Source organism: Streptomyces sp. CNH189 (genome assembly GCF_000527195.1).
The window spans coordinates 1-112651 of sequence record NZ_AZUS01000013.1 but is presented as its reverse complement, the minus strand read 5'-3'; the positions used below and the strand labels follow the sequence as shown (position 1 = coordinate 112651).

The following is a 112651-nucleotide window of genomic DNA, read 5'->3' as shown; positions in this document are numbered from 1 at the left end:
CACACCGCCAGGGGAAAGGTCATCTGGACGGAACAGTCCTTCGTCACGGAACCGTGAGCGGGAGTGGACGCTTGGCCCCTGTGGGGTGGGCGCACGGGGACGCGGCGGCGTCGTCGGGGTGCTGCCCGGTCGCCCTGGCCGTCGTCGCGCGGGCCGGGTGCCCTGTGGTGGTGCTGCGCGGCGGCCACGACGACCAGGCCGTGCCGCCGGTGCGCGGCCGGCTGGTCGTGGGCGTCGGCGAACACCGGGCGGTCCTGCGGGTTCGCCTCCGACGAAACCCGGCGGCGCGGGGTGCCCCTGGAGGCCGTACGGGCGTGGCGGTGCCCGGCGTACGAGAGCACCGGACCCCCGCTCGCGACCGGCGAGCTCGCCCGCTCGCACGGCAAGCGGGCGGCCGAGGAACTGGACGCGGCCCTGGCGGACGTCCCCGCGGGTCTGCGGTCCGTCCCCGCACGGCGGAGGGCCCCGCCCGAAGGTTCCTCGTCGACGCCTCGCGCACCGCCGACCTGCCGGTCGTCGGGGCCCGCCGCCGCGAGGGCCACCTCGGCCCCCGCCTCGGACGGGTCACCCACACGGCCCCGCACGACTCCGCCTGTCCGCTCGCCGTGATCCCCCACGGCGCCCCCGCCTGACGGGCGGACCGCCCGCGCTCCCCGGGCAGGGCCCCCGTCGCCGCGGACGCGACGGGGCCCGTGGCGCGAGGGTGCCGGGTGCCGGGTGGCTGTCGCGGGTCGGGCAGATGGCCCAGGTGGCCCTGTCGGGACCGCGGCCCGCGGGGGAAGGTGAGGAGATACGGACCCGCGGGCTTCCCCCGACCATCCCGACGCGGAAGGACACCATGATGTCCGTCGACACGCACCAGGCCTCCGCCCCGCTCGGCGACGACGAGCTGAGGACGCTGGACGCCCACTGGCGCGCCGCGAACTACCTGGCCGTCGGCCAGATCTACCTCATGGCGAATCCCCTGCTCACCGAGCCGCTGCGCCCGGAGCACGTGAAGCCGCGGCTGCTCGGCCACTGGGGCACCTCGCCCGGCCTCAACCTCGTGTACACCCACCTCAACCGGGTGATCCGGGCCCGCGACCTGGACGCCCTGTGCGTCTGGGGTCCCGGGCACGGCGGGCCCGCGGTGGTCGCCGGGTCCTGGCTGGAGGGGTCGTACACCGAGACGTACCCCGACATCACCCGGGACGCGGGCGGGATGGCACGACTGCTCAAGCAGTTCTCGTTCCCCGGCGGCGTCCCGAGCCACGTCGCCCCCGAGACCCCCGGCTCCATCCACGAGGGCGGCGAGCTGGGCTACTCCCTGTCCCACGCCTACGGCGCCGCCCTTGACCACCCGGACCTGGTGGTGGCCTGCGTGGTCGGCGACGGCGAGGCGGAGACCGGCCCGCTGGCGACCTCCTGGCACTCCAACAAGTTCCTCGACCCCGTCCACGACGGCGCCGTCCTGCCGATCCTCCACCTCAACGGCTACAAGATCGCCAACCCGGCCGTGCTCGCCCGGCTCCCCGAGGACGAGCTGGACGCGCTGCTGCGGGGCTACGGCCACGACCCGCTGTACGTCACCGGCGACGACCCGGCCGCCGTCCACCAGGCCATGGCGCACGCCATGGACACCGCCCTCGACCGCATCGCCGGGTTCCAGCGTGCCGCACGCGAGGACGGCGCCACCGAGCGCCCCCGCTGGCCGATGGTCGTCCTGCGCACCCCCAAGGGCTGGACCGGCCCCGCCAAGGTCGACGGGCTGCCGGTGGAGAACACCTGGCGCGCCCACCAGGTCCCGCTGCCCGCAGTCCGGGACAACCCCGAGCATCTGCGGCAGCTGGAGGCGTGGCTGCGGTCGTACCGGCCCGAGGAGCTGTTCGACGAGGACGGCCGCCCCCACGCCGACGTCTTGGTCTGCGTCCCCGACGGCGCCCGCCGCCTCGGCTCCACCCCGTACGCCAACGGCGGGCTGATGCTGCGCGAGCTGCCCCTGCCGCCGCTGGAGCGGCACGCCGTCGTCGTGAACAAGCCGGGCGCGACCCTGCACGAACCGACCCGCGTCCTCGGCGACCTCCTCGAGGACGTCATGCGGGACACCGCGGACCGCCGCGACTTCCGGCTCGTCGGCCCCGACGAGACCGCCTCCAACCGCCTCCAGGCCGTGTACGACGCCAGCGGCAAGGCGTGGCAGGCCCGCACGCTCGACGTGGACGAGCACCTCGACCGGCACGGCCGGGTGATGGAGATCCTCTCCGAGCACACCTGCCAGGGCTGGCTGGAGGGCTACCTCCTCACCGGCCGGCACGGCCTGTTCTCCTGCTACGAGGCGTTCGTGCACATCGTCGACTCGATGGTCAACCAGCACGTCAAGTGGCTGCGCGTCACCCGCCGCCTGCCCTGGCGCGCCCCCATCGCCTCCCTCAACTACCTGCTGACCTCGCACGTGTGGCGCCAGGACCACAACGGCTTCTCCCACCAGGACCCCGGTTTCGTCGACCACATCCTCAACAAGAGTCCGGAGGCGGTACGGGTCTACCTGCCGCCGGACGCCAACACGCTGCTGTCGGTCGCCGACCACGTGCTGCGCAGCCGCGACTACGTCAACGTCGTCGTGGCCGGCAAACAGCCCTGCTTCGACTGGCTGACCATGGAGCAGGCGAAGGCGCACTGCGCGCGCGGCGCCGGCATCTGGGACTGGGCCGGCACCGAGACCGGCGACCGCGAACCCGACGTCGTGCTGGCCTGCGCGGGCGACGTACCCACCCAGGAGGTCATGGCGGCGGCGCAGCTGCTGCGGCGGCACCTGCCGGAGCTGGCGGTGCGGGTCGTCAACGTCGTCGACATCGCCCGGCTGCTGCCGCGCGGGGAGCACCCGCACGGCCTGTCCGACTTCGAGTACGACGGCCTGTTCACCGCCGACAAGCCGGTGATCTTCGCCTACCACGGCTACCCGTGGCTGATCCACCGGCTCGCGTACAGCCGCACCGGGCACCATCACCTGCATGTGCGCGGCTACAAGGAGATCGGCACCACGACCACGCCGTTCGACATGGTGGTGCGCAACGACCTCGACCGCTACCGCCTGGTCATGGACGTCATCGACCGCGTCCCCGGGCTGGCCGTGCGGGCCGCAGCGGTACGGCAGCGGATGGAGGACGTCCGGCTGCGCCACCACGAGTGGATCCGCGAGCACGGCACCGACCTGCCGGAGGTCGCCGACTGGACCTGGGACGGCTGACCGCCGACGAGCGGCGGTCGGGCTCCCGAAGAACCGGACGCGGGCGGCCGTCGCTCACGCGCGCGGCATACTTTGCGGGTCCTTTACAGTTGACGTGGAAGCAGGACATCCTGCTTCCACACATCTCTTCGTACCTGTTCGAAAAGGAGCGGCGGTCCCCCAATGGGTGATCCTCCCAGTAGTAACCGTGCCACCACCCGGAGTCCGCGTCACGCGGCCGGTCAGGGAGCGGGGGTGGCACGGTGACCGAGATCCTGCTGCTCCTGCTCGCCCTGCTGCTGACGCTGGCCTGCGCGGTGTTCGTCGCGGCCGAGTTCTCCCTCACCACCGTCGAGCGCGCCGAACTGGAGCGCGCGGCGGCGGCAGGTGAGCGCGGCGCGGCCGGTGCGCTGGTCGCGGTACGCCGTCTGACAGTGCAGCTGTCCGGCGCCCAGCTCGGCATCACCGTCACCTCGCTGGTGATCGGCATGCTCGCCGAGCCGTCCCTCGCCGCCCTGCTGCGCGGCCCGTTGCGCGCCGCCGGCCTGGGCGGGGCCGCCCCGACCGTGGCGACCCTGCTCGGCGTGGCGCTGTCCACGGTGGTGCTGATGGTGATCGGCGAGCTGGTCCCGAAGAACTGGGCCATCTCACGTCCCGCGGCGGTCGCCAAGGTCGTCGCCGGCCCGCAGCGCGCCTTCACGGCCGCCTTCGGCCCGTTCATCGGCCACCTCAACGGCACCGCGAACCGCTTCGTGCGCCGCTTCGGCCTGGAGCCCGCCGAGGAACTGGCCTCCGCCCGCACCGCCGAGGAGCTGGGCGCGCTGGCCCGGCACTCCGCCGCCGAGGGCGCCCTGGAGGCGGACTCCGCGGAGCTGTTCGTGCGCACCCTGCACCTGAGCGAGCTGACCGCCGAGAACGTGATGACCCCGCGGGTCGACGTCCGCGCCCTGGAGGTGCACGCCACCGCCGCCGACGCCGCCGCGCTCAGCCACGCCACCGGCCTGTCCCGCTTCCCGGTGTACCGCGACAGCCTCGACGAGGTCGTCGGCACCGTCCACATCCGGGACGTGCTGGCCCTCGAACCGGAGCGGCGCGCCACCACGCCCGTCACCGAGCTGACCACACCGCCGCTGCTGGTCCCGGACAGCCTCCCCGCCGACCGCCTGCTGGAGCGCATGCGGGCGCACCGTGCCATGGCCGTCGTCATCGACGAGTACGGCGGCACGGCCGGCGTCGCCACCGTGGAGGACATCGTCGAGGAGGTCGTCGGCGAGGTCCGCGACGAGCACGACCCCGTCGAGGTGCCCGAACTGGCCCCCGCCCCGGCGACGGCCGACGGCCGCGCCGTCTGGGAGGCCGACGGCAGCCTCCGGCTGGACCGGCTCACCGCCCTGGGCGTCATCGCCCCGGACGGGCCGTACGAGACGGTCGCCGGACTGATCGCCACCCGCCTGGCCCGCATCCCCGCCAAGGGCGACACCGTCGACGTCGACGGCTGGCGGCTCGACGTGCTCGCGGTCGAGCACCACCGCGCCGACCGCATACGCGTCACCGCACCGGCCCCCGTACGGGCCGAGGTCATGGAGGAAGCCCGATGACCGTCCTGCAACTCGCCATCGGCCTCCTCACCCTGCTGACCAACGCGTTCTTCGTGGGCGCCGAGTTCGCCCTGATCTCGGTCCGCCGCAGCCAGGTCGAGCCGCGCGCCCTCGCGGGCGAGAAGCGCGCGAAGATGACGCTGTGGGCGCTGGAGCACCTGTCCGCGATGATGGCCACCGCCCAGCTGGGCATCACGGTCTCCTCGCTGGTGCTCGGCGCGGTCGCCGAACCGGCCATCGCGCACCTGCTGGAGCCGCCCTTCGAGGCGGTGAACGTCCCGGACGCGCTGGTGCACCCGATCGCGTTCGTCATCGCCCTGACCCTCGCCACGTATCTGCACATGCTGATCGGCGAGATGGTGCCGAAGAACATCGCGCTCGCCGCGCCGGTGCCCAGCGCGCTGCTGCTGGGTCCGCCGCTGGTGTGGCTGACCCGGGCGCTGCGGCCGTTCGTGTTCGGCATCAACGCCTTCGCCAACGTCCTGCTGCGGCTGCTGCGGGTCGACCCGAAGGACGAGGTGGAGTCGGTGTTCACCGACGACCAGCTCGCCCGGATGGTCGTCGACTCCAGCGAGGCCGGACTGCTCACCCCGGCCGACGGGGAGCGGCTGCGGGACGCGCTGGAGCTGGGCACCCGCCCGGTCGGCGAGATCCTCGTCCCGGCCCGGCGGATGCACACCGTCGACCACACGGTCACCCCGGCGCGCCTCGAGCGCGTGGCCGCCGAGGCGGGCCTGTCCCGCTTCCCGGTCACCGGTCCCGGCGACGCGCTCCTGGGCTACCTGCACATCAAGGACACCCTCGGCGTCACCGAACGGGACCGGCCCTTCCCGCGCACCACGCTGCACAAGGTCACCCGGGTCCGCATCGACACCCCGCTCGACGACACGCTCACCGCGCTGCGCGCGGAGGGCAGCCACCTCGCGGCGGCGGTCGGCGAGAACGGCAAGGTCATCGGCTTCGTGACGATGGAGGACGTCCTCACGGAACTCGTGGGCCCGGCGGCCCCCGCGCCCGCCTGACCCCGCCGCCACCCACGGCACAGCACACCGCGGCCCCGGCCGGACTCCCCGTCCGCCCGGGGCCGCGGTCGTACGCCCCGCCCTCGACGCGCCACGCCGCGCGCGCAGACCGACGGGCGCGGTGGTGGTTCCGAGTGACGCGGGGTCGTGCACGCCACCGCTGCCGGGCGCGGCAGCAGGGTTCGCGTGGCGGTGCTCGCCGGCCGTGTCGGCCACCCCGTGAGGCCAGCGGGGCGGTAACGGATCGCGGCGGGTTCGCGTGGTCGCCACGGGACGGCCGTCCCGCGAGGCCGAGTGTCACGTGTCCGGCTCCCTCAGGGGAGTCGCTGCCTCACCGCTGGACCCGCTCGCCTCGGGACGGGCGACGTGGGCCGGTCAGGGCCGCTGCCCGGACCCTGTACGGACACGGTGGCCCCCACCAAGGCCGCCGTCACGCGCTCAGGTGGCGGCGGTGCTCGTTGTGCCAGGCGATCGCGCGGCGGATGTCCGGCTCGTCGAGGCCCGTGCGGCAGGCGAGGTCGGTCATGGCGACCGGCGGGCCGGAGCCCAGCACGCGGCCGATCTTGCCCGCCCAGAGCTCCTCCTGCACGAAGGGCCGGCGCCGGTAGACGGCGCGGACCTCCTCCAGGTGCGCCTCGCAGCAGGCGGTGACGCGGCGCAGCCCGTCGTGGAGGGGGTCGGCGGGATGCACGGCCGAGGAGTCCGCCACGTACCCGCGCACCGCGTCACCGGGCGGGAAGGTTCTCGCGCAGAGGTCGCACAACTCCGGTGCGAGGGCGTCGGATCGGCGATCGTGCTTCCTGCGCTTCCACATGGGAACTCCCGGTGGCCGGCTGCGGTCAGCGTACTGCCGAAAGCCTGCCCCCACCCGGTGACGGCCAGGCCACCGGCCCGCGCCGGCCTACGGCACGCCCAGCTCGAACAGGACGTATCCCGCGTACGATCCCGACGCCACCGCCGCCGTGCCCAGCACCGTGACCAGCGCGGACCGGCTCAGCCGGCGCATGGCCAGGGCGAGCGGCACGAACAGGGGGAAGAGCGGGAGCAGATAGCGCGAGACGTTGCCGAAGTACTGCTGGGTGCCCATGACCGTCAGGTACGACAGCACGGTGTACACGACCAGCACGACGGGCGGACGCAGCCGCACCAGCAGCACGGTCAGCACCGGCACCAGCAGCACCACACCCACGCCGATCGTGTCCTCCATCGGCATGGCGAACAGGTAGTCGAAGTGCCCGACCGGCAGCGAGGTCAGCACGTCGAGACTGTGCCGCCCGTAGTCGAAGGCGTGACCCCAGGCGCCCTCCTGGAGCTTGGTGTAGCCGCCCCAGTCACCCATCCGGTACCCCACCCAGCCCAGGTAGCCGGCCACCCCGAGCGGCGCGATCGCCACCGCGGCCAGCGGGCGCCGCCAGTCCTCCTCACGGCGCAGCACCGCGCACAGCCCCGCGACGGCGAGGGCCGCGACCAGGGCGGCGGCGGTGGGCCGGGTGAGCCCGGCGGCGAACGTCAGCACTCCGGCGAGCGCCCAGCGGCGGGTCGTCACGGCCCAGCAGGCCCAGGCGGCCAGCGCGGTGTACAGCGACTCGGAGTACACCGCCCACTCCGTGCCGGAGCCGGGCCACACCGCCCACAGCCCGACCGCGACCAGCCCGGCCCGGTGGCCGCCGAGCCGCGCGGTGACGGCGTGGATGCCGAGCGCGGCGGCGAACGAGCACACCACGGACACGGCCATCCCGGCGCCGTACGGGCCGAGCCCGGTGATCTCCGAGACCAGCCGCATCAGTGCCGGGTACAGCGGGAAGAACGCCGCCGAGTTGCCCTCCAGGGTGATCAGGCCGGTGGCGCCGGGGACGGGCTCCAGGGCGGGGTCGTAGCCGAACAGGGCGATCTGCTGGTACCACCAGCCGTCCCAGCTGCCCAGCACGTCCCACGGGTGCGCGCCCCCGCCGAAGCGCGGATGCTTCTCCCGGTAGTCGCCGGCCGAGTCCAGGAGCAGCATGAACACGGCGAAGCCGACCAGCTTGAGCACGCCGTACGTGGCGAGCACCGGGCCGTGACGCGCGGCGAGGCTCCGCAGCCGTTCGCGGGGCCCGGGTGCGGCCGGGGGAGGGACGTCGGGTGCGTCGGCCGGGGCGGCCGGGTCGGTCACGGGCGTCGTGCCGGTCATGAGGCGGAGTTTCCTGTCGTACGGCGGGAGCGGCGGCCGGGGAACACCCAGGCCCGCAGGACGTGGAAGCGCAGCAGGGCCGCGGCGAGGTTCGCGGTGACCAGCACCGGCACCTCGGTGCGGGGTCCGGCGCCGGGGACGGTGAGGTGGAGGACGGCCAGCGCGCCGCCGGTGAGGGCGAGACCGGCCAGGAAGGCCACCAGCCCTCCGAGGTGGTGGGCCGGCAGTCCCTCGCGGCCCCGCACCCCGAAGGTGAACCGCCGGTTCGCGGCGGTGTTGACGACGGCGCAGAGCAGCAGCGCGAGCGCGTTGCCCGCCTGGGCGCCGGCGGCCGGCCGCAGCAGGACGTACAGGAGCAGGTGCAGCAGGGTGGTGACGGCGCCGACGGCGGCGAAACGGAGGATCTGGGCGACCCGGCCGGGCGGTGGGCTCGCGGCGCCGCCGGACGTCCCGGCGCGCCCCAGCGCGGCCAGCGGCAGCCGGCCACGGGCCAGCGCCCGCCCCAGCCGGGCCATGCCGCGCAGGTCGGCGAGCGCCGTGGGGAGGAGGTCGACCCGGCTGTCGGGGTCGTCCACCCAGTCCACCGGCACCTCGTGGATCCGCAGGCCGGCCCGTTCGGCGATCACCAGCAGTTCCGTGTCGAAGAACCACTCACGGTCCTCGACCAGCGGGAGCAGCCGCTCCGCCACGTCCCGCCGTACCGCCTTGAAGCCGCACTGCGCGTCGGAGAACCCCACGGAGAGGGTGCCGCGCAGCAGCCCGTTGTAGCAGCGGGAGATGATCTCCCGCTTAGGTCCGCGCACCACTCGGGACCCGCGGGCCAGACGGGTGCCGATGGCGAGGTCGGAGTGGCCGGAGATCAGCGGGGCCACCAGCGGCAGCAGGGCCGCGAGGTCGGTGGAGAGGTCCACGTCCAGGTAGGCCAGCACGGGGGCGGAGGAGCGGGACCAGGCGGTGTGCAGGGCGCGTCCGCGTCCCTTCTCCTCCAGCCGCACCCACCGGGTGCCGGGGAGTTCCGCGGCCAGACGTGCGGCGATCCCGGGCGTCCGGTCCGTGCTGGCGTTGTCGGCGACCGTGATCCGGAACGGGTAGGGAAAGGTTCCGGCGAGGTGCGCGTGCAGCCGCCGGACGCACGGCTCCAGGTCCCGTTCCTCGTTGTGCACGGGCACGACCACCTCCAGCACGGGCTCGGAGTGGTCCGCGGGGAGCGCCGCCGGGCTGGGCAGCACCGGCCGGGCGGCGGAGGGGTCGGTCGGGGGTCGGTGGGGCGGGGCGGGCCGCCCGGCGGTTCTCATGGCGGGTCACGGTCGCTTTCCGGCGTGCGCCTGCGGGGTGGGTGGCGGTGGGGGGCAAGATGTAATGGACATGCCAAGTAGGCCCGTGGGGTGGTCCCGGAGAACCGCCCGGTCGGGTGTCCCGGGCGAGGGTGGGCGTGCCGGGTCTTACGGTCCGGCGGTCGAAGCGGTCGAAGCGGTCGAAGCGGCTAAGCGGCTAAGCGGGTGAGGCGGGTGAGGCAGGTGAGGCGTGAGGCGGGCGGGTCCGGCGTCATCCGGTCGGCGGGGGAGAGGTCGGGGTGCTGTCCGAGCCGGGGTCGGCGGTGCCGGTGTCCGCCGACTCGGGTCCCCTCGTGCCGAGGTGCGTCGAGCCGGGGTCCGCCGCCCCCGGTGCCGTCGTGCCCGGTTCCGTGGTCCTCGGCGGTGAGGTGGCGGCGGTCATGGACTCGGGGGTGTGGGTCGGCGGCAGGGACGGGCTCGGCCCCGTGCCCGATGGGGACACGGTGGGCTCCCCGGACGCCCCCGGTGCCGTGGACCCGGTCGCCGGCAGCGGCAGGTCGGCGGGCGCGGAACCGGAACCGAGGTGGGGCAGCAACGCGAGCCCGATGCTCAGTCCGGCCACCGCGAGGGCGGAACCGCCGGCCCGCATCAGCGCCCGGGACCGGCGACGGGCCCGGATGCCGTCGTACAGGCGGGTGCGCTGCCCCGGTTCGAGGGGGATGTGTGTCCGGCCCTCACGCATCATGCGCGTCAGCTCGCGCTCGAAGTCGTCCATCGCTGCTCCCCTCACCTCACGGGCCGGACGGAATCGGACAGGATCTGCCGCAGCCGCGCGACCCCGCGCGACGCGTGGGAGCGCGCGGTGCCCACCGGACAGCCCAGGGCCTGCGCGACCTGCCCCTCGGGCAGGTCCTCGTAGTAGCGGAGGACCACCGCGGCCCGCTGGCGGGGCGGCAACAGCGCCAGCGCCGCCTCCAGCCGTGAGCGTTCGGCGACGGCCGCCGACACGTCACCCGGGTCGGGCCGGTCGGGCAGCTCACCCACCGGGCGCTCGCCCCACCAGCGCCGGCGGGCCGAGCGGGCCGCCATCCGCACCAGCACCTGACGCACGTACGCCTCCGGTGCCTGCTCGGCGACCTTCGGCCAGGCGAACCACAGCTTCACCAGAGCCTCCTGGACCAGGTCCTCGGCGCGCTGGCGGTCGCCGCCGGTGAGCAGACGCGCGACATGCAGCAGCGCCGACCAGCGGGCGGCCACGAACTCGTCGAAGCCGTCGGCCCGAAACCGCTGCATTCCTTACCGCCCCGTGTCCGTACAAGCCCTTGCACCTGGAAGAAGGCCTTGGGGCGGGGGAAACGATGCACCCAAGTGCTGTGATGCGCCTCACGTCCCGCGGGGGAGCACGGGAGAGGCGGGCGCCGGCAGGGGTGCCGACCGCGAAAACACGTATGACAGTGCCGAACGGCACTGTCAGTGTGACCGGATGCGTACACCCAGAGAAGCAGCCAGGGTCGCGGTGCTGGACCCTGAGGGATCGGTCTTCATGTTCCGCTACGACAACGACGAGGTCGGCGTGCACTGGGCGATGCCCGGCGGCGGGCTGGAACCGGGCGAGTCACCGCTGGAGGCCGCCGAGCGGGAGGTGCGGGAGGAGACCGGATGGACCGGCCTCCGGATCGAGGACACCGTGCTGTGTCTGTGGGAGCACGACTTCACGCGGGCCGGGGTGCCCGTGCGCCAGCACGAGCACATCTTCCTCGCGCATGCTCCCCGCCGGGAGCCGGCCGGAGACCTCGCCGCCGCGCACACCGCGGACAAGATCCTCAGGTGGCGCTGGTGGTCCGCCGCCGAACTGGCCGGGGACCACGAGCCGTTGTGGCCGCCGCAGCTCCCCGATCTGCTCGCCGGTGTGCGCGCGCACGGCGCTCCGGCGACCCCCGTCGACCTGGGCTTCGTCCCGAACGGGCCCGTAGTGCGGGGAGAGACGGTCTGACACGACGACGGCCCCGGCTCGAAGCCGGGGTCGTCCGTGCTCAATGGCCGTCCGTGCTCAGTGGGCGTCCGTGCTCAGTGGGCGCCCGGTCCTCCGCTGCCGAAGCCTCCGCTGCCGCCGCCCTCCCATCGGGGCCGCTCCTGCGAGGCGCCGGTACGGGTGCCGGCGTTGCCGTGGCCTCCCAGCTCGTGCGGCGTCAGCCGCTCGTCGCTCCGGGGCATCTCGTTCGGCTCCCGCTGCTCCCGCACCTCGCGGACCGGGCCGCCCTCGGGCATCCGGGGCTGCTCCTCGGGCCGGGGGTGGCTCGTGTCGTCGCTCCTGACACGGCGGCTGCCGAAGACGAACATGCCGATCAGCAGGGCCAGGACCACGATCCCCGCCACCACCAGTCCGACACCGAGGGCACCGCGGCCGGCCGCCAGGTCGGTCGTCTCCATCCATGAGGCGTTCATCATGGCCTGCGGGTACCCCCGGACCCGCCCGCGAACCAGCCCGCCTCCCGCCGCGGCCGGCCGTGCGACACCCCGGAACCCGTGCGGACAGCGGGCGCCACGGGGTTTGACGGTCCGCACGGCGGCAACCCGCGCGGTGTGACGACGACATCGCAGGAGGAGCTGTTCCGGTTCCTGGAAGACCGGTTCGCCTGCGCCCAGGCGTGCACCGAGTGCGCGCGGGCCTGCGCCACCCGGGCCGGACTCGTGGAACCCGACGGCACCGAGAACCAGGAACTCGTACGGCGCAAGGGCATCATGTGCGCGGAGGTCTGCGACGCGACCTGCCGGGTGCTGTCCGAGGACAACCAGGCGGACGAGGCGACCATCCGCATGCAGGTCGAATGGTGCCGGCAGGTGTGTCTGGAGAGCGCCCGGACCTTCGACGGCCATCCCGGCGCGGAAGGGACCGCGGAGGCCTGCCGCGCCTGCGCCCGGGCCTGCACCGACTTCCTCGCCACCCTCAACTGACCCACCCCTCCGCCTGCCCCCGGGCGCCGCCGTGCCCCGTACAAACTCGGGCGAGTTGTCGCCATACTGGACGAGTCAGGGGAGGACGGGACGGACTACGACGGGGGCGGCGTAGGACATGGGGGAGAGCAGGCTGATCCACGGCCGGTACCGGCTGATGGACCGGATCGGACGCGGCGGCATGGGGGAGGTGTGGCGCGCCCGGGACGAGTCACTGGGGCGGCAGGTCGCGGTGAAGTGCCTCAACCCGCTCGGCCCGCAGCGCGACCCGGCGTTCGGCCGGGTGCTGCGCGAGCGGTTCCGCAGGGAGGCGCGGGTCGCCGCGTCGCTGCAGCACCGCGGGATCACCGTGGTGCACGACTTCGGCGAGTCGGAGGGCGTCCTCTACCTGGTGATGGAGCTGCTGCAGGGGCGTGACCTCAGCCGGCTCCTGGAGGACAACAAGCACCATCCGCTGCCCGTCGGCGAGGTGGTGGAGGTGGCCGCCCAGGTCGCCGCCGCCCTCGCCTACACCCACGACCAGAGGATCGTGCACCGGGACCTCAAACCCGCCAACATCGTGCGACTGGACGACGGCACGGTGAAGATCTGCGACTTCGGCATCGCCCGCCTCGGGCACGACATCGGTTTCACCTCCCGGCTCACCGGCACGGGCGTCGCGATGGGCACGCCGCACTACATGTCGCCGGAACAGATCGCCGGAGGGGAGGTCGACCGGCGCAGCGACCTGTACTCCTTCGGCTGCGTACTGTACGAGATCGCCACCGGCGTACCGCCGTTCGACCTCGACGACGCCTGGGCGGTCCTCGTCGGCCACCGCGACACCCCGCCCCGGCCGCCGCGCCGGCACCGGGCCGAACTGCCCGAGCGGCTCGAGGGCATCATCCTCGACCTGCTGGCCAAGGAGCCGGCCGGCCGGCCCGCGAGCGCCGTCGAACTGGCCCGACGTGTCGAGGAGTTACGGTCCGCTCCGGTCTCGGTCGCGACCGTCCGCCGGGCCGTGGAGCCGGGTCCGGCGGGACGGGCGGGACGGGCGGAGCGGCTCCCCTCCTGGACCCGCGGCCTCAGCCCCGGACCCAAGGCGGCGCGGTTGGCCCCTGGGGAGCGGTCCCCCTCCGGGGAGCGGTCCCCCTCCGGGGAGCGGCCCGTCTCGGGGGAGCTGCGCCCTGGCGGAGAGCTGTCCTTCCCCGGGGAGCCGCCCACCCCCGGTGGGCGTCCGGCCCCGTCGCCCTCGCCGCTCGCCGTCCTCGCGGAGCGACACCACGCCGGACTCGGGCTCGGGCGTCTCGGGCGCTGGGCGGAGGCGGGGGAGGCACACCGTGCGGTCGCCGTCGAGCGCGAGCGGATCCTCGGCCCCGAGCACCCCGACACCCTCGCCAGCCGCTACGAGGTGGCGTTCACCCTCAGCCGCACCGGACGGCCCGCCGACGCGCTGCGCGCCTACAAGACCGTCGCCGAGGCCCGTATCCGCGTCCTCGGTCCCGACCATCCCGACACCCTCGCCGCACGCCAGGAGATGGGGTACGTCCTCGCCCAGCTGGGCCGTCCCGTCGACGCCCACCGGGTGTACCTCTCGGTGCTCGACGCCCGCGAGCGGACCATGGAGCCCGACCATCCGGACACCCTGCGCTGCCGGCACAACCTCGCCTTCAACCTCAGCCGGCTCGGCCGCCTGGAGGACGCCTACGGCATGGCGTGCGACGTGGCCGGCGCCCGCGCCCGGGTGCTCGGCCCGGAGCACCCCGACACCCTCGTCACCCGGTACGAGGTCGCCTACGTCCTGGGCCGTCTGGGCCGCTGGAAGGAGGCACTGCAGGCGTACCGGGAGGTGGCCGTGGCCCGGGCCAGGGTCCTCGGTCCGGACCACGCCGACACGCTCGCCGCCCGGCACGAGGTGGGCGTCGGCCTGGGCCGCCTCGGCCGCGCCGGTCAGGCCCTCGACCTCTACCGGCGTCTGGTCGGGGACCGTACCCGCGTGCACGGGCCCGCCCACCCCGACACCCTGCGCGCCCGGCACGGCGTCGGCGTCAACCTCGGCCGGCTCGACCGGTGGGCGGACGCCCTCGCCGAGTCCCGGGAGGTGGCCGCCCTGCGCGAGCGGACCCTCGGCGCCGACCACCCGGACACCCTGGTCAGCCGGCGCGAGGTCGCCGTCGCCCTGGGCTGGCTCGAGCGCTGGGCGGACGCGCTCACCGTGTACCGCAGGGTGGCCGACGCCCGTGAACGGGTCCTCGGCGCGGACCACCCCGACACCCTCGCCGCCCGCGAGGACGAGGCCCACTGCCTGGAGCGTCTGGGCCACGCGCGAGAGGCCGCGGAACTGTACCGGCGTGTGGCCGCGCTGCGCGGACAGGGCCTGGCCGGAGGCGCCTGATCCGTTTCCCCTCCGGCCCCCTCTGGCCGCCGCCGATCATCACGTGTTACGAAGAGGCATGACCGCAGCTCAGGAGTCCCGGACGTACGACGCCGTCATCGTCGGCGGAGGTCACAACGGCCTCGTCGCCGCCGCCTACCTCGCCCGTGCCGGGCGCTCCGTACTGGTGCTGGAGCGGCTCGGCCACACCGGCGGCGCGGCGATCTCCACCCGCCCGTTCGCCGGCGTCGACGCACGGCTGTCCCGGTACTCGTACCTGGTCAGCCTGTTGCCGCGGAAGATCCTCACGGACCTGGGGCTGGACGTGCGGCTCGGCACCCGCACCATCTCCTCCTACACCCCCGCCGAACGCGACGGGCGGCCCACCGGACTGCTGGTCGGCGGCGGCGAGGAGCGCACCCGCGAGGCGTTCGTCCGGCTCACCGGCTCCGACCGCGAGTACCGGGCGTGGCAGAGCTTCTACGACCTGACCGGCCGCGTCGCCCGCCGCGTCTTCCCCACTCTCACCGAGCCGTTGCCCACCCGTGAGGAGCTGCGCCGCACCGTCGACGACGAGCATGCCTGGCGGATGATCTTCGAGGAGCCGCTCGGTGCCGCCGTCGAGGAGCGCTTCGCCGACGACCTGGTGCGCGGCGTCGTGTTCACCGACGCCCTGATCGGCACCTTCGCCGACGCCCACGACCCCGCGCTGCCGCAGAACCGCTGCTTCCTCTACCACGTCATCGGCGGCGGCACGGGCGCCTGGGACGTCCCGGTCGGCGGCATGGGCGCGGTCACCGACGCGCTCGCCGACGCCGCCCGCGCCGCCGGGGCGGTCATCGCCACCGGCCACGAGGTCGTACGCATCGACACCGACGGCCGTGCCGCCGAGATCACCCACCGCACGGCCGACGGCGAAGGGGTCGTCGGCGCCCGGCACGTCCTGGTCAACGCCTCACCGGAGGAGCTGGCCCGGCTCACCGGCGACACGCCCCCGCCGCACGCGGAGGGCGCCCAGCTCAAGGTCAACATGCTGCTCACCCGGCTGCCCCGGCTGCGCGACACCTCCGTCGACCCGCGCGAGGCGTTCGCCGGCACCTTCCACATCGCGGAGGGGTACGAGCAGCTGGCCACCGCGCACGCCCAGGCCGCGGCCGGCCGGCTGCCCGACGCCCCGCCCTCGGAGATCTACTGCCACTCGCTCACGGACCCGTCGATCCTCGGCCCCGACCTGGCGGCGCGCGGCTACCAGACCCTCACCCTGTTCGGACTGCACGCCCCGGCGCGGCTGTTCGAGCGGGACAACGACGCGACGCGCGAGGAGCTGCTGAAGTCGACGCTCGCCCAGCTCGACGCCCACCTGGACGAGCCGATCGCCGACTGCCTGGCCACCGACGCCGAGGGGCGCCCGTGCATCGAGGCCAGGTCCCCGCTGGACCTGGAACGCGACCTGGGGCTGCCCGGCGGCAACATCTTCCACCGCGAACTGTCCTGGCCCCACGCCCAGGACGGCACCGGCCGCTGGGGCGTGGAGACCGCCCACGCCAACGTCCTGCTCTGCGGCGCGGGAGCGGTGCGCGGCGGCGGCGTGAGCGGGGTGCCGGGGCACAACGCGGCGATGGCGGTGCTGGAGGCCACGCAGGCCTGACGGTCACGGTCCTCCGCGCACCGAAGCCCCGCCCGGCAGACGGGCCACGCGGGCCTGTTGGCCCCCGCCCGGCTGACGGGGCGCTCCCGCCTTGTGGCGGCGTGCGGCTGCCGGGTTGCTCCGGCTTGGCGGCCTTGCCCGGCTACGGGTCACGCCGGCCTTGTGGCGGCGTGCGGTTGATGGGTTGATTCGGCTTGGCGGTCGTTGGTCACGCCGGCCTTGTGGCAACGTGCGGCTGACGGGTTGCTCCCGCTTGGTAGCTCCGCCCGGCCGACCGGCCGCACCAACCTGGTGGCCACGCCCGGCTGACGGGTCACGCCCGCTTGGCAGCCCGCCGGGCAGACGGGCCACACCGGCCTGTCGGCTCCGCCCGGCTCGGTCACCGGGCGGGGGCCACGGTCGCCTCAGCCGTCCTCCCGGGTCCACCCCTCCGCCCGGAGCCGCGCCGCGTCGGCGGGGCGGGCCTCGTCGAAGATCCGCCGGCGGCCCCGCTCGACCAGCAGCCCGTCGACGTAGGCGCCGCGTCCCACGTACAGCCGGTCCGTCGTGTACCGCCAGCGCAGCACCAGGCCCGCCGCGGCGGGCAGGTCCGCGGTGAGGCCGTGCCAGACGCGGCCGGACCAGCCGGTCGCCGTACCCGTCGGGTGCTGCTCGGGTGCGGCGCCGCGCCGCGCGGTGGTGAACGGCACCGGCTGCCACGACGTGCCGCCGTCCGCCGAGGACTCCAGAACCAGGACGTCGGCGCGGGGCTCGGTGTCCCACCACAGCGAACAGCTCAGCCGGTTCCCGCCGGACGAGGTGTCCAGCGCGGGCAGCGTGAGGGTGGCCGTCGCCGCGCTCGCCATCCCCGAGAACCACGCCGTGCGGCCGTGCGCCGGCCGGACCGGCACCGCGCGGGCCAGCTGGTTCGCCGCGGCCACCCGGGGCGCCGAACCGGACCGCCAACTGCGCACCGGGTGCACCGAGTTGCCTAGGACGACGAGGAAGGAGTCGGTGGTCGGGTCGAGCACCAGCGCGGTGCCGGTGAAGCCGGTGTGTCCCGCCGTGCGGGGCGTGGCCATCGCGCCCATGTACCAGTGCTGGTAGAGCTCGAAGCCCAGGCCGTGCTCGTCGCCCGGGAACGCGGTGTTGAAGTCGGTGAACATCAGCTCCACCGACTCCGGCCGCAGGATCCGCTCCCGGCCGCAGACACCGCCGTCGAGCAGTGTGCGGGCGAGGATCGCCAGGTCCCAGGCGTCGGAGAACACGCCCGCGTGGCCGGCGACCCCGCCCAGGCTGTAGGCGTTCTCGTCGTGCACCTCGCCCCACACCAGGCCGCGGTCCAGGCCGGACCAGGGCGTGCGGGCGTCCTCGGTCGCGGCGATCTTCGGCTTCCAGGAGGCAGGCGGGTTGTACCGGGTGCGGCGCATGCCCAGCGGCTCGGTGATCTCCTCACGGAGCAGGACGTCCAGCCGGCGACCGGTGACGTGCTCCAGTACCAGCTGCAGCGAGATCAGGTTGAGGTCCGAGTACAGGTAGACGGTCCCCGGCGGGTTCGCCGGCGCCTCGTCGTACACACGCTGCACCTTCTCCTCGTACGTCGGCGCCTCGTACAGCGGGATCCAGGCCGCGAACCCGGAGGTGTGCGTGAGCAGTTGGCGGATCGTCACGTCCTGCTTGCCGGCCCGCCCGAAGTCCGGCAGGTACGAGGCGACCGGCGCCTCCAGCCGCACCGTGCCCCGCTCGATCTGCTGCACGGCGAGGATCGAGGTGAACAGCTTGGACACCGACGCAAGGTCGAACACGGTGTCCTCGGCCATCGGGATCTGCCGGTCCGCCGGGAACTCGACGCCGGTGTCGGTCTCCTCGTCGTACGCCTGGTAGCGCACGGCCATACCGATCGGCTTGTGCAGGGCGACCGTGTGACCGCGCCCGGCGAGCAGGACGGCGCCCGCGTACCAGGGGTGTTGGGGGGAGGACTGAAGGAACGCCTCGGCGTCGGTGACGAGTTGCCGCAGTGGGCTGGGCAACAGCCCCGCCTGGCGCGCCGATCCGTGCCGCAGCGCCGGACGGCTCCCGCGGGCCGGGGCGGCCGCCGCGGCGGGGTCCGCGGGCAGCCCGGCGAAGGCCAGCGCACCGCCCAACGCCATCGCTCCCGCGCCCAGTCGACGCCGGGTGATCCCTCTCGCGTCCGCCATCCCATGCCTCCCGATTCCTGTCCCCACGCCGTCTGAAAGTAACTTCCGGGGATCGTCGTGCGGATGAAACTTTCCTGTCAGCGGTACGGGTTGTCAATGGGCGCGGGGCGGCCGTCAGTTGGCCGGCGGCCAGGGAGGGCCTTGATCGGTGCGGAGGGCGCTGGTTGGGTGACCGGTATGAACGATCTCGGGCCCGTGCCGTGGCCGCCCGCTCCGATCAGGACCGCGAGGTTCCGCCTGCGCCCGTCCGAGGCCCGGGACCGTGCGGCGTTCGTCGAGTTGCTGTCGTCGCCGGAGGTGCACACCTACCTCGGCGGACCGCGTCCCCGCGACGAAGTGGAGCGTGAGCTGCCCGAGGTGCCGGAGCGGTGGCCCGGGAGCTTCGTCGTCGAGCGGGGCGGGGTGATGATCGGGCAGGTGCTGCTCAGGAGGGCGACGCGGGAACACCGGCCGGCCGCCGAGGGCAAAGTCGAACTGGGCTACCTGTTCCTGCCGCGGGCGTGGAGAGCCGGTTGTGCCGCCGAGGCGTGCGCGGCGGCACTCGACTGGGTGGAGGGCGTCCTCCCCGGTGAGCCGGTGGTGCTCGCGACCCAGACCGCGAACACCGCCTCGATGCGCCTCGCCACGAAGCTGGGCTTCACCGAGGTCGAGCGGTTCCGGGCCTGGGACGCCGACCAGTGGCTCGGCCTGCGCGCCCCGGGCCCGCCCCCGGACTGAGCCCGGGAGACACACGCCGGCGCGCGCTCAGCCCTGGCGTTCCCGCAGGTCCACGATGCGGCGGATCTTGCCGACGGACCGCTCCAGGGACTCCGGGTCGACGATCTCCGCCTCGACCGAGACGCCGATGCCGTCCTTCACCGCCTGGACGATGGAGCGGGCCGCCGCCTCACGGGCCGCCGCGTCCGCGTCCGGGCGGGCCTCCGCGCGCACCGTCAAGGAGTCCATGCGGCCCCGCGTCGTCAGACGGAGCTGGAAGTGCGGCGCCACCCCCGGGGTGCGCAGCACGATCTCCTCGATCTGCGTGGGGAACAGGTTCACCCCGCGCAGGATCACCATGTCGTCGCTGCGCCCGGTGATCTTCTCCATGCGCCGGAACACCCGCGCCGTGCCCGGCAGCAGCCGGGTCAGGTCCCGCGTCCGGTAGCGGACGATGGGCATCGCCTCCTTGGTGAGCGAGGTGAACACCAGCTCCCCCTGCTCGCCCTCGGGAAGCACCTCACCCGTGACCGGGTCGACGACCTCCGGGAAGAAGTGGTCCTCCCAGATGTGCAGGCCGTCCTTGGTCTCCACGCACTCCTGCGCGACGCCCGGCCCGATCACCTCGGACAGCCCGTAGATGTCGACCGCGTCGATCGCGAACCGCTCCTCGATCTCCTGCCGCATCCGCTCCGTCCACGGCTCGGCGCCGAAGACACCCACCCGCAGCGACGTGGAGCGCGGGTCGACACCCTGCCGCTCGAACTCGTCGAGCAGGGTCAGCATGTAGGACGGGGTCACCATGATGACCGACGGCTTCAGGTCCTGGATCAGCGTCACCTGCCGTGACGTCATCCCGCCGGACGCGGGGATCACCGTGCAGCCGAGCCGTTCGGCGCCGTAGTGGGCGCCCAGTCCGCCGGTGAACAGCCCGTAGCCGTACGCCACATGGGCGATGTCGCCGGGCCGCCCGCCCGCCGCGCGCAGCGACCGCGCCACCATGTCCGCCCACATGGACAGGTCGTTCTCCGTGTAGCCGACGACCGTCGGGCGGCCGGTGGTGCCGCTGGAGGCGTGCAGCCGGCGGATCCGCTCGCGCGGGACGGCGAACATGCCGTACGGGTAGTTCTCCCGCAGGTCCGCCTTGGTGGTGAACGGGAACCGGGCCAGGTCGGACAGCGAACGGCAGTCGTCGGGGTGGACGCCCGCCTTGTCGAAGGACTCCCGGTAGAACGGCACGTTCTCGTACGCGTGCCGCAAGGAGCCACGCAGCCGTTCCAGCTGGAGGGCCCGCAGCCCGTCGAGGTCGAGCCGCTCCGCCGGGTCCAGCAGGTCCACCGCCTGAGTCATCAGGACCTTCCCTTCACGCATCACACCGCTGTCGACCGATCATTCGGTCGTCTGCCACGGGGCCCAGTAACTCAGGCCACCACGGCCCGGTGCAAGAGCCCGGCCTGCACTTCTCACTCACGGCGCCGGATCAGGACGGGCGACGGTCCGCGCCTCTTCCCCGCGTCACCGCGCCCCCTCCGACGTCCTCCCTCCGTGGCCTGTCCGCGGGACACCCCGATCGCTAGGCTGGCCGCGGACGACGGCAAGAGGGAGGAGCACGGACGTGGCCGAAAGCACCACCCAGCAGCGCCCGCTCACGGGTTGGGACAAGCCCGAGCTGGACCTCAGCAACGCACAGTGGCAGTCCAGCAGCGGGGGTCTGGGCGATGTCCAGATCGCCTTCGTGGAGGGTTTCATCGCCATGCGCAACAGTGGCCGCCCGGAGAGCCCCTCCCTGATCTTCACCCCCGCGGAGTGGGGCGCGTTCGTCTCGGGGGCGCGGGGAGGGCAGTTCGACCTGACGTGAGCCGCGCCGCCGCCGCGAGGGGTGTGCCGTGCGCTTTTCCGGACACGTGATCCGCAGTGCCGTCCCCGGCCCCCGGCCCCACCGGGCCGGGCCGGGACGGCGTGGACCGAGGGACGTATCCGGAGGCGAGGCACATGAACGACAAGCCGGTGATCGCGGCGGTGGACGGTTCCCAGGACGGGCTGCGCGCACTCGAGTGGGCCCTCGACGCCGCCCGTCGGCACGCGGCTGAGCTGCGGGTCCTGCACGTCCGCCCGGAACCGGCCCGGACGCCGTCGGAGGGGCCACCCGGCCCCGGTGAGGACCCGGTCCTCGCCCAGGCGCAGGCCCGTCTGGCGGAACTCGGCGGTGTGTCGTCCGTCGAGTACGTGGTGACCGAGGGGGCGCCGGGAGCGCTGCTGACCGGGGCGGGCGCCGAGGCCCGGCTGCTGGTGCTCGGCTCCCGGGGACGCGGGGGCTTCGCCAGCCTGCTGCTCGGGTCGAACTCCCTGGCCGTCGCCCGGGACGCCGCGTGCCCGGTGGTCGTGGTGCCCCGGCCCGGACGCGGCGGCGAGGAGACGGAGGCGCCGGTACGGCCGGACGGCCCCGTCGTGGTGGGGGTGAACCCCGACAGCTCCGTGATCTCCGACGACCCCGACAGCCCCGACGCGACGACGCTCGCCTTCGCCTTCGACGAGGCCGCCCGGCGGAACACGGCGCTGCGGGTCGTCACCGCCTATCCGTCGCTGCTGCAGACGGTGATGCTGCCCGGCGAGGTGCCGCCGCCGCAGATCGACCAGGACGCCCTCGAACAGGAGACCCGCGCCCTCCTGGACCGCCTGCTCGCCCCGCACCGGGAACGGCACCCGCACGTCGCCACGGACACGGCGGTGCTCCCCGGGGACGCCGCCGGACATCTGGTCGACGCCTCCGAGGGCGCCGCGCTCGTCGTGGTGGGCCGCCACCGCCGCCGGGTGTTCGCGGCCGCCCGCATGATGGGTTCGGTCACCCAGGCGGTCCTGCTCCACTCCCGCGGCCCGGTCGCGGTCGTTCCGCCCGTCCCCGAGAAGAACGAGCCCGAAGCGGACTGAACACAGGTGGCGCCGAGCCGGGCGCCCGCGCCAACGCCCTTCGGCGCGCCACCCGCCCCCGTCCGAGGGAGGACGGGGCCGGGAGGGGCAGCGAAGGACCCCGAGCCCGAGGGGCGCCGACCGGGGCCGCAGCCCCGGACGCCCGCCGCAGGGGCCGTTCCGGGCCCTCCTCGCGGTCCGGGCCACCGCACCGGCGGAGCCCCTATCATCGGCCGCATGCGGGACTCGATCACCAGGGACACCCGGCTCGCGCTGGACCTCGCCCTCACCGTCCGCCACGACGGCGACGGATCGGTCACCGACGACCTCGCCGACCCCGCCGGACTCACCGACTGGGTCCGCGCCCGTACCGCCGTGCTTCCCGCCGCCGAGGCGTTCGTCGCCGACGCGGGCCTGCTCACCGCCGTCCGCGACCTGCGCGCCGCCGTCCGCGCCCTCTTCGCGCACGCCGTACGCCCCGCCCCTCCGGGCCCCGCCGACGCGAGCCGCGTGCTGCCCGTGCCCGAGGCACTGCGCCGGCTGAACGAGGCGGCCGCCCGCACCCCCACCGTCCCGGTCCTCGACTGGGACGAGGACACCGGTCCGGCGGTACGGCCCCGCCCGGCTCCCGGCCACGCGGACGACCTCACCGCCGCCCTCGCCCGGGCCGCGATCGGGTTCCTCGCCGGCCCCGACCGGGACCGGCTGCGCGCCTGCCACGCACCCCGCTGCGTCCGCTACTTCGTGAAGGACCACCCCCGTCAGGAGTGGTGCAAACCGGCCTGCGGCAACCGTGCCCGGGTGGCCCGGCACCACGAGCGGCAGCGCCGGGCCGGGTAGCTCCGGCGGCTTCCGCCCGACCGTCCGAACCGGGGTGCGGGCACGTACCATGGCGACATGTCGTTCCTCCGCCGCCGCAGTGCCACACCCGCCGGGCCCGATTTCGACGTACTGGCCATGGACCCGGGCGACTGGCCCGGAAACCTCGGCGCCGGCCTGCTGCCGGCCCCCGACGGAAGCTGCCAGGGCGTCTTCCTGCGCTACGACCTGTTCGGCGGCCGCGGCCCCGCGATGATCATCGGCAACCTGCCCGAGGGCTCCCCGGCGCGGGACGTCCCCGAGGGTGAAGTCCCCTTCGAGGTCGGACAGCTGCTGCTCGCGCTGGAGAACGACGAGGAGGTGACCGTCACCGGCACCGAGGACGTGCCGGTGATGCAGGGCGACAACCTGCTGATCGTGCGCCGCGTGAAGATGTCCGAGGGACGCATCTCCTGCGTGCAGTTCGACCGCAGCGACAAGGTCCTGGTGACCATCGCCGCCTGGGACCGCCCCATCACCGACGACCTGTACGCCCTCCTCAAGCCGCTGCCGGCGGAGCTGTTCCAGCAGGGCTGACCCGCCCACGGACGACGACGGGCGCCCCCGGACCGCACCGGTCCGGGGGCGCCCGCCGCGTTGCGCGCGCTCCGGCGTTACGACGACGCCACGGTCACGTCCGCCGCCCGCACGAACCCGACCCGGTGGCCGAACTGGATCTCGTAGTACTGCTCCTTGCCGCGCACCACCTGGTGCGAGGCCGGGTCGAAGGTCACCGCGTAGTAGTACTCGCTCGGCACCTTGCCCCCGGTCACGTACTTCTGCCCGGCGAGCACCGTGTACGGCAGTGCCGACACCGTCTGGACCGGCACCCCCGCCGGGTAGGCCGCCGGCTCCGGGTAGGCGCGCCCGTACACGGGGACGGAGTCCAGCCCCTTGCGCGGGGTGATCACCTTCGCCTTGGCCGCCACGGCGACCGGGTTCTTCGCCGGGTTGCGGAACCAGGCCTTCTGGCCGAGGTACCAGATCGCGGTCCAGTCGCCCCAGCGGTCGGCGACCGCGTACTGCTGGCCGGTGGAGACGCGCGAGGACAGGTCGTTCACCCCGGTGGTCGGAGCGGAACCGAGGCCGATGTCCTTGATCAGCGGGGAGTTCTCGTCGTGGTCGGAGTACAGCCGTACCGCGCTCGACCCGTGCGGGGCGCAGGGCTCGCCGGCGCTCTCGCAGCCGGTGAACACCGGCCGGTGGGTGTCGTAGTCGGGGCGGACGGTGACGACGCCGGAGTTCTTGGCGCCGGTCGCCTTCAAGGGGCTGCCCAGCAGCTCGAAGTAGTGCCGCCAGTCCCAGTACGGCCCGGGGTCGGTGTGCATGCCGGGGATGGTGGCCGTGGTGGTCCCGGGGACCGTGTCATGACCGAGGATGTGCTGCCGGTCCAGCGGGATGCCGTGCTTGTCGGCGAGGTACCTCACCAGCCGGGCCGAGGACCGGTACATGGCCTCGGTGTACCAGGCGTCCGGGTCGGTGAGGAAACCTTCGTGCTCCAGGCCGATCGACGCCGCGTTGACGTACCAGTTGCCGGCGTGCCAGGCGACGTCCTTCGCCTTCACGTGCTGGGCGATGTGACCGTCGGTGGAGCGCAGGCTGTACTGCCAGGACACGTAGGTGGGGTCCTGGATCATGTCGAGGACACCCTCCCAGGCGCCCTCCGTGTCGTGCACGACGATGTACCGGATCCGCTGCGAGGCGGGCCGGTTCCCCAGGTCGTGGTTGCCGTAGTCGCTCTCGCCGAACTCCTCGTACGGCGCCGGGATCCACTCGCAGGACACGGTCCTCGGGCACTCCGTGGCGGCCGCCGAGCCGGTGCGCAGTCCGGCGCGGTCCAGCGCCGAGGCGTCGGGCGCGAGGTCCGGGCGGGCGTCCAGGGCGACCCGCTGCCCGGCGTCCGTGACGCGCCGCTCGCCGGCCCGGATCACCGCGAACACGTCGTTCGCGTACGCCGTCGCCGAGGCGCGGTCGTCGGCGCCGGAGAACAGCGCCACCGCCCCGTACCAGTCGGCCGGGTCGTCGCTGGCCGGCGCGCCCAGCCGGCGCTGCGCCTCGGCCAGCAGCGCCGCGCCGCCCGCCACGTTCGCCGCCGGGTCCTCGCGCAGCGTCTCGGTGCTCAGCCCGGTCAGCCGGGCGGCCTTCGGCAGGGTGGTCAGCCGGTCCGGCAGGGCGGCGGTGTCCGGGGTGCGCTCCGAGGGGAGCAGCGCGGGACGGGCGTCGTCGCCGCGCGGGTCCTCGGTGCCGGTCGCGTGGTGTCCGGCCGAGGCGAGGGCGGCCCGGGCGTCGGTGAGGTGCATGGGGCCGTAGCCGCCGGTGACGCTGGGGGCGCCGTCGTGCGCGTCCCAGCGGGACTGCAGATAGGAGACGCCCAGCAGGACGCTCTGCGGGACGTCGTACGCGGCCGCCGCGGAGGCGAACGCCTGTTGCAGCCGGGCGGTGGCCGGCGGGGCCGGGTCGGGCGCCGCGCCCAGCAGGGGCAGCGTCAACGCGGCCGCGGCCAGGGCGCCGAGGGCACCTCGGACGGCGCGGCGTGACGGCCCGGCCGCACGGCCGGGCTCGGTGGCGAGATCTCGCAATGCAGCCTCCTGGGACGGTCGGGCACGCGGTCAGTGGTACCGGTAGTCCGATGATCCGTCAATCATGCCCAGGAGGGCGTGAATGCCCTTGTCAATCGGGGTGTGGCGGGGTTTCGTGCCGGGCTGCGGCGGGACCTGCGGTGCGTCAGCGGTCTACACCGGTGACGCACCCCGTGGACCCGCTCCGGGCCGAAGTCCGCACCGCCCGCCTTGTCCCCGACTGCCCGCGGCGGCGCTCGCCTGCGGGCAGTCGCACGGGCGTCAGCGGGTGCCGACCGCGGCACGCACGGCCCGCCGGGCCAGCTGGCAGTCGTCGTGCAGCCGGCGCAGCAGCAACCGCTGCTCCTCCCCGGACGGCATGCCGCCCGGCTGGCTTGGCGCGGGCGCCATGTCGTGCATCGAACGCTGCACGGCCGTCTCGTAGGTGCGGATCTCCCGGGTCAGCACGAGCATCAGGTTCACCAGGAACGCGTCGCGTGAGGCGGGTCCCGCCGACTGGGCGATCTGACTGATCTGGCGCCGGGCCGCGGGAGCGTCACCGAGGACGGTCCACAGGGTCGCCAGGTCGTAGCCCGGCAGGTACCAGCCCGCGTGCTCCCAGTCCACCAGCACCGGACCGGCCGGCGAGATGAGGACGTTGGAGAGCAGCGCGTCACCGTGGCAGAACTGGCCCATGCCCTGCCGCCCCGTCGCCAGGGCGATGCCGTGCAGCAGTTTCTGCAGGTCGCCGAGGTCCCGGTCGGTGAGCAGCCCCAGCTCGTGGTAGCGGTTGATGCGGGCCGCGTAGTCCAGTGGCGCGTCGAACGTCCCGGCCGGAGGCCGCCAGGAGTTGAGCCGGCAGATCGCGCCGAGTGCCGCCCTGATGTCCGCCCGGGGCGGTGCCTCCACCGGGTGCCGCTGCAGCGCCGCCACCCGTCCGGGCAGGCGCTCGATGACCAGCGTGCAGTTGTCCGGGTCCGCTGCGATCAGCCGGGGCGCCCGCACGGGCGGACGCTGCCGGACGAACGAGCGGTATGCCGCTATTTCGTGCCGGATCCGTTCGCTCCAGACGGGGGAGTGGTCCAGTAAGCACTTGGCGACCGCGGTGCTGCGGCCCGTGGTGCCGACCAGGAGGACCGACCGGCCGGTGCGGCGCAGCACCTGGACCGGAGCGAACTCCGGACAGATGCGGTGCACCGACGCGAGCGCGGTGCGCAGCTGGGCGCCCTGCGGGCCGGAGAGGTCGAGCCGTCCGCTGAGCGGCTGGGTGCCCGGTCCCGCGAGGCGCCGTGCGTTGCCTCCGCCGAGCACGGGGTTCGCCGGGCGCGCGGGGGCGAGGTAGGGGCCGCTGTCCGACGGACGCGAACGCAGCGGCCGGGGCGGGGCGGACACGGAGGACGATGCTGCGTACATGGGTGATACAGATCCCTTCGTGTGCCTGCGACATCAGTGCACCACCCAACCCGGCCGCCCGGCCGCACCCTGGGGGAATGCCCCTACGGCGACGGGGTCGTGGTGGCGCGTTCCTACTCGACACCCGATGTCCCCTGGCACACCATCTGGCGCACCCTGGCGAACCCTGGCGAATAGTCGCCCGGCAACCCGCACCGGGCTACTGTCAACTCAGCCGAGAACCTGGGGGCTTGACGTGAGCGGACAACCCAACACCCGGCTCTCGGACCTGTTCGGCCTGGCCGGCTGGTCCAAGGGCGAACTCGCGAGGCTGGTCAACCGGCAGGCGGCGGCCATGGGCCATCCGCAGCTGGCGACCGACACCTCCCGGGTGCGGCGGTGGATCGACATGGGAGAGATCCCGCGCGATCCGGTGCCGCGGGTGCTGGCGGCTCTGTTCACCGAGCGTCTCGGCCGTGTCGTGACCATCGAGGATCTCGGTCTGGTCCGGCACGGGCGTACGGGGAAACGGCCACGCGGCGGGAGTGCGGAACATCCCGACGGAGTGCCGTGGGCGCCCGAGCGGACGGCCGAGGTCCTCACCGAATTCACGGGAATGGACCTCATGCTCAACCGACGCGGCCTGGTGGGTGCGGGTGCCGCCCTCACCGCGGGCTCCGCACTCAGCAGCGCCATGCACGACTGGCTGCACACCGATCCTGCCCTCACCGCCGACGCACCCCGCCTCCACGATCCGCTGCACGCCGACCCCGCCGGGTTCGACCGCTACGAGGCCGCGCCCATCGGGTCGCAGGAGATCGAGGAACTGGAGCGCTCCGTGGAGGTGTTCCGTGCCTGGGACGCCGCCCGCGGCGGCGGTCTCCAGCGCAAGGCGGTGGTCGGCCAGCTCAACGAGGTGGGCGGCATGCTCGCCTACCACCATCCGCCCCACCTCCAGCGGCGCCTGTGGGGCGTCGCCGCCAACCTCGCCGTGCTCGCCGGCTGGATGTCGCACGACGTGGGCCTGGAACCGACGGCGCAGAAGTACTTCGTCATCGCCGCCCACGCGGCCCGGGAGGGCGGCGACCGCCCGCGCGCCGGGGAGGCGCTGTCCCGGGCGGCACGCCAGATGGTGCACCTGGGCAAACCCGACGAGGCGCTCGACCTGATGAAGCTCGCCCAGTCCGGTTCGGGCGAGCAGGTGCTGCCGCGCACCCGCGCCATGTTCCACACCATCGAGGCCTGGGCGCAGGCGTCCATGGGCAAGGGACAGGCGATGCGCCGCACCCTGGGCCGGGCCGAGGACCTGTTCGTCTCCGACAAGGGGGACGTGCCGCCGCCGAACTGGATGCAGCTGTTCAACGAGGCGGACCTGTACGGCATGCAGGCCCTGGCGTACCGCACGCTCGCGGAGTTCGAACCGGGCGCGGCCGCGCACGCCCAGCACTACGCGGACAAGGCGCTCGCCCTGCGGGTGGACGCCCAGCAGCGGTCGAAGATCTTCGACTTCCTGTCGATGGCCTCCGCCTGCTTCATCGCCGACGACCCCGAACAGGCCGACCGGTTCGCCCGGCTCGCGCTGGTGTCGATGGGGCAGAACTCCTCGCGCCGCACCTGGGACCGGCTGCGCCAGATGTACCGGCTCACCGCCGAGTACTCCTCATACCCGAGGATCCAGGAGCTGCGGGAGGAGATCGAGCTGGCGCTGCCCCGGCCCCGGGGGAAGGGCGGCAGCGCCCAGGCGTGATGGCCGGGCCGGCGGCCGCTACGAGGCGACCCGGGCCACCAGCACGCAGGCGTGGTCCGCACGCTCTCCTTCACCGAACTCCCGTACGACCTCCCGGACGCAGTCCTGGGCGGAGCGGTCCCCGGCGAACCGGGGTGCCAGGGCGAGGAGTCGGTGGACGGCGCTCGCCCCGGTGCGCCCGGGCACCAGGCCGTCGGTGTGCAGCAGGAGCAGGTCACCGGTCTCCAGGGTCTCCTCGGCCTGCCTGTGTCCGGAGCCCGGGGCGGCGCCGAGCAGCACGCCTCGCGGTGTGTCCAGCGCCCGCCCCGCCCGGCCGCGGTACAGCAGCGGGGCGGGGTGTCCGGCCTGCGCCCACACCACGGCGCGGGTCTCGGGCCGGTAGCGCAGGCAGACGGCACTGGCCAGGGCGGGCTGGGCGGAGGTGTCGAGCAGCCGGTCGAGGCAGTCCAGCAGGGGCCCGGGCGGGGTGCCGGTCATCGCCATGCCCCGTACGGCGCCGAGCAGCATGGCCACTCCGGACGCGGCGCCGACGCCGTGCCCGGTGAGCTCGCCGACGCCGAACAGGGTGGTCCCGTCAGGCAGTTCGAGGGCGTCGTACCAGGCGCCGCCGATCGGGGTCCGCCCCGAGGGCGGCAGATGGGCGGCGGCAAGGTCCAGGGCCCGGGGGCCGTGTCGCGGGAGCCGCAGGGAGCCGTGCCAGGCGGGCAGCACGGCCTCCTGCAGCTCGACCGCGAGCCGGTGTTCGCTCCGCGCGGCGGCGTGCCGGTGCCGGTGCAGCGAGTCACGGGTCTCGCTCACCGCGCTGCGACAGCGGCGCAGTTCGCTGACATCGCGCAGGACCGCCCACATCGAGACGGTGCTGCCGTCGGCGCCGAGCACCGGTTCGCCCATCATGTGCACGGTCCGTGTGCCGTCGTCCGGGCGCAGGACCCGGAACTCCCCGTCGATGGGGCGGCCGTCGACCAGGCAGCCGGTGACCATGTCGGTCAGTCTCGGCCGGTCCTCGTCGAGCACGAGGGAGGGGAGTTCGTCGAGGGTGAGCGGGGGAGCGGCCGGGTCGCGGCCCAAAATCCGGTACAGCTCGCCGGACCAGCTCACCTCGTCGGTGAGGAGGTCCCACTCCGCGCTGCCGACCCGGCTGAGCAGGGAGGCGCGGGGCGGGGCCGTCGGCGTGGCCAACTCCTCGCCGGGAGCGCCGTGGTCGCCCGAGTCGCCGGACGCCCGCAGCGGGTCCTCACGCAGCTGCGCCAGGTGTTCGTCCAGGTCGTCGAGCTGGTGCAGCGCCAGGTCGTAGAGCGCGCGACGCCAGCGCTCCCGGGGGTCCCCCGCGTCGGCCGGGGTGTCGCGGCGCACCGCGTCCACCTCGCCCTTGAGCCGACGGGTCTGCGAGATGAGCGCGTCGACCGGGCCGCCTCCCGGCGGCCGGGCGGCTGGGCGGTCCGCGGAGAGAGGGGACGGCATGACGCACTCCGATGCGGGACGGTACGGCCTTGGGCCGGCGGAGGGACCGTTACGACTGTTGCACAGCCCGCGACGCACTGTAAGGGATTCGGCAACACACGATAAGGTGATGCCTTTGGCATATGCCAGCGTCTCCCGGAGTTACCGCGGGGTAGTCCCGCGATGCGCGATCGGTTCCGCAACTCCCATGGTACGCAAGTGGCCTGACACCCCGTCAGAAGCTTTAACGGGTCCACTCGTACGTTCGACATGCGCGTACGTGTTCGGGAACGGTCCCCGGGTCGCCCGCGGACCGCCCCCGGCCGTCAGAAGCGCAGGACGGCGGCCATCCGGTCCGCGTCCCCGAGGCTGCCGTCCGGCACGAACCGCACCTCGGCACCGGTCTCCAGGCACTGCTCGACGATCTCGTCCACGATGTCCTCGCGGGCGTCCAGATCACCGTCCTCGGCGATGATCAGATGCTCGCCGTCGTCACGCACGGTGATCCGGTAGTTCTCCTCGACGGCCAGCAGCCTGATCCGCCCTTCGCGGGCGCTCTGCCACAGCTCGTCGACGCCGGCCGCGAACTCCTTGCGGCCGCGGGCGGACTCCAGGGAGCGCCGCACGTCCTCGGTACGCCGCCGCGCCTCCTCCTCCAGCGCCGGCCGCACCGCCTGCCACACCGCCTCGTGCGAGCCGCGCGCCAGCCCGCCGTGCGGCACCTGCACGGCGTCCTTGCAGACACCGCCGAACTCGCACAGCAGCGACAGCGCCGCCGGCTCGCCGGTGATGAAGAGCGGCCGCGGGTGGGCGCGCAACAGGGAGGTCGCCGCCGTGGCCGCGTCACGCAGGAACCGGCGGGTGTCCTCGTCCCGGTAGTTGCTGGGCTGGTCACCGGCCCGCTCCACCCGCTCGGGGTCGAAGTTCGGCTCCTCACGGACCAGCGGGAAGCCGCCGACGCGCTCCTCCACCACCCGGTCCGTGCCGCCGCTCCACAGGGTGGCCCGGTCGGCGGCGACGGACAGCACCCAGAACGGGCGCTCCGCCGTCTGCGCGGAGACCAGGTTGCGGGTCAGGAAGGTGTCGGAGAGGACGACGCGCTCGGGAACGCTGCGGGCCAGGGACCACACCTGGTGCTCACCGGGTGCGGCGAAGATGGCCAGCCCGTCCTCGGCGTGCGCCAGGTCGACCTCGGCCAGGGCCCGGTCGAGCTGGTCCGCCACGTCGGCGCGCCGGTCGCGGGACACCGACGGATCGGACTCCAGCTTCTTCTTCGCCTCGGCCACCATGGTGCGCAGCCGCACGGCGTCCTCGGTGCTCAGCGGGTTGCGCCGGTTGGTCGGGGTCAGGACCGACACCGCCGGATAGGGCCGTGGGCGGCGAAGCTCGGCGAGGGCGGAGGGACTCAGATCGTGCTCCATGACAGCACCATAGGGCGGAATCAGCGGTAGGGCATTCGGGGCAAAGCGCCCGCCGTGCCCGTGTGGGGCCGGGGCGGTCCCGGGTGCACGCTGGTGGGGGAGGTGACCGCGATGGCGGGGCTGGTCGTGGAGCGGGACGCGGACGGGTGGACGGTCGTCGTCCGGCTGGCGTGGTGGGAGGCGTTGCTGGCGCGCCGCCGCGAGGTCCGGATGCCGCTGTCCCAGGTGACGGCGACGGGGGTGGAGCCCGACTGGTGGCGCGCGATGCGCGGCACCCCGGTCGTCGGCCGCTGCCGGCCCGGCAGGTTCTGCGTGGGGGAGCGGGAGCACGTCCTCGGCCGCGACTTCGTCGCCGTACGGGCGGGTGTCCCGGCGGTCCTGCTGGACCTGCGGGCTCCGGCGCCGTTCGTCCGGCTGGCGGTGTCCGTGCCCGACGCGGGGCAGGCGGCGAAGACACTGCGGCGTCACCTCGGCGGGGACGAGGGCGAGGAGCCCGGCCCCCGGTGGGTGGCGTCCGGGTAGACCGCGCCCGGTGCCCGGACTCAGATCCGGTCCTCGTCGTCCGCGCCGCAGGAACTGCCGGACGGCGGCAGGGAGCCGTAGAGCAGGAAGTCGTCGATCTTGCGATGGACGCACTTGGACGAGCCGTACCCGGTGTGGCCCTCGTTCCGGTTGTCCAGCACCACGGCCGACGGTCCCAGCCGCTTCGCCGTCTGCTCGGTCCAGTAGTACGGGGTCGCCGGGTCGCCCCGGGTGCCGACCAGCAGCATCTTCGGGGTGTCGAGGTCCTTGACCTCCTCCCGGATGTAGTCGGTGCCCTTCGGGCGGCCGTGGCACAGCACCACCTGGGCGAGCCGGTACGGGCCGAACACCGGCGACGCCTCCTCGTAGGCTGTGCGCAGCCGCGCCAGGTCGCGGGCCAGTTGCCCGGCGCCGGGACGGTCGGGGTCGTCCGCGCAGTTCACCGCCATCAGCGCCGCCGGGAGGTTGTCCAGCGGTACGTCCTCCGCGTCGGCGAGCGGCTCGTCCGACGGCGACGGTGCCGGGGCCATCCCGCCGGTCGCCAGGGCCTCCACGCCGTGCGTGTCCCCGTCCTCCATCAACTGGGCGAGCGCCCGCTGGAGCACGGGCCACATCTCCTTGGTGTACAGCCCCTGCGCGATGGCGCCGGCCAGGTCCTGGCCGGTGAACTCGTAGCCGAAGTCGGTCGGTACGGGGGTGTCGTCGAGCGAGGCGACCAGGTCCACGACGTGCTCGCGGGCGGCGCGCGCGTCCTGCCCGAACGGACAGGCGAGCTCCTCGGTGCACCAGGTGAGGAAGTTGTCGAGCGCCGTCTGCTGCCCCCGGGCACTGGCCAGCCCTTGCTCGGCCAGCGGTTCGGTCAGCGTGTCCACGCCGTCCAGCGCCATCCGCCCCACCTTGTCGGGGAACCGCGCCGCGTAGACAGCGCCCAGCCGGGTCCCGTAGGAGAACCCCAGGTAGTGGAGCTTCTTGTCGCCGAGCGCCTGACGCATCACGTCCAGGTCGCGGGCCACGTCCACGGTGCCCATGTGGGCGAGGACCGGACCGGAGTGCTCGGCGCACTCGGCCGCCACCTCGCGCAACTGCCGCAGCGCGTCGCGTGGATCGGACGTCTCCTCGCCGTCGGTCGCCTCCAGCGCGCGGCTGGTGGCGTCGGTCCCGCAGCTCACCGGCGCCGAACGGCCCACGCCCCGGGGGTCGAACGACACCACGTCGTAGCCCTCGGTCAGCCCCAGGAAGTCCTTGCGGCCGTGCGCGAGGCCCATCACCCCCGAGCCGCCCGGGCCGCCGAAGTTCAGCAGCACCGAGCCGCGCCGGTCGCCGGAGGCGCGGTAGCGGGCGAGGGCCAGGTCGAGGGTGCCCTCGTCCGGCTTCGCGTAGTCGAGCGGCACGGTGACCGTGCCGCACTGCAGGTCCTTCGGCAGCTCCGTGCCCTCGCACGCCGCCCAGCGGACCTTCTGGTCGTAGAACCGGCCCAGGTCCGGCTCCGCGCGCCCGGTCGCCGTCAGGCCCGTGGCCAGCAGGACCAGCCCGACCGCCCCGGCGGCCGCGCAGCGCCGCACGGAGGGCGACAGGGCGCGGTGCCCGCCCCGGAGTCGCTCGGTCAGCTCGGCCAGCATCGATGCCTCCCAGGACGCCCCGACCGGCGTCCTCGCCCACCATAAGCGGGCCCCGCGGCCCCCGCCCGTCGGCCGAGCGGCGCCGGTGAGAACCCGTGAGCAGGCGTTCGGGCACCGCGAGTTCGACGGTCTTTGCCGGAGGTTCGAGTCGCGGGCCCCCCGATGGGGTGAACCGGCTGCGGCATACGGAGGACCCATAACCCGGATGCCACGTCCGCGTTCTACCCGGTGGCGGGCGAACGCTCGTGACCAAGTCTGGAAGGCAGGGAACCTCATGCGAAGGGTTACCCGAAACGGTGTGATCGCCGTCGCCGCCGCGTCGGGCGCGATGGCCGTGGCGATGCCGGCGTACGCCGATTCCGGGGCGGAGGGCGTCGCGGCCGGATCGCCCGGAGCGGTGTCCGGCAACACCGTTCAGCTCCCGGTGGACGCCCCGGTGAACGTGTGCGGGAACACGGTGAACGTGGTGGGCCTCCTCAACCCCGCCGCGGGCAACACCTGCGTCAACGAGGACGCACGGCACGAGGACGCGTCCCACGGCTCCGCGACCGGGGAGTCCGGCGTGTCCGGCGCGTCCGGCGGGTCCCACGGATCGGGCGCCTCCGCCGAGAGCGACACGTACGGCTCGCCGGGCCTGCTGTCCGGCAACGGCGTGCAGCTGCCGGTGCACGTCCCGGTCAACGTGAGCGGCAACAGCGTGAACGTGGTCGGCATCGGCAACCCGTCCACGGACAACAGCTCCGTCAACGCCCCCGGCGAGGAGCCCGCGCCCGAGCGGGCCGTCCCGGCCCGTACCCTCCCCGCCCCGGTGCCGCAGCACGCGGCCCCCGCGGAGCACGTCGCGCTCGCCGAGACCGGCGCCGGCCGGACGGTTCCGGTCCTCGCGACCGGCGCCGCGCTCTTCCTGGGCGGAGTGGCCCTGTACCGCCGCGCCCGGCTGCGCTCGGGCGTCTGACCGCCCGCGGAAACGGTCCGCCGCCCCCGTCCCGCCCATTGGTGGGCCGGGGCGGCGGACCGCGGCCGGTCCGGCCGGGGTCAGTCGCGCCCGTCGTGGAACCGCCGGTGCAACTCCCGGATGTCCTCGGTCAGTTCGGGCACCGGCCCGGCCACGGTCACGTCCGGGGCGACCGCGGGGACGGGAAGCGGCCGTACGGGCGAGGCGGGCACGCCCCAGTCCGTCAGCCAGGACACCAGCTGCTCGGACGACGCGACGTACACGATGCGTCCGAGGCCCACCCAGGCATGGGCGGCGGCGCACATCGGGCAGTGCTCACCGGACGTGTAGACCGTGGCCGCGGCCCGCTCCTCGGGCGTCATGTGCGCCGCCGACCAGCGCGCCAGCTCGAACTCGGGATGCCGGGTGCGGTCGCCGGAGGCCACCCGGTTGTGGTCCTCGGCGAGCACCGTGCCGTCGCCGGCCACCAGCACCGAACCGAACGGCTCGTCGCCCGACTCCAGCGCCTCGGCCGCGAGCTCCACACACCGCCGCAGGTACGGCAGTTCGTCGTCCCGCACATCCATGGTCCCGTCCCGTCTCCGCACCGGCATGATCGGCAGCAACCCTAATCCCGTTGCTCCCGCCACCGGCGGATGATGCACTTCCGCCATGAACCGCGCCGCCGCCCCCGCCCTGCTCGCCCGCCACGACCGTGAACTACGGGAGGGAGCCCGCCCCGACGGTCCCGACGACACGGTCGAACGCGTCGGCCGGGTGGTGCGCCGGACCGCCCCCGCACACGGCTGGAACGGCGTGGTCTGGTCCGACCTGGACGCGGCCGACGCGGACGCCGCGATCGCCGAGCAGATCGCGCACTACACAGCGCTCGGTCTCCCCTTCGAGTGGAAGCTGTACGGCCACGACCTCCCGGCCGACCTCGGACCGCGGCTCCTCGCGGCCGGGTTCACGCCCGAACCGGCGGAGACGCTGATGGCCGGGGAGATCGGCCGCCTCACCCTGGACGCCGAACTGCCCGACGGGGTACGGGTCGTGCCGGTCACCGACGAGGCCGGAGTGGCTCAGGTCGCCGCGGTCCACGAGCGGGCGTTCGGCGACGACGCGTCCTGGCTGCGCCGGCAACTGCTCGACCGGCTGACCGCCGCCCCGGACGACGTCGTCGCCGTCCTGGCCCTGGCCGGGGACGTGCCCGTCAGCGCGGCGCGCATGGAACTGGTCCCGGGTACCGGCTTCGCGGGTCTGTGGGGCGGCGGCACGGTACCGGCCTGGCGGGGCCGCGGTATCTACCGCGCCCTGGTCGCCCACCGCGCCCGCATCGCCGCGGACCGCGGCTACCGGTACCTCCAGGTCGACGCCTCCGACCAGAGCCGCCCCATCCTGGAACGCCTCGGCCTCACCCCACTCGCGACCACCACGCCTTACGTGTACGAGGTTTCGGGCAGGGCCTCTGTGTCGTGTCAGGAAGAGCAGAAAGAGGAAGCAGCTGCTCGTGGTGGCGGCCGGGGCCCGGCACGCGCGTGAAGTGGCGGCCACGTGGTGGCGGCGGACGGGCCGGGCGCGGTCAGGGACTCGGAGGGGCCTTCTCGTGTCCGAAGCGACGGGTGGCTGCCGGAGCCGGCCACGGGCCACCGGCGTCATGGGCGAAGCCCACGGTTCCGGCCGGCCCCGCCCGGGCCGGCCGGAGGGGGTCAGCGGCCGGACTTCGCGCGGTCGAGCGCCGCCACGCCCACCGCGGCGAGGCCGATCTGGATCAGCCACTCCACCCAGTCCACGCCCTTGGTGTCCGCGACCCCGAACGCCGAGGCGAGCGCCGAGCCGAGCAGGGCGGCGACGATGCCGACCAGGATCGTCCACAGCACCCCGATGCGCTGGCGGCCCGGGACCACCAGCCGGCCCAGGATGCCGATCACGACGCCGATGATCAGGGCACTGATGATGCCGTCGATCTCCGTGTCCTCCCCTTTCCGAGTCCTCCGCCGACAGGCGTCTGCCCACTGCCCGGGGCGCCAGTCGTCCGGACGCCGAAGGGCCGGCCCGCGACGTGCGCGGACCGGCCGAGGGGGAGTTCTGCGCGGGCCCTACGACCTGGCCTTGGAGGACGCCCTGAGCGCCGTTGCGGCGCAGGCGGTGCCCAGGATCACGGCGAGGGCGCCGATGATGATGTTGTTCCAGATCACCCCCGCGTCGGGGTTCGTGCCCACGACCCATGGAGAGATGATCATCCAGATGCCCAGTGCGCACATGGCACCGCTGAGGCCGTACATACGCGAGGGGGCCGCCGTGAACCCCAGGGCGAGCAGACCGATCGCGATGCCCACGATCAGGTTGTGCGTCACGAGCGGGGGCTGGCTCGTCGTGTAGTGGAGGATCCACGGCGAAACCGCGCAGTACAGGCCGAGCAGGAACACCGGGCCGTCCACGAAGGCCACGTCACGGCCGCCGAGGACACGTTCGTACCGTGCCCGCATTTCCGGCGCGTCCGGATGGCTGGAGAGATCACCGCGCTGGTGAGAGACGTTGGCCATGACTCGTCTCCTTTGACTGGCAGGCCTGGTTGCGTCTGGGTGCGGTATGCGGTAATCACCGCATACGTTCCATTGTGCGCTTATTTCTCCTTTATGCGACTTCGGGCGGAGGTCTTGTGGGTCTTCCGACCCCATGGGCATGTACGCGCCACGATGACTGGTCTAAACCCTTGACTGGTACAGACCAAAGCGCTTGAGTGTGCTCCACACCCCCCACCACGGCCGCCCCCACGCCGTGACCGGCCCCGCCGGCGCGTGCGGGCGAGGCCTCGCCCCGGCATGTCCTCGCCTTGGGAGCGGCCGTGTTCCGCGAAGGAGTTGATCTCGTGTCGAGACGCCGCATCGCCGCCGTGACCGCCGCCCTCGTCCTCGCCGGAAGCGCGCCGCTGCTGGTCCCCGCCGCCGCCACCACCGCCTCGGCCGCCGCCGCGGCCGCGTGTTCCAGCTACCCCGCCTGGGTCGCCGGACAGTGGTACGAGGCCGGCGCGATCGTCCGCTACACCGACGGCAAGGCGTACGTCGCCGAGCACGCCAACCCGGGCTACGACCCGGTCATCAGTACCTGGTACTGGGAGCCGTACGCCTGTGACAACGGCCCCGGCACGCCCGTCGGGAACTTCGTGGTGACCGAGGCCCAGTTCAACCAGATGTTCCCTAACCGGAACGGGTTCTACACGTACAGCGGTCTCACCGCCGCCCTGAGCGCCTACCCCGGCTTCGCCAACACCGGCAGTGACACGGTGAAGAAGCAGGAGGCCGCCGCCTTCCTCGCCAACGTCAGCCACGAGACCGGCGGCCTGGTGCACGTCGTGGAGCAGAACCAGGCCAACTACCCGCACTACTGCGACTGGAGCCAGCCGTACGGCTGCCCGGCCGGCCAGGCCGCCTACTACGGGCGCGGCCCGATCCAGCTGAGCTGGAACTTCAACTACAAGGCGGCGGGCGACGCGTTGAACATCGACCTGCTGGGCAACCCCTGGCTGGTGCAGAACGACGCGGCCGTCGCCTGGAAGACCGCCCTGTGGTACTGGAACACCCAGTCCGGCCCGGGCAGCATGACCGGCCACGCCGCCATGGTGAACGGGGCCGGCTTCGGCCAGACGATCCGCAGCATCAACGGCTCCCTGGAGTGCGACGGCAGGAACCCGGCGCAGGTGCAGAGCAGGGTGACGACGTACCAGCGGTTCACCCAGATCCTGGGGACGACGCCCGGCGGCAACCTGTACTGCTGACGCCGGCCGCTGGGCGTGGTGTCATGCACCTGACCTAACTCCGGGTGGGCCGCACCCCATGGGTACGGCCCGCCCCTCCGGACGAAGGGAACCCCGCATGCGCACCCCCCACGCCCTGCTCGCCACCGCCGTCACGGCCGCCGCGCTCGCCGCGGCGGTCCTGGTACCCGTGCCCGCCGCGGGCGCCGACGCGGTGCCGCCGCCCGGCACCTACTACGTGCAGAGCGCCGTCACCGGGTTCAACGCCGCAGACACCTCAGGCACGGTCGAGCAGCACCGGCCACGCGGCGACGAGGACCGCCAGCAGTGGGCCCTGCGTCCCGACGGCGCCGAGCACCTTCTGGAGAACACCGACAGCCCCGGCACCTGCCTCGGACGGGTGGGCGACCAGGCCCGTACCGTGGCCTGTGCGACCCCCGAGGCCCGTTGGCGGATCACCCCGCTCGGCGCCGACCGGTACACGCTCGCCGCACCCGGCACCGACAGGCACCTCACCGTCGCCCCGAAGCCCGCCGGCGCCACCCACCCCGCCCCGCTGACCGTGACCACCGGCACGGGCGACCTCGCCGCCTGGTACCTCACCCCCGTCGACGCGCGCGGCGGGGACATGCCGCCACGGGAGCGACGCACCCTGGACCAGGTCACGTTCCTCACCGCCCACAACGCCTACGCCAACGGCGTCGACGGCGGTTTCGCCCCGCCCTTCGTCAACCTCTTCCCCAACCAGAGCCGGGGCGTCCAGCAGCAACTCGCCGACGGCGTGAGGGGGTTCATGCTGGACATCCACCAGACGCCGGACGGTGCCATCCTCTGCCACAACAGCTGCACCCTGGTGCGCAGACCCGTCGCCCTGTGGGTCGACCTCCAGCGGATGGTCGACTTCCTGCGCGCCCACCCCGAGGAGTTCGTCACCGTCTTCCTGGAGGACTACGTCGACCCGGCAGTCCTGCGCGCCGAACTGGACCGCGTCCAGGGGCTGTCGGACGTGCTCTACCGCCCCGACCGCACCGGGGTGCGGGAGAACGGTTGGCCCACGATGGGCGAACTGGCGGCCGCCGGACACCGGTTGCTCATCTTCACCGACCACAGCAAGGACGCCGACCGGTCGGCCGGGCTGACCCGCGACAGCTTCGGCGTGATGTACCAGCGCGAGTGGACCGTCGAGAACCACTGGTCGATGGGCCCGGGCGTCGGCACCTCCGACTGGTCCTGCTACAGCCGCTGGCACGACGCGAACACCGTCGCCCCGCTGACCCGCACCGAACCCGGCTTCCGTCCCCTGTTCGTGATGAACCACTTCCGGGACGCCGCCCTCGCCTCCACGGCCGCCACCGACAACGCCAAGCTCGCCGACCGGGCCCGCCGGTTCTGCCAGCCGGCCGCCCGCAAGAAGCCCACCTACCTCGCCGTCGACCGCTACGACCTGGGCGATCCCGCGTCCGCCGTCGCCGCGCTGAACACCTACGCCTACCCGTAGGGGACCGCGCCTCCCGCCCCGGACCGGGCCACCGGGGCGGGACTGGCGTTCCCCGCAGTTTTACGTATAACCTCTCCGGTCAACCCCTGCGAGAGGTGACGATGAGACGTATTGCCCTGGTCACCCTCGTCGTCCGCGACTACGACGAGGCGATCCGCTTCTACACGGAGGCCCTCGGTTTCCGGCTCGCCGAGGACGCGCCCCGGCCGGACGGCGGCCGCTGGGTCGTCGTCGAGCCCGGAACCGGACACACCGGCGCCGCGCTGCTGCTGGCGCGCGCCGCGGGGGAGGAGCAGCGGGCCCGGGTGGGCGACCAGACCGGCGGGCGTGTGGGCTTCTTCCTGCACACCGACGACTTCGCCCGCGACCACGCCCGGATGACCGCCGCCGGGGTGACCTTCCTGGAGGAGCCGCGCCACGAGCTCTACGGCTCGGTCGCCGTCTTCCAGGACCTCTACGGCAACCGCTGGGACCTGCTCCAGCCCGCCGACTCCTGATCCAGCCGCACCATCGCCGAACGACCTGCCGAGGAACCTCCAGCCATGTCATCTACGCGCATAGACGCCCACACGATCCGCCGCCTCCCCAAGGCGGTCCTGCACGACCACCTCGACGGCGGCCTGCGCCCGGCCACCGTCGTCGAGCTGGCCGAGGCCGTCGGCCACACGCTGCCCACCACCGACCCGGACGAGCTCGCCGCCTGGTACGTGGAGGCCGCCAACTCCGGCGATCTGGTCCGCTACATCGCCACCTTCGAGCACACCCTCGCCGTGATGCAGACCCGCGAGGGCCTGCTGCGCACCGCCGAGGAGTACGTCCTGGACCTCGCCGCCGACGGCGTCGTCTACGGCGAGGTGCGCTACGCCCCCGAGCTGAACACCCGCGGCGGGCTGACCATGGCCGAGGTCGTGGAGACCGTCCAAGAAGGTCTGGCCGCCGGCATGGCCAAGGCCGCCGCCGCCGGGACGCCCGTCCGCGTCGGCACCCTGCTGTGCGGCATGCGCATGTTCGACCGCGTCCGTGAGGCCGCAGACCTGGCCGTCGCCTTCCGTGACGCGGGCGTCGTCGGCTTCGACATCGCCGGCGCCGAGGACGGCTTCCCGGCCGCCGACCACCTCGCCGCCTTCGAGCACCTGCGCCGCGCGAGCGTGCCGTTCACCATCCACGCCGGCGAGGCCCACGGGCTGCCCAGCATCCACCAGGCCGTCCAGGTGTGCGGCGCCCAGCGCGTCGGGCACGGCGTGCGCATCACCGAGGACATCCCCGACCTCGCGGGCGGCAAGCTCGGGCGGCTCGCCGCCTGGGTCCGCGACCGCCGGATCGCGCTGGAGATGTGCCCCACGTCCAACCTCCAGACCGGCGCCGCGACCTCGATCGCCGAGCACCCGATCACCCCGCTGAAGGACCTCGGCTTCCGGGTCACCGTCAACACCGACAACCGGCTCGTCTCCGGCACCACCATGACCCGCGAGATGTCCCTGCTGGTCGAGCAGGCCGGCTGGACCGCCGAGGACCTGCGCACGGTCACGCTGAACGCGGTGAAGAGCGCCTTCCTGCCGTACGACGAGCGCGCCGCGCTGATCCGGGACGTGGTCCTGCCGGGTTACGCCTCCGCGCTCTGAAGCAGTCCCCGGACGTAGGCGGCCTGTCCGACGTGCTGGAGGTCGTCGGACAGGACGCTGACCAGGCGCACGCCCAGGGTGACCGGCGGGTCCCAGTTCTCGTCGACGACGCGTTCCAGGTCCTTCGCGGTGAGCGTCCGCAGGGCGCCCAGGGTCTGCTCGTGGACGGCGTCGTGATAGCCGGTCAGCAGGTCCCCGGAGTCGACGCGCACCTTGGCGACCTGCGCCGGGGAGTGGCCGAAGCCCGTCGTGCCGCGCGGCAGGCCGAGTCCGAACCGCTTCTCCCAGCCGCCGGAGAGCCACACCTGGTCGAGCCCGAAGGCGTCCGCCATGTGGTCGTCCTGGATCCGGGTGAGGTGCCACACCAGCCAGGCGATCGTGTTGGCGTCGGGGCCGGGTTGTGCGGCGAGGTCGTCGGGGTCCAGGCCCTCCACGGCGGCGTGGACCTCTTCCCGGATGCGGCCGAAGCCGTCGATGAGGATGTCCTTGGCATGCATGGGTCCAGCGTCGCGCACCTTTCCGCGTCACGCGCCCTCGGTGTCCAGCAGCGTCATCAGCGCCCGCGCCGCCGGACTGGTGGCCCGCGGCGCGGGGACCAGCGCCACCGTCTCGTACGCCGCCTCGCCGGTGTCCTTGAGCGGCAGCGCGGTGAGCGAGGGCCGCTTGTGCCGGAAGTGCCGCGGCACGACCGCCACGCCCAGGTTCTCGTCGACCAGGTCGAGCAGGCTGTGCACGTCGTTCACCTCCAGCGCCACCGTGCGCCGTACGCCCGCGACGGCGAAGGCGGCGTCGGTGGCGCGGCGCGGCCCCCAGTCGGGGTGGAAGTCGACGAACACCTCGTCGGCCAGGTCCTGCGGAGTCACCGGGGCCCCGGCCCGGGCGATCTGGTGGTCGGGGTGGCACAGCACCGTCATCGGCTCCCCGGTCAACGGTACGGCGCGCAACTGGTCGGGGTCCGCGTCGGTGCGGTAGGCGAAGGCGAGGTCGAGCCGTCCGGCCGCGACCTCCTCGGCCAGCGCCGCCGAGCCCCACTGCCGCAGTCGTATCTCCACGTCCGGGTGACGCCGCCGGAACGCGGCGAGCAGCTCTGCCACGTTCACCCCGGCGATGCACTGTTCCGTCCCCACCGCGAGGGTTCCGCGCAGCACCCCCTGCACCGCGGCCACCGCTTCGTGCGCGGCCCGCACCTGTGCCAGGATGCGCTCGGCCTCCGCGAGCAGCGCCCGTCCCGCCTCGGTGAGCGTCACCCTGCGGGTGGTCCGTACGAACAGGGGCGTCTGCAGCTCACGCTCCAGCGCCCGGATGGACGCCGACAGGCCCGACTGGGAGACCAGCAGCCGTTCCGCCGCGCGGGTGAAGTGCTGGTCCTCGGCGACGGCCACGAAGTGCTGGAGATGGCGCAGTTCCATGATTGAGAAGCGTAACCGCTGAATTCCATCGGATTCTTCTGTTGGACCACTGCCCGCAGGTCACGACAGAGTGGACGGGCGGTTCGACGAACCGCCAAGACGTGTGCCAACCCCTCTGGAGTCGCGTTGTACACCGCACACCCCGACCGTTACGCGGACATGCCCTACCGGCGCACCGGACGCAGCGGTCTGAAGCTCCCCGCGCTCTCGCTCGGCCTGTGGCACAACTTCGGTCCCGACCGCCCGGCCGAGACCCAGCGGGCCATCCTGCGCCGCGCCTTCGACCTCGGCGTCACCCACTTCGACCTCGCCAACAACTACGGCCCGCCGCCCGGTGCCGCCGAGTCCGCCCTCGGTGAGGCGCTGAAGGCCGACTTCGCGCCGTACCGGGACGAGCTGGTGATCTCCACCAAGGCCGGCTACCTGATGTGGCCGGGCCCGTACGGCGAATGGGGCTCGCGCAAGTCCCTGCTGTCCTCGCTGGACCAGAGCCTCGGCCGGATGGGCCTCGACCACGTCGACATCTTCTACTCGCACCGCTTCGACCCGGACACCCCGCTCGAGGAGACGATGGGGGCCCTGCACACGGCGGTCCAGCAGGGCAAGGCGCTGTACGTCGGCGTGTCCAACTACAACGCCGAGCAGACCCGCGAGGCCGCCCGCATCCTCGGCGAGCTGGGCACCCCGCTGCTGATCAACCAGCCGCGCTACTCGATGCTCGACCGGCGCCCGGAGGACGAGGGCCTGATGGACGCCCTGGACGAGCTCCAGGTCGGGTCCATCGCCTACTCCCCGCTGGAGCAGGGCGTGCTGACCTCCCGCTACCTGGACGGCATCCCTGAGGACTCCCGGGCCGCGAGCGACAGCCCCTTCCTGAACACCGACGCCCTCACCGACGAGCTGGTGGGCCGGCTGCGCGCGCTCGCCGACATCGCCTCCGCCCGCGGCCAGAGCCTGGCGCAGATGGCCCTGTCCTGGGTGCTGCGCGGCGGCCGTCTCACCTCCGCGCTGGTCGGCGCGAGCAGCCCGCGGCAGCTGGAGGACAGCGTCGCCGCCACGCGCAACCTCGACTTCTCCGAGGAGGAGCTGGCGCGCATCGACGCGATCGTCAAGCAGTAGCGGCGAACCGGCCGCCGTTCCGCGAGCGGGCGGCGGCCGGTGCGCGCGTCACACGCCGGTCCCGGGCAGCCGGTCGAGGAAGCCGTACACGGCCCGGATCCGGCCCTCGGCGTCGAGGGTGATCACGTCCGATCCCGCGACCGGGGCCGAGCCGTCCGCGTCGTTCACCAGCTCCCAGGAGAATCGGGCCGTGTCGTGGTGCCCGTCGACCGGCCCCGCCGGCCGGAACGAGAAACCCGGGAACTGCTCGCGGGCCGCCGTGATCACGGCGGCGATCGCCTCGTGGCCGACCGCGTCGCACAGCGGGTCGGTGTAGCGGCCGTCCGCCGTCCAGACGTCGGCGACCGCCTTGGCCCGGGTCTGCGGGTCGTCGGCGTTCCACGCTTCGAAGTAGCGGACGACGGCGGCGTCGTGGTGGTGGGCTGCGGTCATGGCGGGATCCCCCAGAGGTGTCGTGGCCGTGGTCGGACACCGGGTCGCGGTCCTGCCGGCCCGGTACGCACACCCTGCCCGCGCGGCCGTCCGCACGTCGATTACCTGGCACGTCATGCCGCGGGCCGCGCACACCGCGCCGTTTCGGCCAGGAACCGTCGTGCATATGCCAGGAGACTGGCCGGAAACATGTGGTGACAGTGTTTCAGTGGTGAACATACTCGACACGAGAGCGCTTCACACCGCGCGACGGCGCCCTCACGCACAGCACGCGAGCCACGGAGCGGGCAGCCGGCCCGGAACCGGCAGGCGAGCACGCAGCGGGGGAGGGAACGTGCACGACGAATTCCTGTGCCACGTCACGGCGTACGGAGTCTGTGACGGACGGCGTATCGGCGTGCCCCTGGGTACCTACCGGGCGCCGACGCTCGCCCTCGCCACCTGGTGGCTGCGCGACCGCGCCCTGTGGATCGCCGAGCGCCTCGACCCGCAGCCCGACGCCGAGCACTTACCCCAGGGCGCGCTCGTCCCCGTCCCCGACAGCGTGCCCGACGTGCCCACCGTGCTGCGCACCTGGTGCGGTGACGTCACCCGGCAGGAAGAGGCGGCCGAGGCGCTCGCCGCCGGCCGGATGGTGCGGGTCGCCACCGGCGACGACACCACCGAGTACGAACTGCTGGCCGAATCCGTGGACGCCCTGCGCATGCAGCGCGCCGCCCGCGTCCTCGGCGTCCCGGTCGCCTGACACCGCACCGCCCCTCAACGACTCCGCCGCCGCAGTCCCCGTGCCGCCCAGGCCCCCGCGAATCCGGCCGCCAGACCCCACAGCAGCGCCAGCCCCAGCGCACCCCACAGATGAGGCTCCAGCAGCACCTGCCCGGACAGCCCCTCGCCCAGGTCACCGATGCCGAGCACCGACAGGCCGATCCGCGCCGAGATCCGCGCCATGGGGCCGATCGCCAGCACCGCCAGCGCCAGCGCCACCGCCAGCCGCACGGCGTGCCGCCAGGCCGGCACCCCGGGCGGTGAGTCGGTGACCATCACACAGGCCGCCGCGGCCACCAGGACCGCCGCGGCCACCAGCAGCCACCACCACCGCCCCCCGTCGTGCTCGACGAGCGTGCCCAGGTTCAGGTCGGAGATGTCCGGGGTGCGCAGCACCTCGTCCAGCACCCGCGGCATGGGCAGCCCGAACGGCCCCTCCACCCTGCCCTCCCAGGTCGCCCCCAGCCCGACGGTCAGCGCCGGCCAGGCCACGTTGGGCAGCCCCAGCAGCACGACGGCGAACGTCTCGGCCGGATGCCCCCGGGTGGCCGCCACCACCAGCGCCACGACGAGCGCGACGGCGACCGAGGCGAGCAGCAGCACCACCGCCGCCCGGGCCGCGGGGCGCGCCGCCGCCTGGAACCGCATCAGCCCGGCCGGCAGCGGCGCGCCACGGGACACCAGCAGCGACACCACCAGCACACCCGCCAGCCACACCAGACCGATCAGGACGGTCGGCAGCACGTCCGCGGCGAAACCGACCACGGGAGTGATCCCGAACAGTTCGCCCAGGTCACCGAGCAGGTCGTCCCCGAGGGAGATCTCGAAGGTGTGGCGCGCGCCCAGGGCCAGTCCGAGGACGGCGAGCAGCCACAGCACGGCCACCCGCGCGGCCCACCCCGCGAGACCGGGCGCGCCCACGACGGTACGGCGGCGCAGCGGGCGCAGGAAGCACCAGCCGATCAGCAGCGCCCCGGTGAGGGTGACGGACAGCGGGATCACCGTCAGACCGCCCTCCGTGCCGACCAGACCGCCGGCGTCCCCGGACAGCCGGACCGTACCCCCGACGGCGAGCACCAGAACGGCCGCGAGCACCGGCGCGAAGGAACCCTCCGGGAGGTCGGCGGCGCCGGCCGCCCAGAGACCCAGCGCCGCCACCGCGCCCATCGCGGCCAGCGGGCCGACCACCGTGACCAGGGCCGGAAGCCAGCCGTGCAGAGGGGGCCGCGGGGGAGAAGGGGAGTGTGCGCTCACGTGTGCACGCTAAGCAGGGCCCGCCCCCGCCGCCCGCCGGGAGGTCCGTCCGCGCGGGTCCTTCGACCTCAGACCGGGTGGTGCCCGCGGGCGTCCCGGACCACCAGGGCGTGGTCGCCGAGACCCAGCAACCGGTCCGCGCTCACCTCGCCCCGGGTCGTCAGCACCGCGCCGAGACGGCCGGTGGACGGATCGAACGCCGCGTCCAGCACCGTCCCGTGCTCCTCGCCGCACTCCGTGAGCACCTCGCTGCCCAGCAGTTCGCGCGGGGCCGGCACCCGGGACGGCCCGGCGGCCGGTCGGACCGCCAGCAGCCCCGGCTCGGCCGCGCGCAGGTCGTCCCAGGCCACCACGGTGCCCCGGCGCCACCGACCGCGCCTGATCCACGCGTGGGTGACCCTGCCGGACGCCGCGTCGACCGTCAGGGACCGCACCGCACCGAGCCGGGCCCCGTCGGCCCCGGCCACGGGCAGCCCGCACACCTCGGAGAACAGCGTCGTCACGGCACGCCGCCCGCCCGGCCGTGGAGAGCGTCGACCCGCGCCACGAAGTCGGGCAGGTCGTCGGTCACGTACGCCGTCACCCGCGCGGGGACGACCAGCGTGCGGCCGGTGATCCGCAGCGCCTCGCCGCCCGGCAGGTACACCTGGTGCCGGTGGTGGCGGGAACCGTGCACCAGGTGCCGGTCCGCGGCCAGCCGGAACGCCACGATCCGGCCGCTCGTGCCGCCCTCCACCAGGACGTCGAGCACCGTACCCACCGGGTCGCCGTCCTCGGTCACCACCTGCGCGCCGAGCACCCGCCCACGCGTGGCGTCCCGCCGTGCCCCGGAGGACAGGGCGAACAGCGCCCCCGCGTCCCTGATCATGACGGCCCGAGGGCCCAGGCAGTGCACCGCCGGCCACGGCAGGTCGCGGGACAGCGGCCCGGACAGCAGCGCCGGCCCGCTGAGGGTGAAACTCGCGATCCGCCGGGCGGACGTGTCGAACACCGTGTCCCGCACCAGCGCCACCGCGTCACCGCCCAGCGTCACCACGGGCAGCGTCGCGAGGCTCCGTACGGCTTTCAGCCCGTTCATGGCGCCCCCTTCGCGAGCCTGGGGCCCACCGGGTTCCCCGGCTCGGGAAGCCGAACATGGATCAGGTGGAGTGCTGCGGCCGACTCGGGGTACCAGGACCGGTGCGGATCGTCCGGCCGACCCGGCGTCGCAGAGGGAAACGCATGACCTATCGCTTGGACGGGGTAGTGATACCGACTGGTTTCGACGTGCCCGTGGAACCGCTGCGGCGGGCGGCGCACTTCACCGGCGAGCAGGGTTGCATCGCCGAGGCACGGCACTTCGCCGTGCAGTTCCTCGAGCAGCTGAGGACCGAGTGGTGCGCCACGATCGACGCGCGCGTGGACGGTGCCGTGCAGCTCGTGGTGAGCGAACTGGTCACCAACGCCGACCGGCACAGCGACGGTCCGTACATCCTGGAACTGGAGGGCACCGACACCTCGCTCACGGTCGCGGTCTACGACAGCAGCGGCACCCTGCCCCGGGTGTTCCCGCGCGATCCGCAGCGCATCGGACGGCACGGACTGGAGATCGTCCGCGCGCTGGCCCAGGACGTGGCCGTCGAGCGCGTCCCGGTCGGCAAACGCGTACGCGCGGTCCTCGACCTCACCAAGGGCTGACTTCTCCCGCGGCTGCAGCCCTCACCGAGGGCTGACGTCCCCCGCGGCCTCCACGCGGTCGGTCCCTCGCACCGGCGCCCCTCTGCCGGATCCGTCCGGCAGGGGCGCTTTCCGGTGTGTGCGTGCCGTCAGGCGCAGCCCAGCTCGCCGAACATGCCGGTACGCAGCCGGGCGATGATCCGCTTGATCAGGCGCGACACGTGCATCTGCGAGCAGCCCAGCCGCTCACCGATCTCCGCCTGCGTGGCCTCCTCGACGAACCGCATGTGCAGGATCTCGCGGTCGCGGTCGCTGAGCTCCGCCATGAGGGGGGCCAGTGCGTGGAAGTCCTCCACGAGGCCCAGCCGCTCCTCCTCGACACCGATGAAGTCGGCGAGGACCGACTCGCCGTTCTCCGGGCCGTCCCCGGTGAGCGCGGCGTCCAGCGAGGAGGAGTTGTACCCGTTCGCGGCGATCTGGCCTTCGATCACCTGCTGCTCGCTGATGTTCATGAGGGTCGCCAGCTCGGCGACGGTGGGCTCGCGGTCCAGCCGGCTGGCCAGCTCCTCGCGGGCCTTGGCCAGCTCCACGCGCAGCTCCTGGAGCCGGCGCGGCACGTGCACGGCCCAGGTGGTGTCACGGAAGAAGCGCTTGATCTCGCCGACGATGTACGGCAGCGCGAAGGAGGTGAACTCGACCTCGCGGGACAGCTCGAACCGGTCGATGGCCTTGATCAGGCCGATCATGCCGGTCTGCACGATGTCGTCCATGTCGTCGCCGCGACCGCGGAAGCGCCCGGCCGCGAAGCGCACGAGGGACATGTTCATCTCGATGAGCGTGTTGCGCGCGTACTGGTATTCGAGGGTCCCCTCCTCCAGCTCCGCGAGGCGCCGGAAGAACTGCCGGGAGAGCTCGCGGGCGTCCCGGGGGGCGACGGCGCGCGCGTCGACCGAGGACGGGAGGTGCTCGCCGTACGTCCCGGCCTTGGTGTGCTCGACGACGTCCCGCTCCTGTGACCGGATCACGGCGGTCCTCATTGCCTCTCCCCACGCACGTCACGGCTGCCATTGCCTGAGCCTCGCGAGTACCCAGGTCCGGCGAACCTATGCCCATCAGTTTTCCGCGTGGCCGGACCGCGCCCAGCACCGCTCGGGGAGACGCGGTGCGCACGGCCGTCACGCCCGCGTTCGATGGTACGGCGCCCGGCGCGGCGCGGCACCACCGGGCGGAGGATCGCCGTCCGGATACCGGCTTCACTCAGGGCGGAATCCCGCTCCCTTGCCCACGGGAGCGGGATTCCTAGGCTGAGGACGTGACCGCTCACCAGCCGAACCACGCCCGTGTCCTCCCCCTGCGCCGCGACCCGGCGCCCTCCGGCCCGGCGGCCCCCCGGCCGGCGGACACGCCGGCCGCGCCGAGAGAGCCGCTGTGGCGGCACCTCGTCGGGGACGTGCTGCGCAAGGAGCGGCAGGCCCAGGAGCGGACGCTCAAGGACGTCGCCGACGCCGCCCGGATCTCCATGCCCTATCTGTCGGAGGTCGAGCGGGGCCGCAAGGAGGCCTCCTCGGAGGTCCTCGCGGCCGCCGCGGGGGCACTCGGCCTCGGTCTCGGTGACCTGCTGGCCCGCACCCACGCGGAGCTGGTCCGGGTCACGTCCCGGCGGACCGCCGTCGGCTCCCGGCCCGTCGTCCGCGACGGCTCCGCGCACAACGGGCTCTGCCTGGCCGCCTAGATCCAGGGCGGGTGCCGTTTGGCCGTCCGGGCTCTCACATGCCGACGAGGCGCCGGGCGAGCACCTCGTCGGCGAGGCCGTACTCCACGGCCTCCTGCGCGGTGAACACCTTGTCGCGGTCCATGTCGGCCCGCAGCGTCGCCACGTCCTGGTGCGTGTGCCGCGACAGCACCTCCTCCACCTGGGCGCGGATCCGCACCATCTCCCGGGCGCGCAGGGCCAGGTCGGACGCCGTGCCCCGCACCCCGCCGGTGGCGGGCTGCCCGAGCAGCACCCGCGCGTGCTCCAGCACGAACCGCCGCCCCGGGTCGCCGCCGGCCAGCAGCACGGCGGCCGTGGACGCCGCCTGCCCCACGCAGTAGGTCGAGACGGGCGCCCGCACGAACGTCATCGTGTCGTAGATCGCCATCAGCGAGGTGAACGAGCCGCCGGGGGAGTTGAGGTAGACCGCGATCTCGCTGTCCGGGGCCTCCGACTCCAGGTGCAGCAGCTGGGCCACGACCACGTTGGCGACCCCGTCGTCGATCTCCGTGCCCAGGAAGACGATCCGCTCCGCGAGCAGCCTGCTGAACACGTCGTAGGACCGCTCGCCGCGCGCGGTGCGCTCGACGACGTTCGGAATCGTGTAGCTCCCCATCAGCGCAGCCCCATCCTCGGTCGCGCGGCCGCCGGCCGGACGTCGTCGAGCGACTCCACCACCCGGTCGACCATTCCGTACGCACGCGCCTGCTCGGCCGTGAACCAGCGGTCCCGGTCGCCGTCCCGGGAGATGGTCTCCGGGGTCTGCCCGGTGTGCTCGGCGGTGATCCGTTCGATGGTCCGCTTGGTGTACTCCAGGCTCTCCGCCTGGATCTCGATGTCCGCGGTGGTCCCGCCGATGCCCCCCGACGGCTGGTGCATCATCACCCGCGCGTTCGGCAAGGCGTACCGCTTGCCGGGCGTGCCGACGCTGAGCAGGAACTGCCCCATGCTGGCCGCGAAGCCCATGGCCAGGGTGGACACGTCGTTGGGGATCAGCCGCATGGTGTCGTAGATGGCCAGACCCGCGTGCACCGAACCGCCGGGGCTGTTGATGTACAGGCTGATGTCGGTGCGCGGGTCCTCGGCGGACAGGACGAGGAGCTGGGCGCACACCCGGTTCGCGGAGACCTCGTCGACCTGGGTGCCGAGCAGCACGATCCGCTGCGCCAGCAGCTGCGCGGCGAGGTGGTCGTCGAACCGGGTCGGCGGGGTGTCGCCGTCCTCGGCCGTGGGCCGGACGGCCGGCCAGGGGCCGGTGGTGAGTGGGGACATGGACGCTCCCGTGGTCGCTCGTCGGATCACGGCCGGGCGGCCGTGTGGGGCCACCGTCGGCCCGCCGCACCGGCCGGAGGGGAGATCTCTGCCCGCGGCAGATTCGCCCCGGGCAGAACGGCCCGGGCGGCCCCGCCTCGCGCCGGCCGGCGGCGACACCGATGAGTTCCGGCGCCCGGACCGGTCTGCCCCCGTGACCGGTTCCCACGAGGGGCACCGCACCCGGGAGGTACTCATGGACACCGACGGATTCACCACCTGCCTCTGGTTCGACGGCCAGGCCGAGGAGGCCGCGCGGTTCTACGTCTCCGTCTTCGGCAACTCCAAGCTCGGCGACGTCGTCCGCAACACCGGCGCCGTGCCCGGCGAGGAGGGCTCCGTACTCACCGTGGAGTTCACGGCCAACGGCCAGAAGTTCGTCGCCCTGAACGGCGGACCGGAGTTCACGTTCAACGAGGCGATCTCCTTCCAGCTCGAGTGCGACGACCAGGACGAGATCGACCACTACTGGGAGAAACTGGTCGAGGGCGGCGGCGAGCACGGCCCGTGCGGCTGGCTCAAGGACCGGTACGGCGTCTCCTGGCAGGTCAACGCCAAGCGGCTCACGCAGATGATCGGCGACCCGGACCGCGAGAAGGCGGACCGCGCGTTGAAGTCCATGATGACCATGGGCAAACTGGACATCTCGGAGCTGGAGAAGGCGTACGCGGGCGAGGCGTGAGGCCGGCGCGAGGCGTGAGGCCGACGCGGGGCGTGGCCGCGGACCACGCCCCTCCGCCCGCCCGGTCCGCACGCCGTGAGGAAGGAATCAGATGTCCACCCCTGATCTCCCCGACGCCATCCGTACGTTCGTCGAGGCCACCAACCGCGGTGACAGCGACGCCTTCGTGGCCGCTTTCACCGAGGACGCCTACCTCAACGACTGGGGACGCGAGTTCCACGGCCATGACGGAGTGCGGTCCTGGAACGGCACGGACAACATCGGCGTCCAGTCGCACTTCGGCACGGAGGGGGTCGAACCCGGCCCCGACCCAGACAGCTATGTCGTCACGCTCGCGGTCACCGGGAACGGATACAACGGAACGGGCCCGATGACCTTCCACCTGCGTGACGGCCTGATCGCGAGCGTGCGGATCGGCTGAGCGGACGGGGCCGGCCCGCCCTCCACACCCTCAGCCGGGCACACCCACGGGCTTGAAGTGGACGGGGAGCCAGGTGTACCCGTCGCCGGCGCGCCGCACATGACCCAGGCCGGGGAACGGCAGATGGGACGCGGCGACCCACCAGCCGTGCGCCGAGACGTTCTCCAGCACCCCGGCACGCGCCTCGACCGCGCGGAACTCGTCACTGTCGATGGCGATCGACACGTGGGGGCAGGGCAGCTGCACTGTGTGGCTGTGCACGGTGTCGCCGCAGAAGAGGACCGGCTGGTCTCCTTCGCCGAAGAGATATCCGCTGTGACCGGCGGTGTGGCCCCGTTGGTCGACGGAGCGAACGCCGGGCAGGGTGTCGAGGCTGTCGAACGCGTCGCCCCGGCCGGTGGCCGGACAGGGCCGCAACGCGTCGGCCGCCGTGTTGTGGATCACCTTGTGGACGCCCTTCGCTCATCTTCAGCGGGGCGGAGGAGAACACCGGGTCCGCCGAGCGGCTGCGCCTCCCGGCCACGCCGGACCAAGGCCTCGTTCGGACCGGCGCGGACGCCTTCCCGCCCGGCGCGCGGGTCCGGGCGGCCGTGGCTAGCGTGAGGGGACGAGCGAACCGTCGACGCGGAGGGCCGCAGCCATGGCCGTACCACCCGAAGGAACACCGTGCTGGGCCGACGCGATGTTCGAGGATCTCGACGCGGCCAAGGACTTCTACGGCGACGTCCTCGGCTGGACCTTCGGCGAGACGTCGTCCGAGCACGGGAACTACACCCAGGCCTACGCCGACGGCAAGGCGGTGGCCGCCGTCGTACCGCCCATGCCCGGGCAGGAGGGCACCTCCCAGTGGTGCCTGTACTTCGCCGCCCGGGACGCCTCCGCCACCGCCGCCCGGATCCGGGACAACGGCGGAGAACTGCTCATGGAGCCCATGCAGGTCGCCGACTACGGCACGATGTGCCTGGCCCGCGACCCGGGCGGCGTCGTGTTCGGCGTGTGGCAGGCCGGTGCCCACGAAGGCTTCCAGGCGGTCGCCGAACCGGGCGCGTACTGCTGGGCGGAGGTCTTCACCCGCGAACCGGAGAAGGCCGACGCGTTCTTCCCCGCCGTCTTCTCCTACCGCGCCAAGCAGCTGGAGGGCGAGATGGACTTCCGGGTCTACGACCTGGGGGAGCGCAGCGTCCTCGGCAGGATGCGGATGACCGACGACTTCCCGCCAGAGGTGCCGCCGTACATCAACGTCTACTTCACCGTCGCCGACTGCGACGAGGCGGTCGCCCGCGCGACCGCGCGCGGCGGGGTGCTGCGGTTCGGGCCGATGGACACGCCCTTCGGACGGTTCGCGGCGATCAGCGACCCGCAGGGCGCGAACTTCTCGGTGCTCGACATCACCACCACGGCGGGGGAGATGCCGAAGACCACCGACGTCGGCTGAGCGGGACCGGCGCACCCCCGCGGCCGTGGCATGATCGGGCGCATGGGTGAACGTGTGGTGGCCGCGTGCGACGGGGCCTCGAAGGGAAACCCCGGGCCCGCCGGCTGGGCCTGGGTGGTCGCCGACTCCTCCGGGACACCGGAGCGCTGGGAGGCCGGCGCGCTCGGCACCGCCACCAACAACGTCGCCGAACTCACCGCCCTGGAGCGGCTGCTGGCCGCCACCGACCCCGGCGTGCCGCTGGAGGTCCGGATGGACTCGCAGTACGCCATGAAGGCCGTCACCACCTGGCTGCCCGGCTGGAAGCGCAACGGCTGGCGCACCGCGGCCGGCAAGCCGGTCGCCAACCAGGAGCTCGTGGTCCGCATCGACGGGCTGCTGCAGGACCGCCCGGTGGAGTTCCGCTACGTCCCCGCCCACCAGGTCGACGGCGACCGGCTCAACGACTTCGCCGACCGCGCCGCAAGCCAGGCGGCCTCCGCCCAGCAGGACGCCGGCAGCGCTCAGGGATCCCCCGAGCCGCCGCCGTCCGCCCCGCGCCCGGCGGGCGGCACGGCCCGCCGCGCCTCCGGCGGCGCCAAGACGTCCCGGCGCTCCGGGGGGTCCTCGGCGCGCACCATCAAGGCGAAGTTCGCCGGGCGCTGCCCGTGCGGACGGACGTACGCGGCCGGTGAGCCCATCGCCAAGAACGACAAGGGCTGGGGCCACCCCGAGTGCCGGACGGCCGTGACCGCCTGAGCAGCCCGAACGGGGGAGCCGCCGGTCGCCGGACCGGAGCGGATGACAGACTGACCGCCATGGAAGAGCGCACTTTCGACAGGTCGGGACAGCACGCCTCGGTGATCGGTCTCGGCACATGGCAACTCGGGGCGGACTGGGGAGACGTCGACGACAAGGAGGCCCTCGCGGTACTGGAGGCCGCCGCCGAGTCGGGCGTCACCTTCTTCGACACCGCCGACGTCTACGGCGACGGGCGCAGCGAGCAGACCATCGCGTCGTTCATCGGCGGACGGCCCGACCTGCACGTGCTGGTCGCCACCAAGATGGGCCGCCGCGTCGACCAGATCCCGGAGAACTACGTCCTGGACAACTTCCGCGCCTGGAACGACCGCTCCCGGCGCAACCTGGGCGTGGACCGCATCGACCTGGTGCAGCTGCACTGCCCGCCCACGCCCGTCTACTCCACCGACGAGGTCTTCGACGCCCTCGACACCCTCGTCGAGGAGGAGCGGATCGCCGCCTACGGCGTGAGCGTGGAGACCAGCGCCGAGGCCCTGACCGCCATCGCCCGGCCGAACGTGGCCAGCGTGCAGATCATCCTCAACCCGTTCCGCATGAAGCCGCTGCCCGAGGTGCTCCCCGCCGCGCGGGAGGCGGGCGTCGGCATCATCGCCCGGGTCCCGCTCGCCTCGGGTCTGCTGTCCGGCAAGTACACCAAGGACACCGTCTTCGCGGAGAACGACCACCGCTCGTTCAACCGGCACGGCGAGGCCTTCGACCAGGGGGAGACGTTCTCCGGCGTGGACTACGCGACCGGTGTCGAGGCGGCCGCCGAGTTCTCGGCACTGGCCCCCGAGGGGTACACGCCGGCCCAGCTGGCGCTGCGCTGGATCGTCCAGCAGCCCGGCGTGACCACCGTCATCCCGGGCGCCCGCTCACCCGAGCAGGCCCGCGCCAACGCCGCGGCCGCCCGCCTGCCGGAGCTGTCCGACGCGACCCTCGCCGCGATCGCCGACCTGTACGACCGGCGGATCCGCGAGCAGGTCGAGGGCCGCTGGTAGGGGAGCGGGTCACGAGCGGCGGGAGCGGCTGCTCAGGATTCGAGGAGCAGCTGACGCTCCTGCTCCTGGTCACCGGCGACGGCGCCCTCGTCGCGGCTCGTGAAGGACCGCGACAGCGTGTCGCTCGCCCGGCGCACCGCCTCCGGGCTGCCCTGCACCGTGACGGTCACCGGCTCCGACAGGGGCCTGGTGTCCGTCTGCCCGGAGGCGTCCCCCTGCCCCTCCCCGGTGAACGTCGCCATACGGACCGTCGCGTCCGTGTCCGAGGGCCGCTCCTGCGGCGGTCCGAAGGTGGCTTCCAGCGCCCCGACGACCGCCCGGGCGTCCTCGGTGTCCCCGCCGCTGAGTGTCACGGTGAGCTGGGTGTCCGACATGTGTCCCACTTTCCTCGGGCCTGGGTCGTGTCGCCGACCGTGTAACCGTGCCCCGCGCCGCCAAACCGGCGGTGGGAGGACGCCCCCTTTCGGGGAAACCGGATGGGAAGGCCAGGGGAGAGCTATCCGAAGGAGGCACCGTGCCGGACACGGAGCGGGGCGAGAACAGGCGCCGGGGGCGGAACGAGACGGAGGAGGAGAGAGCGGACCGGATGTGGACCGAGCTCATCCAGGAGGTCCGCGTCGCCCAGATGGGCGTACAGATCCTGTTCGGCTTCCTTCTGACGGTCGTGTTCACCCCGACGTACGAGGACCTGTCCGGCACCGACAAGACCATCTACATCGTCACGGTGGTCCTGGGCGCCTGTGCGACCGGGGCGCTGATCGGCCCGGTGTCCCTGCACCGGCTCGTGAGCGGACGGCGCATCAAGCCGCAGGCCGTGCGGTGGGCCTCCCGGCTCACCCTGCTCGGGCTGGCGCTCCTGCTGGTCACCACCAGTTCGTCGCTGCTGCTGATCCTGCGCGTGGCCACCCACGACGACTTCGTCCCGTACCTCGTGGCCGGGGTGGTGTGCTGGTACCTGCTGTGCTGGTTCGGGCTGCCGATGTGGGCCCGCTACCGCCACACCAGCCGCTGACGCGGAGGGCTGAGCGGGCTGGCGGCCGTACTTTCCGTCAGCTCCCGGCGAAGACGTCGGCGAGGAAGTCGTCCACGCGCACCTCCTCGCACCCCGGCGGCACCATCCGGTGGGTCTCGTGCAAAAACTCCCCGACCGCCTCCGCCCAGGCGAACACCACCGCGTGGTGCCGGCCGCCGTCGGCGCGAGCCTCGCCCAGGAACTCCATCCTCAGCTCCCGCCCCACCCCGCGGGCCTGCGGGCGCAGCCGTACGTCCCCGATGCCGACCGGCCGGGTCAGGCCGTCGGTGACCATCTCCCGGTCCAGCTGCCAGCGTGCCAGGACGCGCCCGTCGAGACTGAAGACGACGGTGACGGCGAACGGGTCCGACGGGTCGTAGCTCAGGTGGGCGAGCACGGGAAAACGTTCCGTGTCGCCTGCCTGGAGCTCCACCACCAGGGTTTTGTGCACGAACGAGTTCACGAGGTGCCTCCGGGACGTACCGACGTAGAGCCCTCTAGTACCCCGGTTCCGCGCAAGATGCTCAGCTCTCCGGGTGAATCTGTCACCGGCCCGGGACGGAGGGTCAGGCGAAGGCCTCCCGGAGCGCCGGCAGCAGCGTCTTCTCCGACCAGTCCAGGAACGCCGGCTGCGACTCACCGCCGATCTGGACCAGGGCGATCTCGGTGAAACCGGCCTCGGCGTAGGGGCGGACCGCCTCGACGAAGTCCTCCGGGTCGCTGCCGCACGGGATGGACGCGGCGACGTCGTCGGTCCGTACGAACTGGGTCGCCGAGGCGAAGGAGTCCGGGTGCGGCAGCTCGGAGTTCACCTTCCAGCCGTTGCCGAACCAGCGGAACTGGGCGTGCGCGCGCTCCACGGCCGTGTCCCGGTCCGGGTCGTAGCTCACCGGCAGCTGCCCCACCCGCGGCTTGCCCTCGCCGCCGTGCTCGTCGAACATCTCCAGCAGCTTCGGCTTCGGCTCGGTGGCGATCACCAGGTCGGCGTGGTGCCCCGCGAGGGCGCACGACCGCTTGCCCGAGACCGCGATCCCGATCGGCGGCGGCTGGTCCGGCAGGTCCCACAGCTTCGCCGACTCCACGTCGAAGTGCTCGCCCCGGTAGTTCACATGACCGCCCTCGAACAGGGCGCGGATGATCTCCACCGCCTCCTCGAGCATCTCGTGGCGTACGTCCACCGGCGGCCAGCCGCCGCCCACCACGTGCTCGTTGAGGTTCTCTCCCGAGCCCAGTCCCAGACGGAACCGGCCCCCGGACAGCAGCTGCATCGTCGCCGCCTTCTGCGCCACCACCGCCGGGTGGTAGCGCTTCGTCGGACACGTCACGTACGTCATCAGCGGGATCCGCGAGGTGGCCTGCGCGGCCGCGCCCAGGACGCTCCACGCGTACGGCGAGTGCCCCTGCTCGGCAAGCCACGGGAAGTAGTGGTCCGAGGTCACCGAGAAGTCGAAGCCGGCCTCCTCGGCGCGCACCACGTGCTCCACGAGTTCACGCGGCCCGGCCTGCTCGGTCATCATCGTGTATCCGATTCGCACCATGGTGTCCGGGTCCCCCACGGCGACCGGCGAAAACGATGGATCACCCGGCGGTGGCCCGGGCAGGATGGCCCCATGACCCACCGAGCCCTCCCCACCGCCGCCCCCGCGACCCAGGGCGTCGACGCCTCCGGTGTCCACGCCTTCCTCGACGCCGTCGAGACCGACCCGGACATCGAGCCGCACGGACTGATGATCCTGCGGCACGGGAAGGTCGTGGCCTCCGGCTGGTGGGCGCCCTACACCGCCGAGCGGCCGCACCTGCTGTACTCGCTCAGCAAGAGCTTCACCTCGACCGCCGCCGGGCTCGCCGAGGCGGAGGGCCTGATCGACTTCGACGCCCCCGTGCTGTCGTACTTCCCCGAGTTCGAGGCGGACATCACCGACCCGCGCAGCCGGGCCATGCTGGTGCGCCACGTGGCCTCCATGGCCAGCGGGCACGACCACGAGACCGTCGACGAGGCGTTCGGCACCGACCCGGCCGAACCCGTGCGCGGCTTCCTGCTCCAGCCGCCGCAGCGCGACCCCGGCACCCTCTTCACCTACAACCAGCCCTGCACCTACACCCTCGGCGCGATCGTGCAGCGGGTCACCGGGCAGACGATGGCGGACTACCTGCGGCCCCGGCTGTTCGACCCGCTCGGCATCGGCGAGGCGCTGTGGTCGCGGGACCGCGCCGGACGCGACATCGGCTTCGCCGGACTGCACACCACCACCGACGCGATAGCCCGCCTCGGCCTGCTCTACCTGAACGACGGCGTCCGGGAGGGCGAGCGGCTGCTGCCGGAGGGGTGGGTCGCCCGCGCGACGCGCCCGCACATCGACACCGCCGGCGCCATGGGCGGGGACGACCGCCCGGACTGGGACCAGGGCTACGGCTACCAGTTCTGGCGGGGCCGCCACGGCTTCCGCGGCGACGGCGCCTACGGCCAGTACTGCCTGGTGCTGCCCGAGCACGACGCGGTGATCGCCGCGACGACGGCCACCGAGCAGATGCAGCGCTACCTGGAACTGGTGTGGGAACACCTGCTGCCCGCCTTCGGCCCGGCCCCGCTCACCGGGCGGGAGGCCGCCGACGCCGCCCTGCGCGAGCGCCTGGACGGCCTCGCCCTGCCGCCGGCCCCGGGCGCCCCCGCACCGGCCGCGCCGGCCGACGGCTGGTCCGGCGCCGCGTTCACCCCGGACGGCGGGCTCTGCGCCGAGCAGCCGAAGCTGACCGCCGCCGAGCTCACGGCCGACGCCGACGCCGGCTGGACGCTGACCCTCACGGAGGACGGCCACCGGTTCGAGGCGCGCCTGGCCGGTCCTGGCTGGACCGTCACGGAGGGGCCCCAGCCGGCCGCCGTGAGCGGTGGCTGGACCGACCCGGACACCCTCACCGTGGACATCTCCTTCCTGGAGACGCCGCACCGGCTGCGCGTCACCTGCTCCCTCGCCGACCGCACCTTCCGGGCGCACTGGCTCACCCGCCCGCTGGTGCCCTGGCCGCTGCGCGCGCTGCGCGCCCCGCGCGGCTCACGCTGAGCCGGGCCGGAAGGTTCGCAGGACCGTCCGCAGCGCCTCCCGGCTGTCGGCCCGCGTCCAGTCGGCGGCCGGGGTGGTCCAGCGCAGCGAGAAACCCCGGCCGTCGCCCAGCAGGAACCCCCGCCCGAAGGTGCGCACCCGGGTGCCGTCGTCCGCCGCCAGCCACTCCATGTCGGCGGCCTCACGCCCCTGGTAGGTCGTCGGCCGGATGCCGCCGATCCGCCGGTAGGAGCCGGTCCGCAGGAGCCCCGGCTCCACGGTGTCCCGCCAGACGGTGACCGGGTCCGGACCCACCCGCTCGCTGTAGGTGACGGCAAGGGTGCGCGGGTCGTCGTCGGCGCCGAAGGTGACGCGGTAGGACAACCGGCCGGCGCGCGAGGTGTCCTGGCGCTCCCAGCCCGCGGGCAGCGCCACGGAGAAGCCCTCCGGTGCCCGGTAGGTCCGGTAGCCGGCGGGGAGGGCGCCCGTGCCCGACGGGGACGGCGCGGCGGTGCGGGACGGGCCCGGAGAGACGGCACCGGAGGGCGCGGGCGAGGGGGTGCCGGTCGGGGCCGGTGCGGGGGAGGCGGCACCGGTGGTCGCGGTCGCCGGGGCCGTCGGGGCGCCGGCGGCGCGGTCGTCGCCGGGCAGTCCCCGCGCCAGGGCGACCGTGGCGGCCGTCACCGCCACCACGGCCAGGGCGGCGCCGGCGAGCACGGTCCCGCGCCCCCGACCCCGCCCCGCACGGCGCCACGCGGCCCCGAACGCCGCCCGCGCGCACGGCGCGTGGACACCGCCGGGGTCGTCGCGCAGCACCCGGGTGAGCACCTCCCGGACCACCTGCCGGTTCGGCCGCTCCCGGGCCTCCTTGCGGAGCAGTCCCGTGACGACCTGGGTGAGCGGCCCGCAGCGCAGCGGCGGGCGCAGCGGCAGCCGGTCCACCCCCTTCAGCGTGGCCGCGACCCTGCCCCGGTCCCGGAACGGCGGGCGGCCCTCCAGCATCGTGTAGAGGATGGCACCCAGCGCCCACAGGTCCGCGGCGGGACCGAGCCGCTCGTCGCGGGCCTGCTCCGGCGCCGCGTACGACGGTGCCGTGAGCCGGGGGGCCGACGTCGTGCCGGCCAGGCCGTAGCCGCCGACCACCACCGGACCGGACTCGGGCAGGAACAGCTGGCCGGGGCTGAGCTCGCCGTGCGTGACGGCTTGCGCGTGAGCGGCGTCCAGGACGTCCAGCAGGTCCAGCGCGACGCCCGCCGCCCGCACCGGGGCGAACGTGCCCTGCTGGAGCAGCACCTCGTCGAGCGGCGTGCCGTCGATCCAGGCGGTGACGATCCACAGCCCGCCGCCCTCGGCGACCGCGTCGACGACCCCCGCGATCCGGCCCGGGCACAGCCGGGCCACGTTCTCGTTGGCCCGCAGGATCCGCGAGGGTGCCCGGCGGGCGCCTTCCGCGGCGTCCGCCGACAGGTCGACGCGGGTGGCCAGGCACGGCCGGCCGGTCTCCAGGTCGTCGGCGTACCAGCTGACGCGGTTGGTCTCGCGATGCGTGATCTCGACCAGCCGGTAGCGGCCGGCGACCGGCCGATCGGTGGAGGCGTGCGCCCAGCCCATGGTGTTCCCTCGTCGAACCGCTGACTTCCGTCCCCACTGATACGCGGGGAGGGGGCCGGTGCGTTCAACGCCGGGACCGGCACCGGTCCCGGCGTTGAACGCACGCCGGGCTCAGGGCCGGGATCAGCGCCGGGTTCAGCGCAGCGAGAAGTGGTCCGTCCAGGCCATCATGTCGGCCGTGGTGGCGTTGCCGCCGCACACCACGAGCCCCAGGCGGGCCCCCTCGCCGACCCGCTCCAGGACCTGCCGCGCGGCGGGCAGCAGACAGCCCGCGGCCGGCTCCGCCCACACCTTGGCGTGGTCCGCGAGGTCCAGCGAGCCCCGCACGGCGTCCCGGTCCGACACCACCAGCACCTCCGTGACCAGCTCCGCGACATGGTCGTACGTCAGCCGCGACACGGACGGCGCGCTGAGGGTGGAGACGATCGACGTCAGCGCGACCGGCACCGGCCCGCCCGCCTTGAGCGCCTCGGACATCGCCTGCGCCCCCTCGGTCTCCACGCCCCACACCCGCACCCCGGGCCGCCGGGCCCGCAGCGCCGTCGCGACCCCGGCGATCAGACCTCCACCGCCGATGCTGACCAGCACGTCGGTCAGCTCACCGGCGTCCTCGGCGAACTCCAGACCCACGGTGCCCTGACCGGCGACCACCTCCGGGTCGTCGAAGGGGTGGACCAGGGTCAGGCCGTCGCGCCGCAGCTCGGCGGTGAGGGCGAAGGCACCGTCCATGTCGTCCGTCACCCGCACCGAGGCGCCCGCGGCCTGCGCGATCTCCACCGCCCGCACGGGCGCCGAACGCGGCATCACCACGGTCGCCTTCACGTCGAGGGCGGCGGCCGTCACGGCCAGCGCGATGCCGTGGTTGCCGCCGCTCACCGCGACCACACCGGCGGCCCGCTCCGCCTCGCTCAGCGCCAGCAGCTTCGCCGCCGCACCGCGCACCTTGAACGACCCGGTCCGCTGGAGCAGCTCCAGCTTCGCCGTCACCGGCGCACCGAGCAGCGCCGAGAGCCCGGGACTCGGCACGGTCGGGGTCCGCACCACGTGCCCGGTGATCCGCTCGGCCGCGGCCTCGATGTCGGCGATCTCGATCACGACTGTCACCTTTCCGGCGCGGGGGGCGTGATCCGCGCCGTGCCCCAGCCTCACCCGGCGGGCGGCCGAGGTCAACGAGATTCAGCGCTGCTGCGCCTTGTGCGGCGGCGCCTCGCTGGGGCGGACCACGACGTGACCCTGGCCCTGAAGCACCAGCTGGACGGCCTCGCCCGAGCCGCCGCGCAGCATCGAGCCCAGCGACTGCGAGCGGTGCAGCGAGGTGGACAGACCCGCGGTCCAGCCGACGATCGCGTCCGTGTCCACGTACACCGGGCTCTGCGACGTCACCGGGATCACCAGCGGGCTGCCCTCGCAGACCAGGCCCAGTGTGCCGTGCCCGGTGAAAACGCTGTTGAACAGGCCGCCGCCGGTGATGCCCGCCCCCTTCACGGTGGAAATGCGGTAGGAGAGCGTGGCGTCGAAGCACAGGACGTTGCGGCCGTTGACGGTGAACTCGTCACCGGGGTCGACCTCGACGACGAAGCAGTTCTGCGCCTCGTGCGCGAACCAGGCCTCGCCTCGCCCGCGCACCGCCATCAGCGGCAGTCCCTCGCCGGTCACCGCGCGCTTGAGCATCCCGCCCACGCCCTGGCCCTTGCGCTCGAACTGCAGGTCGCCGCGGAAGGCGACCATCGCCCCCTGGCGGGCGATCATCTCGCCGTCGACGGTGTAGCGCAGGCACTTGGCGTTCTCCACCGTCATGCCCGGGGCCGTGGCCGGCCGCACCATGTGCTCACTGGAAAACAGGTCACCCTTCATGAGGGCCATCCTCGCCCGGCCCCCCGCGCCCCGGCCAGAACCGGGGCGCGGCGCGTACGGGACGGCGCCGGATCCGCCCGCGCGCTCAGCCCCCGAAGAGCTGCGTCCAGTACGTGCCCGCCCGGCCGCCGCCCGCGAAGCCGACGCCGAGGTGCGAGAACTCCGGCTTGAGGATGTTCGCCCGGTGCCCCGGGCTGTTCATCCAGCCGCGCACCACCTCGGCGGCCGACCGCTGCCCGCACGCGATGTTCTCGCCGACGGTGCGGCACCGGGACCCCGCCGCCGCGGCCCGGTCCCAGGGCTTGCCGCCGTCCGGAGCCGTGTGCGCGTAGAAGTCCCGCGCCACCATGTCGGCGCTGTGCGCCTGCGCGGCCGTCGTCAGCAGCGGGTCGCGGGACAGCGGGGGCAGCCCGGCCCGCGTCCGCTCCCGGTTGGTGAGCTCGACGACCTCCGCCGCCGTGCGGTCCAGGCCCTCCGGGGTGAGCGGACGGGCCCACAGCGCCGTCCAGTAGGTGTCCCCGGCTCCCTCGCAGGAGGCCACCGCGGCATGGGTGAAGGCCGGGTCGCACACGGTGCGGCGGGCCGCCTCGTGCCGCAGGCAGTGGCCGACGAACCGGTCGACGGACAGCGGCCCGGAGACCAGGTGCTCCCCGACGGTGAGGTACGGGTACCCGGCAAGGACGACGCGCTGGTGCACGGAGACGCCGTCCGGTCCCTCGACCGCGAGGCGCCCGCCCCGCGCCATCGCGCCGGCGTGCTCCCGGGCCGCCGCGGCCAGCCGCCCGTCGTGCGTGACCGGCGGTGAACCCGCGGACCGCCGCGCCGAGTTGACCAGGGCGAGGAAGTCGTCCCCCGCGGACGGCGGGGCGGCGGGACGGGGCGGCGCGACCGGACGCGTCCGCGGGGCGGCGGGCGCCGTACCGGGACTCACCGGCGCCCTGCCGGTGACGACCGGGGCGGTTCGGGTGGAGACGGCGCCCTCGTCGTCCTCCACGTCCACGCCGAAGTCCCGGGCCAGACCGGCCAGTCCGTCGGCGTACCCCTGTCCGAGGGCGCGCAGCTTCCAGCCGTCGCCGCGCCGGTAGATCTCCGCGAGCAGCAGCACCGTCTCCCGGTCGGGACGGGGCGGGCGGAAGCGGGCGAGGGCGCGCCCGCCGGGGCCGCAGACCTCCAGCACGGGCGCCGGCAGGGCGCTGAGCGGGGTGCCGGGCTCCTCGGGGCTCACGGCCACCGTGACCCGGGTGGCGCCGGGACGCAGCGCCGACGGGTCGACGACGAGCGTGTCGCCGCCGAGCCGGGCGCCCGGCGCGGACGGCTGGTTGTAGAACACGAAGTCCCCGTCGCCGCGCACCTTCCGGCCGTCGTCCGTGATCAGCGCGGACACGTCGAACGGCCCGGGCACCCGGACGGTCACCGCACCGCCCGGGAGCTGGATGTTGCCGCCGGGGACCAACTCGCTCATCGCACCGCCCTGGTTGTCGTCGTCCGCGGACCGGTGTGGGGGTGTCCGGACAACGACGGGCGGCGCCCTCGGGTTCCCCACGGGGCGTCCCAGGGGCGGAGGCCGAGCGGGCCCGGCGGTTCAGCGGTGCAGGGCCCGTGTCCAGTCGGCGGGGACCCGGTCCGCGGGGCCGGGGGCCGGCTGGTCGGCCGGGTGGCTGTCGGGCGGCGCGAGCGCCGGGCCCGACTCGTACAGCTCGTTCGTGGCGTAGTTCCAGAACCAGGTCTCGCCCGGTTCGTAACTGCTCACCACCGGATGCCCGGTGGCCTGGAAGTGCGCCGTGGCGTGCTGTCCCGGCGAGCTGTCGCAGCAGCCGACGTGGCCGCACTCCGCGCACCGCCGCAGATGGAACCACCAGCCGCCCGCGGTCTCGCAGTCGGCGCAGCCCGCGCCCGAGGGCGGGACGCTGGGATCGATGGCGTGGTCGGTGGTCATACGGACTCCTCCTGGGTCTCGCCGGAGGCGGGGGCGGTGAGCGGGAGGAGCACCTGGAAGCGGGTGTCGCCCGGCTCGGAGTCGAACCGGATGCTGCCGTGGTGCTTGTTGACCACGATCCGCCAGGAGATGTCCAGGCCCAGCCCGGTGCCCTCGCCCACGGGCTTGGTGGTGAAGAACGGGTCGAAGACCCGGTCGCGGATCTCCGGCGGGATGCCGGGGCCGGTGTCGCCGAACTCCACCAGCAGCCGGTCGTTCTCCCGCGCGGTGCGCACGGTCAGCGTGCCCGTGCCGCCGTCCCCGTCCGCGTGGTCCATCGCCGCGACCGCGTTGTCGATGAGGTTGGTCCACACCTGGTTGAGTTCCGCGGGGTAGGCCGGGACCCGGGGCAGGGTCCGGTCGTAGTCCTTGACCACACGGATGCCCTTCCCCGTCTTCCCCGACAGCATCAGCAGCGTGCTGTCGAGGAGTTCATGCACGTCGGCGACCTGGAAGGGGGCGCGGTCGAGCTGCGAGTACTGCTTGGCGGCATCCACGAGGTGCGAGATGCGGCCCGCGGAGTCCTGGATCTCGTCCATCAGCAGCTCGGTCTCGACGGTGTAGCTCAGCCAGCCCACCGCACTGGGCAGCAGCGCCTCGTCCACGGCCGCGGCCACCTGCTCCAGCCAGTCCACGTCCAGTCCGGCCTGCACGAACGTCGGGGCGATCCGCCAGCCGTCGGCGATGCCGTGGTCGTCCAGCCAGTCGGAGAGCGTGTCCTCCCGGTCGGCCGCCTCCAGCGGGCTGAGCACCGGTGCCTTGGCGACCCGCTCGGCGGTGCGCTCCTGGATCTCGATCAGGCCCGCCAGCGTCTGCCGGTCGAAGGTGCCCTCGGAGATGATCCGCAGCTTGCGGCGCATCTTGGCCACCCGTTCGCGCAGCGAGGCCGTGGCCCGCACGGCCGCCGCGGCCGGGTTGTTGAGCTCGTGGGTCAGCCCGGCGGACAGCGATCCGAGGGCCAGCAGCCGCTCCCGCTGGCCGACGGCCTGCTGGGTGCTCTTGACTCCGAAGAACAGCCCCTCCAGCAGGTGCACCGCCATCGGAAACCACTCCTGCATGATCTCCGCGAACGTGTCCGCGGGCAGCACGAAGAACCGCGTCGGCTCCGTCACGCGCAGGGAGTTGTTGTAGACCTGCGGCACCCGGTCCCCGAGGTAGGCCTGCATGGCCCCCGCGTACACCCCGCGCTGGGAGGTGCGGGTGACCTCCACCTCGTCGCCGCCGACCCGCCGGGACAGCACGACGGTGCCCTCCACCAGCACGTAGAAGCAGGTGGCGGGGTCGCCCTCGGTGTAGACCGCGCCGGGTTCGTACCCCTCCACCCGGCCCGCGTCGCACAGCCGCCCCAGCTGCTCGGGGGTCAGCTTCTCGAACAGGAAGAGGGAGCCGATCTCGTCCGGCAGGCACGGCATCGACCGCGCGGTCACGACTGCTCCAGGTACCGGTGGACGAGCATCACGGCCATGGCTCCCTCTCCTACGGCGGAGGCGACGCGCTTGGCGGACTCCGCGCGCGCGTCGCCCGCGACGAACACGCCCGGGACGTTGGTCTCCAGGTGGTACGGGGGCCGGTCCAGCTCCCAGCCGGCGGGCGGGCGTCCGTCGGCGGTGAGGTCGGGCCCGGCCAGGATGAACCCCCGCTCGTCGCGCAGCACGGTGCCGTCCAGCCAGCCGGTCAGCGGGGCGGCGCCGATGAACACGAACAGCCACTGCGCGTCGACGGCCTCGGTGCGCCCGCTCGCGGTGTCCCGCAGCGTCAGCCGCTCCAGGTGCCCGTCGCCGTGCGCCTCCTCCACGACCGTGCCGCACCGCACCGAGATGTTCGGCGCCCGGCCGATCTGCTGGATCAGGTAGTACGACATCGACGCAGACAGGTCCGGCCCGCGCACCAGCAGCGTCACCGACTTGGCGAACCGGGACAGGTACATGGCCGCCTGCCCGGCCGAGTTGGCGCCGCCCACGATGTACACGTCGTGGCCCTGGCAGGCGGACGCCTCGGTCAGCGCGGAGCCGTAGTACACGCCGCAGCCGCCCAGCTCCTCGCAGCCCGGCGCCGCCAGCTGCCGGTACGACACCCCGGTCGCCAGGATCACGCTGTGCGCGGCCACCGCCGACCCGTCGGAGAACCGTACGACCCGGGCGCCGCCGCCCACCTCGAGCCCCGTCACCTCCCGCGCGGTGAGGATCTCCGCGCCGAACCGGGTGGCCTGCCGCCGCGCCCGGTCGGTGAGCTGTGCCCCCGACACCCCGTCGGGGAAGCCGAGGTAGTTCTCGATACGGGAGCTCTGCCCGGCCTGCCCGCCGGTCGCCGACCGCTCCACCAGCACCGTCCGCAGCCCCTCCGAGGCCCCGTACACGGCCGCGCCGAGGCCCGCCGGGCCGCCGCCGATCACCACCAGGTCGTAGAAGTCGGCCGTCGGGGTCGTCGCCAGGCCGACGTGGGCGGCGAGGTCCGCGGGGTCCGGCTCCACCAGCGGCGCCCCGTCCGGGGTGATCACCACCGGCAGCCGCATCCCGTCCTCGTCCGCGGCGGCCAGCAGCCGCCGGCCCTCCGGCTCGTCGGAGGAGTACCAGCGGTAGGGCACCTGGTTGCGGGCCAGGAACTCGCGCACGTCGGAGGAGCGCGCCGACCAGCGGTGACCGATCACCTTGGTGCTGGGCACCGGCCGGTGGTCGCTGGACCGCCAGGCCTCCAGCAGGTCGTCCACGACCGGGTAGAGCTTCTCCTCCGGCGGGTCCCACGGCTTCAGCAGGTAGTGGTCCAGGTCGACGACGTTGATCGCGTCGATCGCCGCGCCGGTGTCCGCGTACGCGGTCAGCAAAACCCGGCGCGCCCCCGGATGCACGTCCATGGCGCGCTCCAGGAACTCGATGCCGTTCATCCGCGGCATCCGGTAGTCGGCGAGGATCACGGCGACCAGGTCGCCGCGCAGCTTCAGTTCACGCAGCGCCTCCAGCGCGGACTCCCCGGACTCGGCGCGCACGATCCGGTACGACGCCCCGTAGCGCCGCCTGAGGTCCCGGGCCACGGCACGGGAGACGCCCGGGTCGTCGTCCACGGTCATGATGACGCTCCGGGCGGCATCGGCGGGCTGTGCCATGCGTACCCCACATCGTGGTCGGATCCCCGGGACGGCGGACCGAGAGCCCCTCGCGGCCACCGGACCGGCCCGTGCCCATCGTATGTTCGGACGCCGCGATGCGCGCGGGCGTACGCGAACCCGCCCCGGCGGGGCCGCGGACCGGTGACCGCGGTGCGGGGGAGGGGAGATCCGTAGGGAAGACTGGGCCGCGAGAACACGACACCAGGAGGAACGGCATGACGCGCCCGATCACGGCAGGGATCGACGGCACCGAGGAGAGCCTCGCCGCGCTGGCCTGGGCGGCCAGGGAGGCGACCCGCCGGGGACTGCCGCTCAGGGTGGTCCATGCCTGGCGGTTCCAGGCGCACGACACGGTCGACACCGGTGACAGGGCCGCCCAGGAACGGTGGGTGCGCGAGGCGACCGAGGAGGCGGCCCGGGCCGTCCGCGAACGGCACGGCGACCTGACCGTCACCACCGACGTCCTCGAGGGCGACGCGGTCGAGACTCTTGCCGCCGCGGCCGCGGACGCCGAGATGCTGGTGCTCGGTTCCCGCGGGCACGGGCGGATCATGGGGTTCCTGGTGGGCTCGGTCGGCCAGCAGGTGATCGTCGACGCCGCGCGCCCGGTGGTGTTCGTCCGGGCCGGCGACAAGGCGTCCGACGAGGTGGCCGGGCACGAGATCGTGGTCGGGCAGGAGGGCGACCCGGAGGACGGCGCCGCCGCGCTCGGCTTCGCCTTCGAGACCGCGGCCCGGCGCGGCGCCACCGTGCGTGCGGTACGGGCCTGGACCCTGCCGCCGGTGTTCGCCTACAGCCCCGGTTCGCTGCAGCTCGCCGACGAGGCCGGCGGTCTCGAGCCGTTCGAACGGAAGAACCTGGCGGCCGCGCTCGCGCCGTGGCGGGAGCGCTACCCGGACGTGCACGTCGTGGAGCACGTCGAGATGGGCAGCGCCGGCCAGGTCCTGCTGTCGGTGTCGGGCACGGCCCAGCTGATGGTCGTCGGCCGCCGGGCCCGCCGCTCCGCCGTGGGCGCCCGGATCGGCTCCGTGGCGGGAGGCGTGCTGCACCACGCGGACTGCCCCGTGGCGGTCGTGCCGCCCGCCTGATTCCCGCCGTGCGTCCCGGTCAGTCGTCCGTCGGCCGCAGGGTGTCGCGGGCCTTCGGCAGGATGGTGCGGATGTAGTCCTCGACGGCGGTGCCGAGACCGATGTCGTGCTGGGCCCGCTCGGACAGGTACCAGCGGTGCTCCAGCAGCTCGTGGTAGATCTCCGCGGCGTCCACCGAGCCCCGCAGCTCCGGCGGCACGGACCGCACGGTGGGCCGGAACACCTCGCGCACCCAGCGGTGCGCGAGGACCTCCGGACGGGCGCCGAGGGGATCGCCCGGGGCGTAGTCGTCCTGGGTGGCCATCCAGCTCTCCAGGTCGTTGAGCAGCCGGCGGGCCTGGTTCTCCTCGGTGTCCAGCCCGGTCAGCCGCAGCAGCTGGCGCTGATGGTGCCCGGCGTCCACGACCTTGGGCACGAACGTCACCGAGTCGCCGTTGGAGGCGTGCTCGATCTGCATCTCGGCCACGTCGAACCCGAGGTCGTTCAGCCGGCGGATGCGGCGCTCGATGTAGTGGTGCTTGCCGGCCGGGTAGACCGAGGTGCGCGTCAGCTCCTGCCACAGGCCCTGGTAGCGGGCGCAGATCTCGGTGCCGAACTCGATCGGGTCGACGGAAGGGTGCAGCGCGCCGGATGCCTCCAGGTCCAGCAGCTCGCCGCTGATGTTGACCCGCGCCAGGTCGAGGTCGTACTCCCGCTGCCCCGCGGTGAGTTCGGGGTGCAGGTCGCCGGTCTCCGCGTCCACCAGGTAGGCGGCGTAGGCGCCCGCGTCGCGCCGGAACAGCGTGTTGGACAGCGAGCAGTCGCCCCAGGCGAACCCGGCCAGGTGCAGCCGCACCAGCAGCACGGCGAGCGCGTCCATCAGCCGGTGCATGGTGGCCGGGCGCAGCGTCGTCTCGAACATCGACCGGTACGGCATCGAGCCGCCGAGGTGCCGGGTGATCAGCACGCACTCCAGCGGCTCCCCGCCCGGGTCGGTGCGGCCGGTGACCACGGCCAGCGGATCCACCGCCGGGATGCCGATCCGGTCCAGGTCGCGCAGCAGTTCGTACTCGCGCAGCGCCGGGCGCTGGGCCAGTTCCTTCACCGCGACCACCTCGTCGCCGGCGCGCGCGTAGCGCACGACGTGTCGGGAGATGCCGCGCGGCAGCGGCACCAGGTACTCCTCCGGCCACTCCTCCAGCGGCAGGTGCCACGGCAGTTCCAACAGGAGCGCGGGGTGCTCCGGGTTGGTGGCGTTGATCTGCAGTGCCATGGCGGCGGTGTCCTCGTCTCGCGGGTGATCGTCACCTCAGCCTATTGCGCGCGCTCCCGGGCGAGGAGGGCGGCGTTCCGCACCGGCCCCCGGTGCGACGGGCCGTGTCCGGGCAGCAGCAGATCGCCGTCCAGGCCGGCCAGGACGTCCAGCGACCGTACGGCGGCGGCGCGCTCGCGGTGGAACATGTCCGTCAGCATCTGCGGCCCCTCGCTGCGCGAGGTGGGATGGCCGCTGACCAGGGCGTCGCCGGACACCACCACCCCGGAGTGCGGGAGGTGGAACGCGCAGTGCCCCGCGGTGTGCCCGGGGGTGTGCACGGGCACCGGCCGGCCCGGCAGGTCGAGCGGCCCCGTGCCGCCTCCCGGGAACGGCGAAGGCGCGGTGACCGCCACGTGTGCCGTGCCGCCGGCGCGCAGGGCGTGCGCGGCCCACGGCAGCACACCGGGCCGCCAGCCGTTGCGCAGCACCCGTGCCACGCTCACCTGGTGCAGGAAGTCACGCCGGGCGTGCGGGACTTCGGCCTCATGGGCGTGGACGGGGGTGCCGTACGTGGCGGCGAGGAACTCGGCGGACCCCAGGTGGTCGTTGTGCGCGTGGGTGATCAGCACCGCCGTCACCGCCTCCGGCGAGGCGCCCACCTCGGCGAGTGAGCCGAGCAGCCCCGCCCGGTCGCCCGGGTAGCCGGTGTCGATCAAGGTGACGGCGTCCCCCTCGGTGAGGATCACCCAGTTCGTGCTCGTGCCGTGCACCAGAAAGGTGCCGTGGGCCACCTGCCGCACCGTTGCCTTCATGACCGCCTCGCGCGTTCGCCCGCATACCGGTTGGACGAGCACAGGAAAGCAGATCAGCGGGCGGGTGCGGGCGGTGGTCCCGGCTCCGGGCGTGCCTGCGCCGCGTCGGGCGCCGGGCGCATCCCGAACAGCCACCGGGTCGCCGCCCACCGGCGCACCCCGTACTCGTACAGCACCCCGATCGTGGCCGACGAGGCCGTGACGATCACCGCGTACTTCAGCCCCGCGGACGCGGACCAGCCGACCACGCCGTAGGCGAAGGCGACCACGACCGGCTGGTGCAGCACGTACAAGGGCAGGGCGGCGACGGCCAGATACGGCAGCACCCCGGACGCCCGTCCGCGCCGGGCGCGGTGCGGCCCGCGGGCCGGCCGGTCCAGCAGACCGAGGATCGCCAGCACCCAGCACCACCCCGCCGCGCCGAACAGCGCCCGGGTCACCAGGGCGGACGGCGTCCACGCCGTGAACGGGTCGTCACCCGCGACGAAGCCGGGCGCGGTCCCGGCGAACAGCACCACCCCCAGCGCCCCCACCCGTACGGCTGCCCGGCGCGTCGGCGCGCGGACCCGCTCGTCGTCCGCGAGGGCGAAGCCGTGGACGAAGAACAGCAGGTACGCCCAGCGGTTCCAGCCCGCGTAGTCCTCCTCCATGCCGAGCAGGGCGTCGATCGCGGCGAGCGGCAGCGCGGGCAGCAGGAGCAGGGCGGGCCGGCGCCGCACCGCGTCGGCCGCTCGGTCCGCCCCCCGGGCCAGTGGGGCCGCGAGGGGCGCCAGCAGCAGGCAGAAGGTGAGCAGCAGGACCACGAACCACAGGTGCCCGGTCTCGAAGTGGTCGCCCCGCAGCACGAACGGGAAGTCCGCCGCGTCGGGCCGCACGGTCAGGAACCGTCCCCAGAACCGTACGTACGACTCGTCGTGACCGGGGTCGGCGGCGCGCAGCCGCAGCCACTGGGGGAGGGGGCACAGCACGACGGTGCCGAACACCAGCGGGACGCCCAGGCGCAGCAGGCGTTCCCGGACGAAGCGGGCCGGGCCCCGGCGGCGGACCGAGTACCGGGCGCCCAGGCCGGCGACCAGGAACAGCATGGGCATCGCCCACACCACGCCGAACCCGGCGAGGACGGTGACGGCGCCGGTCGTCGTCGCGTTCTTGACGTAGAAGTCGTCGTCCGGGGAGAACACCAGGGCGCTGTGGAAGAGGACCAGCCCGAGGACGACGAGGGCGCGCAGGACGTCCAGTTCGCCGCGCCGGGCGGACCCCGCGCCCCGCTCCGCGTCCGCGCCCATCGGTCCTCCCCGCCACGGGTCGGCACCAGTGTGGGGCAGGGCCGGCGGGGGAGGACAGGCTTCCGCCCGGCCCGTTCCGCACGATGGCGAGCGCGGGGTCAGTTCACCCCGCGCGGGCGGAACTGGATGCTGATGCGCGGGCCCGCGGCCTTCGTGCTCTTCGGCACGCAGTGTTCCCAGGTCCGTTGGCAGGACCCGCCCATCACGACGAGGTCGCCGTGCCCGAGCGGACGGCGCACCGTCTCGCCACCGCCGACGGGCCGCAGCAGCAGGTCGCGGGGCGCGCCCACGGACAGGATGGCGACCATGGTGTCCTCACGGGCGCCCCGGCCGATCCGGTCGCCGTGCCAGGCGACGCTGTCCCGGCCGTCGCGGTAGTAGCACAGGCCGGCGGTGGCGAACGGCTCGCCCAGCTCCTCGGCGTAGTGGGCGCTCAGTGCGGCGCGGGCCTCGGCGAGCACCGGGTGCGGGAGCGGGGCGCCGACGCCGTAGTACGCAAGGAGCCGGGGCACGGAGACGACCTGGTCGTACATCTGGCGCCGCTCCGCCCGCCAGGGGGCCTCGGCGGCCAGGTGGTCGAAGAGCGCGTCGGACCCGTGCAGCCAGCCCGGGAGCAGGTCGATCCAGGCGCCGCTGCCGAGCTCGGTACGGCGCACTCCGTCGAGCGGGCCGAGCCGCAGCTCGTCGTCCTGGTCGAAGAGGGAGCCCTGGAGCGCCGGAAGGTGGTGCGTGCTCATGGGGCCAGCGTACTCCTTAATCGAAAATACGTTCTAGATCGACCGGTGGTCGTCGTCCCGGTGCGGCTCGCACCCCGTGATTCCCGGCTCCGGGGGCTGTTCGATACACCGGTGTATCGGATACGTTCCCGTATCGGACGGGAGGGGATCGCATGGCGGAGGGCGGGACGGGGCGTGTCACCGGACGCCGGCTGCGCACCCGCGCCAGGCTGCTGGACGCCGCCTTCACGGTCTTCGCCGCCAAGGGCTTCGGACACGTCTCCATCGAGGAGATCTGCGAGGCCGCCGGCTACACCCGGGGCGCCTTCTACTCCAACTTCGCCGGTCTCGACGAGCTGTTCTTCGCCCTCTACGCGGAGCGCGCCGACGTGATCGCCGAGCAGGTCACCGACGCCCTCGCCCTGGACGGGCCGGACCTCGACGTGGCCGCGGCCGTCGACCGGGTCTCCGAGGTCCTGCTGCTGGACCGCGACTGGCTGCTGGTCAAGACCGACTTCCTGGTGCACGCCGCCCGCGACCCCCGCGTGGCGGACACCCTGCTGGACCACCGGGCGCGCCTGCGGCGGGCCGTCGCCGACCGGCTGGAGCGGGCCCGGGGCCACACCGCGCTGCCCGCCGTGCTCGGCGACAGCGAGGGCGCCGCTCACGCGGTGGTCGCCGCGTACGACGGCGTCACCGCCCAACTGCTGCTGGACCGGGACGTCGAGCGCGCCCGGGTCTGGCTGAGACAACTGCTCACCGCGCTGCTCACCGGATGAAGTCTCCGGACGGCAGCTCCGGACGGACAAGGAAGGGACGGTCGCCATGGACGCCGACGTCATCGTCGTCGGAGCGGGGCTCGCGGGCCTCGTCGCGGCCCACGAACTGACCAGCAAGGGCCGCAGGGTCGCCCTGGTCGACCAGGAGAACGCCGCCAATCTCGGCGGCCAGGCCTACTGGTCGTTCGGCGGGCTGTTCCTGGTCGGGTCACCGGAGCAGCGCCGCCTCGGCGTCAAGGACTCCGTCGACCTGGCCTGGAACGACTGGCAGGGCAGCGCCGCCTTCGACCGGCTCGACGACGAGGACTCCTGGGCGCGGCGCTGGGCGCGCGCCTACGTCGAGTGGGCGGCCGGGGAGAAGCGGTCCTGGCTGGACGGCCACGGCATCACCTTCCTGCCCACCGTCGGCTGGGCCGAGCGCGGCGACCTGCGCGCCGGCGGCCACGGCAACTCCGTGCCCCGCTTCCACATCGCCTGGGGCACCGGCACCGGCGTCGTCGCCCCGTTCGTGCGGTACGCCCGCGAGGCCGCGCGTGACGGACTGCTCACTTTCCACCACCGCCACCGGGTCGACGAACTGGTCGTCGAGGACGGCGCCGCGCGCGGAGTGCGCGGCGCGGTGCTGGCCGAGGACGACGCGCCGCGCGGGGTCGCCTCCAGCCGCGAGGTGATCGGCGCGTTCGAACTCACCGCCCAGGCCGTGATCGTCACCAGCGGCGGCATCGGCGCCGACCACGACATCGTCCGGAGGTACTGGCCCGAGCGGCTGGGCACCCCGCCGCGCGAGATGGTCACCGGCGTCCCCGCCTACGTCGACGGGCGGATGCTCGACATCAGCGCCCGCGCGGGCGTGCGCCTGGTCAACCGGGACCGCATGTGGCACTACACCGAGGGCATCCAGAACTGGGACCCGGTCTGGCCGGGCCACGGCATCCGCATCCTGCCCGGACCGTCCTCGATGTGGTTCGACGCGCTCGGCCGCCGGCTGCCCGAGCCGTGCCTGCCCGGCTACGACACCCTGGGCACGCTCAAGCACCTGCGCACCACCGAGGACATCGCGCCGTACGACCACTCCTGGTTCGTCCTCACCCAGAAGATCGTCGAGAAGGAGTTCGCCCTCTCCGGCTCCGAGCAGAACCCCGACATCACCGCCAAGGACCGGGCAGGCTTCCTGCGGGAACGCGTCCTCGGCAAGGGCGCCCCCGGACCGGTGGACGCCTTCCTGCGCAACGGCGCGGACTTCGTCACCGCATCGACCGTCGAGGAACTCGTCGAGAAGATGAACGGCCTCACCGGCGAACCGCTGCTCGACGCGGCCCTGCTGCGGCGCCAGATCGAGGCCCGCGACCTGCAGATCGCCAACTCCTACAGCAAGGACGCCCAGGTCCAGGGCATCCGCAACGCCCGCCGCTACATCGGCGACCGCCTCGGCCGGGTCGCCACCCCGCACCGCATCCTCGACCCGGCGGCCGGCCCGCTGATCGGCGTGAAACTGCACATCCTCACCCGCAAGACCCTCGGCGGCATCCAGACCGACCTGGACTCCCGCGCGCTGGGCGCGGACGGCAACCCGGTCGAGGGGCTCTACGCGGCCGGTGAGGTGGCGGGCTTCGGCGGCGGAGGCGTCCACGGCTACAACGCCCTGGAGGGCACCTTCCTCGGCGGCTGCCTCTTCTCGGGCCGCGCCGCGGGACGCGCGGCGGCCGCGCAGACGGCGTAGCGGAGGAAGCGGGCCGGCCGGGGGCCGGCCCGTCAGTCCGACAACAGCCGCGCCAGCACCTCGGCGTGGCTGAGCTCCGGCTGCTTCGACGCGGTCAGCAGGGTCACCGGGCCCTTCCCTGACAGCTCACGCACCCGCCGCACCGCCCCGGCCGCCTCCGGGGCGGCCAGCTCCGCCTCGTAACGCTCGCGGAACTCCTCGAAGGAGCCCTCACCCGCGTGGTACCAGCGGCGCAGCTCCGTGGAGGGTGTCAGCGCCTTCGGCCACTCGTCCACCCGCGCCGCGTCCTTGGCCAAGCCGCGCGGCCACAGCCGGTCGACCAGGACCCGTAGCCCGTCGCCGGGCTCGGCCGGTTCGTACACACGGCGCACGCGCATGCTCATCACGGCCCCTTCCGCCGGAGTCGCCGCGAGCCTACTGCGGCGCGCGGGGCGGGGCGCGACGAGTGGGGCACTCCGATTCTCCCGGCGCGCTCCGGGTACTTTGTCCGCCGGAACGTGACGGTCAGGAGGTGACGGATGGAGGCAACGGACGACATGCCCGTCGTCGGCACCCTCGCCGAGCTCACCGCGCTGGTGGAGCGCGAACGCGGGCTCTACGTCCGCTGGTCCCGGGGGCCGGCGATCGACCTGCACGCCGTGTCCAGCATCGACGACCTGACGGGCGTGGCCATGCCCGGCCTGTCCGCCAACCCGCTCGACGTGGAGGAGTGGTGGCGGGACCGGCCGGCGGCCCTGTGGGTGGCACGGCGGCTGTACGACTACGAGCACCTGCCCCGGGAGAAGGGCGCCGGCATCCGGCCCTGGGTGCTCAGGGGGCGCGAGGCGGGCCGCGGGCCGGACAACGAGCCGTTGGTCACCGACGTGAGTCCTCTGTGCTGGATCGCGGACGGCGTCATCGAGGAGGCGCACGCGGAAGTGGCCCGCCAGGAGAATCCCTGGGGGCCACTGCGCCGCGTCAACCGCTGACCGCCGGGCGGGGAGCCCGGGGCCGGCGCGGACGGGTAACACTCTCACCGTCACACCCGCACCGCCGGATCCCGCGCCTCACGCCCCGCGCGACGAACGGCGCGCCGCGATACGCCGCTTGAGCGCACGGCGTTCCGTCTCGCTCGTGCCGCCCCACACCCCGATGGACTGTCCGGTCTCCAGGGCCCATTCCAGGCACTGCTCCTGTACGGGGCAGCGCCGGCAGACCGCCTTGGCCTGCTCGGTCTGCATCAGGGCGGGACCGGAGGTGCCGATCGGGAAGAACAGCTCAGGGTCCTCGGTCCGGCAGGCCGCGCTGTGCCGCCAGTTGTCCATCGAAAGTCACCTGCGTCCGGAGTCGATGCGCACCCTTTTGGATGCCTTGCTTCCTTTCGAGTGACCTGTCAAGTGGCGGTCAAACAGCGCGATCCGCGGGGAAGCGGTCACTGCTCGCGCTGCCCCCACGGAGATCCGTAGGCGGTGAGCAGGTCGAGGAAGGGACGCGCGGGGAACGCCTCGGGGCCGAGCACGCCCGAGCCGGACCAGGCGCCGGTCGCCAGCAGTTCGAGGGCGATCACCGGGTTGACGGCCGTCTGCCACACCACGGCCTGGCAGCCGTACTCGCCCATCGACCACTGGTTGTCCACCACGTGGAACAGGTACACCTCGCGCGGCTTGCCGTCCTTGGTGCCCCGCACCCAGGTGCCCGCGCAGGTCTTGCCCCGCATCCGGTCGCCGAGCGTCGCCGGGTCCGGCAGGCAGGCGGCGACGACGTCCCGGGGGGAGATCCGCACGGGACCGTCGGGGCCCGGCACGGTCACCGGCTCGGTGCGGTCCAGGCCCAGCAGGTGCAGCGTGCGGAGCGTGTCCGTGAACTCGCGGCCCAGGCCGTACTTGAAGGTGACGCGGCGGGCGTCCACCCAGCGCGGCACCAGTAGCACCTCCTCGTGCTCCACGTTCACGCACTCCACCGGGCCGATGCCCTCGGGGAAGTCGAACACCTCGGGCTCGCTGAAGGGTTCGGTGGTGAACCAGCCGCGGTCCTTCTCGTAGACCACGGGCGGGTTGAGGCACTCCTCGATCGTCGTCCAGATGCTGAAGGACGGCGCGAAGTCGTAGCCGTCCACCGTGAGGTTCGCGCCGTCGCGGACACCGATCTCGTCGATCTCGTCGAAGAGTTCGTCGGCCGCGTGCCGGGCGAACACGTCCGACATCCCGGGCTCCACGCCCATGCCGACCAGAGCCAACTGCCCGGCCTCGGCCCACTCGTCGGCCTGCGCGAACTGCTCGTCGCCCAGCTTGACGCCGCACTCCTCGTAGGGCCGCTCGCCGTGCGGGCGGGACAGGGACATCGCCATGTCGACATAGGTGGCGCCGCCCGTCCGGGCCGCGCGGAACAGCGGCATCACGAACCGGGGGTCCGTCGCGTTCAGCAGCACGTCGCAGTCGTGCCGCTCGAGCAGGGCCGTCACCCGCGCCTCGTCGGCGGCGTCGACCCGCTCGGCGCGGAACCGGCCGCCGTCCGCGCCGAGCGCCGCGACCGCCGCCTCGGCCCGCGCCGGGTCGTGGTCGGCCACCACCATCAGGTCGAAGAACGGCCGCCGCGCCGCGATCCGGGTGACGGCGGTACCCACGCCGCCCGCTCCCACCAGCAGTACACGCATGACGGAGCACTCCCTTCCTTCCTCATGGATCCGTGCGGATCCGGAACGTTCTGCGGGGCCCCTGACGTGATGAAACGCCGCACGGCGACGTAAGGTCAATGGCGTTGGCATAAGGCTGGAGGGGCGGAAGGAGCGGCGATGGCCAAGCGTGTAATCCCCGAGGAGCGGCGGCGCCGCCGCAGGCCCACCAAGGGCGGTGTGGTGCTGTCGGAGCGGCTGATCGTCGAGGCGGCGCTGCGTCTGCTGCGCGAACACGGCAGCGCGGGCCTGACCGCCCGCCGCCTCGGACTCGCCCTGGACTGCGACCCGAGCACGCTCTACCGCTACTTCCGCGGCATGGACGACCTGACCCTCGCCATCGGTGACGCGCTGATCGGCCAGGCGCTCGACGGCTGGCACCCCACCAGGCGGTGGCGCCACGACCTGCGCGGCCTCGGCCTGCGCATCCACGCCGCGTACGTCTCCCACCCGCAGGCGGCCGTCCTCACCGCGAGCCGGGTCTCCGGCCGGGCCAACGAACTCGCCGCCGACGAGGCGGTCCTGGACGTCCTGCGCACCGCCGGCTTCCCGCCGGCCGACACCGTCCGCGTCTACCAGGCCTTCATCGACACCACGCTGGCGTTCGCCGCCCTCGACGCCGCGTCCCTCGCCCTGCCCGACGCCGTGCGGCGGGCCGACGAGGACATGTGGCGCTCGACCTACGCCCGGCTGCCCGCCGCCACCCACCCGTGCATCGCCGAGACCGCCCCGCTGCTCGCCGCCCGCATGGTCACCAGCGCCTACCCCACGGCGCTGGACATGCTGCTGTCGAGCGCCGAGCGGGACCTGGCGGAGCTCGGGGTCAGGGGTGCAGAGCCCGGGCCGCCGTCCGCGTGACCGCGTCGGCGACCGCCGCGAGCGCGGGGGAGTCCAGCTTCCACTGCTGCCAGTACAGGGCCGTGTCGACCTCCCGGCCCGGGGCGAACACCGTGACCCGCCCGGCCCGCAGCAGCGGCACCGCCTGCGCCTCGGGCACCATGCCCCAGCCGAGACCCGCGGCCACCGCCTCGGCGAACCCCTCCGAGGTCGGCACGTGGTGGCGCAGGGTGCTCGCCCCCGTGCGACCGCCGGTGAGCCGCCGTACGAACCCGTCCTGGAAGTCGTCCCGCCGGTCGAAGACCACAACCGGCGCCGCCGGCACCGACTCCGCGAGCGGCTCCGTCAGCAGCTCCGCCGCGAACTCCGGGTGCGCCACCGGCAGGTAGCGCATGCGCCCCAGGTACCGCACCGAGCAACCCGGCACCGGGTCGCGGGAGGAGGTCACCGCGGCCATCACCGTCCCCTCGCGCAGCAGCGCGGCCGTGTGCGACTCGTCCTCCCGGCGCAGTTCGAAGCAGAGCCGGGACCGCGCCGGCAGCCGGACCAGGGCGTCCAGGAACCAGGTGGCCAGGGAGTCCGCGTTGACCGCGACCGACACCCGGGTCGGCTCCCCGGCGCCGCTCAGCCCCAGCTCCGCGTACGCGTCCCGCTCCAGCCGGGCCACCTGGCGGGCCAGCCGCACCAGCACCTCGCCGGACTCGGTGGGCCGCACCGGCCGGGTCCGCAGCAGCAGTACCCGCCCGGTGCGCTGCTCCAGCGCCTTCACCCGCTGGCTGACCGCCGAGGGCGTCACGTGCAGTGCGGCGGCCGCCGCGTCGAACGTCCCCTCGTCCACCACCGCGAGCAGCGTCCGTACCTGGTCCAGCGGAAGATCTTCCCTCACGTCGGCTAAGGGTACGTAAGAATCCTTAGCTGTACTGCACCACCGCGTCCGGCATAGTTTCGACGCCATGACCAGCGCATTCACCACCGCCGCCGCAGGTTTCGGCACCGGACTCTCCCTGATCGTCGCCATCGGCGCACAGAACGCCTTCGTCCTGCGCCAGGGGATCCGCCGGGACGCCGTGCTCGCCGTCGTCGGCATCTGCGCCCTGTCCGACGCCCTCCTCATCGCTCTCGGCGTCGGCGGCGTGGGCGCCGTCGTGGTGGCCTGGCCCGCGGCGCTGACGGTGGTGGGCTGGATCGGCGGCGTCTTCCTCCTCGGCTACGGCGCCCTGGCCGCCCGCAGGGTGTTCCGTCCGGCCGGCGCCGGGCTGGAGGCGGGGGGCGGCGACGCGGCCGGCTCGCGCCGCCGGGCCGTCCTCACCTGCCTCGCCCTGACCTGGCTCAACCCGCACGTCTACCTCGACACCGTGTTCCTGGTCGGCTCGGTCGCCGCCGACCACGGCCCGCTGCGCTGGACCTTCGGTCTCGGGGCCGTGCTGGCCAGCCTCTGCTGGTTCGCCGCTCTGGGCTTCGGCGGCCGGCTGCTCGCCCGCTTCCTGGCCCGTCCGGCCGCCTGGCGGGTGTTGGACGGCCTGGTGGCCGCCACCATGATCGTCCTCGGTGTGACGCTCCTCCTCGGAGCCTGAGGACGCTCGCGCTCCGAGGGGTGCGATAGTGAGTCCCGGCCAATGGATGTAAGTACCAACCAGGACGGTCGTGGACACCAGCGAGAGCAGTACCGAATCCCGGGCGGACGACCAGGAGACGGGGGCGAGCGGGCCGCGCGGATGGCGCCGCTGGGCCATGGACACCCGCCCGCTGCGCCGCCCCGCCTACCGCCGGCTGTGGGTCTCCACCGTGGTGACGGCTGTCGGCAGCCAGCTCACCGCCGTCGCGGTGCCCAAACAGATCTACGACATCACCGGCTCCTCCGCCTGGGTCGGCACCGCGAGCCTCGCCGGACTGCTGCCGCTGATCGTGTTCGCCCTGTGGGGCGGGGCGATCGCCGACAGCGTGGACCGCCGCAAGCTGCTGCTGCTCACCAACAGCGGTATCGCGGTCACCTCGGTGCTGTTCTGGGCCCAGGCCTTCGTCGGCCTGGAGTCCGTCTGGACGCTGATGCTGCTGCTCGCCCTCCAGCAGGCCTTCTGGGGGCTGAACGCGCCCGCCCGCAGCGCCTCCGTCGCCCGCCTGGTCCCCGCGGACGAACTGCCCGCCGCCAACGCGCTCGGCTCCACCGTGATGCAGACCGGCCAGATCGCCGGGCCGCTGCTCGCCGGCGCCCTCATCCCCGTGATCGGGCTGGCCGAGCTGTACCTGATCGACGCCCTCGCGCTGTGCGTCACCGTCTGGGCGGTGTACCGGCTGCCCGCCCTGCCGCCGCTGACCGCCGCCAAGGCCGGGAGCGCCGGGCTGCGCGGCGTCCTGGAGGGCTTCCGCTACATATCGGGGCACGCGGTCCTGCTGCTGTCGTTCCTCGCCGACATCGTCGCCATGGTCCTCGGCATGCCCCGCGCCCTGTTCCCGCAGCTCGCCGCCGAGACGTACGCGCCCTACGGCGAGGGCTTCGCGCTGGGCCTGCTGTTCGCCGCGATCCCGCTCGGCGCGGTGCTGGGCGGCCTGTTCTCCGGCACCTTCTCCCGGGCCCGCCGGCACGGCTGGATGGTCATCGGCTCGGTGGTCGTCTGGGGCCTGGCCGTCGCCGGGTTCGGCCTGAGCGGCAGCCTCTGGATCGCGGTCGCCTTCCTCGCCCTCGCCGGGGTCGCCGACATGGTCTCCATGGTGTTCCGCGGGGCGATCCTGCTGTCCGCCGCGACCGACGAGATGCGCGGCCGCATGCAGGGCGTGTTCACCGTCGTGGTGGCGGGCGGACCCCGTCTGGCGGACGTGCTGCACGGCACCGCCGGCACCGCCTTCGGCCCCCGCACGACCGTCACGGGCGGCGGCATCCTGGTCGTCGTACTCATACTGGCCCTGGCCGTCGCGATGCCGGCGCTGCGCCGCTATCGGGCGTGAGGGGGCGGCGCGCCTGCGCGCGTCGTGTACGACAGGGCCCGCGTAGGGCCGGGGCCGGGGCTACGGGACCCCGCCGCGGGTCGCGTACTGGTGCATGAGCTGGCCTCGGGTCGACTCCAGTCGGTGTGCCAGCACCTCGGCGACGCAGCGGACCAGTGCCAGCCCCAGCGCCGTGTCCTCCTCGCACAGGCGCAGCACGGCAGCGGCGTCGAACTCGTAGGCGCGCACCGGGCTGAAGGCGACCGCGCCGAAGTCCCATTCGTAGGGCGGGAAGAGCCAGGACCAGCCCAGCAGATCGCCCGCGCCGAGGCCGGCGACGGTGACCCGCCGGACGTCGCTGAGCTCCATGTCCAGTGAGACCGCGCCGGAGCGGATCACCCAGAACCGGTCGGCGGCGCCTCCGTAGTCGAAGATGCGGGTGTCCTCCGGGAAGTACACCTCCTCGGCGAGCTCCATCAGGCGAGCGCGCTGGGGAGGGGGGAGGGCGGTCAGGATTTTGATCGGCTTGGTCATGGGGCGGGGCTCCTCGCCGGGATGCGGTCCGGGTGCTTTCCCTATGTTCATTTCAGCCGCTGCCGCCGTCCGGGGCACGTCGGGGCCGGATCCGGCCCCGACGGCGGACCGCCCGCCCGTGTCCGGGCATGAAAAAGCCCTGGCTGGACGGGGGAAGCCAGCCAGGGCCGTAAACGGTGGTGTCCGGGGGATGGGGGTCGACCCCGTCACCACGTATAAGTGAACGATAAACCATTCACCAAAGGTTCGCGTAATCGGGGGGGCGTGACGTCGTTCACCCGGAATCCCGGGCGACGACCCGCACCGTGTTCAGGTCCGGGTCCGCCGGATCCGGGAGGTACATCCCCGCGGCGAGCCCGGTCCGCAGATACCGCAACACCGGCCCGGTGAACCGCTCGCCCGGCAGCACGGCCGGGATCCCCGGCGGATACGGCGTGATCATCTCGGCCGCGACCCGCCCGGCGGCCTCCTCGACCGGCACGTCCTCGGTGGGACCGAAGAACGCGTCCCGCGGCAGCACCGCCTGCTCCATCCGCAGCTCGCCCGGCGCGGGCACCGCCACCTCCGGGCCCCCGCGCAGCTCGGGCGCCGCCCTCCCGAGAGCCCGCAGCGCCGACAGCAGCTCGCCGGTCGTCTCCCGGTCGTCGCCGTGGGTGATCTGCGCCCCGATGCGCCGGTGGTCGACCAGGTGGGCGTCCACCGCCCGGTGCTCGCGCAGCCAGTCCGCCGCCCGGTAGCCCGAGACGCCCAGCTCTTCCAGGTCGATGACGCACGGCAGCGGGTCGAAGTCGTCCGCCAGGCCCGGGCCGCAGAAGTCGTCCCGGTCGTTGACGTGCATGCCGTCGATCTCCTCGATCGCCGCCCGCACCTCGCCCGCGAGCGTCAGGGCCGACCCCATCACATCCTTGCCGCGCAGCGCCATCTGCCGCCGCCAGCCGTCCAGCCCCGCGAAGATCAGCACCGAGGGGCTGGTGGTGCCCAGCAGGTCGGCGCGCATGCCGAGCAGCGCGGGCGGCACCAGGTCGCCGCGCAGATGGAACACGGACCCCTGCTCCAGACCGCTGCCCATCTTGTGGATGCTGGTCACGCAGATGTCGGCGCCCGCGTCCATCGCCCAGGACGGCAGATCGGGGTGGAAGGGAAGGTGCGCGCCCCAGGCCTCGTCCACGATCAGCGGACGCGAGCGCCGGTGGCACACGTCGGCGATGTCCCGCAGCGCCGCGGCGGCGCCGTACGGCGTCGGGCTGGTCACCAGGGCACCGCGCGCGTCCGGATGCGCCTCGAAGGCCTGCTCGAACTCCGCCGCCGACGGGGGATGCGCCAGGTGCCGCTCGGCGTCCCACCACGGCTCCACCCAGACCGGCACGATGCCGGACAGGATCAGCCCCGACACCACCGACTTGTGCGCGTCCCGCCCGATCAGCAGCTTCTCGTGCGGGCCGGCGACCGACAGCATCGCGGCCTTGACCGACAAGGAGCTGCCGCACGTACTGAAGAAGGTGTGCTCGGCGTGCACGGCGTCGGCCATCAGCTCCTGCGCCGACTGCAGCACGCGGCCCCGGGTGAGGCGGTCGTCCAGACCTCCCGTGGCCAGCACGTCACCCAGGAACACGGAGTCCCCGAGCACCTCGCGCACCGCCGGATCCGCTCCGCGCGCCTGCTTGTGGCCCGGGGGCGTGAACCCCAGCCGTCCGCTGCGGTGGTAGTCCTCCAGGGCTTCGAGCACCGGGGCCCGGTGATGGTCGACAGTCATGCGCCGTCGGGTTCCCGACAGCCGTCGCGTCAATCAGCCACCCCGGGGAATCCGCCCCGGTGCCGCGGTCGGTGCCAATCGGTCGGTGCGGGTCCGCGTGCGTGCCGGTCGGTCAGTGCCGGTCCGCGTGCCGCCCCGGCGTCAGGATCTCGTCCAGCACGCGGAGCACCACTCCGTAGGCCACCGTGCGGACCTCGGCGTCGCGCGCCGCGCCGGGATCCTCCGGACCGCCCTCCCCACCGAGCTGCTCGCCCCGGGCCCGCCATGCCCGCTCCTCCTGCGCCGCGCAGGCACGGGCCCGCTGGATCCGCCGCAGCAGTTCGTCCGAGTCCACCACATCCGTCATGCGGCCCGGGTACCCCCGGCGGACCGTTCGCATGACAGGAGGGGCGAGAGGCGTCCAGGAGGTTTGCCTGAACCGGGACAGGTGAGCCGAAAAGGGAGGTCCGAGGCAAAAAGTCGTTGACGAACCGACCGACAGGGAGCCGCAGAATGCGCGAGGAGCAGCACGTCACCGAACCCGTTGTGCAGCCGCCCGGCACGCTCCGGGCCGAGCCGCCGTGTCCGTCCCGGCCCGCCGACGTGCGCGAGGCCGTGGTGCGGGCGGTCGCCGAACGCTGCCAGGCCACCCGTACCCCCTGTGACACCGACGCACTGGCGGACGCCCTGCTCGTCGCCTCCGAACTGACCACCAACGCGATCCTGCACGGCGGGGGAGTGACCGACTTCCAGGTCGACGTCAGCGGCCCCGGCGTCCGCCTGTCCGTCAGCGACCACAGCGACGCCCTGCCCGTGGCCGTACCGGCCGCCGACGGTGAGGGACGGCGCCGCCCCGGCGGACACGGCTGGCCCATCGTGTGCCGGCTCGCCCGCGACGTCCGGGTGTCCGACCTGCCCGCCGGCGGCAAGTGCATCACCGCCCTGGTCTCCCTCGTCTGACCCCTCTCCGGCGGGGTGCACGGGCCCCTGGCAATTTCCGCGAAGAAGCGGAGTTTGTTCTACCGGACCGGGGGCAATCGGAGGTTCGTGCTTCGGACCGGAGGCGCGCCGGCGGGACGGGCACGACCGCCGCGGGACCCCTCCGGGTGTCCCCGCGACGACCGCCCCGCGGTAGATCCCTGAAACCACCGTTCGGGAGCTGAATCCGCAATGCTCATTGACACGTCCGCTTCTCGTCCCGGTTCCTCCGGAACGGCCGCCGCCACGACCCGCCGGCGGCACGACGACGCCCCCGACACCACGACCCTCTTCTCCCGGCTGGCGTCCCTCGACGACGGACCCGAACGGGACGCGGTACGGGACGAGCTCGTCACCGCCTGGCTGCCGATGGCCCACCGGATCGCCGGCCGCTTCCGCGACCGCGGCGAGTCCATCGAGGACCTGCGCCAGGTGGCGGCCCTCGGCCTGGTGAAGGCCATCGACCGGTTCGACCCGGACCGGGGGGCCTTCGAGAGCTACGCCGTCCCCACCATCACCGGCGAGGTCAAGCGCCACTTCCGGGACCGCATGTGGGCGCTGCGCGTGCCGCGCCGGGTCCAGGAGCTCCGCAACAAGGTGCGCGTGGCGCGCCGCGAGCTCACCCAGAACCCCGGCAGCCCCGAGCCCTCCGTGGCGGACATCGCCGCCCACACCGGGCTGACCGAGGAGGAGGTGTCCGCCGGCATGGAGGCGCTGGAGAGCTTCAGCACCCTGTCGCTGGACGCCGAACTGTCCTCCGACGACGACGGCTACAGCCTCGCCGACACCCTCGGCACCTCCGACGGCTCCTACGACGTCGTGGTCGACCGTGAGTCGGCCAAGGAGGGGCTGCGGCGACTGCCGGAGCGCGAGCGGGCCATCCTCTACATGCGCTTCTTCGAGGACATGACCCAGAGCCGGATCGCCGACCGGCTGGGCATCTCCCAGATGCACGTCTCCCGGCTGATCAGCCGCAGCTGCGCCCGGGTCCGCGCCGACGTGCTGGGGCAGCGCCCCGGCCGCCGCGCCGCCCGGCCCACCGACTGAACGATCCTGTTCACACCCCCCACACCGCCCCGAAAGCGAGTAGCACCCACATGCTCAAGCCCCACCCCGCCGTGCTGCGCGGCCTCGTCGAGGAGTACGAGGCCCTGACGGCGACGCGTACCGCCCCCGTGGCGGGCACCCCCGCGCCGGACGTGCGGCTGGCCGACCTGGCCTACACCCTGTGCGTGTCGACCGGCACGCGGGAGGTACGGCAGGCGCTCGCCACGGCGCGCGCCTGGCTGGCGCCGGACGAGAGGGAATCCACCGCAACGGTCGCGCCGGCCGCAGTATGACCCGGCGCGGGAAGGGAACCCGAGGCCCATGAGCGAATCCGAGTTCACCCCGGACGACCGCCCCGTGGACGTCTACCTGGACCTGCTGCGGGTGCGCATGGACACCGAGGACTACCGGCTTCTGCTCCGCGTGGTGGAGCCGGTCCTCGAGGCCATCGACGAGCACCGCGTGTCGGGCGTCGACCTCGCGCTGGACGGCGGCGACGAGGAACTCCCGCAGGAGGTCCGCGACGAGGCCGCCCTGGTCATCGCCACAGCGGTCACCGGCCGGCTGGACAACGAGGTGGTTGAGCTCGACGTCGACGACACCGGGCCGGTCCGGGTGGTCACCGACGCGGCGACCGCCGCCGACCCCTCCCGGCTCGGCGAGATCGCCGACTTCATCCGCGACCGCCACCGCCAGAACGAGGAACTGCGGGGCATCGCCGAGGCAAGCGGCCTCCCCACCGACTTCTGACCCTCCCTCACCCCCGACGCCGGGGCCGCGACTCCCTCCGCGGCCCCGGCGCCGTCGTGCGCTCCGGGGCCAAGGGCTCGGACCTGTGTGTTCGCTGTTCCGGTTTCCCCGCGCCCGCCGAAGGGCGACGGGGACCGCACCCCCCAAGCCACCCGCGGCCCGGCGGGGGCTGGTCGCGCAGTTCCCCGCGCCCCTGAAGGGCGACGGTCGGGCCGCATCCCCAGGGGCGCGGGGAACTGCGCGGGCGACCACGACGGCGCCGCACCCGGCCAGCCACCAGCACCCTTCAGAGGGTGCCGCGCAGTCGCGCTGTGAGTTCAGGGCTGCGAGCCGTGCGTCCCAGGGCGGTGGGGGCGCTGGTTCTCGGGTGCCCCCGACGGGAGTCCGGGTGCCGCGCGCGCGGCACCCTGTTCGGTTCAGTGGTCGGGCGCCGTGATCGGGACGTCCAGGGGGCGGGCGAGGCCCACCACCGCCTCGTCCAGGCGTTCCAGGTGGCGCAGCACGCGGCCGGTGATGCGCCCGTAGCGGGCGGCGTCGTCGCCCGCCAGCAGGGACGCGATGCTCGGGCCCGTCTCCACCGGCGCGGTGACCTCGTCGTCGGCGACCCGCGCGGTGATCGTGTCGATGTTCCGCACGGTCCGCCCCGCCGCGCCCCGCAGCCGCGGATCCGCCGCGATCGACGGATGCGTCGGCAGCAGCTCGGCCGTCGCCGCCAGCGCACGCGCGTGGTACGCGCAGGTCTCCAGCAGCGCCACGACGTACCGCGCGTTGGTGCGCCGGGCCCGCAGCGGGGTGACCGGATGTGTCAGCGGCTTGGTCGCCGAGCGCAGGTCACCCAGTGCCTGGTCCAGCTCCCGCGCCTTGTCCAGCAGATCGGCCGGCACGCCGCCGCTCAGCTGCCCCACGGCCGCGTCCGTCACCTCGGACAGCCGCTCCAGCACGGTGACCAGCAGCTCGTTGGTGCGCCGGTCGGTGTGCACCGGCAGGACCAGTGCCGCCGCCACCACCCCGCAGACCGCGCCCAGCGCGGTCTCCTCCACCCGCAGCAGCAGCACCTCCCAGCTGTAGGTGTGCAGCAGGGTGTACAGCATCCCCAGCATCGCCGTGACGAAGAACGACATCAGCGTGTAGGACAGCGGTGCCGTGTAGAACATCGCGAAGATCAGCACCAGCACCAGGGCGAAGGCCGCCGCGGTGTTCCCGCCGACCAGCGCGGCCAGCATGATGCCGGCGACCACGCCGAAGACCGTGCCCAGCAGCCGCCGGTAGCCCTTGACCAGGATCTCCCCGGTGGAGGCCGTGTTGATGAAGACGATCCAGCAGGTCAGCACCGCCCAGTACCAGCGGTCCGTGGACAGCAGCTCACCGCCGATGATGGCCAGCGTGGAGCCGACGGCCACCTGCACGGCGGCGCGGGTGGTGGGCCGCTCGAGCCCTTTCGGCTTGTCGCCCTCCTCCTCCGTCTCCTCCGCGTCGATGGCGGCGTCCTCGGCGTCCAGCTCCTCCCGGGAGCGGGCCGTCGCCGGACTGTCGTCCGACTCGTCCTGCGGACCGTCCAGGGCGATGCGCAGCCCCATGACGGCCCGCGCCGCCTCGCCGATCCCGCGGAACACGTCCCGTACGGCCGCCGATCCGGCGGGCAGATTCTCCTCGTCCCGGTAGCCGAGCAGACGGTTACGGACCTGGGCCACGCCGGTGCCGGACGGCCCGTACCGCAGCACCACCGTGCTCAGCGCCAGCAGATCGCGGCGCAGCAGCGCGGTCGCCTCCTCCGGGCCCGGCATCCGGCCGACCTCCGGCGCGGGGGCGCCGGGCAGGTGCAGCGTCAGCGTGTCCGCCCGTTCCGCGCTGCGGGCGGACAGCAGCAGCAGCCCGAGCCGCTCGGCGGCGATCTCCGCGTCGGCGATGCGGCGCTGCACCAGCCGCGCGGTCGGTTCGTCGGGGGTGCCCGCCTCCAGCCGGCTCTGGATCATCAGGGCCGTCTCGTGCAGCCGGGCGGTGCCGTCCCGCACCTCCTCCAGCGCCTTGTCGACCTCGTCGGGACCGGCGTCGAGCAGCGCCAGCTGCGCCGTCACCAGCCGGGCCATCCGAGCCCGGAACGCCTCGCGCAGCCGCTGCAGCAGCCCGGTGGGCGTCACCGGTACGACGGCGAAGCGCACGGTCGCACTGGACGCGAAGCCGATCGCCATCACCGCCCACAGCCCCGGGAGCTGCCCGGGGGTGGCGCCCACGAACAGCGACACGAAGTACATCTGGAAGCCGATGAGGCCGAGCGACATCCCGCGGTCGCCGAACCGGCGGCCGTAGACGGCGCAGAAGATCAGGGCGACGGCGAAGACGTCACCGATCCACACGCGTTCGCTGAGGAGCGCGCCCGCGGACACCGACGCCAGCGCCACCGGCAGCCCGACGGCGAGCGTGACGGCCTGGGCACGGCGCTCCCGCTCCCGGATCGCGAAGGTGGCGGCCATCGACGTCATCGCGCCCGCCACCATGTGGGTGATGTCGAGGCCGGCCGGGGCGAGCACGGCCAGGGTCAGCGCGATCGCCCCCACCGTCCGCAGCCCGGCCGTCAGCCGCAGCAGCCCGGGGTCGGACGCCGCCAGGTGGTCGCGCACCCGTGTGCCCACCGAGCGTCCCGCCGCCTTCACGCCCGCGCACTCTCCCCCGTCGTCCCTGTTCCCTGCGTCCGACCGGGCCGCTGCGGCCCGGTCACCGAGCCGACCGGCCCGCTTCCGCGACGTGCGCCCGCACCTGCTCCGGTGTCAGGTAGGCGTCCAGGTACTCGAAGTCGCGCAGGTTCCCCGGCCGGTGCGCCTGGAAACCGGTGCGCACGAAGTCGTCACCGGCCACCGCGTTCAACAGCCAGTTGGTCATCACACGGGTCTTGGCGACCCCGGTGCGCAGCGCGGACCAGTGGTAGCCGCGGGCCACCACCTGGGCGGGCAGGCCGTGCAGCTCGTAGCCGAGCGGCTTGGACACCGCGTCGGCGCCGCCGAGGTCCACCACGAGCCCCAGGTCCTGGTGCACGTACGGGCGGGTCGGCCGGCCCCGCAGCGTGGCGATGACGTTCTCCGCGACGTGCCGGCCCTGCCGCAGCGCGTGCTGCGCGGTCGGCGGGCACACGGCGTCGTCGCCCTTGGCCAGGTCCGGCACCGCGGCGGAGTCGCCGAGCGCGAAGACCCCGTCGTGGCCGGGCAGCCGCATGTCCGCGTTGACCGCGAGCCGCCCGCGTACGGTCTCCGCGTCGAGCGTGGCGATCAGCGGGCTGGCCACCACCCCGGCGGTCCAGATCAGTGTGCGGGTGGGCACGACCCGGCCGTCGGTGAAGGTGACCTCCTCCGCGCCGGCCTTCGCGATGGACACGCCCAGCGAGATCTCGATGCCGCGCCGGGTGAGGATCTCCTGGGCGCTGCGCCCGAGCTTCTCGCCCAGCTCGGGCATGAGCTTGGGCGCGATGTCGATCAGGTGCCATTTGATCAGGCCCGGGTCCAGACGCGGGTAGCGCTTCACGGCGGCGTGCGTCAGCCGCTGCAGGCAGGCCGCGGTCTCGGTGCCCGCGTAGCCGCCGCCGACGACCACGAACTGCAGCCGCGAGGCGCGCTCCTGGGGGTCCAGGCAGGCGTCGGCCAGGTCGAGCTGGGAGATCACGTGGTCGCGCAGGTAGGCGGCCTCGGCGAGCGACTTCAGCCCGAAGGCGTGGTCGGCCAGGCCGGGGATGTCGAACGTGCGGGTGACGCTGCCGGGCGCGAGCACGATGTAGTCGTACGGCTCGTCGACCATGTCGCCGTTGATGGTCCGGATGACGCACACCTTGGCCTTGAGGTCCACGCCGATCGCGCCGCCCGGGATGATCCGGGTGCGGTACTTCGAGCTGCGCCGCAGGGAGATCGCGACCGAGTGCGGGGTCAGGACCCCGGAGGCGACCTGGGGGAGCAGCGGCAGGTACAGCTGGTAGGACATCGGCGTCACCAGCGTCAGTTCCGCCTCGTCCGGGGCGAGCCTGCGCTCCAGCCGCCGCACGCACTCCACACCGGCGAAACCGGCGCCCACCACGAGGATCCTGGGTCGTGTCACGATGTCCATCCCTTCGTGCGGCTTCAGGCGGTCCGCCTCGAACGTCGATGCCTGACGCGTGCCCCTGTTCAGCTCCACGATGCCCGCCCCCGCGCCGAACCGCACCGGGAAGCCCCCACACCGGGCGACGCCCCCATCCCCCCGATCAGCGGCGCACACCCCCACCGGTCCGCCGCCCCCCTGGTCCCGTCGCCGCGAGCGGCGGCACCGCCCCGCGCCCGCCTACCGCTTGCCTGCGCCGCGCCGCGCCCCGCCCGCGCCCCGCCCGCGCCGCGCCCCGCCCGCGCCGCGCCTACGCCGCACCCCGTGCCTGTGCCCGCCTGAGCCGCGCACCGACCGCGCGCCGCGCACCGACCGCGCGCCGCGCACCGTGCCCGCGCCACGCGCCGCGCCCCGGCACCCGCCGGCGGCTACGCCCGGACCTGCCGCCCTTGCCGGGCGCGCCCGCTCATCCGCTTCGGCGCCGCGTTCGTCGCGGCCAGTAAAGAGGGCTTGGCCGCAGGCCGTCCGCCGGCGGGCTGTCCCGGCCGCAGGTGTGCCCGGGTCTGGACGCGTGTTCGCGCGGCTCGGCGGTGCGTCGACCCCGTCGCCGCCGGGGGCACGAGCACCGAGGGCCGGTCGCGGGGACTTACGGGGCCGCCCCGGACGGACGGGGCTCAGGCGCGGAGATGGCAGAGAAGCAGGCAGACGTCGTCGTCGCGTTCGCTGTCGCTGAGAAGGGGGTGGAGGACGCGGTCCGCCGCCTCCTCCAGGTCCGTGTCCAGCTCCGCGCGGTCGAACGACGCCAGGGCCGCTCCCAGGCGTTCGATGCCCGGGTCTATGCCCTGCGAGCGCCGCTCGACCAGCCCGTCCGTGTAGAGGGCCAGCGTCGAGCCGGGCGTCAGCCGCTCGGTGTGGTCCGCGATGTCCTGGCTCAGCGGGATGCCGAGCATGGCGCCCGGCTTGGCGTCCAGGGTCCGCACGTCACCGTCCGGCAGCCGCAGCACCGGCGGCGGGTGGCCCGCCGCGGCCCACGTCAGCGTCTGGTCGTCCGGGTGGAAGCGGGCTATGACAGCCGTGGCGAACAGGTCCGGCTGGAGGTGGCGCAGATAGCCGTGCAGCCGGGTCAGCAGCCGCCCCGGGCTGTCGCCGTCGACGGCGTAGGCACGCAGCGCTGTGCGCAGCTGGCTCATCATCACCGCCGCGTGCAGCCCGTGCCCGGTGACGTCGCCGATGACGGTGACCAGGCTGCCGTCCCGCTGCTGGAAGGCGTCGTACCAGTCGCCGCCGATGTTCAGACCGCGCGTGGCGGGCAGGTAGCGCGCGGCCAGGCCCACACCGGGCGTCGACGGCAGCTCCGTCAGCAGGGCGCGCTGCAGCGTCTCGGCGATGTCCCGGTTGTGCTCGAAGCGGCGGGCGTTGTCCAGGGCGATCCCGGCCCGGCGGGCCAGCTCGATCAGCATGACGGCGTCGTCCGGGTCCCAGCGTTCGCCCTGCGGCGACAGCGTCAGCACCCCGAGCGGCGCGCGGCGCGGCGTCAGCAGCGGCACGCACAGCAGCGGCCGGTCGGGCGCCAGGGCCGACGGCGGCCGGTCCTCCACACCCGGGAGGTTGCCGGGGTGGTCGGCGGCGTACTGCGGGCGCCCGGTGCGGGCCGCCTGCACGGCGGCGCCCGGGTGGTCGGCGGGCAGCGGCCGTCCGTCCTCGTGGTCGAACAGCCAGACGTCCACGCCGTCGGCGTACCGCGGCACCAGCAGTTCCGGCAGCCGGCGCAGGATCTCGTCGTGGTTCAGCGACGCGGTCAGCTCGGCGCTGGCGTCCGCGAGGAACGTCAGCCGCCGCCGCGCGTTCTCCGCCTCGGTGCGCGCCCGGCGCTCCGCGGCGAACGCCTCCCGCTGCGCCCTCCCGGCCGCGTCCAGCTCGGCGTGCAGCGCCAGGACGCCCTGGTTGGTCTGGTGCAGCTCCTCCCGGTGGAAGGCGACCAGCCCCTCCTGCTCGGCCAGTTCGTCCAGCACCACCGAGGTGTCCTCGTCGGCGCCCAGCAGCCCCTCGGACAGCGCGGCCGGCCCGTCCGGCACCGGGCAGGGGCCGGACACCCGGCCCGGGTCGGGGCAGGGCACGCCCGTCGTCCACGGGGTGCGCTCCTCGGCGGCCCCGTCCGGGGCCGGTACGACCACGACGTGCAGCTCACCGGGCCCGGCGTCCCCGCCGGTCGTCTCCAGGGTGAGCGACCAGGTGCCGCCCTTGGTGAGGCACTGGCGCAGCTGTCCGCCGACGGCCGTGGCCAGCCGGGTCCGTTCGACCGTGGGCACGCCGCAGGCCGCGGCCAGCCGCGCCACGGCGATGCGGGCGCGGGCCGCGTCGGTGACGGTCGTGATCCGCCAGGCACGCGTCATGAAGGAGCCTCCGGTACGGGGGCGAGTACGGCGACGGCGGTGTCGTCCCGCACCGGGCGCGCGGCACTGCCCGCGTCCCGCACCGCCACGGCGGCCGTCACGGCCGGGTCGGCCGGGGGCACCCCGGTGTCCGGGGGCGGTGTCCAGCGGCCCGGCAGTCCGTCCGTGTGCAGGATCAGCAGGCTCTCCGGGGTCCAGGCGACCTCGTCCTCGCGCACCGTACGCGGCCGGTGCGCGCCGACGATGCCGGGCCGGGACAGCAGGGTGCGCCAGCGCCCGTCCTCCCGCAGCCGTGCCGTCACGTTGCCGATGCCGGCGAACCGCAGCCGGCCGGTCCAGGTGTCCAGCTGGGCGACGGCGACGGCCGCGCCCCGGGTGCCACGGAGCGCGGTGTGCAGCCGCTGCAGCAGTTCGGCGGGCGGGAGCCGGGCGCCGTGTCGCAGCTCCTCGACGGCGGCGGTGGAGGCGCGGGCGGCCTCCGCGCCGTGGCCCAGCCCGTCCGCCAGCAGCAGCGTCACCCGGTCTCCGGAGCGCACCCAGGACCAGGCGTCCCCTGACAGCTCCGCGCCCGCGAAGGGCACGTTGACGCCGCCGGCGTGCACGCCGAGGGACCGCGCGGGGTCCTCCTCGGGGACGAGTCCGGCCGTGGCGGGGCCGATACGGGCCACGGCGACGGTGCCGCGGCCGGGCACGCTGTGCAGTCCGAACGCGTCGGAGAGCCGCCGGCACGTCCCGAGGCCCGCGCCGAGCGAGTCGCTGGTCGTGAAGCCGTCCTTCAGCGCGCCGGGCACGTCGGCGATGCCCGGCCCGTGATCCAGGGCGGTGATCTGCACGGCCTGCCCCGGCCGTCCCTCCGGCAGCACCGCCGGGTCGACCACGTCGACGACGACCTCGCCCGCCTGTGCGTGCTTGAGCAGGTTGGTGGCGAGCTCGGTCGCCACCAGCGCGCACGCGGCCCGGCGCTGTTCGTCCAGCCCGGCCCGCGTGGCGGCCTGCTCCGCCGCGACCCGTACGTCACGCACCCGGGTCGCGTCGTGCACCGGCACGTGCCACACCCGCGGCATCACCCACCTCCGCGCGGACGGGCCGGCCGGGTGACCCATGAGGTGACCCGCACGGTGGTTCCCGAGCCCGGGGTGCTGTCGACCTCGAAGTCGTGCACCAGGCGCCGGGACCCGCCGAGTCCCATGCCCAGTCCGTCGCCGGAGGTGTAGCCGTCGCTGAGCGCCCGGTCGAGATCGGGGATCCCGGGGCCCTCGTCGGAGAAGGCGAGCCGCAGCCCGGCCGTCCCGTCGGCGGCGGTGACGCGCGAGGTCTCCAGGACGCCGCCCCCACCGTGCACCAGGGTGTTGCGGGCCAGCTCGCTCGCGGCCGTCACCAGTTTCGTCTGGTCGACCAGTCCGAAGCCGACCAGGGTGGCGGCCTGACGCACGTGCTGGCGCACCCACGCGAGGTCCATGTCCGACCGGATGGGCAGCCGCGCCTCGACGTCCGAGGCGGTGTCCATCACGGTCTCCCCTCGCCGCCGTGGGGCCGGTTCGCGACGATCGGCTGCGCGAGCAGCTCCAGTGCCGCCTCGGTGGTCAGCGCGGTGCGCAGCTCCGGGAACGTCAGACCCAGCTCCACCAGCGTGATGGCCACGGCGGGACGCATGCCCGCCACCACGGTCCGCGCGGCCAGCAACTCGGTCTGCGCCGCCGTCTCGGCCAGCACCCGGCCGAGGAAGGAGTCGACGATCTCCACCCCGGAGATGTCGATCACCACGCCGGTGACCCGGCTGGCGGCGATCGTCTCGGCGAGGTCCTGCTGGAGCTGGGACGCCATGCTGTCGTGCAGGTCGCCTTGGAGGGTGACCAGCAGTACGTCCCCGAGCCGGAGCACCGGAACGTGTCCCGCGACCGGGCGGGCGAAGTGCTCGTTCACCGCCGGACCGCACCCTCGGCCGGGGCGTTCACGATGTTCGCGCCCAGCTCGTGCAGGCAGTACCCGAGCGCGTCGGCGAGGCTCGCCCGGGTCTTGACCGTGCCGAGGTCCAGCCCCAGGTGCACGATGGTCTGCGCGATCGCCGGCCGGATGCCGGAGACCACGCACTCCGCGCCCATCAGCCGGGCGGCGGCGACCGTCTTCATCAGGTGCTGGGCGACCAGCGAGTCGACGGTCGGCACCCCGGTGATGTCGAGGATCGCGAACCGGGCGTGCTGGTCGACGACCGCGTTGAGCAGCGTCTCCATCACCACCTGGCTGCGGGCGCTGTCCAGTGTCCCGATGAGCGGGACCGCGACGATCCCGTCCCAGAGCTTGATCACCGGTGTCGCCACCTCCAGCAGCTGCAGCCGCTGGCGGTCGATCAGGGCCTGGTTCTCGCTGAGCGCGGTCTGCATCGTCACCAGCCGCAGTGTGCCCATCAGCACGCTCAGGGCGGTCGCGCACTCCCGCCGCCACTCGGGGTCGCGCGGCTCCAGGTCGGCCACCAGCAGGTTCTCCACCGGCGGCAGCAGCGCGGCCAGCTCGCTGGACACCTGGGTGGTGGACAGCCCCGCGCGGGAGCGGGCCGCCCCCATGCGCGCGAGCTGCTCGCGGACCCCGGTGAAGCCCGCGGCGTCCGGGTCCTCGATCCGCTGCGCGTCGGCCACCTGGGCGAGCGCGTCCACGATCACCCGGCCCGCGTCCACCGCCTCGTCGCGCGAGACGGTGAACACCGTGCGGAACAGGGGCTCGTCCGCCCATCGCTGGGCGATCTGCTCCCGCAGCCGCCGCAGGAAGTCACCGACCTCCCGAGCGGGGGTTCCGTGGGTCGCGTCCGCTTCGTGCTCCGGCACCTGTCTGCTCTCCTCCTCGTCGTACACATACGCCCGGACCCGTGCCGGGACCGGGCGGGGCGGTCCCGCTCAGGCCTCGGGCCCGGCCGGGGCCTCGGGCGCGTCGACGCGCTCCAGCGCCTCGTCGACGCTCGCCGAGACGGGCACGGTGATGCTGACGCCCGTCAGGTCGAGAATCCGGCGCACGGCCGGGGTGGGGGAGATGATGTGGACGCTCCCCGGAAGCTCCCGCGCCTCCTGGTACACGCGCAGGATGATGTTCATACCTGAGGAGTCCATGAAGGGGACCGCCGACAGATCCAGCAGGAAGTGCCGGCGGCCGTGGTGCAGCTGGTTGGCCAGATGGTGCTGGAACTCGGTCGCCGTGTCGACGTCCAAGTAGCCCTCCACCGTCAGAAGGGCCACATCCTCACGCGGGAGTGTCACCTCTACGGACAACGGGTCCTGGGCAATGGGCACGAGTACCTCCAACAGGTGATCAAGCTCTTCGTCGCGCAGCCGCGCGTACCCCCGAATCGCCCTCTCATGCCTACGTCCCTCCGATCGCCCGTCCGAGTGACCTACCCCACCCGGATTCCCACGATGCAGGTGTCGTCGTCGGTGTCCGACCGGCTGTACGTGAGCAGCCGGTCCAGCCGCTGGTCGAGCGAGCCCGGCACCGTCGCCGCGGTGCTGAGGAGGTGCGTCAGCGACTCCTCCACCGAGCGGTCCCGGCGCTCGATCAACCCGTCCGTGTACATCAGGAGGTTGTCCTCGGCGGCGAGCTGCACCTCCGACTCCTCGTACTGCGCCTCCGGCACCGCGCCCAGCAGCAGGCCCCGCACCACCGGCAGCGGCGCCGCCTCGGAGCCGCGCACCAGCACCGGCGGCAGATGGCCGGCCCGCGCCCACCGCAGCGTGCGGGTGGCAGGGTCGTACAGGCCGCAGACCGCCGTGGCCGTCACCCCGCCGGTCAGATGGTGCGCCACGATGTTCAGCCACGACAGCAGCTGCCCCGGGCCCGCGCCGGTGACCGCGAGCCCGCGCAGCGCGTTGCGCAGCACCACCATGCTGGTGGCCGCCTCGATGCCGTGGCCGGCGACGTCGCCGACGCACAGCAGCACCAGCCGGGACGGCAGCACCACCGCGTCGTACCAGTCGCCGCCCACCAGCTGCTCCGCCTCCGCCGGCCGGTAGCGCACCGCCACGTCCAGGTCGGGGATCTGCAACGGCGCCTGGGTGGGCGGCATGATCGCGCGCTGCAGCTGTAGCGCCAGCCGGTCGCGCTCGCTCGCGTGCTGCTCGGTGTGGGCGAGCTGGTCGCGGGTCGCCGCCAGCGCCACCTCGGTCCAGTGCTGCGAGGAGATGTCCTGGTAGGCGCCCCGTATGGTCAGCAGCCGGCCGTCGGTGTCCAGCACCGGCTCGGCGACCACCCGGATGTGCCGGGTCACCCCGTCCGGGCGCTGCAGCCGGAAGGCCGCCGACGCCGGACGCCGGTGGTGCAGCACCGTGCGCAGAAAACGGCCGATGGCGACGGCGTCGTCCGGGTGGGCGTGCGCCGGCAGGTCCTCCAGCGGCACCGGCGGACTGGTCTCCGGACGCCCGTACAGGTCGAACAGCTGGCCGTTCCAGGTGATCTCCCCGGTCAGCAGGTTCTCCTCGAACCCGCCGATCCGGCCGAGCCGCTGCGCGTGCTGCAGCAGGCTCGCCAGCCGGGCCGTCTCGTCCTCGATCCGCCAGATGAACAGGATCCCCGCGCCGTGCCGGCTGACGCTGATGTCCGCCATCGCCGACAGCGGCACCTGGTCGACCAGCGCGGTCAGATGCATGCGCCGGGCCCGGAACGGCTCACCCGTGGCGTACACCCGCTCGATCCGCTGGAACAGCTCGCTCTCCCCGGCGGCCATCGGGTACGCCTCCAGCAGGAGCGCGCCGCTGACCATGCCGCGCGGCCGGCCCGCCGGGTCCAGGAAACGGCTGTTGACGTGCTGGATGCGGAAGTCGAGCAGGTTCCCCGACTCGTCCAGGTACGGCACGAGCACCAGGGCCGGGTCGTACAGCCCGTCGGCCAGGTCCATCAGCTCCGCGGCGTCCGGCAGCACCCGCGGCGGCCGGCTGGGGTCGTCCGGCACGGTGAACGTCTCCAGGGTGTGCGCGCACAGCTCGGCCAGCGCCTCCACCTGCCGCACGATCTGCGGCGGCTGCTGCGGCAGGGGCGCGGGCCAGACGATCTCCAGCACCCCGTACACCCGCCCTCCGGTGCCGGCGGGCACGGCGGCCCGGCCGCCGTCCGGGTGGTGGTGCCGCCCGACGCTGGGCAGCCCCCGCTCGGACAGCGACTCGATCCACAGGCCGTCGCGCTCGGCCAGGCCGTACCGCGCGACCGTCGCCACGTCCGGCGGCACGTAGTACCAGCGCGCCGCCTCGGCGGGGGAGAAACCGGCACTGCCCGCCAGGGTCAGCGACCCGTCGGCACCGGCCGCCCAGATCGCCACGGCCACCGCGCCCAGCGGACGCAGCGCCTGCTCCAGCAGCGACTCGGCCACCGCCTGGGTGTCGTCGGCGGCGAGCGCGCCGCTCTCCGCCGCCCGCAGCCGTACGGCCGCCAGGTCCGCCTCGCCGGCCGCCCGGGTGGCGGCCAGGAAGGCGTCGGTCACCTCGGACATCCGGTCCCGGGCAGCCTGGTTGATCACCTCGACCGCGAACTCCAGCGGGTTCGTCCCGGCCTGCTCGGTCAGCTCGGCGAGCTGCCGTGCGGCCTGCGCGGGCCCGCACCCCAGGCGTTCGACGAGGATGCCCTTGGCGAGTTCGATCAGCGCCCGCCCCTCGGCCTCCGCCTGCGCGGCCCGCACCTCACGGCTGAGCCGGTCCACGGTGGCCGCCAGCCGGCCCACGGGGGAGTCCGCGGTCACGCCGGCGGGGCCCGCCGACGGCCGCCGCAGCTCCATCTCCGTCTCCTCGGGCGGCGGTTCGTTCACGTGCTCCTGGATGCTCACGTCACCCACGCCTTCCCGTCGGAGCTCTCCGTCGTGCGGCTCATGCGGGCAGCCAACGGCGGACGCAGGCGATCAGCTCACGGCTGTCGACCGGCTTGGTGACGTAGTCGCTGGCACCCGAGGCGAGGCTCTTCTCCCGGTCCCCGGGCATCGCCTTCGCGGTGACCGCGATGATCGGCAGATCCGCGTACCGCGGCATGGAGCGGATCTCGGCCGTGGCGGCGTACCCGTCCAGCTCGGGCATCATCACGTCCATCAGGACCAGGGCCACGTCCGGGTTCTCCACGAGTCTCTCGATGCCCTTGCGGCCGTCCTCGGCGTGCAGCACCCGGAAGCCGTGCAGCTCCAGGATGCCGCTCAGCGCGAACAGGTTGCGGGCGTCGTCGTCGACGACCAGCACCGTGCGCCCGGCGAACGAGCCGTCCACCACGGCCTCCGGGGCCGACCGCTGCGCCTCGTCCGGGCGCACCAGCGACAGCACGTCACCGGGCTCCTCCGCCGACAGGTGCAGCGCGATCCGCTCCCGCAGCTCGTCCAGGCTGGACAGAAACTCCAGGGCCGTGCCCGAGGCCCGGGTGCGCAGGGTCGCCTCGACCTCGGCGTCGGTCCGGTGCCCGCTGTGCACCAGGACCGGCACGCTCGCCAGGGCGGAGTCCCCGCGCAGCGCCTCCAGGAAGCGGGTCACCTCCGCCTCGGCCATGCCCAGCTCCAGCACCACGCAGTGGCAAGGGTCGGCGGCCAGCGCACCGGCCGCCTCCTGGGCGCCGACGGCGGTGATGATGTCGACCGAAGGGCGCGAGGCACCGCCCGCGTCCGTGACGTCCTGCACCACGCTCTCCGCGACGAGGGTGAGCAGCCCCCGGGGCCGCTCCTCCACCACCAGAAGGCGGCGCGGACGCTGTCCCGGCGCGGCGGGTGCCGCCTCGATCGCGGGCGCCTGCCGGGAGGACACCTCCGGCAGCTCCTCGCCGGCCGTCTCCTGCTCCGCGACCGAGGTGGGCCGCAGCTGCTGCTCGAAGTCCGGCCGGGCCACCGGCAGGAACAGGGTGAACGTGGAGCCCTGGCCCGCGACACTGTCCACGGTGACCGCGCCGCCGAGCAGATGCGCGATCTCCCGGGTGATGGACAGACCGAGGCCGGTGCCGCCGTACTTGCGGCTGGTGGTGCCGTCCGCCTGCTGGAAGGCGCCGAAGATCGACTCCAGGTGCTGCTCCGGGATGCCCACCCCGGTGTCCCGCACCCGGAAGGCGACCACGGGACCGCCCCGCAGCACCTGGCCGGGCACCTCGTCGTCCGGAGCCGGCTCGATCCGCAGCTCCACCTGGCCCCGCTCGGTGAACTTCACCGCGTTGGACAGCAGGTTGCGCAGCACCTGACGCAGCCGGGAGTCGTCGGTCAGCAGGTCGGCCGGTGCGCCCGGCGCCGTGGTGACCGTGAAGTCCAGGCTCTTCTGCATGGTCATCGGCCGGAAGGTCGCCTCGACGTACTCGACGAGCCGGCGCAGCTCCACCCGCTCGGGGCTGACGTCCATCTTCCCGGCCTCGACCTTCGACAGGTCGAGGATGTCGTTGATCAGCTGCAGCAGGTCCGAGCCCGCCGAGTGGATGATCTGCGCGTACTCGACCTGCTTGGGGGAGAGGTTGCGCGAGGGGTTCTGGGCGAGCAGCTGGGCGAGGATCAGCAGGCTGTTGAGCGGGGTGCGCAGTTCGTGGCTCATGTTGGCCAGGAACTCCGACTTGTACTTGGAGGCGAGCGACAACTGCTGGGCGCGCGCCTCCAGTTCCTGCCGGGCCTGTTCGATCTGCAGGTTCTTCGCCTCGATGTCCCGGTTCTGCGTCGCCAGCAGTGCCGCCTTGTCCTCCAGTTCGGCGTTGGAGCGCTGCAGTTCCTCCTGCTGGGTCTGCAACTCCGCGGACCGCTCCTGCAGTTCGGCGGTCAGCCGCTGCGACTCCACCAGCAGCTCGTCGGTACGGGCGTTCGCCACGATGGTGTTGACGTTGACGCCGATGGTCTCCATCAGCTGCGCCAGGAAGTCCTGGTGGATCTGCGTGAACGGCGTCACCGACGCCAGCTCGATCACACCGAGGACCTGCCCCTCCACCACGATCGGCAGCAGCACCAGCGCGGTCGGCACCACCTGACCGAGCCCGGAGGAGATGGTCACGTAGTCCGGCGGCAACGCGTCCACCGTGATGGTGCGCCGGCTGCGCGCGGCCTGCCCGACCAGCGTCTTGCCGAAGGCGATCCGGGTGGGCCGGTCGCTGTCCTCGGGGTAGCCGTAGGAGCCGACGAGCCGCAGCTCGGGTCCGTCCGCGCCGTCGTCCGCGAGGTAGAAGGCGCCGTACTGGGCGGACACCAGCGGCACCAGCTCGTCCATGATCAGCTCGGCGACCACGGGCAGGTCGCGGTGACCCTGCATGAGCCCGGACACGCGGGCGAGGTTGGTCTTCAGCCAGTCCTGCTCCTGGTTGGCCCGGGTGGTCTCGCGCAGGGACTCCACCATCGCGTTGATGTTGTCCTTGAGCTCGGCGACCTCACCGGAGGCCTCCACGTTCACCGAGCGGGTCAGGTCGCCCTCGGCGACCGCGCTGGTCACCTCGGCGATCGCGCGGACCTGCCGGGTGAGGTTCCCGGCCAGCTCGTTGACGTTCTCGGTGAGCCGCTTCCAGGTGCCGGAGACACCCTCGACCTCGGCCTGTCCGCCGAGCCGTCCCTCGGTGCCGACCTCGCGGGCGACGCGGGTGACCTCCTGGGCGAAGGCCGAGAGCTGGTCGACCATCGTGTTGATGGTCGTCTTCAGCTCCAGGATCTCGCCGCGCGCGTCGACGTCGATCTTCTTCGACAGGTCGCCCTTCGCGACGGCCGTCGTCACCAGCGCGATGTTGCGTACCTGGCCGGTGAGGTTGTTGGCCATCGAGTTGACGTTGTCGGTGAGGTCCTTCCAGGTGCCGGCGACACCGGGCACATGGGCCTGTCCGCCGAGCCGTCCCTCGGTGCCGACCTCGCGGGCGACGCGGGTGACCTCGTCGGCGAAGGCGGACAGCGTGTCCACCATCGTGTTGATGACGTCCGCGAGCGCGGCGACCTCACCGGCCGCCTCGACCCGGATGCGCTGCGACAGGTCGCCCCGGCCCACCGCGGAGGCGACCTGGGCGATGGAGCGCACCTGACCGGTCAGGTTGGACGCCATCACGTTGACGTTGTCCGTGAGGTCCTTCCAGGTGCCCGAGACCCCCCGCACCTGGGCCTGTCCGCCGAGCCGTCCCTCGGTGCCCACTTCGCGGGCGACGCGGGTGACCTCGTCGGCGAAGGCGGAGAGCTGGTCGACCATCGTGTTGATGGTGTTCTTGAGTTCGAGGATCTCGCCGCGGGCGTCGACGGTGATCTTCTGCGACAGGTCGCCCTGCGCGACCGCCGTCGCCACCAGCGCGATGTTGCGTACCTGACCGGTGAGGTTGCCGGCCATGAAGTTCACCGAGTCGGTCAGGTCGCGCCAGGTGCCCTTGACCCCCTGCACGTCGGCCTGTCCGCCGAGCCGTCCCTCGGTGCCGACCTCGCGGGCGACGCGGGTGACCTCGTCGGCGAAGGCGGAGAGCTGGTCGACCATCGTGTTGATGGTGTTCTTGAGTTCGAGGATCTCGCCGCGGGCGTCGACGGTGATCTTCTGCGACAGGTCGCCCTTCGCCACCGCAGTCGTCACCTGCGCGACGTTGCGGACCTGTGCTGTGAGGTTGCCCGCCATGGCGTTCACCGAGTCGGTGAGGTCCGCCCAGGTGCCCGAGACCCCCGGCACCTGCGCCTGACCGCCCAGCGTCCCCTCGGTGCCCACCTCGCGGGCGACGCGGGTCACCTCCGAGGTGAACAGCGAGAGCTGGTCCACCATCCCGTTGAAGACCTTGGCGATGTCCCCCATGAGCCCGTCGGCGTCTCCCGGGAGCCGGGTACCGAAGTCCCCGTCCCGTACGGCCGTCAGTCCCGCGAGGAGCTGCCGCAGCTCCTTGTCCCCCGGCACCGTGTCGGTCCCCTCGGTGCTCCTGCTGGTCATGCGCACCCTCGCTCCGGCCCCATTCAATGCGCATTCCCGCAGATCAGCGGAGTCGCGCGACGAGAAATACGCCGCAGATTAACCCACCTCCGGGGCGTGCGACAAAGCGGTCCGGGTCCTTCCCGGACCCGTTGAGAATCACTGATTCCGGCGGGCATGTTCCCGGGATTCGGGGGTACTTGAGCTCTTTTCGCGAGAGCGCTGCGAAGGGGCGCCGCGAGGGACGCGCCCGGCCGCACGCTTTCGGCGGGCGCCGTTCGAATGTGTGAGCGCCAGAGGGGTATCTGCTCGGGTGGAGGGGGCGGAGTGCCGCCCCGCTCCGGTCAGGGGAGCAGTCGTTTCACGGGGAGGCCGGCAGCAGTGCCCACCGACATCATCTGGTCGTACGCGCGGGACCTGGACCACGTCCGCGGGGCGGACCTGACGGGATGGAGCGTCGTCGCGAGCGACGGCACCGTCGGCCATGTCGACCGCCAGGCCGGCCACCACGGCATGGCGCACCTCGTCGTGGACACCGGAGTGTGGGTGTTCGGCCGCAGTCTGCTGGTGCCCGTCGGCGTCGTCGCCGCCGTCGACACCACCGAGCGGAAGCTGACGGTGTCCTGCACCAGAGGCGAGCTGAAGGCCGCGCCCCGCTTCCGCACCGACAGCGAGACCATGGACGTCACCTATCTGACCGCCGTCGGCGACTACTACCGCGCGCTGCCCGCCCCCCGGCGCCCGGCCGGCTGACCACCCGCGGGGCCGGGTCGGTTCACCACGGCAGGAAGACGTGGATGTCCTTGCCGCGGTCGTCGGTCACGACGCTCACCTGGTCGCAGAGGGTGTGGATCAGATGCCATCCGATGCCGCCCCCGCCGCTGTGCGGGTGGAACGGCCGCGGGGCCGGCTCGGTGGTGCTGGTGTCGTGCATCACCACGTGCACCCCGTCGAACGTGCGGCGCAGACGCAGCTGGAACGGCCCGGGGGCGTACTGGACCGCGTTGGCGGCCAGCTCCGTGACCACCAGGAGTATGTCGTCCCAGTGCTCCGGGGCCGTCGGTGCCGACGCCCGGGCCAGGTCGAAGAGGAAGTCCTCCGCGACCAGACGTGCGTCCGTCACATCGTGCAGCTCCCCCGGGAAGCTGGCGATGCGGCTCGTGATCTCCTCGCCGGCCAGTGTTCTGTCCCTACGCGACTCGGGTGCCATGTCGCCTTCCAGGCCCCGTCCGTAACCGGGGCGGTCGTTGCTGCTCCTGTGCGTTCCCCGATCTGTGGGTTCCCGTGCGGGCGGAGCCTACGCGCCCGCATGCCCGACGGCCTGTGGTGACAAACACCGCACGCCCCGGCGCGCGCTCACCGGAACACGTTGTCGGCGTCCTCCCAGGCCGACGACTCCTCCGGCACGGGCGTACGCTCCGGGCGCCTGCGGGACTGGTACATGGCGTCGATCTCCAGCGCGTACCGCCGCACTATCTCGTCCCTGCGCAGCTTCATCGACGGCGTCAGCAGACCGTTGGTCACGTCGAACGGCTCCGGCAGCACGCGGAACACCCGGATCGACTCCGACGGGGAGACGCTGCTGTTGGCCGCGGCGACCGCCCGCCCGATCTCCTCCCGCAGCGCGTTCTCCTCGCGCGCCTCCCGGGCCGGGGCGTCGCCGGGCAGCGACAGCGCGGCCCGCCAGTCCGCCAGGAAGTCCGGGTCCAGTGTGATCAGCGCGCCCACGCACGGCCGGTTGTCGCCCACCACCACGGCCTGGTGGACCAGCGGATGCATCCGCAGCCGCTGCTCCAGGGCCGCCGGGGCCACGCTCTTGCCGCTGGTGGTGATGATGATGTCCTTCTTGCGGCCGGTGATCGTCAGATAGCCCTCCGTGTCCAGCCGGCCCAGGTCCCCGGTGGCCAGCCAGCCGCCGCGCAGCGCGGCCCGGGTGGCGGCCGGATCGCCCACGTACCCCTGGAAGACCGACGGGCCGCGCACCAGGATCTCCCCGTCCTCGGCCACCTGGATCGCGGTGCCCGGCAGCGCCTGCCCGACGGTGCCGGACTTCTCCCGGCCGTACGGCTGCATCGTCACCCCGCCGCTGGTCTCGGTGAGGCCGTAGCCGTCGTGCACGTAGATGCCGATGCCCTCGTAGAAGAGCGACAGGTCGCGGCTGAGCGGCGACCCGCCGGAGGTGGCCCGGCGCACCCGGCCGCCGAGCGTCGCCCGCAGCTTGCGGTAGACGGTGCGCTCGTACAGGGCGTGCTGCATGCGCAGGTCGAAGCCCGGTCCCGAGCCGCGTCCGAGGCGCTGGCGCTCCGTGGCGGCCGCGAAGTCCCGGGCGGTGGTGGCGGCCCGCTCGAACAGCGCCCCGCGCCCCGACAGCTGCGAGGCGCGCAGGAAGTTCTTGTAGATCTTCTCCAGCAGCGACGGCACCGCGTACAGGTAGGTCGGCCGGAACGTGCGCAGCGCCGTGGACAGCGCGTCCGCCCCGAGGTCCGGCTCGTGTCCCATCAGCAGGCCGCCGCGGACGCACAGGCTCTGGATCATCAGCCCGTAGACGTGCGAGAACGGCAGGAAGGCCAGCACGGAACCCTGCTCGCCGGGCGGCTGCGCCACATGCCCCCAGCCCTCCAGCAGCGTGTCGCAGATGAAGGCCAGCCCGCGGTGGCTGAGGGCACAGCCCATGGCGTGCCCCGAGGTGCCGGAGGTGTACGCCACCACGGCCGTGGCGTCGGGCGGCACGATGCGCCGCATCGAGTCGACCGTGGCCGGCGGGATGGCCTCGCCGCGCGCCGCCAGCTGATCCAGCGCCCCCGCGTCCAGCTGCCACACGTGCCGCAGGCGCGGCAGCACGGCGCACACCGACCCCACCGTCATCACGCTCTGCTCGTCCTCGACCAGCACGGCGACCGCGCCGGAGTCGCGCAGGATCCACCCGACCTGCTCCCGCGAGGAGGTGGGGTAGATCGGCACGACCTCGGCGCCCACCGTCCACAGGGCGTGGCACAGGACCGTCCACTCGTAGCGGGTGCGCGCCATGATGGCGACCCGGGTGCCCGGCGAGATCCCGGACGCGATCAGGCCCTTGGCGAGATCGACGACCTCGTCGCGGAACTCCACGGCGGTCACCTCCTCCCAGGTGGCGGAGGCCGGACCGGTGCGGCGGGCGAGTACCGGCAGGGTCGGGCTCTCGGCCGCCCTCGCGAACAGGCTGTCGGCGAGCCCGCCGGTCAGGGGCGGGGCGGACGGCGGAGCGAGAGCGGAGTCGCGCATGCACTGCTCCTCACAGGGACGGGGGCGTGGCGGTGCCTGAATCTAGTCGAGCCCGACCGGCCCTGCGCCGGGATCACCTCAAGTGTGTCCGCACTGATGATCTGTGCGCTTTCGGGGGACCCGGTCCCCATGACCTACGTCAATCCCGATCCCGATCCGGAACGCACCACCGGCCTCGAGGCGGGCGGTGGTGTCCCACCGGGCGAGACCCCGCCCGCGGAGAGCAGCATGCCCGAGGCGGGCCCCTACGAGACGCACAACCCGACCAAGGGCTGGGCCAAGGGACCGATGACCGCGATCCTCGTCGTGGTGGCGTTCATCGCGGCGTTCTTCCTGGCCTACGCCATCATCCTGCTCATCTGAGCCGACCACCGCGACAGCCGCCGGTATCCCCTGCCGGCGGCCGCTCCCGCACGGCCCGTGCCCAGCGGCGGTTCCGCTTCTCCGACTTCTCGGCGCAGTCGTACGCCGCGGCGCCGCCCCGGTGCCGGGGAGAGCTCGGCGCAGTTCCCCGCGCCCGCATAGGCGCACTGCGCCCGAGCGCCCCGAAGGGGCGCGGGGAACTGCGCGACCAGCCCCCCACCCACCCGCACGAGCCTTGTCCGGGTGCGCCGAGGTACGCCCTTGGTCAGGACGGAGGGCAGGCCGCCGACGCGGAACTCGACCCTGCCTTCCGGGACGCGATCACCTGGATCCGCCGGCCTGCCCGGCAGACCCCCGGGGCTACGCCTGCGTGTGGCGGACGCATTCCGTGACGACGTCGCGGAGGCTGTCCGTGCGGTGCAGCAGGTGGCGCTGGATCATGGCGCCGTTGCCGTCATGGAGCAGGCGTTCGCAGCCCTCGCGGGCGCGGTCCAGGTCGCCGTGGTCGGTGAGGGCGTCCGCGGTGTGGTCGAGGAGGGCGCGGACGACCGCCTCGGCGGGCATGCGCCGCATGGTCCCCGGGTGCAGCAGCTCTCCGGTCAGACCGGAGCGGGCCGCCTGCCAGGCGGCCAGCCGCAGCAGACTGACCCCCGGGTCGACCGGCTCCCGGCCGTCCCGCCACTCCCGCGCCGCCGTCTCCACCAGCGCCCGGACGAGCGTGGCGATCAGCCCCGCGGTCTCCGCGTGCAGGGCGACGTCGGAGACGCGCACCTCCACCGTCGGGTACCGCTGCGACAGCCGCGCGTCGAAGTAGATCATCCCCTCGTCGAGGATCGTCCCGGTCGCCACCATCTCGGCGACCCGCCGGTGGTAGCGCTCGGGCGAGCCGAACATCTCGGTCGGACCCGCCGACGGCCAGCGCTGCCAGACCCGGCTGCGGTAACTGGAGTAGCCCGAGTCCTTGCCCTGCCAGAACGGCGAGTTGGCGCTCAACGCGGTCAGCACCGCCAGCCACGGCCGCAGCCGGTCGAGCACCGCGACGCCCTCCTCGTCGGACTCCACCGACACATGGACGTGGCAGCCCATGACGAGCTGCTCCCGGGTGGCGATGCCGTACTGCTCCTCCATCCACCGGTACCGCTCGGTCACGCCCACCGACGGGCTGACCGGCAGCGGAGACGTGGCGAGCGCGGCGACCGTGCAGCCGATCGACTCGGCGTGGCCCGCGGCCTCCTTGCGGCAGCGGGCGATCTCCGCGTGCAGGCGCTCCATGGACGACTGCGGATGCGTGGCGAACTCCACCATCTGCTCGTGCAGTTCCTTCTCGAAGACGTCCTGCCCGGCGTCGTCCCGCTCGGCGCGGGCGAGGACCGCTGCGGACATCGCCCGCGGTTCGCCTGTCTCCGGATCGACCAGGAGGAGTTCCTCCTCCACTCCCACGGTGCGCACGTGATGCTCGCCCTTCCGCTCCCTGCCGCGTCGACGCCGAGCAGCCCTCGGCCGTACGACCCGCATGCCCCGCGCGGGCCGCGGAACACCTGGTGCCGTCGCCGGGGCGCCACCGGGCGCGGACGCGGGCGTCACAGCGGGGCGGGCGCCAGCCACACCGTCGCGAGCGGGGGAAGGGCGAGCCGGACCTGACCGTCCTCGGGCTTGACCGGGTCCGGGTTGCCCACGCCCGAGCCGCCGTAGCGGGCGGCGTCGGTGTTGAGGACCTCCTCCCAGGCGATCACGTCGTCGCCCACCCCGAGCAGGTAGTCGTCCCGGACCACGGGGGAGAAGTTCGACACCGCGAGCAACGGCCGGCCCTCGGCGTCGTACCGCAGGAACGCGAGGACGTTGTCGTCGGCGGAGTCCACCGCGACCCAGCGGAAGCCGGACGGGTCGGTGTCGCGCTGCCACAGCGCGGGACGGTCCCGGTAGTGCGCGTTGAGGTCCCGCACCAGGTCCTGCACCCCGCGGTGGTCACCCGCCGAGTGGTACCCCTCGTCCAGCAGCCACCACTCCGGGCCCGCCTTCTCCGACCACTCCGCGCCCTGCGCGAACTCCTGACCCATGAACAGCAGTTGCTTGCCGGGGTGGGCCCACATGAAGCCGAGGTAGGCGCGTACGTTCGCCCGCCGCTGCCACCAGTCGCCGGGCATCTTCGACACCAGCGCCTGCTTGCCGTGCACCACCTCGTCGTGCGAGATCGGCAGCACGTAGTTCTCGCTGTAGGCGTACACCATCGCGAACGTCATCTCGTGGTGGTGGTACTTGCGGTGCACCGGCTCGTGCGAGACGTACTCCAGCGAGTCGTGCATCCAGCCCATGTTCCACTTCAGCCCGAACCCGAGCCCGCCGGTGTCGGTGGGCCGGGTCACCCCGCCCCACGCCGTGGACTCCTCCGCGATGGTCACCACGCCGGGGCAGCGCCGGTACACGGTGGCGTTCATCTCCTGGAGGAACGCCATCGCGGCCAGATCCTCACGGCCGCCGTAGGCGTTGGGCTCCCAACAGCCGTCCTCGCGCGAGTAGTCGAGGTAGAGCATCGAGGCGACCGCGTCGACCCGCAGCCCGTCGATGTGGAACTCCTGGCACCAGTACACGGCGTTCGCGACCAGGAAGTTGCGCACCTCGGTACGGGCGTAGTCGAAGGTGAACGTCCCCCAGTCGGGGTGGTCGGCGCGGCGCGAGTCTCCGGGCTCGTACAGCGGCTCCCCGTCGAACCGGGCCAGGGCCCAGTCGTCCTTCGGGAAGTGCGCGGGCACCCAGTCCATGATCACGCCGATGCCGGCCCGGTGCAGCGCGTCGACCAGGTACTTGAAGTCGTCGGGGGTGCCGAGCCGGGCGGTCGGCGCGTAGAAGCCGGTGACCTGGTAGCCCCAGGACGGCCCGTACGGGTGCTCGGCGACCGGCATCAGCTCGACATGCGTGAAGCCCATGTCCTTCACGTACGCCGGCAGCACCTCGGCGAGTTCGCGGTACGTCAGCCCCGGCCGCCACGACGGCAGGTGCAGCTCGTACACCGAGAACGGCGCCTCGTGCACGGGCGTGTCCCCGCGCCGCGCGAGCCACTCGTCGTCGCCCCACTCGTACCGCGAGGCGGTGACCACCGACGCGGTGTTCGGCGGCGCCTCGGTACGGCGGGCCATCGGGTCCGCCTTGAGGAAGCGGTGGCCGTGGCGCGAGTGGATCTCGAACTTGTAGCGGGTGCCCTCGCCGACGCCCGGCAGGAACAGCTCCCACACGCCGGACGAGCCCAGCGAGCGCATGGGGAAGGCCGTGCCGTCCCAGTAGGTGAAGTCGGCGGCGACCCGCACCCCGAGCGCGTTGGGCGCCCACACGGTGAACCGCGTACCGGTCACGCCCTGGTGGGTCATGGGGTGCGCGCCGAGCGCCGTCCACAGCTCCTCGTGCCGGCCCTCGCTGATCAGGTGCAGGTCGAAGTCGCCGAGCGCGGGCAGGAACCGGTACGGGTCGTGCGTCTCCTCCGGCGCGTCGTCACCGTAGGCCACCGCCAGCGTGTACGCGGGGACCGCGTCCAGCGGCAGCACGCCGGAGAACAGGCCGTCGCCCTCCGACACCAGCGGGGTGGCCTCGCCGTCGACGACCACGCTCACCTCGCGGGCGAACGGACGCAGCGCCCGGAAGGCGATGCCGCCGGGCACCGGGTGGGCCCCCAGCAGCGCGTGCGGGTCGTGGTGGGCGCCCGCCAGCAGGCGGCCCCGGTCGTGCGGGTCGAGGGCGGGGGCGGTCGTCCCGGTCGCGGGGGCGGACGGGGCGGGCCCGCCCGATCCGGGCAGCGGGGTCTCGTGCAGGGCCACGGCTCAGTCTCCTCTCACGGCGAGGCGCTCGATCGCCGCCATCGGTACGGGCAGCCAGTCGGGTCGGTGCCGGGCCTCGTACAGCACCTCGTACACGGCCCGGTCCGTCTCGTAGGCGCGGAGCAGGCCGTGCTTCTTGCGCGGGTCCCAGCCGGCGCGGGCCGCGTAGCCCGCGCAGTAGGCCTCGCGGCAGCGCCGCGCCCACTCCGGACGCCAGGGGCGGCGCTGCCGGGCGGCATAGTCGAAGGAGCGCAGCATCCCCGCGATGTCCCGCACGGGGGAGTGGGCGCTGCGCCGTTCGGAGAGCGGCCGGGACGGCTCGCCCTCGAAGTCGATGACGAACCACTCGCGCCCCGCCCGCAGCACCTGGCCGAGGTGCAGGTCGCCGTGGATGCGCTGGGCGGGCGGCCCGGCGTCGCAGGTGGTGAGCGCGGCGAAGGCGCTCCGCAGCCCCGGCACGTACGGCTGGAGCGCGGGGACGGCGTGCGCGGCGGCGGTCAGCCGCTCGGTCATCGCCGCCGCCGTGTGCCCGTTCTCCCCGGGCGCCCCGACCGGGAACGCCGAGGAGAGCGCCAGATGCACGTCCGCCGTCGCGCGGCCGAGGGCGTGCGCCTGCGCGGTGAAGTCGTCCCCGGCGGCGAGTGCGTCGAGGGCCAGCGTCCAGCCGTCGGCGGCGTTGCGCAGATACGGCTGGAGCACGCCGAGCGTCGCCTTGAACGGATGCGTCGTGCGCAGCCACGCCACCGGCGCGGGCACCCGGTGGCAGCCCTGCCGGGCCAGCGCCCCGGGCACCTCCAGGTCCGGGTTGACGCCGGGCTGGATGCGCCGGAAGACCTTCAGGATGTACTCGTCGCCGTACACCAGCGAGGAGTTGGACTGCTCGGCGTTCAGCACCCGCGGCACCAGACCGGCCGGCACCTGCTGCGCCGGGTCGCCCTCGAAGTGCAGCGGGCCCGCCGTGCCCGGCCGGCGCAGCCGCTCCAGCAGCAACTGCGCGGCGCGCGGGTCCTGCAGGGCGTCGTAGACCGTCAGGCCGGCCAGCCGTCCGTCCCGCACGGTGCCGATGAGCGCCTTGCCCAGACGCGGCGAGGGACGCTCCCGCACCCCGAGCAGGAGCTGGTAGCAGTCACCGGCGGGCGTGGTGCCCCCGGGGGCGGGCACACCTCCGTGCGCCGCGTGCACCAGTACGTGCAGACAGCCCGGGAACAGCTCGGTCATGGACAGCACACCGAGATCGGTGACGGGGCGGTCCTTGCCCGCGAACCAGCGCTGCAGCGGCAGCCACTCGCGCAGCAGCCCGGCGAGCGAATCCATGGACTCGGCGGGCGCGCTCCGCGGGCGCAGGAATGCGGTCTTCGTCATCGTGACGCCTCCTCTCGCCGGCACACGCTCACAGTCGTCGGCCGATGCGGGATGCGACTCTGGTGAGCCGGAACCAGTAGAAGCCGTGGCCCCCGAGGGTCAGCAGGTACGGCAGTTCGCCGATGGCCGGGAAGCGCACCCCGCCGAACAGCTCCACCGGGTGCCGTCCGTCGAACTCGCGCAGGTCGAGCTCGGTGGGCTGGGAGAAGCGGGAGAAGTTGTTGACGCAGAGGACCAGGTCGTCCCCTTCTTCCCCGTTCGGGGGGGCCTCGCGGAGGAAGGCGAGGACGGCGGGGTTGGAGGAGGGCAGCTCGGTGTAGGAGCCGAGGCCGAACGCCTTGTTCTGCTTGCGGATCTCGATCATGCGGCGGGTCCAGTGCAGCAACGACGANGGTGAGGCCATGGAGGCTTCGACGTTGGTGACCTGGTAGCCGTAGACCGGGTCCATGATCGTGGGCAGGTAGAGGCGGCCGGGGTCGGAGGAGGAGAAGCCGGCGTTGCGGTCCGGGGTCCACTGCAT

General features: G+C 73.6%; 108 protein-coding genes (1 of these 108 cut by a window edge). 45 read left to right on the top strand and 63 right to left on the bottom strand.

The window, feature by feature from the left end:
* From putP to B100_RS0118930, 4 genes are all read left to right on the top strand, one after another.
* Positions 1-57: the 3' end of a sodium/proline symporter PutP gene (gene putP / locus B100_RS0118945; protein ID WP_024886008.1), read on the top strand. Its footprint begins 3501 nt before the window's first position; only the last 57 of its 3558 coding nucleotides appear in the window; its start codon lies off the left edge, out of view; its stop codon occupies positions 55-57.
* A gap of 784 nt (positions 58-841) precedes the next feature.
* Positions 842-3226 carry a phosphoketolase family protein gene (locus B100_RS0118940; RefSeq protein ID WP_024886007.1) on the top strand — a complete coding sequence of 795 codons (2385 nt, stop codon included), beginning with the start codon at positions 842-844 and terminating at the stop codon, positions 3224-3226.
* A gap of 242 nt (positions 3227-3468) precedes the next feature.
* On the top strand, positions 3469-4803 hold the full coding sequence (locus B100_RS0118935) for a hemolysin family protein (RefSeq protein ID WP_024886006.1): 1335 nt from the start codon (positions 3469-3471) through the stop codon (positions 4801-4803).
* A complete protein-coding gene (locus tag B100_RS0118930; protein WP_024886005.1) occupies positions 4800-5825 on the top strand; it encodes a hemolysin family protein in 1026 nt (341 codons plus the stop codon). Before B100_RS0118935 ends, B100_RS0118930 begins: the two co-directional genes overlap by 4 nt.
* 430 nt (positions 5826-6255) lie before the next feature.
* Here the strand turns inward: B100_RS0118930 and B100_RS0118925 are convergent, their stop codons facing one another.
* The 5 genes from B100_RS0118925 to B100_RS0118905 all read right to left on the bottom strand — a co-directional run bounded on the left by B100_RS0118925 (position 6256) and on the right by B100_RS0118905 (position 10562).
* Positions 6256-6639 carry a hypothetical protein gene (locus B100_RS0118925; protein ID WP_024886004.1) on the bottom strand — a complete coding sequence of 128 codons (384 nt, stop codon included), beginning with the start codon at positions 6637-6639 and terminating at the stop codon, positions 6256-6258.
* A gap of 87 nt (positions 6640-6726) precedes the next feature.
* A complete protein-coding gene (locus tag B100_RS0118920) occupies positions 6727-7995 on the bottom strand; it encodes a glycosyltransferase family 39 protein (protein WP_024886003.1) in 1269 nt (422 codons plus the stop codon).
* A complete protein-coding gene (locus tag B100_RS0118915; RefSeq protein ID WP_024886002.1) occupies positions 7992-9290 on the bottom strand; it encodes a bifunctional glycosyltransferase family 2/GtrA family protein in 1299 nt (432 codons plus the stop codon). The genes B100_RS0118920 and B100_RS0118915 overlap by 4 nt, the downstream gene beginning before the upstream one ends.
* Positions 9291-9540: 250 nt before the next feature.
* Positions 9541-10044, bottom strand: coding sequence for a cellulase (locus B100_RS0118910; protein ID WP_024886001.1), 504 nt, complete (start codon positions 10042-10044; stop codon positions 9541-9543).
* An 11-nt stretch (positions 10045-10055) separates the two neighbouring features.
* Entirely contained in the window at positions 10056-10562 is a 507-nt protein-coding gene (locus B100_RS0118905; RefSeq protein ID WP_024886000.1) for a SigE family RNA polymerase sigma factor, read from the bottom strand.
* A 190-nt stretch (positions 10563-10752) separates the two neighbouring features.
* On the opposite strand from B100_RS0118905, the gene B100_RS0118900 reads away from it, so the two are divergent.
* Positions 10753-11262: an NUDIX domain-containing protein gene (locus tag B100_RS0118900; RefSeq protein ID WP_024885999.1), complete on the top strand. Its 510-nt coding sequence runs from the start codon at positions 10753-10755 to the stop codon at positions 11260-11262.
* Positions 11263-11336: 74 nt separating this feature from the next.
* On the opposite strand, the gene B100_RS0118895 is transcribed toward B100_RS0118900, so the two are convergent.
* Entirely contained in the window at positions 11337-11717 is a 381-nt protein-coding gene (locus B100_RS0118895) for a DUF6479 family protein (protein WP_078541004.1), read from the bottom strand.
* Positions 11718-11852: 135 nt separating this feature from the next.
* Here B100_RS0118895 and B100_RS0118890 point away from each other — a divergent pair, with 135 nt between their 5' ends.
* From B100_RS0118890 to B100_RS0118880, 3 genes are all read left to right on the top strand, one after another.
* A complete protein-coding gene (locus B100_RS0118890; protein WP_024885997.1) occupies positions 11853-12224 on the top strand; it encodes a four-helix bundle copper-binding protein in 372 nt (123 codons plus the stop codon).
* A gap of 118 nt (positions 12225-12342) precedes the next feature.
* Positions 12343-14598: a serine/threonine-protein kinase gene (locus B100_RS0118885; RefSeq protein ID WP_024885996.1), complete on the top strand. Its 2256-nt coding sequence runs from the start codon at positions 12343-12345 to the stop codon at positions 14596-14598.
* 58 nt (positions 14599-14656) lie between these two features.
* Positions 14657-16225 carry a phytoene desaturase family protein gene (locus B100_RS0118880; protein ID WP_024885995.1) on the top strand — a complete coding sequence of 523 codons (1569 nt, stop codon included), beginning with the start codon at positions 14657-14659 and terminating at the stop codon, positions 16223-16225.
* A gap of 404 nt (positions 16226-16629) precedes the next feature.
* Here the strand turns inward: B100_RS0118880 and B100_RS0118875 are convergent, their stop codons facing one another.
* Positions 16630-18402: a serine hydrolase gene (locus B100_RS0118875; RefSeq protein WP_024885994.1), complete on the bottom strand. Its 1773-nt coding sequence runs from the start codon at positions 18400-18402 to the stop codon at positions 16630-16632.
* A gap of 177 nt (positions 18403-18579) precedes the next feature.
* On the opposite strand from B100_RS0118875, the gene B100_RS0118870 reads away from it, so the two are divergent.
* Positions 18580-19119: a GNAT family N-acetyltransferase gene (locus B100_RS0118870; RefSeq protein ID WP_024885993.1), complete on the top strand. Its 540-nt coding sequence runs from the start codon at positions 18580-18582 to the stop codon at positions 19117-19119.
* A gap of 27 nt (positions 19120-19146) precedes the next feature.
* On the opposite strand, the gene paaK is transcribed toward B100_RS0118870, so the two are convergent.
* On the bottom strand, positions 19147-20448 hold the full coding sequence (gene paaK / locus B100_RS0118865) for a phenylacetate--CoA ligase PaaK (protein WP_024885992.1): 1302 nt from the start codon (positions 20446-20448) through the stop codon (positions 19147-19149).
* Between the two features lie 265 nt (positions 20449-20713).
* On the opposite strand from paaK, the gene B100_RS0118860 reads away from it, so the two are divergent.
* The 4 genes from B100_RS0118860 (at position 20714) to B100_RS0118845 (ending at position 23400) form a co-directional block, all read left to right on the top strand.
* Positions 20714-20956 carry a DUF397 domain-containing protein gene (locus B100_RS0118860; RefSeq protein ID WP_024885991.1) on the top strand — a complete coding sequence of 81 codons (243 nt, stop codon included), beginning with the start codon at positions 20714-20716 and terminating at the stop codon, positions 20954-20956.
* Positions 20957-21090: 134 nt separating this feature from the next.
* Positions 21091-22026 (top strand): universal stress protein, encoded by a 936-nt coding sequence (locus B100_RS0118855; protein ID WP_024885990.1) that lies wholly within the window; start codon positions 21091-21093, stop codon positions 22024-22026.
* Positions 22027-22242: 216 nt separating this feature from the next.
* The gene (locus B100_RS0118850; RefSeq protein WP_024885989.1) at positions 22243-22845 is read left to right on the top strand and encodes an ABATE domain-containing protein; all 603 of its coding nucleotides are present in this window, start codon (positions 22243-22245) and stop codon (positions 22843-22845) included.
* Positions 22846-22902: 57 nt separating this feature from the next.
* Positions 22903-23400 carry a hypothetical protein gene (locus B100_RS0118845; protein WP_024885988.1) on the top strand — a complete coding sequence of 166 codons (498 nt, stop codon included), beginning with the start codon at positions 22903-22905 and terminating at the stop codon, positions 23398-23400.
* 77 nt (positions 23401-23477) lie between these two features.
* On the opposite strand, the gene B100_RS0118840 is transcribed toward B100_RS0118845, so the two are convergent.
* The gene (locus B100_RS0118840; protein WP_024885987.1) at positions 23478-25442 is read right to left on the bottom strand and encodes a peptidoglycan recognition protein family protein; all 1965 of its coding nucleotides are present in this window, start codon (positions 25440-25442) and stop codon (positions 23478-23480) included.
* A gap of 261 nt (positions 25443-25703) precedes the next feature.
* Entirely contained in the window at positions 25704-26834 is a 1131-nt protein-coding gene (locus B100_RS0118835; protein ID WP_024885986.1) for an aminoglycoside phosphotransferase family protein, read from the bottom strand.
* A gap of 235 nt (positions 26835-27069) precedes the next feature.
* On the opposite strand from B100_RS0118835, the gene B100_RS0118830 reads away from it, so the two are divergent.
* On the top strand, positions 27070-28560 hold the full coding sequence (locus B100_RS0118830; RefSeq protein ID WP_024885985.1) for a DNA-binding protein NsdB: 1491 nt from the start codon (positions 27070-27072) through the stop codon (positions 28558-28560).
* A gap of 18 nt (positions 28561-28578) precedes the next feature.
* Here the strand turns inward: B100_RS0118830 and B100_RS0118825 are convergent, their stop codons facing one another.
* Together B100_RS0118825 and B100_RS0118820 are read right to left on the bottom strand one after the other, a co-directional pair.
* Complete coding sequence (locus tag B100_RS0118825) at positions 28579-30021, bottom strand: SpoIIE family protein phosphatase (RefSeq protein ID WP_024885984.1); 1443 nt, start codon at positions 30019-30021, stop codon at positions 28579-28581.
* Positions 30022-30326: 305 nt separating this feature from the next.
* On the bottom strand, positions 30327-31421 hold the full coding sequence (locus B100_RS0118820) for a baeRF3 domain-containing protein (RefSeq protein WP_024885983.1): 1095 nt from the start codon (positions 31419-31421) through the stop codon (positions 30327-30329).
* A 93-nt stretch (positions 31422-31514) separates the two neighbouring features.
* On the opposite strand from B100_RS0118820, the gene B100_RS0118815 reads away from it, so the two are divergent.
* Positions 31515-31943: a hypothetical protein gene (locus B100_RS0118815; protein WP_486585659.1), complete on the top strand. Its 429-nt coding sequence runs from the start codon at positions 31515-31517 to the stop codon at positions 31941-31943.
* A 20-nt stretch (positions 31944-31963) separates the two neighbouring features.
* On the opposite strand, the gene B100_RS0118810 is transcribed toward B100_RS0118815, so the two are convergent.
* Positions 31964-33562: an alpha/beta hydrolase gene (locus B100_RS0118810; protein WP_024885981.1), complete on the bottom strand. Its 1599-nt coding sequence runs from the start codon at positions 33560-33562 to the stop codon at positions 31964-31966.
* A 274-nt stretch (positions 33563-33836) separates the two neighbouring features.
* Between B100_RS0118810 and B100_RS0118805 the strand changes: the two genes are divergently transcribed.
* Entirely contained in the window at positions 33837-34517 is a 681-nt protein-coding gene (locus tag B100_RS0118805; protein WP_051490013.1) for a chaplin, read from the top strand.
* 80 nt (positions 34518-34597) lie between these two features.
* Here B100_RS0118805 and B100_RS0118800 read toward each other — a convergent pair whose 3' ends face one another.
* Positions 34598-35083: a nucleoside deaminase gene (locus B100_RS0118800; RefSeq protein WP_024885979.1), complete on the bottom strand. Its 486-nt coding sequence runs from the start codon at positions 35081-35083 to the stop codon at positions 34598-34600.
* A gap of 85 nt (positions 35084-35168) precedes the next feature.
* Here B100_RS0118800 and B100_RS0118795 point away from each other — a divergent pair, with 85 nt between their 5' ends.
* Positions 35169-36038 carry a GNAT family N-acetyltransferase gene (locus B100_RS0118795; RefSeq protein ID WP_024885978.1) on the top strand — a complete coding sequence of 290 codons (870 nt, stop codon included), beginning with the start codon at positions 35169-35171 and terminating at the stop codon, positions 36036-36038.
* Between the two features lie 167 nt (positions 36039-36205).
* Here B100_RS0118795 and B100_RS0118790 read toward each other — a convergent pair whose 3' ends face one another.
* Positions 36206-36427: a hypothetical protein gene (locus B100_RS0118790; protein WP_024885977.1), complete on the bottom strand. Its 222-nt coding sequence runs from the start codon at positions 36425-36427 to the stop codon at positions 36206-36208.
* Positions 36428-36595: 168 nt separating this feature from the next.
* Positions 36596-37042, bottom strand: coding sequence for an SPW repeat protein (locus tag B100_RS0118785; RefSeq protein WP_024885976.1), 447 nt, complete (start codon positions 37040-37042; stop codon positions 36596-36598).
* Between the two features lie 326 nt (positions 37043-37368).
* Here B100_RS0118785 and B100_RS0118780 point away from each other — a divergent pair, with 326 nt between their 5' ends.
* The 4 genes from B100_RS0118780 to B100_RS0118765 all read left to right on the top strand — a co-directional run bounded on the left by B100_RS0118780 (position 37369) and on the right by B100_RS0118765 (position 41373).
* Positions 37369-38274 (top strand): glycoside hydrolase family 19 protein, encoded by a 906-nt coding sequence (locus B100_RS0118780; RefSeq protein WP_024885975.1) that lies wholly within the window; start codon positions 37369-37371, stop codon positions 38272-38274.
* 97 nt (positions 38275-38371) lie between these two features.
* Complete coding sequence (locus B100_RS0118775) at positions 38372-39751, top strand: PI-PLC domain-containing protein (RefSeq protein ID WP_024885974.1); 1380 nt, start codon at positions 38372-38374, stop codon at positions 39749-39751.
* A 101-nt stretch (positions 39752-39852) separates the two neighbouring features.
* Positions 39853-40248: a VOC family protein gene (locus B100_RS0118770; protein ID WP_024885973.1), complete on the top strand. Its 396-nt coding sequence runs from the start codon at positions 39853-39855 to the stop codon at positions 40246-40248.
* A 45-nt stretch (positions 40249-40293) separates the two neighbouring features.
* Positions 40294-41373: an adenosine deaminase gene (locus B100_RS0118765; RefSeq protein WP_024885972.1), complete on the top strand. Its 1080-nt coding sequence runs from the start codon at positions 40294-40296 to the stop codon at positions 41371-41373.
* On the opposite strand, the gene B100_RS0118760 is transcribed toward B100_RS0118765, so the two are convergent.
* A complete protein-coding gene (locus tag B100_RS0118760) occupies positions 41355-41870 on the bottom strand; it encodes a mycothiol transferase (RefSeq protein ID WP_024885971.1) in 516 nt (171 codons plus the stop codon). The two genes, B100_RS0118765 and B100_RS0118760, sit on opposite strands and share 19 nt — an antisense overlap.
* Before the next feature lie 27 nt (positions 41871-41897).
* Entirely contained in the window at positions 41898-42782 is an 885-nt protein-coding gene (locus B100_RS0118755) for a LysR family transcriptional regulator (protein ID WP_024885970.1), read from the bottom strand.
* Between the two features lie 126 nt (positions 42783-42908).
* Here B100_RS0118755 and mgrA point away from each other — a divergent pair, with 126 nt between their 5' ends.
* On the top strand, positions 42909-43901 hold the full coding sequence (gene mgrA, locus B100_RS0118750) for an L-glyceraldehyde 3-phosphate reductase (RefSeq protein WP_024885969.1): 993 nt from the start codon (positions 42909-42911) through the stop codon (positions 43899-43901).
* A 48-nt stretch (positions 43902-43949) separates the two neighbouring features.
* Here mgrA and B100_RS0118745 read toward each other — a convergent pair whose 3' ends face one another.
* Positions 43950-44333, bottom strand: coding sequence for a nuclear transport factor 2 family protein (locus tag B100_RS0118745; RefSeq protein ID WP_024885968.1), 384 nt, complete (start codon positions 44331-44333; stop codon positions 43950-43952).
* Positions 44334-44667: 334 nt separating this feature from the next.
* Here B100_RS0118745 and B100_RS0118740 point away from each other — a divergent pair, with 334 nt between their 5' ends.
* Positions 44668-45078 carry a hypothetical protein gene (locus tag B100_RS0118740; protein WP_024885967.1) on the top strand — a complete coding sequence of 137 codons (411 nt, stop codon included), beginning with the start codon at positions 44668-44670 and terminating at the stop codon, positions 45076-45078.
* 14 nt (positions 45079-45092) lie between these two features.
* Here B100_RS0118740 and B100_RS0118735 read toward each other — a convergent pair whose 3' ends face one another.
* The 3 genes from B100_RS0118735 to B100_RS0118725 all read right to left on the bottom strand — a co-directional run bounded on the left by B100_RS0118735 (position 45093) and on the right by B100_RS0118725 (position 47430).
* The gene (locus tag B100_RS0118735) at positions 45093-46352 is read right to left on the bottom strand and encodes a streptophobe family protein (RefSeq protein ID WP_024885966.1); all 1260 of its coding nucleotides are present in this window, start codon (positions 46350-46352) and stop codon (positions 45093-45095) included.
* Positions 46353-46420: 68 nt separating this feature from the next.
* Positions 46421-46855, bottom strand: a complete 435-nt coding sequence (locus B100_RS0118730) for a PRC-barrel domain-containing protein (protein ID WP_078541003.1) — start codon at positions 46853-46855, stop codon at positions 46421-46423.
* Complete coding sequence (locus tag B100_RS0118725; RefSeq protein WP_024885964.1) at positions 46852-47430, bottom strand: PRC-barrel domain-containing protein; 579 nt, start codon at positions 47428-47430, stop codon at positions 46852-46854. Before B100_RS0118725 ends, B100_RS0118730 begins: the two co-directional genes overlap by 4 nt.
* A gap of 143 nt (positions 47431-47573) precedes the next feature.
* On the opposite strand from B100_RS0118725, the gene B100_RS0118720 reads away from it, so the two are divergent.
* Positions 47574-48029 carry an ATP-binding protein gene (locus B100_RS0118720; RefSeq protein ID WP_024885963.1) on the top strand — a complete coding sequence of 152 codons (456 nt, stop codon included), beginning with the start codon at positions 47574-47576 and terminating at the stop codon, positions 48027-48029.
* A gap of 128 nt (positions 48030-48157) precedes the next feature.
* Here the strand turns inward: B100_RS0118720 and B100_RS0118710 are convergent, their stop codons facing one another.
* Positions 48158-49045, bottom strand: coding sequence for a SigB/SigF/SigG family RNA polymerase sigma factor (locus B100_RS0118710; protein ID WP_024885962.1), 888 nt, complete (start codon positions 49043-49045; stop codon positions 48158-48160).
* A gap of 275 nt (positions 49046-49320) precedes the next feature.
* Here B100_RS0118710 and B100_RS0118705 point away from each other — a divergent pair, with 275 nt between their 5' ends.
* Complete coding sequence (locus B100_RS0118705) at positions 49321-49740, top strand: helix-turn-helix domain-containing protein (protein ID WP_024885961.1); 420 nt, start codon at positions 49321-49323, stop codon at positions 49738-49740.
* 34 nt (positions 49741-49774) lie between these two features.
* Here the strand turns inward: B100_RS0118705 and B100_RS0118700 are convergent, their stop codons facing one another.
* Together B100_RS0118700 and B100_RS0118695 are read right to left on the bottom strand one after the other, a co-directional pair.
* On the bottom strand, positions 49775-50377 hold the full coding sequence (locus B100_RS0118700) for a ClpP family protease (RefSeq protein ID WP_024885960.1): 603 nt from the start codon (positions 50375-50377) through the stop codon (positions 49775-49777).
* Positions 50377-51033, bottom strand: a complete 657-nt coding sequence (locus tag B100_RS0118695; protein WP_024885959.1) for an ATP-dependent Clp protease proteolytic subunit — start codon at positions 51031-51033, stop codon at positions 50377-50379. The genes B100_RS0118700 and B100_RS0118695 overlap by 1 nt, the downstream gene beginning before the upstream one ends.
* 235 nt (positions 51034-51268) lie before the next feature.
* Between B100_RS0118695 and B100_RS0118690 the strand changes: the two genes are divergently transcribed.
* A complete protein-coding gene (locus tag B100_RS0118690) occupies positions 51269-51754 on the top strand; it encodes a VOC family protein (protein ID WP_024885958.1) in 486 nt (161 codons plus the stop codon).
* A gap of 91 nt (positions 51755-51845) precedes the next feature.
* Positions 51846-52175, top strand: coding sequence for a nuclear transport factor 2 family protein (locus B100_RS0118685; RefSeq protein ID WP_024885957.1), 330 nt, complete (start codon positions 51846-51848; stop codon positions 52173-52175).
* A 30-nt stretch (positions 52176-52205) separates the two neighbouring features.
* Here the strand turns inward: B100_RS0118685 and B100_RS0118680 are convergent, their stop codons facing one another.
* Complete coding sequence (locus B100_RS0118680; protein WP_024885956.1) at positions 52206-52619, bottom strand: hypothetical protein; 414 nt, start codon at positions 52617-52619, stop codon at positions 52206-52208.
* Positions 52620-52815: 196 nt separating this feature from the next.
* On the opposite strand from B100_RS0118680, the gene B100_RS0118675 reads away from it, so the two are divergent.
* From B100_RS0118675 to B100_RS0118665, 3 genes are read left to right on the top strand one after another with little or no spacing between them, the layout of a single operon-like run.
* Positions 52816-53610, top strand: coding sequence for a VOC family protein (locus B100_RS0118675; RefSeq protein WP_024885955.1), 795 nt, complete (start codon positions 52816-52818; stop codon positions 53608-53610).
* A gap of 30 nt (positions 53611-53640) precedes the next feature.
* Positions 53641-54348, top strand: coding sequence for a ribonuclease H family protein (locus B100_RS0118670; protein WP_037723062.1), 708 nt, complete (start codon positions 53641-53643; stop codon positions 54346-54348).
* Between the two features lie 59 nt (positions 54349-54407).
* Positions 54408-55391, top strand: coding sequence for an aldo/keto reductase (locus tag B100_RS0118665; protein ID WP_024885953.1), 984 nt, complete (start codon positions 54408-54410; stop codon positions 55389-55391).
* A 32-nt stretch (positions 55392-55423) separates the two neighbouring features.
* Here the strand turns inward: B100_RS0118665 and B100_RS0118660 are convergent, their stop codons facing one another.
* Positions 55424-55765, bottom strand: coding sequence for a hypothetical protein (locus B100_RS0118660; protein WP_024885952.1), 342 nt, complete (start codon positions 55763-55765; stop codon positions 55424-55426).
* Between the two features lie 140 nt (positions 55766-55905).
* On the opposite strand from B100_RS0118660, the gene B100_RS0118655 reads away from it, so the two are divergent.
* Positions 55906-56403, top strand: coding sequence for a DUF6328 family protein (locus B100_RS0118655; protein WP_024885951.1), 498 nt, complete (start codon positions 55906-55908; stop codon positions 56401-56403).
* A gap of 37 nt (positions 56404-56440) precedes the next feature.
* On the opposite strand, the gene B100_RS0118650 is transcribed toward B100_RS0118655, so the two are convergent.
* Positions 56441-56866, bottom strand: a complete 426-nt coding sequence (locus B100_RS0118650; RefSeq protein WP_024885950.1) for an SsgA family sporulation/cell division regulator — start codon at positions 56864-56866, stop codon at positions 56441-56443.
* Between the two features lie 103 nt (positions 56867-56969).
* On the bottom strand, positions 56970-57941 hold the full coding sequence (locus tag B100_RS0118645) for an LLM class F420-dependent oxidoreductase (RefSeq protein ID WP_024885949.1): 972 nt from the start codon (positions 57939-57941) through the stop codon (positions 56970-56972).
* 72 nt (positions 57942-58013) lie between these two features.
* On the opposite strand from B100_RS0118645, the gene B100_RS0118640 reads away from it, so the two are divergent.
* Positions 58014-59462, top strand: a complete 1449-nt coding sequence (locus B100_RS0118640; RefSeq protein WP_024885948.1) for a serine hydrolase domain-containing protein — start codon at positions 58014-58016, stop codon at positions 59460-59462.
* Here B100_RS0118640 and B100_RS0118635 read toward each other — a convergent pair.
* The 7 genes from B100_RS0118635 to B100_RS0118605 all read right to left on the bottom strand — a co-directional run bounded on the left by B100_RS0118635 (position 59454) and on the right by B100_RS0118605 (position 67981).
* Positions 59454-61052, bottom strand: a complete 1599-nt coding sequence (locus tag B100_RS0118635; protein ID WP_024885947.1) for a serine/threonine protein kinase — start codon at positions 61050-61052, stop codon at positions 59454-59456. The genes B100_RS0118640 and B100_RS0118635 overlap by 9 nt on opposite strands.
* A gap of 135 nt (positions 61053-61187) precedes the next feature.
* The gene (locus B100_RS0118630) at positions 61188-62147 is read right to left on the bottom strand and encodes a threonine/serine dehydratase family protein (RefSeq protein ID WP_024885946.1); all 960 of its coding nucleotides are present in this window, start codon (positions 62145-62147) and stop codon (positions 61188-61190) included.
* An 81-nt stretch (positions 62148-62228) separates the two neighbouring features.
* Entirely contained in the window at positions 62229-62906 is a 678-nt protein-coding gene (locus tag B100_RS0118625; protein ID WP_024885945.1) for an AIM24 family protein, read from the bottom strand.
* An 85-nt stretch (positions 62907-62991) separates the two neighbouring features.
* On the bottom strand, positions 62992-64368 hold the full coding sequence (locus B100_RS0118620) for a CAP domain-containing protein (RefSeq protein ID WP_024885944.1): 1377 nt from the start codon (positions 64366-64368) through the stop codon (positions 62992-62994).
* A 120-nt stretch (positions 64369-64488) separates the two neighbouring features.
* Positions 64489-64842, bottom strand: a complete 354-nt coding sequence (locus tag B100_RS0118615; protein ID WP_024885943.1) for a UBP-type zinc finger domain-containing protein — start codon at positions 64840-64842, stop codon at positions 64489-64491.
* Positions 64839-66293, bottom strand: a complete 1455-nt coding sequence (locus tag B100_RS0118610; protein WP_486585661.1) for an ATP-binding protein — start codon at positions 66291-66293, stop codon at positions 64839-64841. The genes B100_RS0118615 and B100_RS0118610 overlap by 4 nt, the downstream gene beginning before the upstream one ends.
* Before the next feature lie 11 nt (positions 66294-66304).
* The gene (locus tag B100_RS0118605) at positions 66305-67981 is read right to left on the bottom strand and encodes an FAD-dependent oxidoreductase (protein ID WP_024885941.1); all 1677 of its coding nucleotides are present in this window, start codon (positions 67979-67981) and stop codon (positions 66305-66307) included.
* A gap of 218 nt (positions 67982-68199) precedes the next feature.
* Between B100_RS0118605 and B100_RS0118600 the strand changes: the two genes are divergently transcribed.
* Positions 68200-69072 (top strand): universal stress protein, encoded by an 873-nt coding sequence (locus B100_RS0118600; RefSeq protein ID WP_024885940.1) that lies wholly within the window; start codon positions 68200-68202, stop codon positions 69070-69072.
* A gap of 19 nt (positions 69073-69091) precedes the next feature.
* On the opposite strand, the gene B100_RS0118595 is transcribed toward B100_RS0118600, so the two are convergent.
* From B100_RS0118595 to B100_RS0118580, 4 genes are all read right to left on the bottom strand, one after another.
* The gene (locus tag B100_RS0118595) at positions 69092-70324 is read right to left on the bottom strand and encodes a DUF4032 domain-containing protein (RefSeq protein WP_024885939.1); all 1233 of its coding nucleotides are present in this window, start codon (positions 70322-70324) and stop codon (positions 69092-69094) included.
* A gap of 41 nt (positions 70325-70365) precedes the next feature.
* Positions 70366-71118, bottom strand: a complete 753-nt coding sequence (locus B100_RS0118590; protein ID WP_024885938.1) for an MBL fold metallo-hydrolase — start codon at positions 71116-71118, stop codon at positions 70366-70368.
* 53 nt (positions 71119-71171) lie between these two features.
* Complete coding sequence (locus B100_RS0118585; RefSeq protein WP_024885937.1) at positions 71172-72404, bottom strand: acyltransferase family protein; 1233 nt, start codon at positions 72402-72404, stop codon at positions 71172-71174.
* 98 nt (positions 72405-72502) lie between these two features.
* Positions 72503-73141 carry an alpha-ketoglutarate-dependent dioxygenase AlkB gene (locus B100_RS0118580; RefSeq protein ID WP_024885936.1) on the bottom strand — a complete coding sequence of 213 codons (639 nt, stop codon included), beginning with the start codon at positions 73139-73141 and terminating at the stop codon, positions 72503-72505.
* 152 nt (positions 73142-73293) lie between these two features.
* On the opposite strand from B100_RS0118580, the gene B100_RS0118575 reads away from it, so the two are divergent.
* Together B100_RS0118575 and B100_RS0118570 are read left to right on the top strand one after the other, a co-directional pair.
* Positions 73294-73899, top strand: a complete 606-nt coding sequence (locus tag B100_RS0118575) for a TetR/AcrR family transcriptional regulator (RefSeq protein ID WP_024885935.1) — start codon at positions 73294-73296, stop codon at positions 73897-73899.
* 46 nt (positions 73900-73945) lie between these two features.
* The gene (locus B100_RS0118570) at positions 73946-75619 is read left to right on the top strand and encodes an FAD-binding dehydrogenase (RefSeq protein ID WP_024885934.1); all 1674 of its coding nucleotides are present in this window, start codon (positions 73946-73948) and stop codon (positions 75617-75619) included.
* A 32-nt stretch (positions 75620-75651) separates the two neighbouring features.
* Here the strand turns inward: B100_RS0118570 and B100_RS0118565 are convergent, their stop codons facing one another.
* Entirely contained in the window at positions 75652-76002 is a 351-nt protein-coding gene (locus B100_RS0118565) for a DUF488 family protein, N3 subclade (RefSeq protein ID WP_024885933.1), read from the bottom strand.
* Between the two features lie 135 nt (positions 76003-76137).
* Here B100_RS0118565 and B100_RS0118560 point away from each other — a divergent pair, with 135 nt between their 5' ends.
* Positions 76138-76587: a DUF6098 family protein gene (locus tag B100_RS0118560; RefSeq protein WP_024885932.1), complete on the top strand. Its 450-nt coding sequence runs from the start codon at positions 76138-76140 to the stop codon at positions 76585-76587.
* Between the two features lie 78 nt (positions 76588-76665).
* On the opposite strand, the gene B100_RS0118555 is transcribed toward B100_RS0118560, so the two are convergent.
* Both B100_RS0118555 and B100_RS0118550 read right to left on the bottom strand, forming a co-directional pair.
* Positions 76666-76923: a WhiB family transcriptional regulator gene (locus tag B100_RS0118555; RefSeq protein ID WP_024885931.1), complete on the bottom strand. Its 258-nt coding sequence runs from the start codon at positions 76921-76923 to the stop codon at positions 76666-76668.
* A gap of 107 nt (positions 76924-77030) precedes the next feature.
* Complete coding sequence (locus B100_RS0118550) at positions 77031-78251, bottom strand: saccharopine dehydrogenase C-terminal domain-containing protein (RefSeq protein WP_024885930.1); 1221 nt, start codon at positions 78249-78251, stop codon at positions 77031-77033.
* Positions 78252-78389: 138 nt separating this feature from the next.
* Here B100_RS0118550 and B100_RS0118545 point away from each other — a divergent pair, with 138 nt between their 5' ends.
* A complete protein-coding gene (locus tag B100_RS0118545) occupies positions 78390-79127 on the top strand; it encodes a TetR family transcriptional regulator (RefSeq protein WP_024885929.1) in 738 nt (245 codons plus the stop codon).
* Here the strand turns inward: B100_RS0118545 and B100_RS0118540 are convergent.
* Entirely contained in the window at positions 79093-79992 is a 900-nt protein-coding gene (locus B100_RS0118540) for a LysR family transcriptional regulator ArgP (RefSeq protein ID WP_024885928.1), read from the bottom strand. The two genes, B100_RS0118545 and B100_RS0118540, sit on opposite strands and share 35 nt — an antisense overlap.
* Positions 79993-80059: 67 nt before the next feature.
* Here B100_RS0118540 and B100_RS0118535 point away from each other — a divergent pair, with 67 nt between their 5' ends.
* Both B100_RS0118535 and B100_RS0118530 read left to right on the top strand, forming a co-directional pair.
* Entirely contained in the window at positions 80060-80680 is a 621-nt protein-coding gene (locus tag B100_RS0118535) for a LysE family transporter (protein WP_024885927.1), read from the top strand.
* A gap of 70 nt (positions 80681-80750) precedes the next feature.
* Positions 80751-82049, top strand: a complete 1299-nt coding sequence (locus B100_RS0118530) for an MFS transporter (RefSeq protein ID WP_024885926.1) — start codon at positions 80751-80753, stop codon at positions 82047-82049.
* A 60-nt stretch (positions 82050-82109) separates the two neighbouring features.
* Here the strand turns inward: B100_RS0118530 and B100_RS0118525 are convergent, their stop codons facing one another.
* The 3 genes from B100_RS0118525 to B100_RS0118515 form a co-directional block, all read right to left on the bottom strand.
* On the bottom strand, positions 82110-82562 hold the full coding sequence (locus B100_RS0118525) for a cyclic nucleotide-binding domain-containing protein (RefSeq protein WP_024885925.1): 453 nt from the start codon (positions 82560-82562) through the stop codon (positions 82110-82112).
* A 274-nt stretch (positions 82563-82836) separates the two neighbouring features.
* Positions 82837-84315 (bottom strand): Orn/Lys/Arg family decarboxylase, encoded by a 1479-nt coding sequence (locus B100_RS0118520; protein ID WP_024885924.1) that lies wholly within the window; start codon positions 84313-84315, stop codon positions 82837-82839.
* Positions 84316-84427: 112 nt separating this feature from the next.
* A complete protein-coding gene (locus B100_RS0118515; protein WP_024885923.1) occupies positions 84428-84661 on the bottom strand; it encodes a hypothetical protein in 234 nt (77 codons plus the stop codon).
* A gap of 146 nt (positions 84662-84807) precedes the next feature.
* Here B100_RS0118515 and B100_RS0118510 point away from each other — a divergent pair, with 146 nt between their 5' ends.
* From B100_RS0118510 to B100_RS0118495, 4 genes are all read left to right on the top strand, one after another.
* The gene (locus B100_RS0118510; RefSeq protein ID WP_024885922.1) at positions 84808-85254 is read left to right on the top strand and encodes an ATP-binding protein; all 447 of its coding nucleotides are present in this window, start codon (positions 84808-84810) and stop codon (positions 85252-85254) included.
* 210 nt (positions 85255-85464) lie between these two features.
* Positions 85465-86319 (top strand): SigB/SigF/SigG family RNA polymerase sigma factor, encoded by an 855-nt coding sequence (locus tag B100_RS0118505; protein WP_024885921.1) that lies wholly within the window; start codon positions 85465-85467, stop codon positions 86317-86319.
* Positions 86320-86369: 50 nt separating this feature from the next.
* Entirely contained in the window at positions 86370-86612 is a 243-nt protein-coding gene (locus B100_RS0118500) for a DUF5133 domain-containing protein (RefSeq protein ID WP_024885920.1), read from the top strand.
* A 28-nt stretch (positions 86613-86640) separates the two neighbouring features.
* The gene (locus B100_RS0118495; protein WP_024885919.1) at positions 86641-87069 is read left to right on the top strand and encodes a hypothetical protein; all 429 of its coding nucleotides are present in this window, start codon (positions 86641-86643) and stop codon (positions 87067-87069) included.
* Between the two features lie 416 nt (positions 87070-87485).
* Here the strand turns inward: B100_RS0118495 and B100_RS0118490 are convergent, their stop codons facing one another.
* The 10 genes from B100_RS0118490 to B100_RS0118445 form a co-directional block, all read right to left on the bottom strand.
* Positions 87486-89720 (bottom strand): FUSC family protein, encoded by a 2235-nt coding sequence (locus tag B100_RS0118490; protein WP_024885918.1) that lies wholly within the window; start codon positions 89718-89720, stop codon positions 87486-87488.
* A gap of 61 nt (positions 89721-89781) precedes the next feature.
* On the bottom strand, positions 89782-91155 hold the full coding sequence (locus B100_RS0118485) for an NAD(P)/FAD-dependent oxidoreductase (protein ID WP_024885917.1): 1374 nt from the start codon (positions 91153-91155) through the stop codon (positions 89782-89784).
* Between the two features lie 647 nt (positions 91156-91802).
* Positions 91803-93521 carry a SpoIIE family protein phosphatase gene (locus B100_RS0118480; protein ID WP_024885916.1) on the bottom strand — a complete coding sequence of 573 codons (1719 nt, stop codon included), beginning with the start codon at positions 93519-93521 and terminating at the stop codon, positions 91803-91805.
* The gene (locus B100_RS0118475; RefSeq protein ID WP_024885915.1) at positions 93518-94585 is read right to left on the bottom strand and encodes an ATP-binding SpoIIE family protein phosphatase; all 1068 of its coding nucleotides are present in this window, start codon (positions 94583-94585) and stop codon (positions 93518-93520) included. The genes B100_RS0118480 and B100_RS0118475 overlap by 4 nt, the downstream gene beginning before the upstream one ends.
* A complete protein-coding gene (locus B100_RS0118470) occupies positions 94585-95028 on the bottom strand; it encodes an anti-sigma regulatory factor (protein WP_024885914.1) in 444 nt (147 codons plus the stop codon). The genes B100_RS0118475 and B100_RS0118470 overlap by 1 nt, the downstream gene beginning before the upstream one ends.
* On the bottom strand, positions 95028-95444 hold the full coding sequence (locus B100_RS0118465) for an STAS domain-containing protein (protein ID WP_024885913.1): 417 nt from the start codon (positions 95442-95444) through the stop codon (positions 95028-95030). The genes B100_RS0118470 and B100_RS0118465 overlap by 1 nt, the downstream gene beginning before the upstream one ends.
* Complete coding sequence (locus B100_RS0118460) at positions 95441-96340, bottom strand: STAS domain-containing protein (protein ID WP_024885912.1); 900 nt, start codon at positions 96338-96340, stop codon at positions 95441-95443. The genes B100_RS0118465 and B100_RS0118460 overlap by 4 nt, the downstream gene beginning before the upstream one ends.
* Positions 96341-96409: 69 nt before the next feature.
* A complete protein-coding gene (locus B100_RS0118455; protein WP_024885911.1) occupies positions 96410-96799 on the bottom strand; it encodes an STAS domain-containing protein in 390 nt (129 codons plus the stop codon).
* Between the two features lie 101 nt (positions 96800-96900).
* Entirely contained in the window at positions 96901-99267 is a 2367-nt protein-coding gene (locus B100_RS0118450) for a SpoIIE family protein phosphatase (RefSeq protein WP_037723082.1), read from the bottom strand.
* 88 nt (positions 99268-99355) lie between these two features.
* A complete protein-coding gene (locus B100_RS0118445) occupies positions 99356-103360 on the bottom strand; it encodes a HAMP domain-containing protein (protein WP_024885909.1) in 4005 nt (1334 codons plus the stop codon).
* Between the two features lie 360 nt (positions 103361-103720).
* Here B100_RS0118445 and B100_RS0118440 point away from each other — a divergent pair, with 360 nt between their 5' ends.
* Positions 103721-104092, top strand: coding sequence for a PRC-barrel domain-containing protein (locus tag B100_RS0118440; RefSeq protein WP_024885908.1), 372 nt, complete (start codon positions 103721-103723; stop codon positions 104090-104092).
* 22 nt (positions 104093-104114) lie between these two features.
* Here the strand turns inward: B100_RS0118440 and B100_RS0118435 are convergent, their stop codons facing one another.
* Positions 104115-104549: an ATP-binding protein gene (locus B100_RS0118435; protein WP_024885907.1), complete on the bottom strand. Its 435-nt coding sequence runs from the start codon at positions 104547-104549 to the stop codon at positions 104115-104117.
* Between the two features lie 146 nt (positions 104550-104695).
* On the bottom strand, positions 104696-106600 hold the full coding sequence (locus B100_RS0118430; RefSeq protein WP_024885906.1) for an AMP-dependent synthetase/ligase: 1905 nt from the start codon (positions 106598-106600) through the stop codon (positions 104696-104698).
* A 129-nt stretch (positions 106601-106729) separates the two neighbouring features.
* Here B100_RS0118430 and B100_RS0118425 point away from each other — a divergent pair, with 129 nt between their 5' ends.
* Positions 106730-106963: a DUF6480 family protein gene (locus tag B100_RS0118425; RefSeq protein WP_024885905.1), complete on the top strand. Its 234-nt coding sequence runs from the start codon at positions 106730-106732 to the stop codon at positions 106961-106963.
* 360 nt (positions 106964-107323) lie between these two features.
* On the opposite strand, the gene B100_RS0118420 is transcribed toward B100_RS0118425, so the two are convergent.
* The 4 genes from B100_RS0118420 to B100_RS0118405 form a co-directional block, all read right to left on the bottom strand.
* Positions 107324-108412 carry a glutamate--cysteine ligase 2 gene (locus B100_RS0118420; RefSeq protein ID WP_024885904.1) on the bottom strand — a complete coding sequence of 363 codons (1089 nt, stop codon included), beginning with the start codon at positions 108410-108412 and terminating at the stop codon, positions 107324-107326.
* Between the two features lie 131 nt (positions 108413-108543).
* Positions 108544-110769 carry a 1,4-alpha-glucan branching enzyme gene (gene glgB / locus B100_RS0118415; protein ID WP_024885903.1) on the bottom strand — a complete coding sequence of 742 codons (2226 nt, stop codon included), beginning with the start codon at positions 110767-110769 and terminating at the stop codon, positions 108544-108546.
* A gap of 3 nt (positions 110770-110772) precedes the next feature.
* A complete protein-coding gene (locus tag B100_RS0118410) occupies positions 110773-112131 on the bottom strand; it encodes a maltokinase N-terminal cap-like domain-containing protein (protein WP_024885902.1) in 1359 nt (452 codons plus the stop codon).
* Between the two features lie 28 nt (positions 112132-112159).
* A partial coding sequence (locus B100_RS0118405; RefSeq protein ID WP_024885901.1) for an alpha-glucosidase C-terminal domain-containing protein occupies positions 112160-112651 on the bottom strand: 492 nt, incomplete at its 5' end.

Bases quoted from the DNA above. Each gene is read 5' to 3' on its own strand.
- B100_RS0118940 (WP_024886007.1), top strand. From the start codon at position 842: ATGTCCGTCGACACGCACCAGGCCTCCGCCCCGCTCGGCGACGACGAG.
- B100_RS0118930 (WP_024886005.1), top strand. From the start codon at position 4,800: ATGACCGTCCTGCAACTCGCCATCGGCCTCCTCACCCTGCTGACCAAC.
- B100_RS0118925 (WP_024886004.1), bottom strand. From the start codon at position 6,639: ATGTGGAAGCGCAGGAAGCACGATCGCCGATCCGACGCCCTCGCACCG.
- B100_RS0118920 (WP_024886003.1), bottom strand. From the start codon at position 7,995: ATGACCGGCACGACGCCCGTGACCGACCCGGCCGCCCCGGCCGACGCA.
- B100_RS0118915 (WP_024886002.1), bottom strand. From the start codon at position 9,290: ATGAGAACCGCCGGGCGGCCCGCCCCGCCCCACCGACCCCCGACCGAC.
- B100_RS0118910 (WP_024886001.1), bottom strand. From the start codon at position 10,044: ATGGACGACTTCGAGCGCGAGCTGACGCGCATGATGCGTGAGGGCCGG.
- B100_RS0118905 (WP_024886000.1), bottom strand. From the start codon at position 10,562: ATGCAGCGGTTTCGGGCCGACGGCTTCGACGAGTTCGTGGCCGCCCGC.
- B100_RS0118900 (WP_024885999.1), top strand. From the start codon at position 10,753: ATGCGTACACCCAGAGAAGCAGCCAGGGTCGCGGTGCTGGACCCTGAG.
- B100_RS0118895 (WP_078541004.1), bottom strand. From the start codon at position 11,717: ATGATGAACGCCTCATGGATGGAGACGACCGACCTGGCGGCCGGCCGC.
- B100_RS0118885 (WP_024885996.1), top strand. From the start codon at position 12,343: ATGGGGGAGAGCAGGCTGATCCACGGCCGGTACCGGCTGATGGACCGG.
- B100_RS0118880 (WP_024885995.1), top strand. From the start codon at position 14,657: ATGACCGCAGCTCAGGAGTCCCGGACGTACGACGCCGTCATCGTCGGC.
- B100_RS0118875 (WP_024885994.1), bottom strand. From the start codon at position 18,402: ATGGCGGACGCGAGAGGGATCACCCGGCGTCGACTGGGCGCGGGAGCG.
- B100_RS0118870 (WP_024885993.1), top strand. From the start codon at position 18,580: ATGAACGATCTCGGGCCCGTGCCGTGGCCGCCCGCTCCGATCAGGACC.
- paaK (WP_024885992.1), bottom strand. From the start codon at position 20,448: ATGACTCAGGCGGTGGACCTGCTGGACCCGGCGGAGCGGCTCGACCTC.
- B100_RS0118855 (WP_024885990.1), top strand. From the start codon at position 21,091: ATGAACGACAAGCCGGTGATCGCGGCGGTGGACGGTTCCCAGGACGGG.
- B100_RS0118850 (WP_024885989.1), top strand. From the start codon at position 22,243: ATGCGGGACTCGATCACCAGGGACACCCGGCTCGCGCTGGACCTCGCC.
- B100_RS0118845 (WP_024885988.1), top strand. From the start codon at position 22,903: ATGTCGTTCCTCCGCCGCCGCAGTGCCACACCCGCCGGGCCCGATTTC.
- B100_RS0118835 (WP_024885986.1), bottom strand. From the start codon at position 26,834: ATGTACGCAGCATCGTCCTCCGTGTCCGCCCCGCCCCGGCCGCTGCGT.
- B100_RS0118825 (WP_024885984.1), bottom strand. From the start codon at position 30,021: ATGCCGTCCCCTCTCTCCGCGGACCGCCCAGCCGCCCGGCCGCCGGGA.
- B100_RS0118820 (WP_024885983.1), bottom strand. From the start codon at position 31,421: ATGGAGCACGATCTGAGTCCCTCCGCCCTCGCCGAGCTTCGCCGCCCA.
- B100_RS0118810 (WP_024885981.1), bottom strand. From the start codon at position 33,562: ATGCTGGCCGAGCTGACCGAGCGACTCCGGGGCGGGCACCGCGCCCTG.
- B100_RS0118805 (WP_051490013.1), top strand. From the start codon at position 33,837: ATGCGAAGGGTTACCCGAAACGGTGTGATCGCCGTCGCCGCCGCGTCG.
- B100_RS0118800 (WP_024885979.1), bottom strand. From the start codon at position 35,083: ATGGATGTGCGGGACGACGAACTGCCGTACCTGCGGCGGTGTGTGGAG.
- B100_RS0118795 (WP_024885978.1), top strand. From the start codon at position 35,169: ATGAACCGCGCCGCCGCCCCCGCCCTGCTCGCCCGCCACGACCGTGAA.
- B100_RS0118785 (WP_024885976.1), bottom strand. From the start codon at position 37,042: ATGGCCAACGTCTCTCACCAGCGCGGTGATCTCTCCAGCCATCCGGAC.
- B100_RS0118775 (WP_024885974.1), top strand. From the start codon at position 38,372: ATGCGCACCCCCCACGCCCTGCTCGCCACCGCCGTCACGGCCGCCGCG.
- B100_RS0118770 (WP_024885973.1), top strand. From the start codon at position 39,853: ATGAGACGTATTGCCCTGGTCACCCTCGTCGTCCGCGACTACGACGAG.
- B100_RS0118765 (WP_024885972.1), top strand. From the start codon at position 40,294: ATGTCATCTACGCGCATAGACGCCCACACGATCCGCCGCCTCCCCAAG.
- B100_RS0118760 (WP_024885971.1), bottom strand. From the start codon at position 41,870: ATGCATGCCAAGGACATCCTCATCGACGGCTTCGGCCGCATCCGGGAA.
- B100_RS0118755 (WP_024885970.1), bottom strand. From the start codon at position 42,782: ATGGAACTGCGCCATCTCCAGCACTTCGTGGCCGTCGCCGAGGACCAG.
- B100_RS0118745 (WP_024885968.1), bottom strand. From the start codon at position 44,333: ATGACCGCAGCCCACCACCACGACGCCGCCGTCGTCCGCTACTTCGAA.
- B100_RS0118725 (WP_024885964.1), bottom strand. From the start codon at position 47,430: ATGAACGGGCTGAAAGCCGTACGGAGCCTCGCGACGCTGCCCGTGGTG.
- B100_RS0118720 (WP_024885963.1), top strand. From the start codon at position 47,574: ATGACCTATCGCTTGGACGGGGTAGTGATACCGACTGGTTTCGACGTG.
- B100_RS0118710 (WP_024885962.1), bottom strand. From the start codon at position 49,045: ATGAGGACCGCCGTGATCCGGTCACAGGAGCGGGACGTCGTCGAGCAC.
- B100_RS0118700 (WP_024885960.1), bottom strand. From the start codon at position 50,377: ATGGGGAGCTACACGATTCCGAACGTCGTCGAGCGCACCGCGCGCGGC.
- B100_RS0118695 (WP_024885959.1), bottom strand. From the start codon at position 51,033: ATGTCCCCACTCACCACCGGCCCCTGGCCGGCCGTCCGGCCCACGGCC.
- B100_RS0118690 (WP_024885958.1), top strand. From the start codon at position 51,269: ATGGACACCGACGGATTCACCACCTGCCTCTGGTTCGACGGCCAGGCC.
- B100_RS0118685 (WP_024885957.1), top strand. From the start codon at position 51,846: ATGTCCACCCCTGATCTCCCCGACGCCATCCGTACGTTCGTCGAGGCC.
- B100_RS0118675 (WP_024885955.1), top strand. From the start codon at position 52,816: ATGGCCGTACCACCCGAAGGAACACCGTGCTGGGCCGACGCGATGTTC.
- B100_RS0118670 (WP_037723062.1), top strand. From the start codon at position 53,641: ATGATCGGGCGCATGGGTGAACGTGTGGTGGCCGCGTGCGACGGGGCC.
- B100_RS0118665 (WP_024885953.1), top strand. From the start codon at position 54,408: ATGGAAGAGCGCACTTTCGACAGGTCGGGACAGCACGCCTCGGTGATC.
- B100_RS0118660 (WP_024885952.1), bottom strand. From the start codon at position 55,765: ATGTCGGACACCCAGCTCACCGTGACACTCAGCGGCGGGGACACCGAG.
- B100_RS0118645 (WP_024885949.1), bottom strand. From the start codon at position 57,941: ATGGTGCGAATCGGATACACGATGATGACCGAGCAGGCCGGGCCGCGT.
- B100_RS0118640 (WP_024885948.1), top strand. From the start codon at position 58,014: ATGACCCACCGAGCCCTCCCCACCGCCGCCCCCGCGACCCAGGGCGTC.
- B100_RS0118635 (WP_024885947.1), bottom strand. From the start codon at position 61,052: ATGGGCTGGGCGCACGCCTCCACCGATCGGCCGGTCGCCGGCCGCTAC.
- B100_RS0118625 (WP_024885945.1), bottom strand. From the start codon at position 62,906: ATGAAGGGTGACCTGTTTTCCAGTGAGCACATGGTGCGGCCGGCCACG.
- B100_RS0118620 (WP_024885944.1), bottom strand. From the start codon at position 64,368: ATGAGCGAGTTGGTCCCCGGCGGCAACATCCAGCTCCCGGGCGGTGCG.
- B100_RS0118615 (WP_024885943.1), bottom strand. From the start codon at position 64,842: ATGACCACCGACCACGCCATCGATCCCAGCGTCCCGCCCTCGGGCGCG.
- B100_RS0118610 (WP_486585661.1), bottom strand. From the start codon at position 66,293: ATGCCGTGCCTGCCGGACGAGATCGGCTCCCTCTTCCTGTTCGAGAAG.
- B100_RS0118605 (WP_024885941.1), bottom strand. From the start codon at position 67,981: ATGGCACAGCCCGCCGATGCCGCCCGGAGCGTCATCATGACCGTGGAC.
- B100_RS0118600 (WP_024885940.1), top strand. From the start codon at position 68,200: ATGACGCGCCCGATCACGGCAGGGATCGACGGCACCGAGGAGAGCCTC.
- B100_RS0118595 (WP_024885939.1), bottom strand. From the start codon at position 70,324: ATGGCACTGCAGATCAACGCCACCAACCCGGAGCACCCCGCGCTCCTG.
- B100_RS0118590 (WP_024885938.1), bottom strand. From the start codon at position 71,118: ATGAAGGCAACGGTGCGGCAGGTGGCCCACGGCACCTTTCTGGTGCAC.
- B100_RS0118585 (WP_024885937.1), bottom strand. From the start codon at position 72,404: ATGGGCGCGGACGCGGAGCGGGGCGCGGGGTCCGCCCGGCGCGGCGAA.
- B100_RS0118580 (WP_024885936.1), bottom strand. From the start codon at position 73,141: ATGAGCACGCACCACCTTCCGGCGCTCCAGGGCTCCCTCTTCGACCAG.
- B100_RS0118575 (WP_024885935.1), top strand. From the start codon at position 73,294: ATGGCGGAGGGCGGGACGGGGCGTGTCACCGGACGCCGGCTGCGCACC.
- B100_RS0118570 (WP_024885934.1), top strand. From the start codon at position 73,946: ATGGACGCCGACGTCATCGTCGTCGGAGCGGGGCTCGCGGGCCTCGTC.
- B100_RS0118565 (WP_024885933.1), bottom strand. From the start codon at position 76,002: ATGAGCATGCGCGTGCGCCGTGTGTACGAACCGGCCGAGCCCGGCGAC.
- B100_RS0118560 (WP_024885932.1), top strand. From the start codon at position 76,138: ATGGAGGCAACGGACGACATGCCCGTCGTCGGCACCCTCGCCGAGCTC.
- B100_RS0118555 (WP_024885931.1), bottom strand. From the start codon at position 76,923: ATGGACAACTGGCGGCACAGCGCGGCCTGCCGGACCGAGGACCCTGAG.
- B100_RS0118550 (WP_024885930.1), bottom strand. From the start codon at position 78,251: ATGCGTGTACTGCTGGTGGGAGCGGGCGGCGTGGGTACCGCCGTCACC.
- B100_RS0118545 (WP_024885929.1), top strand. From the start codon at position 78,390: ATGGCCAAGCGTGTAATCCCCGAGGAGCGGCGGCGCCGCCGCAGGCCC.
- B100_RS0118535 (WP_024885927.1), top strand. From the start codon at position 80,060: ATGACCAGCGCATTCACCACCGCCGCCGCAGGTTTCGGCACCGGACTC.
- B100_RS0118525 (WP_024885925.1), bottom strand. From the start codon at position 82,562: ATGACCAAGCCGATCAAAATCCTGACCGCCCTCCCCCCTCCCCAGCGC.
- B100_RS0118520 (WP_024885924.1), bottom strand. From the start codon at position 84,315: ATGACTGTCGACCATCACCGGGCCCCGGTGCTCGAAGCCCTGGAGGAC.
- B100_RS0118515 (WP_024885923.1), bottom strand. From the start codon at position 84,661: ATGACGGATGTGGTGGACTCGGACGAACTGCTGCGGCGGATCCAGCGG.
- B100_RS0118510 (WP_024885922.1), top strand. From the start codon at position 84,808: ATGCGCGAGGAGCAGCACGTCACCGAACCCGTTGTGCAGCCGCCCGGC.
- B100_RS0118505 (WP_024885921.1), top strand. From the start codon at position 85,465: ATGCTCATTGACACGTCCGCTTCTCGTCCCGGTTCCTCCGGAACGGCC.
- B100_RS0118500 (WP_024885920.1), top strand. From the start codon at position 86,370: ATGCTCAAGCCCCACCCCGCCGTGCTGCGCGGCCTCGTCGAGGAGTAC.
- B100_RS0118495 (WP_024885919.1), top strand. From the start codon at position 86,641: ATGAGCGAATCCGAGTTCACCCCGGACGACCGCCCCGTGGACGTCTAC.
- B100_RS0118485 (WP_024885917.1), bottom strand. From the start codon at position 91,155: ATGGACATCGTGACACGACCCAGGATCCTCGTGGTGGGCGCCGGTTTC.
- B100_RS0118480 (WP_024885916.1), bottom strand. From the start codon at position 93,521: ATGACGCGTGCCTGGCGGATCACGACCGTCACCGACGCGGCCCGCGCC.
- B100_RS0118475 (WP_024885915.1), bottom strand. From the start codon at position 94,585: ATGCCGCGGGTGTGGCACGTGCCGGTGCACGACGCGACCCGGGTGCGT.
- B100_RS0118470 (WP_024885914.1), bottom strand. From the start codon at position 95,028: ATGGACACCGCCTCGGACGTCGAGGCGCGGCTGCCCATCCGGTCGGAC.
- B100_RS0118450 (WP_037723082.1), bottom strand. From the start codon at position 99,267: ATGGAGCTGCGGCGGCCGTCGGCGGGCCCCGCCGGCGTGACCGCGGAC.
- B100_RS0118445 (WP_024885909.1), bottom strand. From the start codon at position 103,360: ATGACCAGCAGGAGCACCGAGGGGACCGACACGGTGCCGGGGGACAAG.
- B100_RS0118435 (WP_024885907.1), bottom strand. From the start codon at position 104,549: ATGGCACCCGAGTCGCGTAGGGACAGAACACTGGCCGGCGAGGAGATC.
- B100_RS0118430 (WP_024885906.1), bottom strand. From the start codon at position 106,600: ATGCGCGACTCCGCTCTCGCTCCGCCGTCCGCCCCGCCCCTGACCGGC.
- B100_RS0118425 (WP_024885905.1), top strand. From the start codon at position 106,730: ATGACCTACGTCAATCCCGATCCCGATCCGGAACGCACCACCGGCCTC.
- B100_RS0118410 (WP_024885902.1), bottom strand. From the start codon at position 112,131: ATGACGAAGACCGCATTCCTGCGCCCGCGGAGCGCGCCCGCCGAGTCC.